This window comes from Lactobacillus sp. PV034 (assembly GCF_014522305.1).
In the GTDB taxonomy this organism is placed as follows: domain Bacteria; phylum Bacillota; class Bacilli; order Lactobacillales; family Lactobacillaceae; genus Lactobacillus.
Map to the genome: position 1 here is coordinate 120,344 of NZ_CP041982.1, position 115,343 is coordinate 235,686.

The window sequence follows — 115,343 nt, forward strand, 5'->3', positions numbered from 1 at the left end:
AGAGCATGGAAATAATATTTAATACAATTGCGAATATGCATAACCCATATATATTTTTAATAATTTCAATAATTTGTAGTTTGACATTTGGAATTTATGGTTTGAATGCGAAGTACGAGGTATTACCTTTTATAACATTCAGTCTTTATATAATTGCTGTTACTATCTGTGTTTTGAGTGAAATGCTAATTTTTCCTAACCTCGCACCTATGGATAAGCATAGTGCTAGAACGGTTTGGAGCGGTCTTGGTTTTTGTTTAACTTTTCTTTTAAATGGATTAGTTTTGCTACTAATCCTTTTATGGCATATAAGGAAAAACTCTATTAAATATGTTACTAATAACAAAATTATTTTTAACAGATCATTTTTATTAGGAGCAATTACAACATTTTTCAATGTAGGGATAGCCGTGTTCGCACTTGTAGGAATGGGGCTAATGGAGGAGCTAGTATCATTCAAAGGCCCATTGGCATTATTATATTTAATTCCCTTAATTGTTAGTTTTATCCTGGCTCAAAAATCTCATAGTTGGATTATGTCACTTTTAAGATCTGTAGTAAGAAAGAACTTACCAAAAGACGTAAGACAAAAATTGGTAGGAGAACAATGAAAATAAAGAAATTATTTCAAGGAACTTTTGAACAGTCAAAACGTATAGCTAAAAGAAGAGAAACATTATTATTTAGTAATGACTATCGGCACATAAATAATAATTCAATTATCTCCCGTTTGTTTGTAGACCTATTATTAGGTGGATTTATGATAATGGTATGGGGCTTTATAAGTGCTGGTTTTATGTTACCTAAAGGCAAAATCCCAGAATTGAGGGTCCCAGTAAATGTGAGTTATGGCCTAGCAAGTTTTCTGCGTCCGGTTCTGATTATTCTGCTTATTTTTCTAGGTTTGATGCTTGTCCGCTGGTTATTACCAATTAAGAATATTGTTATGTCTACTACAATTGGGGGAATAATTATGATGCTACTCTTAGTAATTATCATGGTGGCTATGGCTCCAATGTTGGTGCAGTGGACCCTTGAAAGTGGTGGGATTTTTTACTTTGTTTTAAGCTGTATTTTAGTGATTGATTTTGAAATTTATCGCTTTAGCTTATGGGTCAAAAAGTCAATAAGCACAATGTATACTCAACCGCTTAAATTAAATACATTTGAAAGAATTAATCATAAAATTTTTACCCCAAAAGCACAACTAATTGCCAAGATTAGTAATAGTAAATTTCATCGCTTTATTAGTTCTATCTTGATCTTTTTTGATAGATTTAATAAAACCTTCTTTCGTGAAGAAACACACTTACAAGACTATGCCATTGCTACGAGATTTTCTCATTTAGTGACACAAATATTAATATTTCTCAGAGTATTAATTATTTCGCTAGTGATAGCTTTAATTGGTATTATTGTGGGGTTAAATAATTCAGTTATAAAGGATTTAAATTTACGTATTTTTGTCTGTTTTTTCTTTCCCTGGATGTATTTATTATTATTTGGCTGCTTGCGACTATGCCTTTCAACACGAATTAGTTGGTTTTACATTAAAAAGTTTTCTAAGCAGTATCGTCTTTACTATAAGATTCCTGATCGCGTTTGGTATTTAAGTGAAAGGCGTGCTGCCAAGCATCCCTCCGTTTACCGTCCAGAGGATGAAAAAGAAACAAGTTCAAGTGAAATATAAAGAAGAATTAATTTATTTATACTTTTTTATAGAAGATATTTGTCGTGTCATACTAATACAAATTCTTAAATAACCTATATCTTTATCTCTTTTGATAATGATATGGCTTTTTTTATTCCAAAATTACTTTGAAATATATACTTAATTATATAGATATATATGAGTAAAAATAATATAATTACTTACATTATTTATTTAAAGACAAAAATAGAAAATATATTTAAGGTGTAAGAGGAGAAAAATGAAGAAAAATAAGCGTATCGGAGATATTATTTGTTACATAACTTTTGCTCTAGGGATTGTTGGTATGTTCTTAATGCAAAATATCCGTGTCTTTATGGTTATTTTTTTAGTTGGATTAATTATTAGTTGTCCATTTTATCGTAAATATAATAAGGAAAGAAAGGCGCTTATTAAACAAAGAGCTGAGAAAGAATAATGTTAGGAATAGTTTTTGCTGTTATTAGTTTGGTGATTGTTATTCCGTATAATAAGATGTGGATGCGTCGCTTTTTAGAACAAAAGGCTACTGTGATTGAAGGCTTCTTGAATATGGTTGTAGTCTTTGCCCTAGCAGTTTGTACCGGAATTTTAACAATCTTGACTTTCAAAATTGGTGGTCAAGATGAAACTACCTTGAGCCTAGGATTAGCAGGAATATTTTCTGCCATCCCATTTTTGGTTAGTATGGTGCAATTTTATTTTGGTTTGCAGCAGGATATTTTTACCCATCCCCAAGATTTTATTTGGGATGGCCACATTGATCCTACACTATCTGATCTGAATGGGTCCTTTATGGCCTATTTAATCTTGGGTGTGCAAGACCTCAATTTTGGCATTATTCTTGTCATTGTAGCTCACTTTAAAAATGCAAGTTTGTTACTCTTAATTGAATTACTAGTGGTGTTAATTGCTGAGTTAATTTATATTAAAAGATATCCCCGCAAGTTTGAAAGACAGTTAAAAAATAAAACTACTAAATAAAATAAAAAAATACCTACTTAATTTGCCAGTAATCAGGCAGGATTAAGTAGGTATTTTAGTTTAATTATTTTTTGTCATTTTCACGTTTTTGCTTACCCGCATTACGTGAACGTAAATCCTTGTGAAGATTTTGATTAGAAAAAGTTGCTGAAACATCGTTGCCATTAGGGGTATTACCACCAACAATATCGGCAATTGTTTGTTTAGTAACTACTTCCTTAATTGGTTTGTTTTTTAATTCCTTATCAACTTCTTTTTTAACCTTTGGCATTAAGACAAAGGTAGTGATAATCTGTTGGATTACCATTACGACACCACCAGCGGCAAAGTAAAGCGCTAAGGCACCTGAATATGAAATGGCAAAGAAGAAAGTAATTAAAGGACTAATGAAGGCAGTGGTCTTCATGGTCTTTTTTTGTTCAGGTGACAAGCCAATCATTGAAAGGTAGGCTTGAATAACGTAAAGCAAGGTTGCGGCAATGGCTAGGGCGATTGAACGCTGACTCAAGGAAATACCGTAAAAGCTGGTGTGGGCTAATTTGTCAGAGTATGCTACAGCTTGGTAAATACCGGCCATAATTGGCAGCTGAATTAGGAGGGGAAGACAGCCCATGCCACCAATGAGGGAAAGGTTATTTTCGCGGTAAATCTGCATTTGCAACTGACTGATTTGCATCTTTTGATCTTGTGTTAAGTTAGGATCCTTGATGGCTTCTTGTACTAAATTAATTTGAGGTTGCAAACGTTTAGTTCGTTCTTGCTGCTTAGTCATCTTGTATGATTGGTTTAAGCGTAAGGGTAAGACAATAAATTGCACCACTAAGGTGATTAAAACAATTGCCCAACCGGCACCATTGGCACCACCGATTTTTGCTTCGACGAACAACATGATGTTTTGCAAGGGATGGCCGAATAAGTTGTAAATCCAGGCATATGGTCCAGAAGTTGGTGCTTGCAAAACGCCACTAGTAGTTTTGCTAGTACAAGCACTTAAAAAGACCATTAAGATCCCTAAGAGAGCAATTACTTTTAAATGTTTACTTTTAATTTTCATTAAATGAATACCTTTCTCTTTGTATTGAGTAAAGTTTACTAGTAATCTTAATTTCAAGCAACCTAGTGAATAATGTTAAAAGAATGAAATTGATCACTTGAAGGCAAATCTTCGACTTCCACGTGATCAACTCGGCCTGCTGGCGTAGGGCTAGTCTTAACTTTGCTCAGAAAATGGGCTAACTGGAGTGAATTACCTTGCGCAATAATTTCAACATCACCATTAGCTAAATTCTTAACCGTTCCTTTAACTTTGAGGTCTTTGGCAAGCAGCTGGGTAGCCCATCTAAAGCCAACTCCTTGAACTAAACCTGAAACAATAATTTTTTTAGTTTCCATTGTATTGCCGGCTTTCTTAAAACTAAGTTCTAGTAAAATTTTAACATGTTAATTTTTTAGTAGGTACATTAAAATAGAAGAAAGAGAAAGAAGAGTTAAAATGATCGAAATAAATTCTGTTAAAAATGCCAAAATTAAAGAAATAAAAAAATTACTGCAAAAAAAGTATCGTCATGAAGCAAATAAATATTTGATTGAAGGCTTTCATTTAGTGCAAGAAGCTTTACAAGGCCATCAGCAATATGATTATCTCTTGGCAACGGAAAAGGCATATGAGCGTTTATTAGAGCTTGCTAATCTTGATGATCGTAAGGTCATTATTATTAATGATGTCATCGCTGAGCATTTATCGGCTACCAAGAATAGCCAAGATGTGTTTATGGTGTTAAATATTAATCAACCGAAGTCATTTTCTTTTGAATATGGTAAATGGGTGGTTTTAGATAATTTAACTGATCCAGGGAATGTGGGAACTATTATTCGAACGGCTGATGCAGCTGGATTTGATGGTGTAGTTTTATCAAAAGAAAGTGTAGATCTTTATAATCCTAAAGTGCAGCGCAGTATGCAGGGAAGTCAATTCCATATTCAAGTAATTCAAATGCCAATTTTAGAAGCTTTGACTAACTTTAAGGCCCATGGATTACCTATTTATGCTAGTGTCTTAGATAAAACCGCTAAGCAATTAGCCAATTGTGCGCCGGTACCTCAATTAGCTTTAGTAATTGGAAATGAAGCTCACGGAGTAAGCCCAGAAGTAGTAGCTTTAGCAGATAAAAAAATCTATATTCCAATTAAAGGGCAAGCGGAATCATTAAATGCCGCAGTTGCAGCTGGAATTATGATTTATCATTTTAGCTAGCAAAAGTGGGACTTGTTTATGAGTAAAATTGATGAATACATTGCTAAAAGAAGTAAACAAAGCGCTAATTTTGCTAAAGCCTATAAAGAAGAAAATCAAAAATTACAACTTGCTGTTAAAGTTAGAAATATAAAAGAAAAGCTTGGTATAAAAGATTTGAAAAATTAGCTGTTAACTTTATTTAGAAATTCTGAGAATAAAAAGTGGGACTTGTTTTTAGTAAGTGGATTTCTTATAATTAAAGTATATTTTAGCTTAAGTAAGAACCAACGATTACTAGGAGGAAGCTTAATGACTGCAGAAACTAAAAATGAAAAAAATGGTTGTAAAGATCCCCAAGATTATGCACTTTGCGATCACTTTATTAGTGCCTTTGGCATTATTGGCAAGAAGTGGAATGGCCTAATTATTTCATCTTTATGTGATACAAATGCGATGCGTTTTAAAGATTTAGCACGCTGTATTGATAAATGTTCAGATCGTGTTTTGGTTGAACGTTTAAAAGAATTAGAACAACTTGATATTGTTCAACGTAATGTTGATAATAATTCAGGCATTATTTCTTATAGTTTGACTGAAAAGGGTGTTGAATTAAAACCTGTTTTTGATCAAGTACATGATTGGGCTGATAAGTGGGCCTAAATATAGTTTGCAAGATTCTCTAAAATGCATTAAGATACTAACATAAACATTAAATGCGATGATCAAGATTAGTAATGTTAATTTCTATTTTTAGCGAGAGTAGATTTGGTGGAACTACTTAATAGGAAGACATGAATTTCATCTTAGGAGCAGAATCTAATCAATTCCGGTATTTCTCCGTTAAACGAAAAGAGTGTGAACACGCACTTTTATTTAGTTTGTGTTTAAACTAGGGTGGTACCGCGAAGCTTCGTCCCTTTTGAGGGATGAAGCTTTTTTTGTTGGAAAGGAAAAAAGATGGATTTATTTGAGCGATTAAAGGAAATCAAAGAAAAAGGATTAACAAATATTCAAAATGCTGATAATCAAAAGGCATTAGAAGAAATTAGAGTCAAACTTTTGGGACGTAAGGGTGAATTAACCGAAATTTTACACTCAATGAAAGATGTTGCCCCTGAAAATAGACCTAAGGTGGGACAAGAAGTTAACCAATTACGTGACTTGTTCCAAAATTCCTTAGAAAATGCTAAAGAAAAGTTTGCTCAAGCTGTAATTGCTAAAAAGTTAGAAGCAGAAAAAATCGATGTAACGCTACCAGGTCGTAAGGCTCATTTGGGTTCAAAGCACCCCATTAATATTATTTTAGATGATCTTGAAAGTTACTTTATTGGCATGGGCTATCAAGTAGTACAAGGACCAGAAATGGAAACTGACCACTATGTCTTTGAAATGATGAACTTGCCTAAGGACCACCCTGCACGTGATATGCAAGCCACTTTCTATATTGATGATGAAAGATTATTAAGATCTCAAACTTCTGGTGATCAAGCTAGAGTTTTAGAAAAACATGATTTTTCAAAGGGGCCTTTAAAGATGGTGGGGCCAGGTAAGGTTTATCGTCGTGATGATGACGATGCTACTCACTCCCACCAATTCCAACAAATGGAAGGACTAGTAATTGATAAAAATATTACGATGTCTGACTTAAAGGGTACGTTAGAAATGATTGCCAAGCATATGTTTGGTCAAGATCGTGAAACTAGATTACGCCCATCATACTTCCCATTTACTGAACCATCTGTGGAAATGGATGTCTCATGTTTTAACTGTGATGGTAAGGGTTGTCCAATTTGTAAATATACTGGCTGGATTGAAGTTTTAGGTGCTGGTATGGTTCACCCTAATGTTTTAGAAAATGCTGGTGTTGATTCGTCAGTTTATGGTGGTTTTGCTTTTGGTGTGGGTTTGGATCGTTTAGCTATCTTGAAATACGGTATCGATGATATTCGTGATTTCTACACCAATGATGTTCGTTTCTTAAAACAATTCCGTAAGGAGGAAAAATAATGCTCGTTTCATATAATTGGTTAAAAGATTTTCTTGATCTAGATATTGATCCTAAGGACTTAGCTGAAAAAATTACCCGAACTGGGGTTGAAATTGAAACTGTTGCTCATCCTGCTGAAGGTTTAAAGAAATTAGTTGTCGGTCATATTCTAGAATGTGAAGATATTGAAGGAACTCACTTACATAAGTGTTTAGTAGATGTTGGTGAAGATGAACCAATTCAAATTGTTTGTGGTGCACCAAATGTTGCTCCTGACCAAGATGTAATTGTTGCCTTACATGGTGCCCGCATTGCTGGTAACGAAAAGATTAAGAAGGGTAAGATCCGCGGCGTTCAATCTAATGGGATGATTTGTGGTCTCCAAGAAATCGGTTTTGCCGATAAGATTGTACCTGCTAAATATGCTGATGGGATTTTTGTCTTTCCTAAAGATGCTGATGTTAAACCAGGTGAAGATGTTTATGAAGCACTTGGAATGGATGATTATATTTTAGATTTTGATATTACGCCTAACCGTGCTGATACACTTTCAATGGAAGGGGCAGCTTACGAAGTAGGGGCAATTGTTGACCAAAAGCCTAACATTGAAGATGTCGTCCTTAAAGAAGATGGCGACGACTGGACTGATTCTTTAGCTGTGACTGTGGATGGAGAATTAGCACCAAAATTTTATTTAAGAAAAGTTAATAATATTAAAATTGGTGAAAGTCCACTTTGGCTGCAACGTCGTCTTTGGAATGCGGGAATTCGTCCAATCAACAATGTAGTTGATGTAACTAATTATGTCATGCTTTTAACTGGTCAACCAATGCATGCCTATGATGCTAAGAGTTTTGCTAACGGTAAACTTGAAGTAAGAAAAGCTAAGCAAGGTGAAAAATTAACGCTTTTAAATGATAAAGAAGTTGAACTTGATCCAAACGATATTGTAATTACCGATGGTGAAAAGCCAGTAATGATGGCTGGTGTAATGGGTGGTAAAACTTCAGAAGTTGAAGACGATACTACCGACGTTATTTTGGAATCCGCTATTTTTGACCCAACTTTGGTCAGAAAAGCAGCCTTACGCCATGCTAACCGTACTGAAGCTTCTAGTCGTTATGAAAAAGGCGTTAACTGGGATAATACGCAAAAAGCCCTTGATATGGCAGCGTTACTTTTAAGAAATGATGCTGAAGGTACGATTGCTAATGGTGAAATTAAAGCAGCAGATGCGCAAAGAAAACCAGCAGTAGTTAAGACCACTATTTCTTATATTAATAAAGTTTTGGGCACTGACCTTGCTGCAAGTGAAATTAAAAAGATTTTTGATCGTCTAAACTTTGAAACAGAAATTAACGGTGATGAATTAGTTGTTACTGTGCCAAATCGCCGTTGGGATATTGCCATTCCTGCTGACTTAGTAGAAGAAGTGGGTCGTATTTATGGTTACGATAACTTAGAATCTACCCAACCTTTACTAGCTGAAACTCATGGTGGTTATTCTGAAAAAGAAACCAAGATTAGACGTTTCAAGCAAATTGCTGAAGGACAGGGTTTAATGGAGGCAATTTCTTATTCATTGACTTCACCTGAAAAGGCAGCTAAGTTTACCCTTGATCCTGCACCAGTAGTTGAAGTAGAAATGCCACTTAACTCAAGTAGAAGTGCCATGCGTGAAAACTTGATTACTGGTTTGGTAGATGCAGCTAGCTATAATATGGCCCGCAAAGAAAAGCAATTAGCCTTTTATGAACAAGGCCGTACTTACGACCATGCTAATGATGAATATAATGAACATGAACACCTAGCTGCTTTAATGAGCGGGGATGTCTTTGATCAAAACTGGCAACACAAGAATGAAAAGATCGACTTCTTCTTTGTTAAAGGACAACTAGAAGATATGTTTGTTGCCGTGGGCATTGATCCAGAGCAAGTTATTTATAAACCAGTTGCAGTTGCAGGGCTTCATCCAACGCGCACAGCTGCCATGTATCTAAATGACCAATACATTGGTTTAATTGGAATGGTTGACCACGAAACCACAATGAAGGACAAGGCATTACGTGGTAGTGAATTATATGTTTATGAATTAGATCTTGATGCTCTGATTCCAATGCTTAAAGATGGCATGAGAGCTAAGCCAGCACCAAAATTCCCAGGAATTGAACGTGACCTTTCATTATTACTTGATAAACAAATTACTAACCAAGAAGTAGTAGATGTTATTAAAGCTGCTGGTGGTAAATACTTACATGAAGTTAAAGTGATTGATGTTTATGAAGGTAGTCATATCGAAGCTGGTAAGAAGTCAATTTCTTACAGCCTTACTTTCTTAAATGAAAAAGATACTTTAACTGATGAAGTTGTTAATAAAGCCATGGATAATATCGAAACTGATCTGAAGGAAAAATTAAAGATTATTGTACGATAATTTTGGTAAACTGTTCCTAGAGTTTTTTTCTGGAGGAAAGTTAATTTGCAAGATCAAGATAAACAAAGAGAACATGATTTGCAACGCGAAGGTTCAAACAAGGTAATGCGTTGGGTGGCAAGTGCCGTTGGAATCATTCTTGCCTTATTAGTAATTGGTGGAGGGATTTATACAGTTTATGCCCTCCAGCCTGCTAACCGGCATGATGAAAATGTAGTCAGTGTACATATTCCTGAAGGAGCAACGAATGATGAAATTGCTGGTATCTTAAAAAAGGATGGCTTAATTCGTAATATATCTATTTTTAAGATGTGGCTCAAAACTCATTCAGTTGCTGGCTTTCAAGCAGGAGACTTCTATGTTTCTCCTTCAATGAACAATCGTCAAATTGTGAGTCAACTTCAAGGTGGCGGTGGCCGTCCTGTTGTGGGGCATGTTTTGGTTAAAGAAGGGCAAACCATTGACGAAATTGGTAATACAATTGCCAAAAATACTAAGTACTCGAAGAAGGACTTCTTGGCTTTGATGAAGAATGAGAAGTTCTTAAAGAGTTTAGAGAAGCGTTACCCACAATTACTATCTTCTTCAATGAAGAAAAATAATGTCCGCTATCATTTGGAAGGTTACTTATTCCCAGCTAAATATGATGTTTACCAGGGGGCAAGTCTAGATGAACTTGTAACTCAGATGGTTGAAAAAGAAAACGAAGTCTTAACACCATACTATAGCGCAATTAAGAAGAAGCACTTGACTGTCCAAGAAGTCTTGACTTTGGCTTCCTTAGTTGAACGTGAAGGGGTTAAGGATACTGACCGTCGTAAGATTGCTGGTGTCTTCTTTAACCGTTTGGATGCTGGTATGCCATTGCAATCAGATATTTCTGTAATGTATGCTTTGAACAAGCACAAGCACTCACTGTCACTTAAGGATGTTAAGGTCAAATCACCATATAACTTGTACGTCCACAAGGGTTATGGGCCAGGACCATTTAACAATCCAAGTTTGAACTCAATTAGTGCAGTCTTGAACCCACTTGATCGAGATGAAGATTACTTGTACTTCGTAGCCAACCTTAAGACCGGAGAAGTTAAGTTCTCCCACACTTTGGATGAGCATGAAGCAAATAATGCAAGTTTCGGACAGTAAGAGTTGACAATTAGGGTAAATAACCATACTATTTGTTTTGCAACAAGAAAAAAGTGAGGAGTTAAATCGCGATGGCACAAAAAGTATATCCGATGACCGAAGAAGGTAAGGAAAAGCTTGAAAAAGAATTAAGAGATTTAAAATTAGTTAAGCGTCCAGAAGTTATTGAAAGAATTAAGGTTGCTCGTTCTTATGGTGACCTTTCTGAAAACTCTGAATACGATGCTGCTAAGGATGAACAAAGTGCAGTTGAACAAAGAATTGCTCAAATTGAACAAATGCTTAAGTATGCACAAGTTGTTAATGCGGACAGTGTTGATCCTAACGAAGTTTCAATTGGTAAAACTGTGACCTACACCGAAGTAGGTACTGATGATCCAGAAACTTATACTATTGTTGGTTCTGATGAATCAGATCCATTGAGTGGTAAGATTTCTAATGATTCACCAATTGCCAAGGCTTTAATTGGTAAGAAGAAGGGTGAAACTGTTACAATTAACACCCCAGGTGGTAGTTTTGATGTAACAATTGATGATGTTACTAGTAAGTAACTATCACGCTTAAAAGACCAGGAATTTACTTCCTGGTCTTTTTTCTTGCTTGCGGTCTGAGAAAGAATTAAATATTATTAAATTATCCTAGTGAAAATAGTAATCTAAGCTAATTTTTGCTAAAATCAAAGCTAGTTGAGAGAGGTTGCAAATTGAATTTTAATATTTTTAAACGAAAACATAAAAACCAAAAAAATAGTGGACCTTCAACTGCTTTGAGAATGAATATTATCCTAGGTATCATTCTAGTGTTGTTCTTGCTTTTGATTGGTCAATTAATTTACTTACAAATTATTTATGGTGGACGCTTTAATACCGAAGTTCAAAAAACAGATTCAAAGGTTGTTACTACCAATGTTCCCCGTGGGGTAATGTACGATTCTACTGGTAAAATCTTAGTTGGTAATAAGGCCAATAACGCCATTACTTATACTAAGAGCAGCACCGTTACAACGGCTCAAATTTATTCAATTTCTAATAAATTGAGCCGTTATATCAGTATTACTAATGAAAAGCCAACAAAACGCCAGCTTTATGATTATTATTTAGCTAATGAGGCTAATAATAAACGCGTTGAAGCCAAGCTTCCAAGATCAGCCAAGTATGCCAGCAATGGTGATCAATTAGAATCAAGTGTAGTTTACGAGAACACTTTAAAAGAGCTTGAAAAAGAAAATCCTAAATTTACTAAAAGACAGAAGACTGCAGCCTTAATTTTTAACAAGATTTCAGGAGCTTATACCTTATCTACAATTTATATCAAGAATAATCATTTAACTGATAAGGAATTAGCAACTGTGGGTGAGCACCTATCTGATCTTCCTGGTGTCGGTATTGGTACTGATTGGGCCCGTGATTACCCTAATGGAAAATCGATTCAAAGTATTATTGGTTCGGTATCATCAGAAAAATCTGGTTTACCAAGTGATAATTTACAGTATTATTTGAGCCAAGGTTACTCAAGAAATGACCGTGTCGGAACTTCTTATTTGGAAGAAGAATATGAACCTTTATTAAAGGGAACCAAGGGTCAATCAGAAGTTACTTCCAAAGATAATGGTCAAATTGAACAAACTAAAACTGTCTATAAGGGTGAAAGTGGCTCTAGTTTAGTTTTGACGATTAATGCCAAGTATCAACAAGAGGTGCAAAAGGCTCTAACACAAGTTTATCAGTCAGCTGAAGCAGCAGGGGCTACCCAATATTCAAGTGGAGCTTATGCCGTAGCAATGAATCCGAAGACAGGGGCAGTTTTAGCGATGGCAGGAATTAGTCATAATCCTAAAACTGGTAAGGATACTGAAAATGCCTTAGGCGTAATTAACCAGTCCTTTGTAATGGGGTCAGCAGTTAAAGGGGCAACCGTGTCAGGTGGTTTAATTAATCATATCATTACCCCAACTAATAACACCTTGCCTGATACTCCGATTTACTTACCAGGTTCACCAGTCAAAAAGTCTGTTTATCCAGTTGGGACTTTCGGAGCTTTAGATGCTCCAAGTGCTTTGGAAGTTTCATCTAACATTTATATGATGCAATTGGCGCTTAGATGGGTAAAGGCTAAGTATGTACCGCATTCATATATCTCAATGCCAGATACAGCCTTCCAAACGCTCAGAAATAATTTTTCAATGTTCGGTTTAGGTCAAAAGACTGGGATTGATTTACCGGGTGAAGTAGCCGGAATTAAGGGTGCATCCTTTAACTCAAAGGGTAACTTGTTAACTGGTTCTGTACTTGACTTGGCCTATGGTAACTATGATGCTTATACGCCAATTCAAATGGTGCAATATGTGTCAACCATAGCTAATGGTGGTTACCGGATGCAGCCTTACGTGGTGCAATCAGTGGGTAAAACCAGTTCGGATGGTCAAAAAGTATCAGTTGTTTACAATAAGAAACCGCAAGTCCAAATGCGAATTCCATGGACTAAGGATGAATTAGATGTGGTTCGTGATGGTTTTGATCGTGTTGTTCACGGTAGTAACTCATGGGGAACAGCGCATGCATTGAATAGCGTTAAACCAAGAATTGCCGGAAAAACTGGTACTGCTGAAACTTTCTACTATGATCCTGACCATCCTGGTAATCCAAATGCGCCAGAAATAATCAATGCAACGTTTGTAGGTTATGCGCCTGAATCTGACCCTAAAATTGCCATTGCGGTTGTTTTCCCAGGATTAGATCCTAATAAGGAAGGTACTTTTACCCTCCAAGTTGCTAAAGCAATGGTTGAAGATTATTCTGAATTATACAAATAGAAAAAGACTGGAAATTATACTTAAATAATGGTATAGTTTAACAGTCAATATAAAAACAAATAGGTGGTGGAAAAGATGGCAGATCATATTATTCTTGAATGTACCGAATGTGGTGACAGAAGTTACTTATCTGAAAAGAATAAGCGTAAGCACCCAGAACGTTTAGAATTGAAGAAGTATTGCCCAGTTGAAAGAAAGGCAACACTTCACCGCGAAACTAAGTAATTAAAACAACAGGTTGGCCTGTTGTTTTTTTATTTATTGGAGACCAGATGAAAGATAAAAAAACATTTCGTAAAGAGCAAATTGAAAGCTTAACTCAATTTGCAAAGCTACCGGCTAAAAAAGCTGAAGACCAAATTTTAGCTAAAAAATTATTACAATCCCAGTTAATGAGTAGAGCACAAAAAGTTGCTATTACTTTTTCAATGCCATTAGAAGTAGATACGGCACCAATGATTAAGAGTTTGTGGCAAATGGGTAAAGAAGTATATATTCCGCGAGTTTTGCCCCACCGGCAGATGGAATTTACCTTATACGAACCAGGAACCAAGTTAACTAAGAGTAAATTTGGTGTTTTTGAAAATTGGAACGAAAATGTTAAGGTTTCTTCACAAATTGATTTAATGGTTGTGCCTGGTCTTGCTTTTAGTTTAAATAATAATGAAAGGTTGGGCTTTGGTGGAGGCTATTATGACCGCTATTTAGCCCAGCACGATCTGGAGACTGTGGCTTTAGTTAATAGTAAACAAGTTGTACCAGAAGCCTTGTGGCCAGTGGAGTCTTTTGATATTAATTTAAAACATCTTATCTTAGCTAATGAGGATTGAAAATCATGGAAACAAGAGATAATCGCTTACCCTTACCTTATATGACTATCGCCATCTTGACTGTTTTGGTTGTAATGTATCTAATTGAAACAGTGATGGGAGGATCAACTCGTGCTGCTGTGTTAATGAAATTAGGGGCAATGAATAACCTAGCAGTAGCTTCACACCATCAATTCTGGCGCTTATTTACGGCACAATTCTTGCATATTGGCTGGCTTCATTTAGCTTCAAATGCTGTGATGATCTATTATCTGGGCCAATATTTGGAACCGATTATTGGATCTTGGCGCTTTTTGGGCATTTACCTCTTATCGGGGGTTGGTGGTAACTTATTAGGTTTCGCTGCTGGCAACGATTATAGTATTGCCGCCGGGGCTTCCACAGCCTTGTTTGGTTTACTGGGAGCAGTAATTACTTTATATGTTCGTAATCGTAATGTTGACTTCATGGCTCAACTAGGTAAAATGTCAATTGCTTTAGCGGTGATTAACCTTGGTTTAGATCTTTTTATCAAAGATATTGATATTTTGGGTCATATCGGAGGTTTAGTGACTGGGTTCTTTCTCTGCATCTTGATTGGTAATAAGGACTTACAAAATTTTAAACCGAAAATGCGGGTAATTGCGCTAGTTATTCTGATTTTATATACAGTTTGGAGTTTGCGTTCAGGAATGGTGATTAAGTACTAATGAAAACTTTATATGATGTCCAACAACTTTTAGAACGCTTTAATATTTTGGTCCATGTTGGCAAACGTAAGTGGGATATCGAGCTCATGGGGATGGAATTGGATAATTTGCATCATCGTGGCGTTATAACGGAAAAAGAGTACATGCAAGCTAAGCTAATCTTGCGCCATGAATATGAATACGAGCTCAAAAAAGAAAGTGGCACAAAAGCGTAGAATAGCTTATGATAATAATAAGATTTAAAAAGAGGAGTAATGCCTGTCTATGAACAATATTTTTGTAATCATTAACACTGTTTTAATTATCGGGATTGTGGCTATTGCACTATCTTGGCTTTGGCAAAAGCTGCAAGCCAAAAGTGTTAGTGGTCGCCTTAGCCAAGAGGAATTCGAAGCTGGCAAACGCAAAGCACAGATAATTGATGTCCGGGAAAAGAAGTCTTTTAAGAAAAAACATATCTTGGGTGCCCGCAATATTCCTTTAACGATGTTTAAATATCAATTCTCAGAAATTAGACCGGATTTACCCGTTTATCTTTATTCTGATTCTCAAGCTGCAACCTTGCGAGCAGCTAAGATCTTAAAGAAAAATGGTTACCAAAAAGTTTATTGGTTAGAAGACCCATTTGAAAAATGGCAGGGCCAAACCAAAGCTTCTAAATATTAGGCAATATAAAAAGCTGCAAGTTTTTACTTGCAGCTTTTATTATTTATATGAATAAATTAGGCTTGGTGAGAAACGTGGCTCTTACGGTTAGCCTTAATTCTATTTTCTTCAATCTTGTTTTCTTGTTCAATTTCAGGATCAAGTACCTTCTTCTTGTAAGTAAATGCACCTGCGGCAATTGCACCAACACTTGCTAAGATACCAGTTGCTAAACCTGCGCCAAATCTTTTTGCCATAATTATGCCTCCTAAATGTTATTTTTCTTTACACTCTCATTCTAGCAGTAAGTTAGATTGAAATAAAGAATTATGAATAGTAAAAAGATAATAATTTTTCACAAAGATAGTTTGTTAAAATTGAAGTAAATTAAGCAAAGAAGTAGGAATAAAATGCAAAAAATAATTGTTATTGTCGGGCCCACTGCCGTGGGAAAAAGCGATTTTGGCTTAAAATTAGCCCAAGCATTTGATGGTCAGATTATTTCTGGTGACTCGATGCAGATTTATCAAGAAGTGGCAATTGGAACAGCTAAGCCTTCCAAAGCAGACCAGGCACAAGTTAAGCATTATCTCGTAGATGAAAAATCAATTTTTGACTCCTATTCGGTCAAAGATTTTGTGGCAGGTGCAAATGACGCCATTAAAGAAATTACGACTAATCATCACTTGCCGATTGTGGTTGGAGGGACAGGATTTTATATCAATGCCTTAATTAATAAAATGCAGCTGGGTGAACCTGGAGAATATAAGGATAGTGTTGCAAGTGAGTGGGAAGAATTTTTGGCAAAATGGGGTCCGCAAAAGTTATGGGATGAGTTAAACCAAAAAGATCCCGTTGCTGCCCAAAAAATAGCCGTCCAAAATTCTCGCCGCACCTTACGGGCGCTGACTGTTATTTCGCGTACGGGCAAGTTATTTAGTGCCCAGCAACAGCATATTGAACGACGTTATAACGCTTTAATTATTGGCTTAAATAGTGACCGGCAGCTCGTTTACAACCGGATTAATCACCGGGTAGATAAGATGCTGGCAGCAGGTTTACTTGATGAAGCAAAGTTTGTTTACGACCACCGCAAACAAGAAAAGCAAGCAATTCAAGCAATTGGCTATAAAGAATTATTTCCATATTTTGAAGGAGAGCAGGGTTTAAGTGATGCAGTGGCTAAATTAAAACAGGCTTCACGTAAATATGCAAAAAGACAGTTAACTTATTTTAAACATCAGTTACCAGTTGAGTGGTTCGATCCCTTAAACGATCCTGATTATCAGGAGAAGATTTATAAGAGAGTAAATGAATTTTTAACTGAATAATTAAGAAAATATATTAGCTAAAGCTAATTAAATTTTAATATCAATTGACGAGACCAATTTCTTTTGCTATGGTGTAAATGTGCTTAGCACAAGGAAAAATAAATAATTTAAGGACTATACCAATTCTAGTCCTTTAGAATAGGTGTGTACAATGAGTAAAAATATTAGTGCTGATGATATTAGAAAGAGCGTCGAAGATAATGATGTCCGTTTTTTACGCCTAGCTTTTACCGACGTAAATGGAACTACTAAGAGTGTCGAAGTTCCAACTAGTCAATTAGATAAAGTTTTGAAGAATGATATTCGTTTTGATGGTTCTTCAATTGAAGGATTCGTGAGAATCGAAGAAAGTGACATGGTTTTACATCCAGATCTTTCAACTTGGATGATTTTACCTTGGGATACTGAAGATGCTAAGATCGGTCGTTTAATCTGTGATGTGTATAAGACTAACGGTGAACCTTTTGAAGGAGATCCCCGTAATAATTTGAAGCGTGTCATCAAAGAAATGAAAGCTATGGGCTTTTCAACCTTTGATATTGGTTTTGAAGCAGAATTCCACCTATTCAAGATGGGTGAAAATGGTGAATGGACTACTGAAGTGCCAGACCATGCTTCATACTTTGATATGACTTCTGATGATGAAGGTGCAAGATGCCGTCGTGACATCGTCGAAACTTTAGAAAAGATTGATTTTGAAGTTGAAGCTGCTCACCACGAAGTTGGGGAAGGTCAACAAGAAATTGACTTTAAGTTTGATGATGCTTTAACTACTGCTGACCGTGTTCAAACTTTTAAGATGGTAGTTAGAACTATTGCTAGAAAGCATGGTTTAGTTGCTACCTTTATGGCTAAGCCACTCGAAGGTGCAGCTGGTAACGGAATGCACACTAACATGTCACTCTTCAAAGATGGTAAGAATGTCTTTTATGATAAAGATGGTGAATACCACTTATCAAAGACTGCTCTTTACTTCTTAAATGGTATTTTAGAACATGCACGTGCAATTACAGCAATTGCTAATCCAACTGTTAACTCATATAAGCGCTTAATTCCTGGTTTTGAAGCACCTGTATATATTTCATGGGCAACTAAGAACCGTTCACCACTTGTTCGTATTCCTGATGCTGATGAAATTGGTACTCGTTTAGAAATGCGTTCAGCCGATCCAATGGCTAACCCATACCTACTTTTAGCGGCAGTCTTAAAAGCTGGTTTAGATGGCATCAAGCAAGAAAAGATGCCAATGGAGCCAATCACTTCAAATGTATTTGAAATGAGTGAAGAAGAAAGAGCTAAACGTGGTATTAAACCACTTCCGTCAACTCTTCACAATGCAATTAAAGCTTTCAAAGAAGATAAGTTAATGGAAGAGACACTAGGTGACCACTTAACTCACAGCTTTATTGAATCTAAAGAATATGAATGGGCACAATATAACCAATCAGTTTCCGATTGGGAAAGAAAAATGTACATTAACTACTAATTAGCTCAATAATAAAGAAAATAACCTCATAATTATCTTGTTTAAGGATAAATTATGAGGTTATTTTTTAGTTTTCTTTAGTAATAAAATTCAAAATATGATAGATTATTTGTTTATTTTCCTGAGGTACACCATGTTTAATGATTTCACTAGCGGTTTGGTGTAAGGCGTTGTTATTGGCCGGATAGTCACTATCATTAATCGCGATTTCGCGTAAATTATCTTCTTCGGGTTCGAAGTGGAATTGGAGGCCGACAACATTATCACCTAAGAGAAAACCTTGATTTTTAACCAAATCACTTGAAAATAGGAGCTTGGCTTCATCAGGAATTTCAAACATTTGCTCGTGCCAGTGCAAAACATCCATTTTGTCAGGGATGCCGGCAATAGTATGATCTTTTAAATAAACCGGAGCCCAACCAACTTCTTTTGCGGGTGCATCTGAAATTTTATAACCCAGGCTTTTGGCAATTTGTTGCGCACCAAAGCAAGCACCAAAAATAGGTTTATTTTGAGCTAAAAGTTCTTTAATTAATTCTCGTTCCTGGGCAATCCACGGTAAGTTATCATTAGGACTCATCGGACCACCTAAGATGACTAATAGGTCAGTTTCAGAAGCTTTAGGTAATTTGCCGAAAGTTTCGGGATGATAAACATAAAATTCAGCTTGTTGTTCATCAGCCCAACTTTTAATTGCTCCTGGACCCTCGTTAGGTGTATGTTGCAGGACATTAACACGCATTTCAATTCTCTCCTTTATTAAACCAGAGTAATATTTTTATGTATTATACAACAAAATTTTCAGATTCACTTAATAGTTTTTGCCTTACAAAGTAAGGTAAAATATAAATAAGGAGATGAGAGAATATGCAAATTGAAGCTAAGATAACAAGTAAAAATCAAATTACGATTCCAAAAGCTGTTAGAGAACAGTTAGGTATCAATGAAAAACATGAAAAAATTCTGTTTAATATTGAGCAAGGTAAAGTCACAATTGAAAAATCCAAAAAAGATAATTTTTGGCAATTAGTCAAAGAACAACAAGAAAAATACGGTACGATTAATACTCCTGAAATTGACTGGGGAAATGATGTTGCAAAGGAAATTATTGATTAATGTTTAAACAAGGTGAAATTTATTATTTTAATTTAGAGCCTAGTCGCGGAGTTGAAGAAAAGAAAACAAGACCATGTGTGATAGTTAGTAATGATAACTATAATAGAATTTTTAATACTGTCATGGTTTTACCAATCTCATCTTCATCAAAATACTTAAATGAAGAAAAATACCAGGTGTCTCCATTGTTTAAATCAATTGTTGGAAATAAAATAAGAGGGACAATTTTACTTCAGCATCTTAGGACAATCGATCCATCTGTCAGCGTCAGCGGACCGCTTCAAGAGACTTTATCATTAGAGATGATAGAAAGTTTGCAACAAAGTTTGAAACACTTCTTTTAATTGATTTTGAATAATAGCTTTTTAATAAATACCTACAATTTTAATCTTTTTGACTTGTATTCATTTAATAAAATTTTTGAAAACGAGGCCAATAAGGACCATAATAGAAGGAGTGTGTTAAAAAAGGAGAGTTATATTTTTTATGAATCAGAAAAAGGACGTCAAGCTAAAGACGGGTGCTTTAGTCTTGATGATTTTCTCAGCTATCTTTGGATTCAGCAATTCATTGACAGCTTATTATCAAATGGGTTACGCCAGTATCTTGTGGTATATCTTAACTGCAGTGCTGTTCTTTATCCCATCAGCTTTGATGTTTGCCGAATACGGGGCAACTTTTAAGGGAGCTAAAGGAGGAATCTTTTCTTGGCTGCGAGGATCTGTTAGTGAAAAGACAGCTTTTATTGGAACATTTATTTGGCTGGCTGCTTGGGTAGTATGGCTAGTGTCATCTACGCAGTTCTTCTTAGTATCATTGTCAACAGCGATTTTTGGTCATGATACTACTCAAAGTTGGCATTTAGGCCATATTTTAAGTTCAACTCAGTTATTGGGTGTACTGGAAGTTATCTTCTTAATTGTAGTTACTTTTTGTGCTGCAAAGGGTGTTGATAAAATTGCTACTGTAAGTAATGTCGGTGGTGTTTTCACCTTAGCCATTGCGATTGGTTTTATGTTGGTTTCTTTAATTGTTTTTTTCATTAATAAAGGACAATTAGCTGAACCTTTAACTACAACTAATTTGGTTCATTCACCAAACCCTGCATTTCAAAGTCCAATTGCCGTTATTTCATTTATTGTTTATGCTTTATTTGCTTATGGTGGTTTGGAAACTTCATCAGGTGTGATTGATTCAGTCGATAAGCCAGAAAAAACTTATCCTAAAGCTTTAATCATTGCGATGATTTTGATGACTGCACTTTACGTGTTTAACATTTTAATGTGTGGGGTAGCAGTAATGCCTTATCAAGTAAGAGGGTTGATTTGGCCAATGTTGAATATGTTTTAATCAATAACTTAGGATTGGTCATGGGCCACGGTCTTGGTTTATCGCATAGCGCCAGCGTTACATTGGGTATTGTCTTTTCAAGATTTGCGGGTATTGCAGACGTTTTAGCAGGGATTTCTGCAGCTTTCTTAATGGTTTATTCACCAATCAAATCATTTATTGAAGGTTGTGATCCTAAGCTTTTACCTAAAAAATTAGTGAAGTTGAACAAGCATAATATGCCGGAACATGCGATGTGGCTTCAAGCTGCTATTGTGAGCGTCATTATCTTATTTATTTCATTTGGTGGTAATGCAGCTGGTCAATTCTATACTATCTTAATGGATATGATGAACGTGTCTTCATCTGCACCTTACTTATTCTTAATTGGTGCTTTTCCATTCTTTAAAATGAAGCAAGATTTAGATCGTCCCTTTGTTTTTGTGACTGGGATGAAGAAGGTCTGGACGATTACTGTAGTTGTATGGCTTGTAGTCGCAATCGGAATTGTCTTTACTTGTATTGAGCCATTATTTACTCATGATTATATGACTTCATTCTGGACTGCTATTGGTCCCGTTGCTTTTGGAATTATTGCTTGGATTTATTATTCTTACCAAGAAGGAAAAAAGAGTCGCGAACTTAATTAAATTATCAAATAGGAGAGATCAGATTTGAAGAAATCTAAATCAATCTATACGAAAGACGTGGTGCTGGTAATGGCAGCCTCGTTTTTCTTTATGTTTTCTGTAATGTTTGTGACCCCGCTAATTAATGGTTTTGCCCTTGATTTAGGGGCAAGTACGATTTTTGCCGGGGTAATCACCGGGATGATGAGTATCATTTCGATGTTTTTACGACCAGTTGCTGGTAATTTAACTGATCGTTTTTCAAAATATCAATTGTCGTTTATTGGTGGTATTTTGATTTTTATTGGGGTAGCAGGATATTGTTTTTCACCTTCTGGTGCTTGGCTGTTAGTTTTTAGACTAGTTAATGGACTAGGATTTGTGTTGGCCACTGTTTGTATGGCAACTTGGCTTTCAGTTTTAGTGCCGCGTAAAAATGTTGGTCAAGCAATGGGCTTTTATGGCTTGATGAACGCCTTAGCCATGGCGGTTGCACCAGCTGCTGCCATTAATCTTTATAAAGTAATTGGTTATCGCTGGTCACTAGCCTTAGCCGCTTTAGCCGCACTTTTAATGATTATTATGTTGCCTTTTGTAGGTAATAAAGGTAAGCCAGTGATTACTCCTGATAAGAAAGTGCACAAGAAGTTTAAAATTATCCAGGTAAATGCCTTACCAGTGGGAATTTTAATTATGCTGTTTGCGGTACCATATTTTATTACCCAAGCAGATATTGTGATGTATGCTACCTACCGTCATTTGAATATTTCGGTCGGATCATTCTTTATTATTTATGCTATTGCCTTGTTAATTATCAGAACAGTTCTAAAAAAATATTTTGATACTGTGCGCTTTGGCAAGTGGTTCTGGATCAGCGTAATCGCCATGGTAATCTTTTTAATTGCTGCTTCTTATATGTTTAATGACTGGATTATGTCACTAGCTGCCTTAGCATTATCAGTTGGGTATGGAGTAATTTATTCAGTTTTGCAGTCAACAGCTTTATTACTTGCTCCCATGGATGAGCAGGGAATTGCGACAGCAACATTTTATTTGGGAATGGATATTGCGATGGCTTTTGGTCCAATGCTTGGTGGGGTCTTAGCCGCAAAGATTCCCCACCGCTATTTCTACATTGTGTTATTAGTTGAAATCCCACTGATGATAATTGTTTACTTGATTTATCATAAGCGTCTTAATGAAGCGATTGATCACCATTAAAAAAGAGAAATTCATAAGAATTTCTCTTTTTTTTGTTTATTCATTTTCCTTATTTTTAATAATAGCTTGAAAGAACAACAAATTAGTTTTATATTAAAAAATAAATTTATTATTAATGGAGGATGTAAAGATGAAAAAATTAGGTCCTACTAAGCTACTTATTGGTGAGCTTATTTTTGCAATACCATTGTCGCTGGTTTTGTTTATTTTTCAGCATAACTTCCAGGTTTTACTGTATACAGCATTTTTAATAATAGCGCTTTTATTTATTTATCGAAGTAGTAATCTAATATCTCATATTTTTAATATATTGGCGTTACCTTATATATTTTTAAATCTTTATACTATTCTTCTAAATCTATTGCTTAAGAGATTTACAAAATTTGAATTAGGTTTATATATTTTATACTTTATTGGCATACTAGTGATATTGGTTCCAGTAATGGTACGTGATTATGGTAGTATCAAAAAACCAATATGGGAGTTATTAACTTCTGTTTGGTTAATATTTAATCTATTTTTAGCTCCATCATTAGACGTAGTTGCTAATCAATTTATTATGGGAGTAAATAATAGTAATTTACTTTTAGCAATACTTTTTCTTGAATATGCTATTTTAGTCATTAAAGGATGGGGTTATAGATTTTACTTTAATTTAAAGATGAACCAGGCAAGCATTTTCTACTATTCCTTGTTAGTAGTGTTAGTGTTAGTTGCTATTTGGGTTATTTGCTTTAGTGTTTTTATTACGGGAGCAGCAAATTGGGAACAAGCATTATGGAACTGGAATTTGTGGATAATTGATCTTACTAATTCAATCGAAATAAAAAATATTTGGGAATTAATCTTTATTGCGTTTAGGGCAGCAATTATGGAAGAAAGTGCGAGATACATTTTTTTATTAACATTGTTAATTAGCTTTACCAAAAGAAAAAGACAAGCATTGGAGGCAATTTTACTTAGCTCAGCAATTTTTTCACTACTCCATATTCTTAACTTTTCTGCGCCTGGAGCAACTCTTAATAGTGTATTAACACAAATTTTGCATACCTTTGGATTTGGATGTATTTTAGCTGTAATTTTTCTGTATAGTGGTAAATTGTGGTTAATAATATTGTTACATATATTTGCCGACATTTTAAGCTCTTCATTAAATCCTTTGGGATATAGTGGAATCTTGCTAAATACTAAAAGCAACATAATAGTAGGGCTAGGAATTATTAATGTTATTCCATTAATTTGTGTAGCTATAATCTTAATAAATAAAAAATCTAGAAGTTACGTTTATCAAAATATTAAAATTATCTTGGCAAAATAAGGATGAGTAATAGATACTCGTCCTTTTTCTTTCTCAAAAACATCTAACAAAATAGTTTACAGAATCCAAAATAAAGCATTAAATAAATAAGTAAGCAATTTGAAGGAGGAAGAAACAATGACATTACCTTTTAAAGCAGTCGCTGTTGACATGGATGGAACCTTTTTAAATGAAAAAAGAGATTTTGACCACCAAGAATTCGCCAAAATTTTAGATATTTTTGAAAAAGAGCATATCCAATTCATTGTTGCTTCGGGACGTCCCTATGCGCGATTAAAACAGGACTTTGTCGATTTTAGAGACCGAATGGACTTTGTAACGGTCAATGGAGCGCGCTTAGTTGCCGAAGGCAAACAAATTGGAATTACTCCCATTAAGCGCGACTTGGTCCTCGACACGATTAAGTATGGTGAAAGTACTTATCACGGCGTTACAACGCTTGTCTTTGGACCGGGTAAGGCTTTTGTTTTAAAGAATGCTCCCGAGGAAGAAAAGAGATTCTTAGCTTACTTTGCAGGCGAAGTAGCTGAACTTGATAATTGGCTTGACTTACCTGATGAGCCTTTAGTCCAAGTAACTTTTAATTGTGGTGGAAAATATGCTCCTGATATTGAAAAAGCAATTAACGATAAGTATGGTAAGGTGATTTCTGCCTATGGATCAGCTGATTTTGCTGTTGATGTTGATGCTTATGGAGTAAGTAAGGCTGAAGGGCTGAAGGAATTACTAGCTAAGTTTAACTTAACCGGGGATGACTTAATTGCCTTTGGTGATGGTGGTAATGACCTTCAAATGTTGAAGCTAGCTAAGTATTCTTATGCGATGGAAAATGGTATCGATGAAGCAAAGAGCGTAGCGCGTTATATAGCGCCTAAAAATTCTGAGAATGGGGTCTTTCGCGTTTTGGAAGATTATATTCATAAGTACTTAGACTAACAGCTAAACTTGTGTTCGTGCTTAATCTATGAAAGAATTAGATAATAATACAGAAGTTAAGGAAAACAAATAATGATTAAATATGAACATATCTCTAAAAATTATGGTGAGAGACTAATTTTAGATGATGTTTCTTTCACTGTAAAAGCTGGAGAAATTTTTGTCTTAGTTGGCCCCAGTGGCAGTGGCAAGACAACGCTACTCAAAATGTTCAACCGCTTAATTGAACCAAGTAGTGGTGAAATTATTTATAACGATCAAAAAATAAAAGATTATAATTTGCGCGCTTTGCGCCAAGAAACTGGCTATGTCTTACAGTCAGCTTCTTTGTTTCCAAATTTAACCGTGGGTGAGAATATCACCTTGCCGTTAGAGCAACGAAAAGGTTTTAATAAAAAAGAAAGAGACAAGGTGCAACGGACAGTGCTCAAGGGTGTACAACTTGATCCCGAAATATATCTTGACCGTTACCCTGACCAACTTTCTGGTGGCGAAGCTCAAAGAGTAGGAATTGGACGTGCCTTAGCTGGTAATCCAAAAGTAGTTTTAATGGATGAACCTTTTTCAGCCCTTGATCCCGTAGTGCGTAAGCAGCTCCAAGATTTGGTCTTAGAATTGCAGCAGCGTTTTAACGTTACGATTATCTTTGTAACGCATGACATGAATGAAGCAATCAGGATGGGTAACCAAATTGGCGTAGTCCATGATGGTCACTTAGAGCAAGTAGGTAAGCCGCGTGAAATCCTCCAACATCCTGCAACTGAATTTGTTAAAAGCTTCTTTGCTGGTAATGGAATTAAACAATCTCTTAATTTAGAGACTCTAGTTAAGAGTGAAATTGGGGTTGATGGGAAGTATTATCCTAAAACAGAGACTTTGCCGCATTATCATATTTATGATGTCAAAGACTTGGTTAAGGCTTGTTCTGACCACCCTGATAAATTATTTGTAGCCCAAACTAGCTTTGGTGACTATGTGATTGAGCCCAAACAAGTCTGGAAGTTTTTATTAAAGAGGGTGGCCAACAATGATTAAATCGTTATGGAACATGATTACCAACAATTATGCGCAAATTTGGGCCACAACCTTAGTTCACATCAGAATTTCGCTGATCTCTTTATTTATTGCGATGATTATTGCAATTCCGCTTGCCTTTTTAGTGCGCAACCACAAAAGAGCTGCGGGCTTTTTCTTACAAATTGCTGGGATCATTCAAACTATTCCTAGTTTGGCAATTCTAGGTTTACTATTGCCCTTTGTCGGAATTGGGACCGTCCCTGCAATTATAGCTTTAGTCTTGTATGCCTTAATGCCAATTTTCCAAAATACTTATTCAGGACTAGCTAATATTCCTGATAATTTAAAAGAAGCTGCAACTGCTTTTGGTCTTACTAAATGGAAGAAATTCCAAAAATTAGAATGGCCGCTTGCTTTTCCGATGATTTTGTCAGGAATTAGAATCGCCCTGGTTATGATTATCGGAACAGCGACTTTGGCAGCCTTAATTGGTGGTGGTGGTCTGGGTACTTATATTTATCAAGGGATTAACTCTGATAATACCACCGAAGTTTTACTAGGAGCGATTTTATCAGCCTTACTAGCCTTGGTATTTTCTTGGTTCTTGAGCTTTATTTCTAAAAATAAGACTAGAACCAAGGTCGGCTTGGCCATAGTTGCAGTCTTATTACTAGTTTGGGGCGGCAGCAGTGTTTACCAGCACTACCTTGAACCACAAATTCAGCCCAAGACTGCTAAAGTTGAAACTAAGAAGATTGTCATTGGTGGCAAGATGGGAACTGAGCCAGATATTTTGATTCATATGTATAAGGATCTGATTGAAGCTAATGATCCTCATACTAAAGTAGTTTTGAAGCCTAACTTTGGGACAACTAATTTCTTATTTAATGCCTTGAAGACTGATAAGATTGATATTTATCCTGAATTTACAGGTACAGTGTTACAAACAATCGTCAAAACGGGTAAGAAGACTGGCAATGACCCTAAGGCTGTTTATCAAGAAGCTAAATCTGACCTAAATAAGCAATATCAGATGACTTATCTTGAGCCGATGGCCTACCAAAATGGCTATGCTTTAGCTACAACTGAAAAATTTGCTAAAGAAAATAAATTAAGTAAGATTAGCGACTTGAAGCGAATTAACAAGAAGGTCAATGCAACTTTTGATACTGACTTTGCTAGTCAAAATGATGGCTATGTTGGTCTAAAGAAGATCTATAAGTTAGACTTTGCAACAATCAAGAGCACAGATGCAAGTATTCGTTATCAAGCAATTGCTCAAGGTAAGTCTAACTTGGTTGATAGCTTTACCACTGATCCAGAAATTAAGCAGCAAAAACTAGTCTTGCTCCAAGATGATTTGAAGTTCTTCCCGCCATATCAAGGAGCACCACTAATGACGAATAAATTTGCCAAAAAAAATCCAAAAGTCGTTAAAGCTTTGAACAAACTAGCAGGTAAAATTACGACTGAGCAGATGCAAACAATGAATTATGAAGTAAAGGTTGAACATAAGTCAACGGCAAAAGTAGCACGAGACTTCTTAATTCAACAAGGATTATTAAAGAAATAGCAAAGAATCACTTAAGACGAAGTTCTTAGGTGATTTTTTGCTAAAAATATGGTTAATTAGACTTAAAAGGAGATTTTTAGATGAGTGAGTATAATGTGGAATCGGAATATAGTAGCGAGCCCTGGGGGATAGATAATAGTACCCAGCGCTATAGTTTTGTAGCTGATGAGGGGAAGGGTAAAGGACCAAATCCGGTTGAATATTTAACTGGTGCGGTCAATTCTTGTCTTTCCATTTCTGCAGCAATGTTGATTGCTCACCGCAAACTGGATATAAAGAATTTTAAAATTAACAATACTGCCCATACTCGTAAATTAGAGCATGGGATGAGTGATGTTGCAAGGATGGACTTAGTCATTACTTTTGAAAGTAAAATGAGTCAAGAACAGCAAGATGCATTTGTGAAGAGAATGTTTGAAGTATCTACTGTTTATCAAACAATAGCCAAAGCAGTAAAAATGGATATTAAAGTTAATCCCTAAACAATGAGCTAAAGGACTAGTAATCTTTTAGCTTTTTTTATTTATTTGCTAAATTTTGCTTAATTAGACTCAGAGAAAGATTAGTTTGGTATGATAAGGATAATGAGGTGAGTTTTTATGAGTATTTATGGTGATTATCAACCAATTTTGGAAGATTTGTTAGCCCAAACTATGCAACACTTTCGTACAATTAATCAGCAGTACGCTCAAGAGCATGGCGACCACTTGTATGAACACTTAATTGGTCGGGTTAAAACTGAGGCTAGCATGGAAGAAAAGTGTAAACGCAAAAACTTGCCCTTAACAGTGCACTCAGCTTTAAAAGAAAATAAAGATAGTGTCGGTATTCGCGTGGTCTGCAATTTTATTGATGATATTTATCGCTGGATTGACCTGATTGGTTCGTGGGAAAATTCCACGATTGTTAAGAAAAAAGACTATATTACCAATGTAAAACCTAATGGCTACCGTTCTTACCATCTAATTCTGGACCAGGAATTACCCCAAGAAGATGTTGACGGTAATACACCTGGACATTACTATGTGGAAATCCAATTGCGCACCATTGCCATGGACACTTGGGCTAGTTTAGAGCATGAGATGAAATATAAGCATGAAGTTAAAAATGCCGAGATGATCAGTCAAGAATTAAAACGCGTTGCTGATGAACTAGCTTCTTGTGATGTCAGTATGCAGACAATTAGACAGCTGATTAGAGAAGAGGATTAATTATGAAAATCTTAGTCGCTGAAGATGAACCGCAGTTGCAACGTGTTTTAGTTGCGGCGATAACCAATGCGGGCTATGAAGTTGATCCCGTTGCTAATGGAAAAGAAGCAGTGGAACATGCTCGCAGCCATAGCTATGACATCATCATGCTTGATATCATGATGCCAGTGATGGATGGAATTACTGCCTTGAAAAAAATTCGTGAAACTGGTGACAAGACCTATATTTTGATGCTCACGGCCAAGGCTGAAGTTGACGACCGCGTAACGGGGCTTGATAGTGGGGCTGATGATTATTTGACCAAGCCTTTTTCGCTCAAAGAGTTGCTCGCACGCTTGCGTTCCAAAGAAAGACGTGATGATACCTTTACCCCTAAAGAGTTGTCTTATGGGGATGTAACTTTGAATGTTGAGGATCAAGAATTAGTAAGTAAAAATTCAATTAGGTTGAACAATAAAGAAACCCAATTAATGAACTACCTCTTACTCAACCAGAATAAAGAATTAACAGTTCAAGAGATTCTCAACCATGTTTGGAAAAACGAACCTGATGCCGATGAAGAAATTGTTTGGGTATATATTTCATACTTACGCCAAAAATTAAGTTCGATTCAAAGTGATGTCAGGATTGAAGGTGAAAAGGACCACAGTTTTACGTTAATTAAGTAGGAGGGAAGGATATGATACAAAAATTCCGCTGGCATTTTATTTTTCTTTCAATTGCTTCACTCTTTTTAGTGTTAATTTTTACCTTGGGTGGCTTGCTAGTGATTACCTACCATCAAAGTAGTAGCGAAGAACAACGCGTACTTACTGCCTTAGTAAAAAATGATGGTGGCCTCACTCCACAAAATGCGAAGCCAGTGCTAGGTCAGCAAAATAATGTCATTGATAGTAATTTTTTAAGTGGACCCTTTAACCCAGAAACAGTCTTTCAATACCACTATTTCACGGTTGAAGTGGGACCTGAAGGTGAGTTTACCCTCCAAAATAATGCAGCACGTAATAAGATCGATCAAGACCAAGTTTTTAGCAAGAGTAAGCAAATTCTAGCTAAGAACATCAAGAGTGGTAGGGTTTACTTTGATAAGAATATTTATGCCTTTCGTAAGAGTAAAACTGAAGACGGACAAAAGATCATTATCTTTCTGAATGAAACTTTGATTTTTAACCGTTACTTCACCCTCTTAAGAGTGAGCTTATATCTTGGAAGTTTTGCCTTGCTAGTATTTGCATTGGTGCTAATTTTACTATCAGGGCGAGCAATTAAACCAATTACTGAAACTTATAAAAAGCAAAAGGAATTCATTACTAATGCCGGCCACGAATTAAAGACCCCGCTAGCAATTATCTCGGCTAATACGGAAATGCAGGAGATGCTGGGGAATGATTCAGAATGGCTGGAAAGTACTAAAGACCAGGTTAACCGCCTGCAGACTTTGATCAACCGCTTAATTGAAGTTGCCCGTACACGTGAAAAACGGGATTTGACGTTGAGTCGGATTAATTTTTCCAAAGTTGTGACTAAGAGTGCTGCCAGCTTTAAGTCAATTATGGAACAAAAACATCTCCATTATGATGTTGAAGTTACGCCCGATCTTTATGTTAATGCCGAGCTTCATTCTTTAACTGAAATTGTTAATGTCTTGTTAGATAATGCGGCCAAATATTGTGATTCCGATGGCAATGTTAGTGTCAGCTTGCAAAAGAGTCGGTTAGGTAAAACAGCAGTTTTGAAGGTAGCTAATACTTTTGCTAATGGTAAAAGAGTTGATTATCGTCGCTTTTTTGATCGCTTCTATCGCGGCGATACGTCACATAATTCAGAAAAGAAGGGCTTTGGAATTGGTTTGGCCATGATTCATGATATGGTGCAACTTTTTGGTGGAAAGATTACCGTGCACTGGAAAGATGGCGTGATTTATTTCAACGTTAATTTGAAGCTGGTGAAGTAGAGATCTGTGCTAAAAAAGCTGTTGTTGATTAAGATTATTAATTCTATAATATTTGTAGAGAATATTTTTTTCGCTATAATTGGGGGACATTATGGTGCCACGACAGAGGCTTAGTATCTGATCGTTAGTCAAGGCAGACGATATGGTTCTGTCCAGTCCCCAGAGCTGTTAGTTATTTAACTAACAGCTTTTTTATTTCCAAAAATATCTACCGAACAAAATGGTATTTCTGCAGATTTTAAGTCAAAATATCAAAATTATGGTTTAGTGGTAGTGAACTATTTATTAAAGGAGTTAAGTAAATGAAAATATGTCCAAACTGTCAAGCTCAAGTTGAAGATGACGTAAAGTTTTGTACTCATTGTGGTTACAAGTTTGCTAATAATGCTGCTAATCAAGCTGTGCAAACTGTTGTAAATAATCAACCACCTGTGTCACCTAACTATAATCAAGCAACCAATGTTAATCCACAACCCCAACCTCAATCACAACCGGCCCAGCCTCAAAGTCAAATTACTAATCAGATTAGTAATGCAGTTCATAACTTTGATGCTCATAACCTTTGGCAATGGTTTGTTGATTCTTGGAAACACCCACTTGGTGAACAAAAAGCACCTAAGTGGTATGGGATTGTAACCTTTATTGTAGAGGACATTTTGTTTGCTCTGGGTTCAATGCTTATTGCAAATGCGGCTATGAGTAGTGCAACTTTTGGCATGTTCTCGGGTAATAGTGATACTAATGGTGCCTTTATCCAAGTATTTTTGTTCTTAATCTTATTAACCTTGGGTAGTATCCTCGCTTCATTTATTGCCAGCAAGTTTGTTTATAGTCAGACTATAGGCTTTTGGGACTATGTTAATCGCATCGCCCAAATTGATAATTTAAGTGCAATCTTTATGATTGTTGCCTTTATTGGCGCACTCATAAAAAGTGATGGACTCTTTGCTTTCTTAGTTATTTTAGCTGGAATATTCTTTGAATTAGCTGTCTTTGTGCCAGTTTTAGCAGATAAGAATGCTAAGCGCGATAAGTTCTATGGCTTGATTATTGGGGTAGTAATTCAATTAATTATTGCTGGAATTTTATTCTCTGTTTTTAAACAAAGTATTCAAAGTCAATTACAAAACTCAGTCCTACACTTGTTCTGATAATTAGACTGATAAGCCTCTTACAATAGAGGCTTATTATTTTGGATAAGTTAGAGCGTTATATATTTATCAGTTACCGACATTTTTTAGATTAGCTAGAGCAATTGCACTTTCTAATTTAGCACTTTCAGTATCGAACTCGACTTTAAATTTTGGATCTTTTAATTGTTCATTTAAATAATCGTTAAAGTTAATATTACTCATATTTATTTTTCCTTTTTCTCAATTTTCTAGAAGCAATGGGAATGGGGCATAAAAGTTCTGTTATTGTCTTATCATAGCACAAACTTTATTACTGCTAATGATAGAATGTCTAAATGTTCCTACTAGATACACAACAAAGAGATTTTACAAGTTTTGGTTACATATAAGATAACTATGTTTTAATAGAAGAATAGTTTTGTATTAGAAGAATATTATATAGGAAGTAATAATACATTTTACTGATAAGATAAAGTTCTGCGATTGCATAGGAGGCTGAGTATAAATGAGTGAAGAAGTATTAGAAAAAGTAAATAAACTTAAAGAAGCAGATAAAATTGCCTTTAATTTAGAGCAAGTAGAAGATAAAAAGCTCGCTCTGCGCCAACTTGGGCAAGTATTAAATGAGGCAGGACTGGTGCAAGTCGGTGCGGCAGAAGCCGAGATTATTACTGTTTATCAGCAAAATGTTGAGCAAAGATTACAAGATTACTTAAAAAGCACTCATGAAGAAGCAGACAAGCTAGTTCTCAATGAGGCGGTACTGGCGCACTACCAAAAAGCAGACTCCGAAGATGCCGAGCTGGTACAATCATATAAAGAAAATTTGATTACCTACAGTTTGATCGTGCTAACATTTGCCAATGAAGTGAATGCCTTACGCGCTAGCAAAAATGGGTCAGAATACCGTGAGGCATTTGAGCGACTTGATCGTCATCGTACCAATGTCCATGATGCTTGTCTTTTTGATATTAAGGTGATTAATCAAATGGCGCTGCAAGATGGTGTTGGGCAATTCGTGGTAACTGAGCTAACGAAGCCTAACAGGACTGACTATGGGGCAGCGATTGTTAAGTTGTGCTATCGAGGGATGGTGGCGCAGTTGAAGGATTAATTGAATAAGAGGATGAAGAACACAATTCAGTAAGAATTGTGTTTTTTTGATAGTATATCTGCAGATTCGCGGACAAGGGAAAAACAATATGATTTAATCTTGGTTGGTGTTGTTAAAGCAACGTAATATTAATTAATTTATGGAGGATAATATGTCTATCAAGAAAAATAGTATTTGTAAAATTGCCCTTAGTGCAGCTTTAGTTTTAGGTGGAACTTCATTAATTTCTGCTCATACTAGTTCTACTGTACATGCTGATGTGGTTGATTTTTGGGGTCCAGAAGGTCCACTTTGGGGAGATACAATTGGTGGAAATGAAGCCAGCTCAACAAGTGATTCAACTGAATCAACTAGTCAAAATGATACACAAGCAAGCGATTCAAGTAATCAAGAAGCAGCACAAACAAGTGATGCAAGTGAATCAACCCAAGCAAGTGACAATTCAGCTAATGAAGTAAATTCTAATAGTGAAAGTACAACAGCAGCTGCAAGTAACGATGCAGCCACTACCAATGCTGCAACTGATACTCACGCTGTAGCAAGTACCAAGAGTGCTACTCCAAATGCAACTGATTCAACTACTATGACTGAATTACCACAAACTGGTGCAAAGGCAAATGCAGGAATTTTAGCTGGTTTAGGAAGTCTTTTATCATTAGTCGGATTATTTGGAATTCGTAAGAAGTTAAACTAAATAATTTAGTTAATTTTAAAGATTAAACATCTCATAATTGTTAGATATGGTTCTAACTATGATGAGATGTTTTTTTATTACGAGAGAAATTTCAACGTGAGTCATATTGTAATTAATGTAAATTGTTGTAGCTAAATTAACACTCTTAAAATATAATCGAAAAAATTTTAGGTAAATCTGCAGATTTGAGGACAGGATAAGAATTATGTGTTTTTATTAAGTAGCAAAACATGTTATTTATATTTAAGAATTATGTGAGGAAAATATGTTTAATAAAAAATTACAAAAATTCTCAATTAGAAAATTAACTGTTGGTGCTGCTTCAGTACTGATTGGTATTTCATTTGTCTCGATGAGAGATAACAATACTGTACATGCTGCAGATATGCCAGTGGCTACTACTGCACAAACTAGTTCAGCATCAAGTGCAATCGAAGCTGCACAAGCTCATGTTAATAGTGCTCAAACTAATCTTAATAAGGCTCAAAGCAATTTAAATGATGCACAACAAAAGGCTGCTCAAGCTGATAAAGCTTATGAAGAACAAGCCTATAAAGAAGGCGATGCTGCTCAGAAAGCAACTGTCATGAAGAAAGCGTTAGATACAGCTACTAGTAAAGTGGCTGATGCTCAAAAAGCGGTCGATAACGCTAATAAACCAGGTGTAAAAGAAGCTGCAAAGAAAAATGTTGCAGATAATGAAGCTAAGTTAAAGCAAGCACAAAGTGATGAGCAATTAGCTCAACTTAGAGCTAATAATGCAAAACATAACATTGCGGATGCTACTCAAGATGTAAATTCTAAACAGAGTAATGTTAATGCAAAACAAGCTGATAAGAATAAAGCTGATGCAGATGTAAAAGCAGCTCAAGATGCATTAAAAGGTACTGGTGTTGAAGAAGCAAGTAAGGCCTTAAGTGATGCTAATAATAAAGTTAGCCAAGACCAAACTAATCTTAAAAATGCTGATAAAGCAGTTGATCAAGCAACTCAAGATAAAAATAAGAGTGACAAGAATTTAGCGGATGTACAAAGTGTTGTAGATAAGGCTAATAAAGATCAACAAAATGCCCAAACTGATTATGAAGCTAAGAAGCAAGCTAGTGATGAAGCAAATAAACCAGTTGTTGAAAAACAAAATGAAAAAGATCAACTTCAAAAACAATTGGATGATTTGAAGGATAAGTCAAAGAATAATATTGTTATTTCTGATGTTGATCGCTTTAAGCAAGCATATGCTTATGCAATGCAACATGATGAAATGATGTCTGATGCGGATGCAGCATGGTCTAAGGAAGAAAACAGCAAAAATCATTTTATTTCATCAGAAGCTGATAAGAAAGAAATTGTTGATCCTGGTCATTTAACTGATGCTCAAGTTGAGGAATTATCATTATTTATCAGTGATTTGGAAAGTAAGGTTCGTGCACAATTAGGATTTGGACCAGATCAAGTAACAAAAGGATCAATTGAATTTGTTAAGGCAATTGCGCAAAGATATGCTCAAGATTATGATGATGGATCTTGGAAGCCGGGATGGCATGATGCAACTGGAATCAATGATGTATCAAAAGAGTTTGGATTAGATTCTAACGAGAGCTCAGATCGTAATGTATGGCAAAATTATGAAGATTTAGGAGAACACTATTCTTATTACTTTAAAGATAAATCGGTTACTATGGATCAATTAAAAGAAGAGGCTTATAGTACATTGTTAGATATGATTTTGCCTGCAAGTGAAGGAAATGTTGCTCCTGGAGAATCTGGATTTGAAATGGGTCATACTCGTGGAGTAATAAATATCAAATATGATGAAAATAGTAATAAGGTAGTTGATCAATTAACTCCAAGTCCTCTGGTTAATGCACAAGTGTACTATGCAAATAAAAATTTAGAAAATTACAAGACCAATTTGCAAAAGTATCAAAATTTATTAGAAAATGGTCCTGTAAAATCTGATACCATTTATACTACAACATATGAAGTTGTTAGTGCCGATCGTGATGGAGGTAATGTTAATCAAGGAACTACATTTATAGTTGAAATAAGTGTTAAGGATGGCAAGTCCACTATTGATGTTTTAGAAAATAATAGTTGGAAAACAGTATCAGAAGATGAATTAAAAACTATTTTGCCTCGTTTCATTAAAAACTGTGAAGATACTATTCCACAGCTTGAACAAGAAGCAAATAAATACGATAAATTAGCACAAGAAGATTTAAAGAATAGAAGTATCAGCTCTGCTACAAGTTTTAGTTTTCATTCACCGTTCAGTGATGATGAGTATGGCAGTTATAAATATTTAGATGTACACTTTATAAATGTAAATCCAGATGATATTGAAGATACTTCAAAATTTAGTACTGAAATTATTCCATCTTATGAAGATCAAATTGCAAATGTTACCAAACAGTTGGAAACAGCAAATCAAGAATTAGTTGACTTACAAGCTGCTGCAAAGTCAAAGAATGATGCTACCGCTCAAGCAAAACAAGTATTGGATAAAGCTCAAAATGCAGTCCAAGCTTCACAACAAACTTTGAACAATGCACAAATTGTAAATAATAATGCACAAAATCTTTTAAGTAAAGCTCAAAAGACTCAAGCTCAACTTCAAAATAAATTATCTAATGATCAAAATGATCAAAAGGCAAAACAAGCTGTCTATGATAAGTTAACTGTTGATCAAAAGCAAAAGGCAGATATTTTAAATGCTAGTCTTGCAGCTCAGACCAAAGCAGCAAATGCACTTAAGGATGCTCAAAATGCTTTAGCATCAGCACAAAGTGAGTTAGATAAAGCTAAGCAAGTTCAAAGCAACTTAAATAATGATGTATCTGCGAAGACTAAGGTTGTTCAAGAAGCTCAAACAGCTCTAAATAAGGCTAAACAATATCTGGCTAACCTAAATAATGCACCACAAATGTTAGCTGTAGCATTAAGTAGTCAAAAACAAGCTCAAAGTGACTACGATAATGCTAAAAAAGATGCAGATAAAGAAGCTCAAAAACTTAAGAACTTAACTCCAGCAAAAGATGCAGCAGATGAAGCTGTTGCTAAAGCTGAAACTGGAGTAAAAGATGCTCAACAAGAATTAAGCAACGCTGAGAGTGAATTAGCTTCTGCTCAAAGCGCTTATGAAGCATCTCAAATTCCAGTAACTAATAATTCTAATAGCAAAGAAACTCCAATGACTGGTGTTGCTCACATTAAGAACAGCATTACTTTAGTAAATGGTAAGGGTGAAGCAGTTTCTCAAACTATTAATGCTGAAACTAACTACAAGGTATTTGCTAAGAAGACTATCAATGGTAAGACTTACTACAGATTAGGTACTGATAATCAATGGGTTGTTGAAGATGCTGTTTCTTCAATTACTGATGGTGTACCTGCCAAATCTAATACAGAAGAGTCATTTGCAGCTCATGGCTATATTCCTGTATTGAAGAGTCACCCAACATGGAAGATTGCACTTGTAGATGGTAATGGTAATTACACTGGTCAGTACTTACCAACTAACACTAAGTGGAAGGTATTTGCTAAGAAGACTATCAATGGTCAAACATACTACAGATTAGGTACTGACCAACAATGGATTCCAGCAAACTTCTTACAAGTTAAGAAGACTGGTGTGGTAAAAGCTAACCCAGTAAAGAACCACCCAACATGGAAGATTGCATTGCTTAACCAAAATGGTGAATATACTGGTAAATTTGTAAAGCCAAATACTAGCTGGAAAGTCTTAGATGTTGAATTCATCAATGGACGTATGATGGCTAGAATCGGTAACCAAGCACAATGGATTCCAATGGATTACGTTGCTTGGGTGAAGTAATTAGGGTAGCTTTATACGTAAATGTCTAAAAAGAAGCTATTGTAAAATATAGCTTCTTTTTATTTAAGGGAGAAGTAATATGAATAGAGAAGATACGCAACATGTTTTATTAGTTATGGGTAATGGATTTGATATACAGTGCGGCTTACATACTAATTACAAAGATTATTTTTCAAAAAGATACAATCTTGATTGGGATAATAAAGAAGAAATTGAAGAGTTTAGAACTGTTTTTCAAAAAGCATTAAATAAATTTCCATATTATTCAACTCGTAATTGTAATGGGTGAGGTAAAAACTACTTTTTTAATGAGTTTTCATAGAGTAAAGAATATGAGAAATTAAAAGACATTCCTAATCCTACTAATTGGGATATCGTGTTTTTAGCATTGTACGTTACTTTGAAAGAAAATACTGATGTTGAATGGAATAGTATCGAAGAGATTATCTATGAAGTTATTAGAGTTGTTTTTGAGGAAAACAAGGAATTAAACTTAGAATTTCAGAATGAAGAAGATAGAGAATGGATTTCTCAATTAATAAGATATATATTTAGTGAGTCAAGAGGTCTAGAAAATAGTGTAATAAAAGATCTTGAGCAATTTGAAGAAAATTTTGGAAAATATATTTCTAATGAGTTAAACAATAAATATTATTCTAATGTTGCTGTACTAATTAATAAATTAGTAAAAGACAATATAGATAAAGAAATAAGTTTAGATGTCTTAAATTTTAATTATTCCATAAATCAACAAGATGCTGAGGCAATTATTAAAAGAATTAATAGGGTTTCTTTAAATAGTTGGAGAAATATTCATGGAACTGCAAGATATTTTGGTGAAGAAATGAAACCTATCTTTGGAATTGATATGCATGATATTTTAGAGAACGAAAATGCAAGTTATTCTGGTGAATTATCAGAACAAAACTATAATTTTAATAAGCTTCCATTTAATGATTCGAAGGTTATTTTTACAAAATTTTTTAGATTATTATTTGGTAATAAAGATAATTCAAATATTGCTTTAAATAAATTTTCTTCTAATATTGATAAAATAATATTTTATGGTCATTCACTAAGCCATGCTGATTATTCTTATTTTGAATCAATTTTTGATATGTATGATATTTATAATATACATAGTAAAGTTGAATTAGACTTTTATTATCATCACGTTCATAATCCTCAAAATTCAAAAAAATTAAATACAGAAAATATAAATAGTAGACGAAGTAGTGTGAAGAATATTGTTAATTTATTAACATCGTATGGTCAAACTTTAGGAAAAGAGAACCATGGAGAAAATATAGTAAATCGGCTTATATTAGAACAACGATTGCATGTATTGGAAAGTCCAAAATAGAAGTTTGAATAAAAATTTAAGTCGATTAACCTTATAATTTCATACGAATTACAAGATGTTTTCCTATTTTAAGTAGATTAGTTAATCTCTATCAAAGACAAAAATATAATAATTTAATTTAATAATAATATTGATGAAAAAATATAGTATAGATAAAAGGGATAAGATTATTGGTAGAATTATAGGTTGTTTTGCGGCAAATTTTGCTACTGCGCTTGCTCAAATTTTTGGAAGCAATATTTTTGATACTTTACAATTAATTTTTAATCTTAAAGACAACTACTATAACAGTGAATTAAACTCTTGGTTTAAGATAGTACAGAAAATTGGTCCAATCTTTTCTCAGATACGAAAAACGTTTCTTTTAGGTTGTAATCCAAATTTCTTCTTAATTAGCAAAATTATAATAATATTAATCATAGTTTTCATAAGTGTAGAAGAAACTAAATTTATAGTGATTTTTGGTTTAATATATTTAGTATTGAGAATATTAAATGTTGTAGGACTAGTTAAAAGTATATGCTTTTTAATTTTCGAATTTTTTGCACTTATAATAATCAATATTATTAGAAAGGCTTACGTAAAGTTAAATAAGAAAAAAATAAGAGTTGCTTTTAAAATAGTCGATGATACTGATTTATTAATAATTGAGTTATGTTTAATTTGCATTTCTATTGGTTATGCTTTTATTGCATTAGTACTACCAATAACTTTTACCAAAACTTTATTTGGTCTTGTAAGTAGTTCTGTTTTAATTCCCATAATGAAATATATTAATTTTATTTCTTTGGATTAAAATAGATATCATAAATATGTAATCAATAGAATAAAGTTGTTACATTTTTGAAGACTAAAGAAAAATTCACAAAAATACCCCACAACTCCATCCGAGTTATGGGGCTTTTTTATACCCAAAATCACCTTAAATATACCTTTCAAAAAAAATATTTTTAGGTAAATCTGCAAGTTCGTGGACAGAATTCAAAAAGTATGTTTTGATGACATAGGATTTGGAGGAAAAAATTAAAAAGTCGATTTGGAAGATTTTCCAATTTAATTTCAAACCCAAATTAAGATAAGAGTGAATCTAAAAAGGGTGGGAAAGTAAGCTTTGATTATTGGAGATTATCTTAGACAGCAACGCTTAGCTTTGAAGCTGTCGAGAAAAGAATTTTCTAAGAATGTCATTGATAGTTCTCATTTAGCCCATATTGAAAATAATCGTAATGAAATTCGTGCCGTTACTTTTATTGAATTGCTAAATGAGAATAATATTTCGATTTTTGATTTTTTAGAAAATTTTGGTTCTTTTCATGCTCAAAGTCATGCCTTACAAATTAAGGCTAGTGAAGCATTTTTTAATAAAGATGTTGCTGCACTGGAGGAGTTAATTAAGACTAATCCTTACCCTCATTCTGTTTCTGTCCAAGTTATAAAGTTCATGATTAATAAGTTGAATGGTCAGATGGATGCTTTTCCGCGTAAGAGTCGCGCGATTATTAAGAAGTATCTACTGGCTATTGAGGACTGGGATGAAAATTGTTTGTGGATTCTTGCTAATAGCGTTGAACTTTATGATATGGAAGAGATTGAGCGAATTGTTGATTGGCTCATGCATAGTGAACGAGATTTTGGTGAATATACTGATTATCATGTTAAGTTGCTTGCCCAGATTGTGATTAATTATTTGAAGCAAGCTTTGCGTAAGGATTGTGACCATGGTCAGATTGCCCAGGCTTATCAGTATCTGGAGGAGCTGCCAAACCGTTCAATTATTTTTTATGAGAAGCTGGAAGCTCTTTATATGAAGGCTGCCCAGAAGGGCCGCTGGGATCAGATGTTTGCCATTTCACAATATCTTGATTTGTTTTAAACCGTTACTAAGAAGATAACCACTTCTTCGTGTTGCTTAAGAGAGGATACGAGGTGGAAGATTGAAGATAGGGGTACGCTTAAAAAATATTAGGAAGTTTTTGGGCTTAACTCAATTGCAATTTAGTGCTGGAGTTGTGACTGAATCATTTTATTCCCGCGTTGAGAATGGTCGTAGCAATATCAGTATGTCGAAGTTGATTGAGCTTTTGAATTATCATCATGTGTCCTTATATGATTTTTTTGAGCCAGCTTTTAAGGGCAATATTGAGCAGCAAGCAGTCCTGGCCTTTCTTGATCGTGATGTTAAACGCCTGGAACATTATCAGCCAATTAATGATAAACAAGAAACGGCAATTCAGTTGATGCTGAACATTTTATGGGGGGGTAAATCAGGCTTCTAATACACTTGATGAGGATTCAATTACTTATTATTTTAGTGAGGTTGATAACCCTGAAAAGAATATTTTTGCTTGGTGTTTGTTAGCTTATATTTGTTCGCTAACTGAGCTTAATAAGATTGTCGATGAGGTAGTAATTGCTTTAGCAACAATTGACGATGACTTTTCCTTGCGTATTTTGACTAATACTTTGATTACTTGTCTGGAACGCTTTTACCAGGCAGGACAAGTGAAGAAGGCCCGAATTGTTGTAGAGATAATCCAAGAAATTCCGCAAAGATCAGTGCTAGTTTTAGAGCACGTTGTCGGTAAATATTATTATACTTTGCTTAAGGGAAATGAGGACCAAGTCCATGGGATAAAAGGTCTGTTAAAAGATACTGGATATGAATATATTCTTTCGCTAAAACCGGCAAAAGACTGATATGTTGCTTAAATTTTTAAGAGTTTAATATTATTTGTGAACGTACTTATTGATAAAAAGTTGAAGTTATAATTAAAATATGACAGAATTAACATAATTATCAAAGAAAGGAGAATTATCATTATGGAAACATCTAGTTCTACAATGTTTTGGGTAGTAGGTTAATTAATAATCAGTATGGATTTAATATAAGACGAAATAAGTGTAATAATTCTGAATTTTAAAGGAATTTACATTTAGATCGTCTTATTTATTTTTATAATTTTAGTAAGAAATGATTAGTCATGGATGAGAAAGATGTACTAAATATAATGGTAAATTTTTTCCGCTTATAAATCCAAGAAAACAAATTCTAAAACAAAATATTAGAGAGACTATTAAAAATAATGGAGTGTTACAAATAAAATTGTTTGGTGAAAAATCATGTGGTTGGCGAGCAATTTTATCTAGTGAAGCTCCAGTTACTATTACACAAGATGTAGAATGGGATAAGGGAAGTCTTCCACATCTCAAAAATTTTAATTATGATTTAAGACCGTATAATCTGAATAAAGGACATTTATTAGCCAAAAATTTCTTTGATAAGAAAATAATAGAAAGTAAAAAGTATGAGCGTTCAAATAATGGAACTTTCAGTGATTTTACGAGTAAAAATAATCTAGATAATATTTATTTACAGTTTCAAAGTGCTAATAATATTCAAGAGGAGTTTGAGAAGAGTATAGTAAAGTATTTAGAGATGAAATTACATAGTAAAAATTTAAACGTTTATTATGAAATACAACCAATATTTTTACAAGCAGATGATGTTATTCCAATAGGAAATCGAATATTTGCTTGTTCGAATTATGCTGAGAATTTAGACTATAATTCAAATTCTCAAATAAACTATCCACTTCCTTTTCATGTCTTTATACCTAATGTTGATAGTGCCTTAAAAATAAAAAAATCAAATACCAGTAGGCCGTTTTATAAAAATGGAGATATTTTTCCTTTAGTAAGATAACAGGCAATTAGTATAGTTTGAAAAAAGTTTTATCAATTATAACGGAGTCATTCTATTCTAAAGTTGAGCGTGGGGTCCACTCAATTGATGCCGACACCTTAATTAATATTTTGGCTGCCCACCACTTTGACATTTTGCACTTTTTTAGCCTCATTATTAGTCAGAATACCGCGGGTGAACCTAATTATGAGTTAATTAATGAGATTAGTTTTGCCCAGAATAAAAAAGACCTTGCTAGACTTGACGAGATCAAGGCTGAGCTTGAGCGTCGAGATGAGGTCGATTTTAATATTAAGTCACGCTTGCAAATTGCCTATGCCTGGGTGCTTCATTCGAATAAGTTAGTTTCTCCTGAGATTAAGAATAAGATTAAGTCGAAGATTTTACATGCTGACTGGAATCGCTATGCTTACCATAGTTTGAGCCAGATTGTGGTATTGCTAGATGTGGATGAAGCATTTGAATTATATCAATCTGCCTTTAAGGCTTTTAAGCGGAACCAAAAGTTCGATACTTTATCACTACAATTTATTTGTTTGGCGTCAATTAACTTTTTGAATTGTTGTTACCACCAAAATGCGGAACAAAAATATATTGAGCCCGTGATTGAATTTTTGCGGACGTTGCCGGTTGATCCTGTGATTGGTTTTTACCAAGTACTGGCGACATATTATGAAACTTTGTTTGCCCAAGATCTGGAGAAGTTGAAGTGGATTACGTTGGTGATTAAACAAAGTGGTTATTTGTCTACTATTGTGGATACTTTGCCAGAGGAAATAAAAAATGAGTTAAAAAAATAGGCTTAGGAAGATACTCCTAAGCTTTTTGAATATTTAAAATGATAAAGTTGAGGCTAGATAAAATAATAATTTATTCTGCATCTTTATTGCTTAAAAATTTAACCAATCGATTTGTATCATTGTCACTTAACTCGCCGATATATTGAATTCGTGTAGAACTTTTGGTAATGCTATAAATTTGATAAGTATCAATCCAAGAATGTCTTTTTAAACCTGTCAAAGCATATTCCTTTATTTCAAAATAATGCTTTTTTATTTTTTTAGATTTATTCTGAAATTTTGTAGTGATATCCCAAAAGTAAATTTTTGTTTCGTCTTCTCTAAGAATGTAAATAGGTCTCCTCTTACCTCCGGGAAGTTGAATAAAGCGAACGTATGCAGTGGCAATCTTATTATTCATCTTTTTCAAGCCATTCTTTTAAGTTTTCGGGATTGTCTAAATCTACAGTAGGTAAGTTTTGTGTCATTTTTTGAATTTGCAGTTCATCTTTTTCCCGCTCTGTTAGTGTTGTTGAAAATGGTAAGCCATCTTCAGCAATTAACCGTTTGTAAAACATTGTAATTGCGGTAGTAGGAGTTAACCCTAACTTTTTTAAAATTGCATTTCCTTCTTCTACAATGCCATGATCAACTTGAACTTGTATTCTTTTTTTAGTAGTAGAATTAGAACTCATACTTTTACTTCCTTTCACTTATTTGTTACTCAAATTATACTATAAAATGAGTAATATAGAGTATAAGTGATACAAAAAATAGTTTATCAGATTAAATAAATAAAAAGATGAAATCTAGAAAGATTTCATCTTTTAAATAGATAGATTACATTTGACTATATCTTAATTCTGACTGACTTAAGTCAATCGTATAAGTTTCTGCTTCAAGTGGGCGTTTAGTCATCACTTGGTCAGTTGAATAAATAATCAAACCTAATTGTGAACCAGCAGGCACGTTATAGAAGGTAGGTTGTAAGTAAAATTCCAAGTCATAAAATTCGCCAGGCTTAATTGGACGCGCCTTTTTCATATCGGCATAATTTTGCATGTTCATATGCGCCTTGGTAATTAACTTAGCTTTGGTAACTTTATCGGGCACAAATTCTTGTAAATATTGCGTGCCAAAACGATAGCCTAATTCTTGAATTTGATCCCGGAAGAATTTTGGCGTTGGTGTTAAACGTTTACGCTGGCCTAATTCTACTAAGGCAACTGAAATTTGTCCTTTAGCTAAACTTGCACTAACACGTAATTTGATTTTTGGTCGACCCACAATCGTGATAGGGTGGATATAAGGATCAGTTACAAAACGTAATTGTTGATCAGTCCATTTCTCTTTGCCAGTGATAAATTCATATTCCCACTGACTTTCAGAAATTTTGGCTTCTTTAAAGGTCTTACCACCTTCATCAGTAAAGGAAAGCTTGGCATCATCATTGCCACCTTCTTTAAGCAAATTGCCGTCTGCTTCAGGATAATAGATTTCTTCATGACCCATTTTATTATTCCAGTTAGGTTCGCCATGCCAAATATCAGGATAGATATTATCTTGCCATAAAACTGTATCCCATTGCTTGTAAGCATTGTTTTCAATTCCTAATAATTCATGACAGAACCAGAGGTTCATCAAGTCAGTGAAGTCGATTGAAATCAAATTGTTCATATTATAGTGGGGACCTTGGTGCAAGAATAATTTATGTTCAATTGGCAACTTGGAAATCTTTTGCCAAAGTTTATAAACATTTTTAGGCTTAACATTCCAATCATTTAAGCCATGCACTGAGATCCAAGAACATTTAATGCCATCGGTGTGATGACGGTAGTTGCGTGCTTCCCAGAAGTCTGAATATTGGCCGGTTTTACGATCAGCTTTTTCAAGTAACTTCTTTTGCATAGCATCATATTTAGGCTTGATCTTTAAGTAGTTACCAGCATCCCACAAGTTAGACTGACAGGTTTCAGCTAACATATCCAAGTCTTCACCTTGGCATTCACCAGGAGCAACTACTAAGCCGTGTTCACGGTAATAATCATACCAAGAAGAGATGGCAGCTTCAGAAACTACAGTTTTAAGACCAGCAACACCAGTAGTAGCGATAGCGATTTGCAAGGTGCCAAGATAAGAGCGGCCAGTCATACCGATATTGCCATTACACCAAGATGCCTTAACTTCTTGACTACGCGAGCGGTCAGTGTAGGCAATGCGATCGCCGTGAAGCCATTCAATAATTGCTTTAGCAGATTCAGTTTCTTCAGGTGCGCCAGTGATGCGGAGGCCATCGCTGCCACGAGTTCCAATTCCACCAGCATAAACATTAGCAAAACCGCGAGCTAGTAAATATTCATTTAAAGTATAGGCAGCCTTGTGAACGGCATCTTCGCTAGCTGCTTGATTTGCATCACTTGGCTTTTTAGCGGCAACTTTGGGCATAGCTTCATAATGGATATCTTGCGCTTGACTCGCATCTTCTAAGTTCACGTCAACGCTGTGGTTTTTAGCTGCATTATCAATGATTCCACCAAAGTAAGGATCAGCGGTGTAAAGGGCAGGGATTGGCATGGTTTGTGATTCACTAGGACGGAATATTGTCACTTGTAATAAGTCAGCTTTGCCATCTTCATCGGTGTCGAGGTCACTTTCAACATAAACGACTTCACGAATAACCTTGCTCATGTCAAAGACAGGAAGGGATTTACCGTTAAAGTACATGAATTTATTTTGACCATAAAATTGCGTAAAGTAACCTTTACCTGCCATCACATCAATTAAGGTTTGACCATTTTTACTACGAGTATTAAGTAAGCGATAAAAAGCTTTAATTAAAGTGGCTTGGTCAAATTCTGCTTCCTTGATAAAAGGCAGTGCATTACGCTTCATCAAATTGAGCGGATCTTTTAAATCATAGTCATAACCGCCATGGTAGCCTAATAATTGCAAAGCGACATTATAGAAAACCTTTTGCGAGATAGTTTGTGGATTTGCATTTAAATAGGTAGGTAATTCTTCTTGGTCGTTTGCGGCAAATTCAGATAGCTTAGCTTGTTTTGCCTTAGCAGTCTTAGCCTCAACGATTATTTTCCCAACTAGGTCAGCAAATAAATCTTTTACTGCAAGTTCTTGCCAATCCTGGGGAAGAAAGTTAATGGTAGTTAATTCTTTGATTTGATCTTGGGTGGATGTTTCCACATAGCCATATTGATTGTATTTCATAGGGACCTCCTTAATCTCATTACTTAATCACCTTAAATTCTACTAGTTTTGCAAGGTGAAGGGAAAAGAAAAAGGAGATAGATTTTTAAGTAAACAAAAAGCATTACCAATCCACCAATTGGTAATGCTTATTTACTTTTGTTGTAGCTCCACTAATAGTGGAAATAGTAACTGCTCTATTCGACCACTGGTTGAATAGTCGACACAACCATAAAAAGAAATAGTCGTATTACTCGACCCTCAACGCTTATAATTCTTTTAATAGGTTGCACAAATATTGTAACATAATCTTTTTCTTTATAATAGGGTGACAGATTCTTGAAGTTGTACCTGAAATTTGAGAAGAGGGCTAATTTAACAAAATTAAGCTAAGTAATTTTGATATAATTATTGAGCGACTATTGCCTCCTCTTTGAAAGGAGGTGAGGTTTTATGAAGTGGTTTATCACTTTTATTGTGGCTCCACTAATAGTGGAAATAGCAACCAAGCTATTTGATTATTGGTTGAGTAATCGCCACAATAAATAATAGAAAAAATAGTCGTATTACTCGACCCTCAACGCTTATAATTTTAAGTGATAAAAAAGCATTACCAACCTCACTTGGTAATGCTTTTTGAGTTTTATGAATTTGGTTTATCACTTTCTCGGAATCTATTATACCATGTTAAAAAATTGCAGTGCAAGTTATTAATGGATGTTTAAAGTGAAATAAGTTTATTTTTACTTTGCAGGTACAGATTCTTGAAGTTGTACCGGAAAATTAAGAACATAGGTAAGTTAGCAAAATTTGGCTAGTTAAGTTTGATATAATTGATGAGCGACTATTACCTCCCATCGAAAGGAGGTGAGCTGATGAAATTTGTTATTAGTATCATTGTGGCGCCTTTGATTGTTGAAATAGTGTCATCACTATTTGATCATTGGTTGGATGATCGTGACAATAAAAGGCGAAAATAGTCGTTCCATACCAACACTCAACGCTTAAAATGTTTTAAGTGATAAAAAAAGCATTACCATTTTCCCGTTTGGTAATGCTTTTTGAGCATGATGAAATTTATTTGTTATTAGTTTCAAAGTGATTATACCATGTTTGAAATATAGTAGGCAAGTTTGCAATTAATTACTTAAATTAAAAATTGGTAAGTTTTGTCAAAAAATTTTATAATTAATTTGTAAGAATAGATATTGGGAGGGCTAAATATGGCGCAAGAAACTCGTGCACAAGCAAAACGACTTTATGATACATTTCATCCAGACCACTATGATGTTTATTTAGACATTAGTCGTCAGGAGAAGAAGTTTACTGGTAAAGTTACTGTTACTGGTGAAGAATTAGAAGATACCATTAAACTTAACCAAAAATTTTTAGATATTAAATCAGTCAAAGTAAATGACACTCCAGTAGAATTTGATTTTAATAATGAAGATGAAGTAATTAACATTATTAGTAATCAAACTGGTAAGGTTAAAGTTGAAGTTGAATTTGCAGGTAAGTTAACTGATTCAATGATGGGAATTTATCCTTCTTATTACCAAGTAGATGGTGAAAAGAAGGAATTAGTTGGTACCCAATTCGAAACAACTTTTGCCCGTCAAGCATTCCCATGTGTGGATGAACCTGCTGCTAAGGCAACCTTTAGTTTAGCAATTAAGTTCGACGAACAACCTGGAGAAACCATTATTTCTAACCAACCAGAAGAAAAGGTAGAAGATGGCGTCCACTACTTCAAAGAAACAGTGCGCATGTCTACTTACTTGGTTGCCTTTGTCTTTGGTGATATGCAAAAGAAGCTTACTAAGACTAAGTCAGGTGTTGAAATTGGTGTATTTGCTACTAAGGCACATAAGGCTAAAGAATTAGACTTTGCTTTAGATATTGCTAAACGTTCAATTGAGTTTTATGAAGATTTTTATGAAACTCCATATCCTTTGGAACATTCATATCAAGTGGCACTACCTGACTTTTCAGCCGGAGCAATGGAAAACTGGGGTTGTGTAACTTACCGTGAAGCATACCTTTTGCTTGATCCTGATAACACTTCATTAGAAATGAAGCAATTAGTGGCTACTGTGATTGCGCACGAATTAGCTCACCAATGGTTCGGTGACTTAGTAACCATGGAATGGTGGGACAACTTGTGGCTTAACGAAAGCTTTGCTAACATGATGGAATATGTAGCAGTTGATGCCTTGCAGCCAGATTGGCATATTTGGGAAATGTTCCAAACTACTGAAGTTCCTCAAGCACTTCAAAGAGATGCAACTGATGGTGTCCAATCAGTTCATGTGATGGTTAATGATCCGCGTGAAATTGATGCCTTGTTTGACGGCGCGATTGTTTATGCTAAGGGTTCACGGATGTTAGTAATGGTTCGTGCACTTCTTGGTGATAAGGCATTACGTGAAGGCTTAAAGAATTACTTTGCTGCTCATAAATATGCTAATGCCACTGGGGATGACTTGTGGAAGGCTCTTGGTGAAGCTTCTGGCTTAGATATCGGTAGCATCATGCATTCATGGCTTGAACAACCGGGTTATCCATTAGTAACAGCAAGCGTAAAAGATGGCAAACTAGTTCTTAGTCAAAAACAATTCTTTATTGGTGAAGGTAAAGAAGTTGGCCGTACTTGGCAAATTCCATTGAATTCAAACTATGAAGCAGTTCCTCAAATTATGAAGGACAAGGAAGTTACGGTTGGCGATTACAATGACTTACGCGCTAATAATGGTTTGCCATTTAGATTAAATGTTGGTAATAACTCTGATTTCATTGTGAAGTATGATCAAAAATTATTAGACGATATTTTGGCTAATGTTGATGAACTAGGTGCAGTTGATAAGCTACAACTTTTACAAGACTTCCGCTTGTTAGCTGAAGGTGGTCAGATGTCTTATGCTGAAATTGTCCCATTACTACCTAAGTTTGCTGATTCAACTTCTCCAATTGTAGCTAATGCTTTATACAGAATTATGGCAAGCTTGCGTAACTTCGTTGAACCAGAATCTAAAGAAGACACTGAATTACGTAAACTTTATAATTTACTTTCGGAAAAACAAGTTGCGCGTTTAGGTTACTTACCGCGTGAAGGTGAATCTATTGATGATAACCTTTTACGTCCAATTGTGCTAAGTGCATCTCTCTATGGTGAAAATAAGACAACGATTGATAAGTTACATGAACTATATGAAAAAGATAGTGATAACTTGGCAAGTATGTCAGCTGATATTCGTGGCATCGTTTTAGATAATGAAGTACGTAATTTTGGTAGTATGACTTTACATGATAAGTTATTGAAACTCTATGTAACTACTTCAGATCCAAGTTTGAAACAAGATTTATGTGGAGCAATTACTTACACTAAAGAGCCTGATTTAATTGATGCAATTGTCGATGATTTTGAAGATCCGCAAGTAATTAAGCCACAAGATTTACGTGCATGGTACCGTGGGGTGCTAGCTAATAACTACGGTCAAACACAAGCTTGGGATTGGATTAGAACTGATTGGAACTGGCTTGAAGCGACTGTTGGTGGTGACATGGAATTTGCAACCTTTGTCACAGTAACTGCTAATATCTTCCACACCCGCGAGCGATTAGAACAATTTAAAGACTTCTTTGAACCAAAACTTAATACGCCAGGTTTAACCCGCGAAATTAAGATGGATATTCGGGTGATCGAAACTAAGGTTAACTTAGTTGAAAAAGAAGCTGCTAGTGTTAATGCCGCAATTGCCAAAGTTGTTGGTTAATAATAAGACTATAAGAAGAAAGAGAACCAAAAATGCATATTTGCAGAATTTGGTTCTTTTTTTATTGCAATATAAAATAACGAGTTATTTTAATTATATAAGATTTATTTTATTAATTTATTTGCGATTGATGATGGTTAATGGTTGTAAAGATAACATATAGTGATAAAATAAAATAAGAAACAACAGAGGAGAAAAAGAAAGAGAGTAAAGTTATGTTTCATAAACATGATGTTGGATTTATTAATAAATTAAATGGCAAGCAAGAAAGATTTGGCTTGCGTAAATATGCAGTTGGCTTATGCAGCGTGTTATTAGGAACTGCATTTTTCATGGTAAATGGAAATACTGTTCATGCGGAAACTACTAATGCGAAAGAAAGCCCAGCTTTGACTCAAAAAACAAAAATGAGGGGGGAAGCTAATCTTCAGCCTTCAAGGGATGCTATTCAAGATACGGCAAGTTCCGATAATGCAGTAGCTGAGAAGCAAACTACAACTGATGCAATTATTAATTTAGAAAAGCAAAAGAGTAATGATGTAGGAGTTAGCTGTACAAATTTGCCAGCAAAGGATAATACTGACACTAGCCAAACTGAGACTCAAACTGTTGTACGTGATGTTTATACTAAATTACCAAGACAAGAGCCTGAATTATTGGCTACTCAAAGCGAAACTACCTCTCATTCACGCTTCTTAATTAAGGTTGTAAGTGGATATGAACATTATAATGATAATAATTTAAGCCGTCTTCAAGAGGTAGATGGTCAATCAGTTAGTCAATATCGAAATCAGATTACCAATTATCAATATGAAAAGGATGATCCTAATTTTGTAACTTATACACCATGGATCAATAAAGATGGGGATCATACTGTTGTAGACATAAACAAAAATCCAAATCTAGACGGAACAGATAATAAATGGTATGAGAATACAATTTATGATATGAGTGTTTGGGGAAATTGGACTAATTGGACTCCAGTAACTTTTGACAAAGTACAGGCTCCTGATAAAAAGGGTTATCAAGTCATCAATCCTACTGCTGGAGATAAAATGACTTTTATAAATGGTGATGTTGTTACAAATCCACATATGGTTGTTACTTATCAGTATCAACCTAAAAAGACCCAAGACACTGAAAACAGGACGTTTAAGCGTACCATATATACTCAACTTCCTGGTGAAAAAGCTGTTGAATACAAGCAACAAACTGCCGATTCATCACGTACTAGAGCGTGGATAGAAGTTCAATCTGGTTATGAAAATCAAGATGAAATTTACCCAAATGTTGGGAAAGATATGATATATATGCCTAAAACAGGTCGTAGCTGGTTAGGACGCCCAGACGGATATCAAACATTCACAGCTGGTTACGTATTTTACTCAAGAAATCGTATTACTAATTATGCTTATCCTGAAAGTAGTCCTAAGCATATCACCTATACCAAGTGGTATGACCTTAATCGACCAAGAACTTTGGGATTTCAAAATGAAGATAAATCAGGAAACCCAGTTCCTATTCAATCAGGATGGGGTGAATATGGTAATTGGACAGGTGGCAAGTTTGCTGCCATAAAGGCACCAGAAATCGCAGGTTATACTGTGGCAAATCCTGATGTAGCTCCAGAGGTAACTGATGCAAATAAGGACTTAACAGCAACCTTTGTTTATACTGCAAATGATCAAACGAGAAAGATTATCTTTATTGATCCTGAAAACAAGTCAGTTGGAAACCCACAAACTTTAACTGGAAAAACTGGTACCAGCGTAACTATTGGTAATGGTGAAGGACAAACCCCATTAGAAGTACCAACCGGCTACGAAATCGTACCAAATACTCAAGTACCATCAAGTGTTGGCTTTAACGCAACTGATAACCCTGACATTACTGTTAAGGTTCAAGCTAAGGTTGATACTGATGATGGATGTAATGACAAGAGTAACAGTGATGTTTACCGTCAAGTAACTGAAACAGTTACTGTAAACATTGAAGGTCAAGAACCTCAAGTTAGAACTCAAACTCTTGACTTCTACAGAATTAAGTCAACTAACGAAGCAACTGGTCAAGTAACTTACACTGACTGGACTTCAAACATGACTGACAAGTCAACTAGCTTTGCACCAGTAGAAATTCCAACTGCTGGTGGTTACACTAGAACAATTACTGGCGGCACAATCACTACCAAGGATGGTAAGGATTATGTAGCTTCAGTAAGTGGTTTGAGTGATGGAACTCCAGTAAACAACATCAACGTAACTGTAAACTACACTAAGGCAGAACAAACAGCTACAATCCAATATGTAGATAACAATGATCATAATCATGTGGTTGGTACTCAAGAAGTATCAGGAAAAATTGGGGAAACCGTAAAGGTAACTTATACAGCTCCAACCAACTGGAAGATTGTAGCAGGTCAACCAACTGGAGAGACAATTACATTCGGTTCAACCCCAATTAAGGACACTATTGTTTACGTTGAACATAAGACTGAAGATGTTACTAATGATCCGAGTCTAAGATTGAGGGTAAATAAGACTATTACTAGAACAATTAAGATTGATGTTGCTGGTAAGGTTACTACTTTAAGTCCTGCTCAAACTGTAACTCTTCATCGAACTGCAACTAAAGATTTAGTAACTAAAGAGATTACTTATAGTCTTTGGAACACTGCCAAATTCGCTGCAGTAACTGCTCCAAAAGAACCAGGTTACACAGTAACTAACCCAGATGCAGCTCCAGCAATGACTGTAACTAGTGAGACTAAGGATTCACCCGTAATCTTTGTTTACACTCCTAATGCTCAAACTGTAAAGATTATTTTTGTTGATCCAAATGGTAAAACAGTTGGAAACCAAACTTTAACTGGAAAGACTGGTACTAGCGTAACTATTGGTAATGGTGCTGGTGAAACTCCATTAAACATTCCAAGCGGATATAAATTAGTGCCTGGTGTTAAAGATGTTCCAACAAAGGTACCATTTAATCCAACTAATAATCCAGATATTACAATTCAAGTAGAAAAAGTAGTGCCTCAGCCACAAAAGGATAAGTACACACCAATTCCAAAGGATATCCATACCCGAGTAGGTAAGGAACCAACTCCAGCGCAAGGAATTGCTAACATTCCAAACTTACCAACTGGTACAACTTACACTTGGACTAATGGTGCTCCAGATGTTTCAACTCCAGGAACAAAGAGTGTAGAAATTACAGTTCACTATCCAGGTGGTACCACTGCTACTGTAACTACTAAGGTAATCGTTGAAGACTCAACTAAGAAGCCAGAAGATAAGTACACACCAATTCCAAAGGATATCCATACCCGAGTAGGTAAGGAACCAACTCCAGCACAAGGAATTGGCAACATTCCAAACTTGCCAACAGGTACAACTTATACTTGGACCAATGGTGCTCCAGATGTAACAACCCCAGGAACAAAGAGTACTGAAATTACAGTTCATTACCCAGATGGTTCAACTGACACTGTAACTACTAAGGTAATTGTTGAAGAACCAGCTAAGAACCCAACAGACGCTGATAAATACACTCCAGAAGGTCAAGATATCAACGTTGAAAAGGGAGCAAAGGTACCAGATGCTTCAACAGTAATTATAAACAAGCCGGAATTACCAGCAGGAACTAAGTACGAATGGAAGAATACTCCAAGTACTGATAAAGTTGGTAATGTACCAGCAGTAGTTGTAGTAACTTACCCAGATGGCTCAGTTGATGAAGTTCCAACTACAGTGCACGTAACTGACAATACCCCAGCACCTACTCAAACAGATACTGACAAGAATACTCCAGAACCAAAGGATATTCATACTCAAGTAGGTGTAGTTCCAAGCCCAGAACAAGGAATTGGCAACGTACCAAGCTTACCAAGTGGTTCTACATACACTTGGACAAATGGCCAACCTGATGTAACTACTCCAGGAACCAAGAGCGTAACTATTACAGTTCACTACCCAGACGGTACAACTGCTACTGTAACTACTAAGGTAATTGTTGACGAACCAACTCAAAACCCAACCAGTGGAGACGAAGGTAACCAACCTACACCAACGCCAACCCCACAACCAACTAAATCAACTGTTACACCTCAACCACAACCAGTTGTTATTCCAGCTGGTCAGGTTCCAGATCCTGAACAAGGAATCAAGAATAAGGATGAATTCCCAACAGGTACTAAATTTACTTGGAAGGATACTCCAGATGTAAGTCAACCAGGTAAGATTACCGGAACAGTAATTGTAACTTACCCAACCGGTGAAACTACCGAAGTACCAGTAGAAATTACTGTTGCTCCTCATGCAAATGTGGATACTGATACTGCGGGTCAAGATGAAGATACAACTAATGTAGAAGATTACACTTCGATTAGAGTAGATAAGTTTGATGATGATAATCCATCAAATAAACTTGAAGCTGGTGCAAATGTGCACGCAAGTTTAAATACAACTGACAAAGCTAAGACTTTACCACAAACCGGGGCTCAAACCACCAAGACTGGTTTACTCGGTTTGGCAATTGCCAGTGTTGGTGCAATTTTAGGTCTTGCTGTAAATAAAAAGCGTAAAAACTAGTATGCGATAATTCTTAACCGCAAAAGATTGATCAAAATAATTTGGTCAATCTTTTTTTATTGAGCGCAGAAATTAAAGTTCTAAATAAAAGTTTGTTAAAATAAAGCTTGAACAAGCAATTACATAGAAAAGGAGGGATAAATAATGGGGTTAGAAGCAATTACAATCCATTCTCAAGGCCGTGGTAGTAGTCAGAGCGAAAACTTAGGCCGGGGTGTATTCGAAACCACAATTAAAGCAGCTGGGATTGCGCGCTTGCAGATTCCCGAAGTAACCGAAGCCAAGTTTTATCATTTTAATCCTGAAAAAAATGATGATGGTATAGATAAAGTTTATATCGCACCCGCAATTTACTTGTCATTTTGGACAGATGAGATTGAAAAAAATGTCACTGTGCGTAAATATGAACAAACAAGCGATACTTTGGCAAAAGTTACAGCATCCCCCAAGGACTTTTTTGAACACGTCAAAGATGCTAAGGATATCACCATGATCACCCTCAAATATACTAATAAGCGGCCAATTAATATTCGGGTCCCATTTAAATATAATGAGATGGTAGATAGTTATGATGAACAGTTCCATGAAAATCTCCTCCAAAAGGTGATGGAAGTACCAGAAAAGATTATTGGCGATCCTTTTATTGATCCAGATGTAAGTCCAGGAAGATTGAATATTATAATTAAGTAAAGAAAAGCTCTAAAGCCTGATGGTTTTAGAGCTTTTTTTGGTAGAAAAATATAAATTAAATTGAAAGTGAAAATATTATTTTGATAAAATTAAATTAATATTATTGAGAAGTAAGGAAAGATGAATGGATAAAAGTAAGCTACATAAAATAAGTCTTTTTTCAGCTGTCATGCTAGCTCTGAATTCTTTAATTGGTTCTGGTTGGCTCTTTGGGGCAGGTTCAGCCGCCAAAATTGCAGGGCCAGCGGCAATCCTTTCTTGGATACTTGGTGGGGCAATTATTATTATTATTGCTCTCACTTATATTGAATTAGGTTCAATGTTCCCTGAAAGTGGTGGGATGAGTAAATATGCCCAGTATAGTCATGGACCATTATTAGGCTTTATCGCTGCCTGGGCTAATTGGATTTCGCTAATTACATTAGTGCCAATGGAAGCAGTAGCGGCAGTTCAATATATGAGTTCATGGCCTTGGAGATGGGCAAACTGGACCAGTCAATTTATGAAAAATGGCGTAATTACGACTCCAGGACTATTAGTAGTATTTTTATTCATGTTGGTTTTTACTCTGATCAATTTTTGGTCAGTAAAATTAATGACTCACTTTACTAACCTAATTTCAGTTTTTAAAGTTTTATTACCAACACTAACAATTATTGTTTTATTGTGTAGTGGTTTTCACCCGGGTAACTTTGGTCATGATGTTCATAGTTTTATGCCTTATGGCAGTCGCTCTATTTTTGAAGCAACTTCAGTAGCCGGGATTATTATGTCTTATGATGCCTTCCAAACTGTAATTAATATGGGTGGAGAATTAAAAAATCCACGTAAAAATATTGTTCGTGGGGTATTAATTTCAATGCTACTTACAGCAGCAATTTATATTATGTTACAAGTGACTTTTATTGGTGCAATTGATCCGAAAATGTTAGCTCAGAGTGGTTGGAAGGGAGTTAACTTTTCTTCACCATTTGCCGATATTGCTATTTTACTCGGCATTAATTGGTTAGTAATTTTACTTTACTTAGATGCCTTTGTTTCACCGTTTGGTACGGGAGTTGCCTTTGTGGCTACAGCTTCGCGTGCGATTGCGGCGATGACTCATACTAAGCATTTGCCAAAATGGTTAGGACACTTAGATTGTCGTTATATGGTGCCAAGATTTGCGATGATATTAGACTTTTTCTTAGCGATGATTTTGGTAAGCGTCTTTAGGAATTGGAATTTATTAGCGACTGTAATCACGGCAGCGACCCTAATTGCATATTTAACTGGTCCTGTAACCGTAATTTCTTTACGAAAAATTGCACCGAATTTAGAACGTCCCTTCAAACCAAATTGGATGAAGTGGGTAGCACCGCTGGGCTTTGTTTTGACCAGTTTAGCAATTTATTGGACAATGTGGCCAACAACAATTCAAGTAATTTTTGTAATTATTTTGGGCTTACCAATTTATCTTTATTATGAAATTCGTTATCAGCATTCATCTCTTAAAAAACAACTTAAAGGATTTTGGTGGATGTTAGGTTATTTAGTCTTTATTTCTGTCATGTCATATGTAGGAAGTACAGGCTTTGGTGGTCAAGATTGGATCAAATATCCTTGGGACTTCTTGCTGATTATTATTGCTTCATACCTATTTTATAGCTGGGGAATTAAATCTCGTCTTGCCAAGGTAGAACCTGCAGCAATTAAAGTCAATAAACGTGTTAAAAATAGATAAAACAAAAAGAGAGTGCAGTGAACTGCACTCTCTTTTTGTGATGCACAAATGATGCACATCGAATTCAAGACATAAAAAAACGCCCTCGAAAGGGCGTCTGTTGTAGTGATTCGGGTGAGATTCGAACTCACGACCCACGGTTTAGAAGACCGTTGCTCTATCCAGCTGAGCTACCGAACCGTTCCTGACAACAAAAACTATTATATTGGAAAAGAGGACAAGTTGTCAATATAAATTAGCATGATTATTTGGAGTTCATGGTAAAATTTATAAAGAAAAATAAATTAAAACGGAGGATTATTATGCCATTTGTACATGTAGAATTAATTAAGGGCCGTAGTGAGGAACAATTAACTAATTTGATGAAGGATATTACTGAAGTTGTTCATAAGGATACTGGAGCACCAAAAGAACATATTCATGTAATTATCAATGAATTAACCCACCATACCTATGGCAATAATGGGGAATGGAAGGCTTAAACATTAATTATTTAATAAGAAGGCTTATCTTTTCAGGATAAGTTTTTTTTATTTATTTAATAATTTATTTTTTGCAAGCGATTGCAAGAAACTAAAAATACTGATATATTAATATTGCAAGTACGAAAAGAGCTTACAAGAATTTTAGATTGGAGGAATAATATGGATCAGCAAGAAAAAACTACTGGTTTACCAACGCTTTCTAAAGAAATGATCTGGATGATTAACTTTGGTTTCTTAGGTGTACAAATTGCCTTTACTTTACAAAGTTCACAAATGAGTAGAATTTTCCAAACTATTGGTGCAGACCCTAATAGTTTGGGATGGTTCTTTATTTTACCACCACTAGCAGGTTTGATTGTGCAACCAATTATTGGTTCATTATCAGATCGTACCTGGTTACCCAAATTAGGTGGTCGTCGTTTACCTTATCTTTTATTGGGAACAATTGTTGCAGTAATTGTTATGATCTTATTGCCAAATGCAGGTAGCTTTGGCTTTGGTTATGGTTCACTTGCAGCATTGTGGTTTGGTGCGATAACGGTTGCCTTACTTGACTTATCATCAAATGTGGCAATGCAACCTTTCAAGATGATGGTTGGTGACATGGTTAATGATAACCAAAAGAGTTATGCTTACGGTATTCAAAGTTTCTTATCAAATACAGGTGCTGTTTTAGCAGCTATTTTCCCATTTGTATTAACTTACTTTGGTGTTTCTAACGTTGCCAAAAAGGGTGTTGTACCACAATCAGTTATTATTTCGTTCTATGTTGGTGCAGCTATTTTAATTGTGACTACCTTATTTAGTGTTTTCCGCGTTCATGAATATGATCCTGCAACTTATGCAAAATATCATGGTATTACTGAAGCAGATAACAAAGAGGGCGGTAACTGGTTTACCTTATTACGTCACGCTCCTAAAGCATTCTGGACTGTTACTTTAGTTCAATTCTTCTGCTGGTTTGCTTTCCAATACCTTTGGACTTATTCAGTTGGTGCGATTGCTAAGAATGTATGGCACACTACAGATGTAACCACTGCTGGTTACCAACAAGCTGGTAACTGGTACGGTGTTTTGGCAGCTGTTCAATCAGTTGCAGCAGTTATTTGGTCATTTGTGTTAGCTAAAGTACCTAACAAGTACCACAAGCTTGGTTATGCTGGAAGTTTAGTTGCTGGCGCAGTTGGTTTTATTTCAATCTTCTTTATTACTAACCAATGGCTTTTAATTATTTCTTATGCATTAGTTGGTATTTCATGGGCTGCAATTAACACTTACCCATTAACTATTGTTACTAACGCTTTATCAGGTAAACACATGGGAACTTACTTAGGTTTATTTAACGGTTCAATTTGTTTACCACAAATCGTAGCTTCATTACTCAGCTTTGTTTTATTCCCATTACTTGGTGGGTCTCAAGTTCACATGTTCATCGCTGGCGCAATTGCAATGGTTTTAGCTGCAATTTCAGTTGGTGCAATTCGTGAGACATATGTTGAGTAAAGCGTAAAAGTAAAATACAATTAGAGTTAAGTAAATTGTATAGGAAGGAACAAAGAAATGAAACAAACATTTGAGATTGCTCCATGGCATGTTACAACTACTAAGTGGAGTCCTGAAGATAAGCGTATTCAAGAATCTATCACTAGTTTAGCTAATGAAAATTTGGGAATGCGTGGCTTCTTTGAAGAAGGTTATTCTGGTGATACCTTAGAAGGGGTTTACCTTGGAGGTGTTTGGTTCCCAGATAAAACTCGTGTTGGTTGGTGGAAGAATGGTTATCCGCAATATTTTGGTAAGATGATCAACGCTGTTAACTTTATGAAGGTAATTATTAAAGTTAATGGTGAACAACTTGATCTTGCAAAGCAAACTCCAGCTGACTTCAAGCTTGATTTAGACATGAAGCAAGGTATTTTTACTAGATCCTTTACTGTTGAAATTGGTGGCGCAAAACTAGGTTTTAGTTTTGAACGTTTTGTTAGTGTTACTCAAAAGGAATTAGTTGGTCAACGTATTAAGATCAACAATTTAGGTAATAGTGAAGCTAAAATTGAAATTTCCAGCATGATTGATGCTGATGTTTACAACGAAGATGCTAACTATGATGAACAATTCTGGAATATTTTAGATAAAAAGGCTGATGGCGATCATGCTGAATTAGTTTCAATGACTAAGAAGAATGACTTTGGCACTCCTCGCTTTACTGTAGGTATGAAGTCAACTACTAAGACTGATTTAAGCCATAAAGAAGATCGCGTAAATGAAAAGTCAGTCGAAAATATTTTTGAAGGAACTATTGCTGCAGGTCAAGAAGCAGAATTTGAGAAGCGTACTATTGTTGCAACTTCAAGAGATTTTGAATCTGAATCAGCTATTACTAACTACCTTGATGAATTAAGTAGTGCATTAGATAGCGAAAGCTTTGACGATTTACTTGCTCCTCATATTAAAGAATGGGCTAGACGGTGGGAAAAATCAGATGTTGAAATTGATGGTGATGAAGGTGCCCAACAAGGGATCCGTTTCAACTTATTCCAACTCTTCTCAACTTACTATGGTCAAGATTACCGCTTGAATATTAGTCCAAAGGGCTTTACCGGTGAAAAATACGGTGGTGCTACTTACTGGGACACTGAAGCTTACTGTATTCCTGTTTACTTGGGTGTCGCAAACCCAGAAGTTGCACGTAACCTCTTAATGTATCGTTATAAGCAACTAGATGGTGCTTTCATTAATGCTCAACGCCAAGGTTTAGACGGAGCTTTATTCCCAATGGTTACTTTCAATGGGATTGAATGTCATAATGAATGGGAAATTACTTTTGAAGAAATCCACCGTAATGGTGATATTGCTTATGCAATCTACCTTTACACTAATTACACCGGTGACCGTTCATACGTTCTTCATGAAGGTGCAGAAGTTTTAACTGAAATTTCTCGTTTCTGGGCCGACCGTGTTCATTATTCACAAGCAAAGAACAAGTACATGCTTCATGCTGTAACTGGTCCAGATGAATATGATAACAACGTTAACAATGACTGGTACACTAACTTACTTTGCCGCTGGACACTTCAATACACTTTAGATATTCTTGATCAAGTTGATCCAGAAGTAGCTGAAAAATTAAACGTTACTGAAGATGAAAAACGTAAGTGGAAGGGTATTGTTGATAACATGTACCTTCCATACGATCCAGAAAAGAAGATCTTCCCTGAAAATGATGGCTTCATGGATAAGGATTTAACTCCAGTTTCAGAAATTCCAAGTGATCAATTACCATTGAACCAACACTGGTCATGGGATAAGATCTTACGTTCACCATATGTAAAACAAGGTGATGTTATCCAAGGTCTTTGGGACTTTATTGATGATTTCAGTAAAGAAGAAAAGAAGCGTAACTTTGACTTCTATGAACAATTTACTGTTCATGAATCAAGTTTATCTGCTTCAGTTTACTCAATTATTGCTGCTGATGTTGGTTATGAAGATAAAGCGGTTGAACTATATGAACGTTCAGCTCGTCTTGACTTAGACAACTACAACAATGATACTGCCGATGGATTACACATTACTTCAATGACTGGTAGCTGGCTTGATATTGTCCAAGGTTTTGCTGGTATGCGTGTACGTAATGGTGAATTGCATTATGCACCATTCTTACCTAAGAAGTGGAATTCTTACAAGTTCCGTCAAAACTTCCGTGATCGCATCTTAGAAGTTAAAGTTGATAAGAACGGTACTGATATTAAGTTGATTTCTGGTGATCCAATCACAATTGATTTAGCCGGTAAAAAACTTGAATTAAAGTAATGCTGGAGGCATAATTAATGAAATTTGAAGATCTTAAAGGTTTTGCTTTTGACTTAGATGGAGTCATTGCTGATACTGCACGTTTTCATGGTCAAGCATGGAGTGATGTGGCTAAAGAAGTGGGGACTGAATGGACTCCAAAACTAGCAGCTGATTTAAAGGGTGTTAGCCGCATGGATTCTTTAGAATTAATTCTTAAAGCTGGCGGCCACGAAAATGACTATTCGCAAGCTGAAAAAGAAGCCTTAGCAGCAGAAAAGAATAATAACTACCTTAAGTTAGTCGACACCTTAACCCCAGCCGATATTTTACCTGGAATCAAGGACTTTTTAGATGAATTAAAGGCTAAGAATTATAAAATTGCTTTGGCTTCTGCATCCAAGAATGCACCTAAGATTTTAAAGCAATTACAATTAACTGATTACTTTGAGGGAATTGTTAACCCTGCTGATTTAAAGAAGGGTAAACCAGATCCTGAAATTTATCTTGAAGCTGCTAAATCAATTGGCTTAAAGCCCGATCAAGTTGCAGGAATTGAAGATGCCCAAGCAGGAATTGCTTCAATTAATGCAGCCGGTGAATTATCAATTGGAATTGGCGAAAGTCTTAAGAATGCTGATATTAAATTTGCTGATACAAGTGAATTAACTTTAGCTGCAATTAAGGCTGCTTTGACTAAATAAAATTTAATTATCTTTTTAACACACGTTTCCTATTTGTTACAGGAAGCGTGTGTTTTTGCGTTTTAAAGCGTTTTATTTAAATATTTTTTGTGATGGTGTTAGGATAAACGTAGTTAGTAAATAAGTAGTATTTATGGGTGGAGGTAATTGTTATGACTGCATTAACTACAAAATTATTTCTCGATGTTAAAGAATTCGAAAAGTATCAAGAGATGCTAAAAAAGCAAGTTCATTTAGATGAAAAGAATTTGATTGATTCAACTGCATTTCCTGATAAGCATATTTATCACCGTGCAATTAGAGTTCTTAATAAGAATAACGGAAGTCTAACTAATAGAGACTTTCTTTTACAATATAATTTCCGTGTAACTGAAGTACTTGATTTGACTAATGCTCTAGTTAAATTTAAGATGGTCACAAAACAAGATGGTGAAAATGATACTTATACCTTAACTCTCACCGAAGAAGGTAAGAAAGCAGCTCAATGGCTTGAAGATCGTCGCAATAAGATTTCTGAAGCTGCTTATAACACTCTTACTCCAGAGGAACAACAAGAGTTAGATAATTTAGTTAATAAGTTGACCGAAAATTATAAGGGTCGTGATGTTAATTACATGGCTTTGAAAAATATGATGTTCAACTAACACTCAAATATAAAAACAGTATCTTGATTATGAGGCAATTCATAATTAAGATACTGTTTTTTTGTAAATAAATTAGAAAATTAATATTTAATTTCGTAACGAATTCGGTGGTGGACTGGAGCAAGTGGTCTTAAAGTAATATCACCAAATTCAGGGAAATCTGTCGCATCGGGCAAATTCTGAGCTTCTAAAGCTAGCGCACTCCAGTTTCCTTGATGATTAAGAGGAGCATCATCTGGTAAACCGTTGGCTGAGAACATAATCAAAGCATTGCGATCAGAATACATTCTCATTTCCCGTCCAGATTTTGGATCTTGCAATATTGCAATTGGATCATGGGCGTAAGTTGAACTAGGTTTAACCACAAAGAAGTCGTCGTAACCCTTTTCCGGAGTTTGATTCATTGCTGCCAGAGTTTCTTTTAAGCAAGCACCTGCTTTAAAATCATAACCGATACTTTCATTAGTAAGTAATTTACCAGTTGGTAATTTTTCATGATCTACTGCTAAATGATAATTTGAATTGATGGTTAACTTTTGACCTTCAATGGTTTTATCGGTATCACTCAGATTCCAGTAAGTATGACTAGTTGGATTGAAAAGAGTTGGAGCATCACTTTGACCGTAAAGATCAATTGTTACTTGATCCAAATTGTCTAAAGAGTAAACAATGTCAATATCTGTATTGGCTGGAAAACCATCATCGTCAGGAGCAAAATTACGATGTAAAACTATTTGACCACGGTCTTTAAACACTTTAGCTTCGGTATCCCAAAATTGGTTTTGCCAGCCTTGATCACCACTATGAATATTATTCTTGCCTTCATTTTTTTGCAGGTAAAAAGTCTTGCCATCAATTTGAAACTCGGCATTTTTGGTGCGGTTAGCAACTGGTCCGATTAATTGACCGATACTGTAGCCCGCTCTTAAATAATCAGCCATTGAATTTCCCGCTAGTAGCAAATTAAAATTGCCTTTAGCAGTAGGAATTGAATATTCTTGCCAAATGCCACCATAATTTAAGACACTTATTCTTACACCATGGTCATTTTCAATGGTGTAGCGTGTAACTTGTTTATCATTGACTTTACCAAAATCATTTTCATATACTTGCATGTAAAGGCTCCTTTCTAGTAACCGTTTTCATTTGTATTTTAACATATCTAGAGATTAAAGCGAAAAGCAAAAATAAAAGGGAAGTAAGATTGACTTACTTCCCTTAAAGAGATAAATTATTAATCTTCTTTTTTGGCTTCACTTAAAGCCTTCATAATTGAAGGATTCTTTGAGTGACAATCTTTGATCATTTGAAGATCTTCTTCGCTTAATTTTACAGTGTATTTAGTCATAATTAATTCCTCGCTTTTTATTTTATAAGTTAACTATAGCTCATTTTAGGGCATTCGCACAGATTTTTTACATAAAAATAGTATATTTTTAAGTACTTTATGAACTTTAGCTGTAAAATAATCATCAACTAATGATTTTAAATTGGTAATTAAGAAGAGAGATTTAGAAAGGATGTAAAAAATGAATAAAGAAATTGATACTGCAACTGGAGCATCGAAACATCATCTTGAAGAAATAAAAGAGACTCCTGTGAATAGTCCCTGGCCTGGCCCTAAGGGGATGATTCCAGTAACAAGTGGCCAAGCAGAAGATGCTAATGTGCATAATCGGGCTTACTTAGATAATATTTTGGTAGAAATGCGCATTATTGATGCTGTCGAACCTAAGTTAGAAACTGAATTTTTTGGTAGAAAATATGCTTCGCCAATCAATTTAGCTGCAGTTTCTCATTTAAATAAGGTTTTGGAAGATAAAAGTCGTAAACCAATGCAAGAAAAAGCTCGTGCGGCTAAAAATTTGAATGTTTTGAATTGGATTGGCATGGAATCTGATGCTGAGTATCGTGATATTGTAAGTGAAGGCAAAGATAGTGTCCGTATTATTAAGCCTTTTGCTGACCATGAAAGAATTTTTAATGAAATAAAAGTTGCACAAGAAACTGGAGCTGTTGCGGTAGGAATTGATATTGATCATGTCCCTGGCACAAATGGTAAATATGATGTCGTTGATGGCATTGAGCTTGGTCCGATCACTCAAGTTGATTTAGCTAAGTATGCTGCTTTTGCTGATGTTCCTTTTGTTGCTAAAGGAGTTTTATCAGTTCAAGATGCGTTAAAAGCGCGTGATGCTGGTTGTAGTGCAATTGTTGTTTCTCATCATCATGGACGTTTGCCTTTTGGTGTACCACCATTGCAAGTATTGCCACAGATCAAAGAAGCTCTTGGGAATAGCAAAGTAACTATTTTTGTTGATGGCTCATTAATGAGTGGTTATGATGCTTATAAAGCTTTAGCACTTGGCGCTGATGGTGTTCTCATTGGAAGGGCAATTTTGCGGGAATTACTTGATCATGGTACAGCTGCAGTAGAAGATAAAGTGGTTAAAATGAATGAAGAGCTTAGTGAGTTAATGATGTATACTGGTGTAAAAAATACGACTAGTTTTGATCCTAATGTCCTTCATTTTAATTAAAAATTATAATTGAATAACATTTTAGCAATAATCTTGCTCATCTACTACTTTTATCTATAAAATGATATAGAGAAAGACATTATTCAGAAAGGACGGTCGGATGCCAAATAAACTAAAAAAACGTTCTTGGATGAGGTGGATTGTATTTTTAATTGCACTTGAGATTATTGCAATTTCAATTAACTTTTTCTATGGTCCAATCAATATTGCAGCTGGGGGTTCAACTGGGATCTCAATCTTAGTTGATGCTGTTTGGGGAATTAACCGTTCAATTACAGTTTTTGTGGTTAATGTATTAATGCTAATCTTAGCAGCAATTTTTTTAGGAAAAACTACTACTAAAAATATCGCTCTAGGTAGCTTTATTCTACCTGTGCTAATGGAGATCACGCCCAGTTTTAAGGTTACTAATAATGATTTACTTGCCGTAATATACGGTGGAGCTTTGATGGGGCTAGGGGTCTCGCTGCTATATCGTGTTAATGCGTCAAGTGGTGGGACCACGATCCCACCGATGATTTTAAAGAAATACTTCTTTATTAATCCAGCTATTTCGCTTTTATGCATTGATATGATAATCATTTTCCTTAATATTTTTGTCGATGGCTTAAATGCTTTTTTCTTAGCAGCATTCTCTCAACTCGTAACAGCAATTACTATGAACTTTGCTGAAGCCGGCTTTGATCGGAAATATCAAGTTAGAATCATGAGCAATAATGATTTTGAGGAAATAAAGCAAATGCTGATGAAGAATTATACCGGTTTAACGCTTTACAATGTAGTTGGTGGCTACTCAGAAGAAGATAAACAGCAAATTTTAATCGTAGTTGATACCCGTGATTATGGTCCTTTAATTAGTAAAATTCATGAAATTGATCCCAATGCTTTTATCATTACTGACACGGTAGTAAGTGTCCATGGAGGTAAGTGGGGCTTATAAGTTGTCCAGATTTTTTCTTGATAAAGAATTGCGAAAAATCAAGAGTGGTAGTACACTATAAGAGTTGTATTTGTGGAAACCTCACATCTGCAACCGCACACTTAAGGTAAGGAAGAAGATTAGTGGTAATCTCACCTCAAGTGGCGAGTCTAAGTATTTATTTCGGAGGTGTACAAATGTACGCAATTATTAAAACCGGTGGTAAGCAATACAAGGTCGCTGAAGGTGACAGCATTTTCGTTGAAAAGCTTGAAGTTGAACCAGGCGAAAAGGTAACCTTTGATGAAGTTATCCTTGTAAATGATGGGAAGTCAACTAAGATTGGTACTCCAGTTGTTGATGGTGCTAAGGTTGTTGCTAAAGTTGACAAGCAAGGTAAGGAAAAGAAAGTTGTAACTTTCAAGTACAAGCCTAAGAAGCACTCACATACTAAGTATGGTCACCGTCAACCTTACACTAAGGTTACTGTTGAAAGCATCGAAGCTTAATTAAGGGGTGAAACAATATGATGATTAATAATCTTGAAGCACTTAAATTATTTGCCCACCACAAGGGTGGTGGTTCTACTGCCAATGGTCGTAACTCAGCTGGTCGTCGTTTAGGCGCAAAGCGTGCTGACGGTCAAGAAATCCACGCAGGTTCAATTATTTACCGTCAACGTGGTACTAAGATCCACCCAGGTAAGAATGTTGGTCGTGGTGGTGACGACACTTTATTCGCTTTAGTTGATGGTGTTGTTAAATTTGAACGTTTGGGTAGAGATAAGAAGCAAGTTTCTGTTTACCCAGCTGAAGAAGCAAAATAATTAATATTTTGAATTTTAAAAGACTGGATGTGGTATCACATTCAGTCTTTTTTTGCCTAAAGGGCTTGACAAAAATAATAAAGATATTAAAATCTTTAGTAAATAAATTAAAAGATTTTGAAGAGCAGAGGAATCAATTTTAATTTAATACAGAGAATTGACAGTTGGTGAGAGTCAAGTAAAGGCAATTGATGAAAATGGGCTTGGATTTCAGAATTAGTGAAGCGTTAGCTAATTACGGGGTTGCGCTCGTTAACGTAGAACAAAAATTTCGTGCCATAGATCGTTATCGTGGATTGAAGTTAGGCACTACTAAAAAGTATTATGAATCGGCACACCCACAAACCGTATTTTTAGACCCTGAGAGCGATCATAGAATAAAACGAGAAATAACTCACAGATCAGATTTATATGGCTTGTCAGGCTATAAAATTGCAGATCTGGAAGCAATTATTATGACTTACGAAGACTTGCTTAAAAATGGAAAACTAAAAGAGTGGGATTTGCAAGATTTAGCAATTATTGAACGAGCATGTTTTGATAAACAAATAAAATTAGCTGCTAAAACAGAACATTCAGATAAACCTTACATCCCGCACCGTAAGACATTAATTAATCCGCTGGTAATACAGTTAATTGATAGTCATCGTTTAGATGATTACAAGTCTGAATCAATTGACTTAGAAATAAATAGATTAGTCCGAGAAAACTTTGGAAAATATAAGCAAAAAGAAGATAAGCGTCCATACGAATTGAAGTTTGTCTTATTATTCTGTAGTGCTAAGACTCTTTGATCTTTGAATAATAAGATACAAAGCTCAGTAGTGATGTGTAGTAACCCTCAAAACTCGGATACTGAAGTGTCATACAAGAGTTAGACATTTATAAAATTTTAAAGATTCGAAAATACACGGTTCCTGTATTTTGCAGGAGGCGTGTATTTTCATTGTTAAATTTTATGTCTAACAATTATTAGACAATTCAATCTTGGATTAATAAACCTTGATTTGGTTAGGATTTTTCTTTTGAGTGGAAGATCTTTAACTTTTATAGCTTTAATCGTATACTCGTTTTAATTATTGATAGTTTGAAGGAGTAAGAATTATGAAAATTGGGAAGGCTTTGAAAGAGATTCGTCTTAATTTAGGTCTAAGTCAGGCTAAAATGTGTGAAGGAATTATACAACGACCTTTTTATGCTTTAGTTGAAAGTGAAAAAAGTGGAATTGGTGCAGAAAGTTTAATTATGATTTTGATTAAACACGAGGTAGATATAGATTATTTTTTTAATCTTGTGAAAGATGCGTATGTTACTCCAGAAGATAGAGCAGATCAATTATTACAAAATAAGATGGAATACGCAGTTAACTCAAAAAAATATTAACGCTATTAATTTTTATGAAAAAGAGATATCTACAGTTGCTACAGATGAAATATTAAAGCTCAGAGCACGAGTAACAGCTGCATATTTTGCAAATCAATTAGATGAATTGAATAACGATTTAATAACTAAAATATATAAAAAGTTTGATAAAGAAGAGTGGACAAGATGTCCATCGCTGTTGCGTCTTTTGGCTAATACAATGCCATTATGGGAATACAATCGATTAACTTCATTAATGAAACATCTGTTACATACTATCGAAAGAAGAAAAGTAACATCGGAATTAATGATGGAAAGATATATAAGAATTTTAGAAAATTATTTAGTTAGTTGTTATGATCGAAAAAAATATAAAGATAAAAACCAAAAAGTATTTATTGATAAAGTCTTTGAATATTTGATAAAGAATACGGCATCCTTTCACTTTATGATATATAGATTACATGCATACTACATGAAAGCTCTATTTGAAGATGATAGGATAACAGCTAAAAATATTATAAAATCTCTTGAAAAATATGGATATGGAAAAGCCATCGTGAGTTGGCCAAAAGTTGAATTGTAATAAATATATTACAAAGACATTCAGATTATAAATTCTTATGATAACATCAGTAAAAACATAGAAAAGGAGGGTATAGGAATATGACTTGGTGGCAATTACCAGTTATTTTTTTTAATAACTTGTTTAAGTAAAGAGAAGAATAGAATCTGGTACTAAATAAAAAGAAAGGAGAATAAGCTATGAAGAATCAAAAACAAAAGAAGTTGGAAAACTTAAATGATTTAAGTGATGCATTTGATGATATTGAAGTAATCGAATTAGATGAAACGATGACTCTTTCTGAAACAGCTGCTTCTTCAGGAAGTTCATCATGTAATAGTTGTTCATGCTGTGCTTCTACATCCTGTTGTAGCGTACACATTCATTTATAAAGTTTTTAGGTATTAGGATGTGTATATTTACGCATCCTTTTTTTGAGGAAATCTATGCAAGTAAAATCATTATTTATGAAATATGGAAATGTAACAGCTTTGAATAATATATCATTTCAATTTCCTGCTCATTCATTTGTTGGTGTAATTGGTCAAAATGGTAGTGGAAAAACTACCTTGTTAGAGTGCTTCATGGGTCTTAGAAAACCTATGTCAGGGGAGATAGATTTTTCTAAAGAACTAGCTGGTAGTAAACTAAATGAAAAAATAGGAGCAGTACTTCAGGAAAATAACTTTTATGATTCGATAAAAGTAAAAGAATTGCTTATTTTATTTTCAACTTTTTATGAAGATTGTTATGAAGTAAATGATTTGATGGATAGATTGCGCATTTCTGACTTAAGAGATAGATATTATCATGAACTATCAGGAGGAATGAAACAAAGAGTAAATCTTGCTTTAGCTTTTTTAAATAAACCTAGTATTGTGATTTTAGATGAACCAACTACTGGATTAGATCCCTTTGCTCGAAGAGAATTTTGGAACAATTTAAAAGATATGGCACGAAATACGACAGTATTTTTATCATCACATTACATGGAAGAAATTCAGCAAAATTGCGACTCTTTAATATTTTTAAATAAAGGGGATTTAATTTATAGTGGAGCAATGTCAAAGCTGTTATCCAAATATGATAAGCCAGATTTAGAGGAAATATACATGAAAACTATTGGAGGTAAGTAACATGTTTTTAGAACAACTAAAAATAGAATTTAAAGTGTATTTACGCCAACCTTTATATTTAATATTTAGTGTTTTTATGCCACTAATAAGTTTTGCAATTTTTGGAAGTATATATGGACATATGAATTATGGAAATGTTGACTTCTTTTCTCAATATATACCCAGTTTTTGTGTAATAATTTTATTTTCATCCAGTGTATATAATGTTGGTAATCAAGTGGTTAGTGATAAAGAAAAAGGAATATATAAAAGACTGCGCGTCACACCTATTAAATTATGGAAGATTATTTTAGCCCTTGTATTGAAAGCAATGATTATTTCAATGATTTCATATATACTAATAATTTTGTTTGCAGTATTTTATTTTAAAATTTCAATGCCTAACTTAATTACATTCTCCGTGATATATGCTTTTGCAGTTATATATAGCCTAATACTGGGAGTAGGATTAGGAATAATTATTAATAGAATCAATACATATTCAGGGGTATTAATGATGATTTTTATTCCGTTGTTTATACTTTCAGATGCTATGATGCCGATATCAATTTTTCCAAAATGGATGCAAACACTTGCAAATTATAATCCACTGTATAGACTAAATATTTTTTTGAGATATTTTTGGAATACTGCTTCAAATATTTCAACGGAAAAGGTTCTTTTCTCTATTACTTATTTGAGTATTTTTATGGTGATATTTTTAATAATTGTTGGATACAGATGGAACCAAGGACAGTACAGGAGTTATAAATGAAAATAGAAATCCATCCGTTTACTCTTGAAAGAGAGAAACTACCCGATCATAATTTTCTAGATACACATACTAAAGTATCATTTGAAAAAGATATTTTAGTAAAGGAAGCTATAGCTAAAGAAGAAGGAAACAAACTTGCTGATCAGATTAGTAATTCTATATTTAGTAGAAATTCAAAGAAGAAAAAATTAATAAAAAAACTAAGAAATTTGGATTTAAATTTTGATTACGTTTCTACTTCGATAAATAAGGATATTAATTCAAGACTTAAAAAATTTCAAGATCAACTTGATAATATAAAGGAAGACAGAACTAGGTTATTGAATCAGATTGAATGTGACAACATCAGAACTAGACAAAGTCTTAAAAAACTATATTTGCATAATAAATCAATTTATAATTCTATTCAAATTATAAATCCAAACATTTATTCGAAATTAGATAAATATTTAAAATTGCCAGAAGAAAGCAAGAGCACCAGAAAACTTGAGCTAGTTCTGGCTCGGACAGCAAGCCATGCCTTAACAAAAACTAGTCCAATTGGTTTTTTAAATAAAACACATATCAAAAGTAACCGTAATATACGGATAAGCAGTAAAATTACGAATACTATTTTACCAAATAATGTATTTCTATTATATTTGTATGAATTTTTTTTACAACAAGATTGTATCCTTCCAAAAATTCAATTACGTAAAAATAGAAATTTTTATGTGAAAGATAATAATATATACCTTTTTGTTTTGAAAGATAATTTAATTAATAAAAAAACTTTTAAAACTAAAGATAGTTACATTAAAGTTAAAAGTAATTCGATGCTGCTTCATATTATAAATTCAAATAAAGAAATGTGGAATTTAAAGGATATAGAAAGAACTTTCAAATTAAATAAAGAAGAAGCATTAAATTTTGAAAAAGAGCTCTTAAAATATGGTTTTTTGATGATTGATGATTATTTTTGTGATGATTTAAATTCAATCGGTAATTTACTTCAAAAAATGGATCAGTATAAAGCAACATGGAACTCCACGATTTCCAACATTGTAAGTGAATTGGAGAAACTTAAATTACAATTCTCGCGTATTAATCGGGCTTACTCTTTAGAGTTACATAGAAAAATAATATCTACTTTTAACCGTATTTCTGCTATAGCAAATCTACCCTCATTTGACAAAAATTCTCTTTTATATATAGATAATGTTACATGTGATAAAGAACCATTTAATGGAATTCAAAAATACAAGAATGTTTTTGAAAATATAGTAAAACTTTATCCAATTTTTGACATTAATACTAGGATACAGGAAGAGTTATTGTTTGAGTTAAAGAAAAAGAATAAGAAAATAGACTATCCAATTGAAACTCCATGGCTATTTAATATGGTAGGAAATCTTAATCTTAAATTTCAATCATATTGGACTAATCCTAATCAATTGTTTAAATGTAAAAGTAATGTTAATCAAAAGTTAGAAATCTTAAAATTGAGATTTTTTGATTACATATTTAATTATGATTTAGATGAAACTCAGACTATCCAAATAACCCCTGAATTTTTGAAAAATCTTTATAGTGAGATCCCCTATCATTTAAAAAATAAGTCAGCTTCATATACTTTCTTTTATCAACTTGAAGATAAAAATATTGTAGTAAATAAGATTTATCCAGGATATCAAAGTTTTTATAACCGATTTTTACGTTATACTGATATTCCTAAAAAACAAAAGCGAGAACTTGATAATTACTATAAAATTCTATCAACAGAGTTAGTGGATATAAATGAAACAGTCGGATTTAATGCAAACGCCTTTGTCCCGATATTAGATGGAAGACTTATATTTGATATCACCAGAGATAAGGCATTAAATAAAAAATATAAAAAAATCTACAATTTTCACGATCTCTTCTTAGTAGAAAAAAACGGTGAGTTTTTCTTAAAAGCGAAAACAGGAAAAGTAATAAAGCCCGTAATAGGTACTAGCTTAATTAGGATATTATATCCTGGTAAGATTGCATTTTATTCATCTCTTTTTTCTAATATTTCTTTGATTAGTGATTTAGCTTGTCTATTTTTTAAAGATATCAAAAATAAAAAAATTATAAAAGCACCTCGTATAGTATATGAAAATATGATTCTGTCTAGAAAAATGATGTTGGTAGATACCAATATTTTTAAAAAAATTTTTTCTAAACAAAATGAATTGGAAATGTTTACCTATATTTCAGAGATTTTGACTAAAAATAAAATTCCTACTAAGTTTTTTTATCAAAGTAAGAAACGCAGAAGTGAAACTATAACCAGTATTTCTCAAGAATTTTCCAAACCTCAATATTTTGATTTAGAGAATGCTATGTTAGTAAAAGTATTTATAAATTCTCTTCGAACTAACAGTTATGTTTTGATTTCAGAGTTATATCCTGAAAATATAAAGTCTTCTGAATATATTACTGAATGGAATCTAAAGGCAGAAGGTGATATTTGTGATTGACCATTATAAAGTCTTCCTAAATGTATCTAGTCACAGTAAAAATAAATTTATTTGTAAGTATTTAATTCCATTTCTTAGAAAAAACGTAAAGAGTGATTATTGGATTGAGCGTCATGTTGAAATTTTACCGGTGATTGACATTTATGTGATAAGAAAAAGATCATATAAAAATGAATTTCCTTACTTAAAATCATTTAAAATATTACTCAATGATTTTAAGGAATCCTTAACTCTATCTGATCGTATGCCAAACAACGTTTATATTAATAGAAAAAATGATATTAGAAAAATGAATAGGCTGAAGAGAATCCATAGATTACCTCAAAATTTTTCTATCATGGCTGAATGTATTAGTTTTGTTAAGAGAAAAGGAGAATACACATATGCTGAAGAACCAATGATATATAATGATACATTTAGATTGTCAGAAAGATTATATGAAGATACATATCTATATCTTTATAACCATCCTCAACAAGAGATGCTTTTTATATTTGGTTTATTTTATTTTTCAGCAAAGAATTTAGATAAAACTGGTATTGGATTAGGATACAGATCGTACCAATCACATGTTTTAGGCTTTTTAAGCTATAAAAAAGAAAATATGGACGGATATAAAAATTATTTTGAGGAGTACTATAAAGTAAATCATGCAATTCTTTTATCTTTTTATAAACTGATAAAAAATATGAATTCAGCATTAACTGATGATATTGAGTTATTAGCCTTAATAAGGCGATGGAAAAATGTACTGGATAAAACCTATGAAAAATTATTTTATGTTCAAAGAGATATTACTCTATCACTTGTACATGCAATTAGAAGAGAAATAGCACAAGCTAAATTTAGAGGATATTCTCAGTTTCATAAAGTCGTTTTCGATAAGAGACATAAATCTATGTTTAGTACAAAGGAATTTTGTGCATATAGGATGCTAGTAAACTTTACATATTTAATTTTACCAAATTTGGGTTTAAGTTCTAGAAAACGAGTTCAGGGTGGCTATATCTTAGTTAAAATTATGCAGGAAACTGAGGATAAGTGATTATGAAGAGGCTCTATTATCGTGGAAATGTGTTTTTAGCAAAAGATAAGAACTATACAGTTTTACGTATTGATAAAAAAGTATTTAAAATTCCTAAAGATAAATTTTTGTATGAAGATATTCTTTCAATTTTGACATCTTTGTCTACACCCAAAGATATAAGTCAAATTGATTCTTGTCAGTTATATCTTATTAAGTTTTTGCTTAAAGTAGGAGCACTAGTTTATGATGAAATGCCTACTGAACTAAATTACATACAAGAATATTTTCTCCATAATTATAGTAATCCCAGTACAGTTTATAAAAAATGGATTAATACTGAGGTATGTGTTTTAGGTAAAGGATTAAATTCTTCTGTTTTTGAAGATAAAAAAAAGTTTTTTATGAGCGCAGAATATGGGTTAGGTAAGAAGATCTTTGTAATATATGGAAATACGAAATCTGAACTAAAGAAAAATCTTAGAGTTGCACGCAAATGCATAGACGACGGCGATATAATTCTTGTGTCTCCCATTTGGGTAGAAAATGGAACTGTAGCAATAAGCTTTTATAACAGTTATAAGCATGCCAAGCAGTATGTAGAATCATTAAATTCAAAAAACACTTTTATGATGAATCATCTTAAAGAAAAAGTCATCATGAATTATATTTTCCTATTAGCTATGGATAGTCTTAGTGATCGACATAAGTTTAAGAATTTTTTTCTGATAAAAGACGACTTAGAAATTAGAAATATCTCATTTACTCATTTTACAAAGAGAAATTTTATATTTAGAAATAAAAAAATAGATATTGATAAAGTATTTACCACTTCTGAGAGCATAAATCATTTATTAGTTGCTAGCAATTTGATTGGAGAATTTAAGTTAAAAACTCACTACGATGATCCAAAAATTGGAAATTGTTCGTTATCTTTTAAGAGTTCCAACAAACTTTTGTTAAATTCACAAATAGAAGGCAAAAATCTAGAACAAACAATAAAAAAAGAAGTCATATCTGTTTTAAAAAAATACTTTAAATCCTATGACTATGAAGTAGATGTTTTTAAATACTTTAAATCCTATGACTATGAAGTAGATGTTTTTATAGGAAAAGAGTCATTGCAAGAGAAGAACACTATAACTTCCGAATGGCTAATTTGGCCTGAAATGGAAGATTCTGGTGTTTTTATAAGAAAGAAATAATTATTATGTATGTGATTAATAATTTAGACAGAGAACTACTTTCAGCTAATAATCAAGATATTACTTATTTAAGGCAACAATATAAATTAAATCATAGGAGTAATGAAACGTGGATTAATGAGTGTGGAAAAGTAGAACAAAAACTTTTAAATGATTATACAAATTTTTTAGAAGGGAATACTGATAGCTTCGCGAGAGAATTTAATAATCTTACCTTGGAATGTAGAAAAATTAAAGCTGTTAATAAATCAAAAAACTCTAGTAAGATGATAATCAATGGAAAATTTCTACATAATTCCTGGAGAATAAAGGAAAATTTTAATTTTAAGAATTTAAAGATTAATTTTTATGATTATGATTATGGAATTATAACAAAGATTTACAAAGATTTGTATTCGAAAAAAATAGCTTTTGTTGGTGCAGAATTTATTGTAGATGAGCAAATAATTACGGCATATGGGAGAAACACTAGTTTTGATAAAGCAGAATCAGATTGTTTTTTAGAACTATTAGAGAGACATGCAATGTATGGTTTGCAAAAAAATAGCAAAAGTATGACTTATAGGCTAAATAAAAAGATATGTGTTAATCCAGCTGATTTTCTTTTTTACGTTGAGAAAAATTCTAAAGAACGGATAGATTATGATAGTAAAGCAACCATCACATGGATAGAAGGCTTTGATTATAAAACTAAGAGAAAAATTTGGATTCCAAAACAATTTATTGACCTAAGTTTACCGGATGAACCATATTTTACGGTACCTAATTCTTCTGGAGTTGCACTAGGATCTAGTTTGTATGAATCTCGCTTATATGCATTGATGGAATTAATTGAACGAGATGCTTTTTTAACGTTTTGGCAAAAAGATGTGTGTCTTAGAGAAATACATTTAAAGTCTCTCCCCAAAGACATAAGAGAAAGAATAAAGGATATAGAAACGAAAAATGCTACTCTACACCTATATGATATGACGTTTGATATAAAAGTACCTACTGTTCTTGCGTTAATTATTTCTAATACTGGTCCTGTCTACCAATTTATTTCTACTGCTACTCATCCTGATCCACTCGAAGCAATTTCTAAAGCTATAAATGAATGTATAGTAGGGTTTAATGTATATCAACATAACCGAGCAGTAGCTTCTAATAAATATAAAAGTGTAGATGATGTAAAAACATTATTTGATCACGTATGTTTTGCTTCAAAGCGTAGTTTCCGAAAAAATTATTCTAGTATTCTAAATGATGTAAAAAGTGACTGGAGAGCAATTTATAACAATAAAGCAGTAGAGGTATTAAAAAAATATGATAATCCTAAAGATTTACTTGATTATATTGTTAATACATACCTTACTGATTATCAAATTTATTTTGTTGATATTACGGATAATTTGGCAAAGAGTTTTGGTCTGGCTGTCTCGAAAGTATTAATTCCCAGTTTTTCAAATATTAAATTTGGGTATGCAAATAGAACAGCATCAGTGGAAAGACTAGATTTTGCTTTGGAACATTCTTATTATCGAAATAGTTCTAAATTACGAAAAGGTGAGTTTATTGACCGAGTCCATCCTTACGCTTAATCAAAAATATCAAGAACGATATATAAAGAAAAGATATGAGTTATTTAGGGAAGAAATTCTGCCAACCAATAGCAACTTGATTACATATGTTAATGAAGAAAAATATTATTTAAAATCAGGAACATTATTTGCACAGTTATTTGTTAAACTGTTTTCCCTTAACTGGATGTCTGTAGAAAATCCATATGTATTCCATACTCTGTCTCCATCCGCTAGGGGGAAAAATTCTAATCGGATTATTTTAGAATACAAAGGATCATTGTTTGAATTTCACCTGAGCGGGAATTTTTTTAGATTAATTGTAGGAAAAGTACCAAAAAGCAATGATTTAGATATTGATTTAAAGGTAGCAAACATTTATTTAGTAGGAGATATTAATAATATCGGCCATATTTATGGCTCTTTCGGTTGGACCTTATCCTTATTAGATGCAGGCCATCAAATTGAACATTGCAGACAATTATCTATGCTCTACAAATTTAACGTTAGAATTAAACTATTTCCACAATATGAAATGAGTTCCCTGTGTTCTATTTACAATCAAAAAGAACTTTTTCCTATTGTAAAGTTATATTTTTCTTCAAAAAAGAACAGTCTTTTTCCGATAGAAAGTAAAATCACTTGTAAACAAAAATTGCAAATGGAACCAAGTGGAGTTTTTGATGAAATATTGACTTATTTTATGCATTATTCTGGGAAAGAAATAACTTTAGAAAAAACGATGTTTTCTCGTTTTTCCTTTAATCAAATTCATAGGCGCATGTCGGATCAATCTAATCAAGGATTATCATTTTTCCCATACTATATTAAAAGAAATGATTTAGTATCATTGGCTAAAATGGTAAAAGAACTGCTCCATTCTTTCAATCAAGAAATTGACATATATATTATCTCTAAAATTTCACCATTCAATAAAGAAAAATGGATAATTAATAAACATAGCATTCAGAGAGAGCCTGTTGATATATCCTTTAACCGAGTAATTCATGATTCACTCGACTTTTTGAATCCTCAAGAAGCAGCATTAGTAGTCTGGGCTTCAGTAAATAAAAGAAAATCCCATAGCGATTCTATGAGTGATTGTGGGGAGTCTTTAATAGAAGCGGCCCGTTGTTTACACTGTATAAGTTTATTTTTTTCCGATTATGATAGGGAATTTAGAGTTCGTACTTTGAAAAATATTAATGAATTATTTTTTGAAAAAGTAGTATCACAGAATAAGAATTTGGCATTGTATATGCTTATTGGCGGAAAGTCAATGAATACACAAATGCAGATACCTATTTAGCATTGTGGAGGAACAAGAATATGTGGAAAGCAATATATTTTTATTTACACAGCGTACAACAGCAGGAAGCATTTTTAAGAGAAGCTAGCTATCTTCTAGAACACTACAATAATAAATGGTTTTTTATTAAATATTGGTATGGAGGTCCGCACCTTAGATTTAGATTTTTGAATCCTAGTGATGAATTTTTGAACAGCTTTGATAAACTAGCAGCTGATTTTTCTCATCAATCGGTAGCTCCTATTATTTCTCCAACTGTATATTATTCAAATATAAACTTTTCTAATGAAGGAATTGTTCCAAATAACTTGCCATGGCATAAGCATGGTACATGGTTTTATACAGAATATCAACCAGAATTTGAAAGATATGGTACTGGCACAGCTTTAGAACTTTCTGAGAACTTTTTCTTCGTATCAAGCAAACTAGCACTAAAAATAATTAAACTTTCGGATAATTTTTCTTTATCTAAACGTATTGCAATAGCTTCCATAGTAATGAAAGAATTACTAAAAATAACAGATTGTTGGAAAGAATCCTTTTTAAAGCAATATTCAGACTACTGGAAGAGTTATGACAATTTAAATGAATTATCAAAAAAGAATGTATATCTTATTACAAAAAAGTCAATTGGGATTCCTAATATTTTAGAAATTAAAGATTTTACTGATGAAATTAGCATTATATGGTCTGAGTTGTTAAAGGTTTTATCTTTTTCTGAAGCTCAATATGTATTAAGTTCTCAAATTCATATGAATAACAACCGTATATCTGTGACCCCTGAGTTTGAATATATAATTGCTAAATCATTGTCTAAATTAATCATGAGGAAAACGTATGAATAGTAAGAAATGGAAAAAAATTAGTTCTTCCTTTAGAGATTGGAATTCGATCAAAGAATTTCATGCAGGGTCAATGCATCTTATTTCAAATTTATCGGCTAATGGCATTAAAAGTATCGATCCTGAGATAAAGGATAAAGTAGGCGACATAAAATTAAAAAGATTTGGTGATATCCAGAATAATAAAACGCTTTCACTTAATGAGATATTACTTAAAAGGCGCACCAGTTGGAATTTTAAGTTTAATCTTGATTACAAGAAATTTTCAAATATACTATTAGATTCTTTTGCTCAAACAGACTCAATCATATTTAAAGGTCAAAAAGTTAACCTGAGAGCTTATCCTTCTGCCGGCGCTCTATATTCGGTAGATGTATATATATGGACTCAACATTTGGGATCTAACATGGAACAAAAGATTTGGAAATTACAGTTATCAAACAATTCATTGATTTTTATAAAAAAGGCCGCACTAGCAGAGATAGAAGAACTAACGTCTACTACTAAATTTAATGTACAAACTTTTAAAAAAGCTAATGTAGTTTTCTTTTTTGTTTCTAATTTAAAACTTTTATTTAAAAAATATGGTAGACTCGCATATCGATTAGCATTTTTAGAAAGTGGACACATGTGTGAGAATTTATATTTAAATTCTACTAAATATGATTTATCCATGGTTGCACTAGGAGGATTTTATGACCATCTTGTCGAAGATACTTTGAAGCTAACTGATGACCAAATTTGTACTTACATGGCAGCAATAGGGTGATTAAATGACAAATTATTATGTAGTCAATAAAGAACTATGTTTACTCCGAGAAAATAACATCATAAAATTTTATAATTTGATAAATGATACAGTTATAGACGCAATTTCTATATCTAATACTAAATTAATATCATTTTTTTTGTCTCTTAATTATCCTCAATCAGTTAAGAGCAATCCACTTCTTAAGCAATTTATTTCATCAACTTTATTTAAGAAAAAACTAGGCAAATACTTTACTAACTACAGTACAACAATCTTAAAAAAAGAAAATCATTTTTATAAGCTATTGTATAATTTTACATCCAATTTCAATCAAGCATTTGAACTGACGGAAGGAGGATTGTTATGCTTGGTTAAAAAGGCCATTCTTTTTACTAAAGTATATTTGGTCGATGCAGAGAATTCATTAATAATTGATGGACTAAATATTAAAAGCATAAGTATTGATGAAGCAATAGAACTGGCCCTCAAGCATCTACATACTGAAAGCTTTAGATATGAATTATATATTATAGTTCCAAATTCTTCTCATAAATCTAAATTAAAAAAATTAGAAGCAATATTCAGTACTAATCGTGTTACTAGAGTCTACGTCCAAGAAAATAGATACTATTTAAAAATAGGCCCTTGTCTTGTTGGCAATGATTATGGGTGCTTCTTTTGTAGAGAAAACTATCTAGATAACTCGAATCCTTCTCTAGATAATAATCTCTTAAATGCATTGTTAAGCGAGGAAATTCCTAAACTTTTTCCTTTACTTCTTGAAAGTACAATAAAGAACTATACGATTTCAGGGGGTAAAATATTTAAATTATATAAGTTCAATTTAAGTGCGGAAGAAGAAGAATACCTAAATAATCAAAAGTGTAGTATCCATAAATTAAAATAGGAGAAAACCAATGAATGCTATAGTTCATATAAAATTAAATTTGATAATTAGTACTATTGTGGGCTTATTAGTAGCATTATTTTTTATATTTTTACCTAATATTGCTAGTATTTTACCTGCTAGGATTAGTAATACTCTAAATAATATCTATAATTTGAAGAGTTGGTCTCAGCTTATACCATTGTATATAGTCATTTTCTTTGTTGGACTAGCAAAAAACATATCTTCTCTGTATTCTAATAATAAAATGATTTTATTAATTTTATTATTGTTGGATATTGTTCAAATAATGTTGTTTTTATTCTTATTTTTAGACACTCCTTTTTTTAATAAGAATTATTTATATATTTCAAAATCAAGTCAATTTATTTTTATCTTTGCATTTTCTATAGTGTTTGGATTTGAGATAATTGGAGATTTAATTAGATTACTGTAAGTTTTAATTTTATATAGAAACAGCTAGTGTTATTTGTAGATAATGACACTAGCTATTTTTATATAAAATATTGATATATCGCCATTTTCGTAAATATATAAAGTAATAGTGTTATAATTATAAAATAGCATAAAATGATACTATGACTAAAATGAAGATGGTTAATGCTGAGAGGAGCATTCTACGACCTTTAAAATTTATTTAGGTTAATAGTTAATCATTTGTGATGCTTAAATACAATTATCAGCATGGAGATAAAATAGCATATGAGACAGATAGTTAAGCCAATCAAAGATTCTTGGGTTTTGCGCTCAGTTCAGGAATCTCTTTTAAAAGATTTCGATCTGGGATGCAGAAACTATACTATTTTTCAGACGGGTAAGGCTACCTTGCTTAGAGTTAGTGATGTACTACGATTAAAGAAGTCAGATGTATATGATGAGCGGGGGCGGGTTAAGAAAAACGCCTATATAATAGATAAGAAAACTAAAAAGCCAAATACCTTATATCTTAATCCGATTAGGCAAGATTTAGAAACTTACTACGATTGGCTTGAAAAGTGGCAAAAAGAAAATCCCACTCAAACTGTCTTTTACAGTCCTTGGTTATTTCCTTCTTTTAAGCGTCCTGAGAAGCACATTGATGAGCGGCGTTATTATATGATTATGTATAAAGTAGGGAAGAAGTTAAATATCGATTATCTTGGTACTCACACCATGAGAAAAACCGGTGCCTATCGTGTTTATGAACAAACTAACCATAATATTGCATTAGTAATGAAGCTGTTAAATCACTCATCTGAAGACATGACCCTAGCATATTTAGGACTAGATCAAGAAACCCGAGAACACATTCTAGATACAATTGATTTTGGATAGGAAAAGATGCTAAGCATGTTAACTTAGCATCTTTTATTTTAAGATAATTAGACTATAGACTAATTTAGTCTTAGCACTATGTAGTATTAATGATTAACTATTTGTATTTCGCGTGTCTCCTACTCTTGCTTCATATTCGTACTTAATTTCTTCAAATTTTTTTGAAAAATCAATAATTTTATATTTAACATTTATGCCATTTATTTGTCTTTGCACTAAATAAAATACAGGAGTAGTAAGCATTTGATCTTTGACAAATAAATATTCGTTTGACTGATCAATTATTAAGTATCTTATTTCTTTAACATTAATCTCTTTCCTCACATAATCAGTTTGAATAACATATGCCCCGGTTGCATAAAATATGGTCCAAATAGTATAAATTCCATTTGCAGTCATGAAGAGCCAATATAATAGAGAGAACTCATATTCATCAATTACTGGATGAAATAATACCGAATAAATATAAGCTCGTTTACCAATTGCCAAAATAATAGCAACATATATAATCCACCCTTGATGAATAAATATCCATGATAATTTCATTAGCCTTTTAACAGCACGAACTAAAGAAAAGCCATGTGTAGTACCATCTATATATTCAGAATTACTATTTAAAAATGAAAGCCAATTTTCATTTACACATACCGCTAACCCGGAAGCTATTAAGATAGGTAAGAAAATAATCCAGATACTGAGTGATCCATAAAGTAGCTGCCCAATATGATACAAAATATTTCCAATATCTATATTATTCCAGTAAAACAGATTGAATTTTTTATTAGGTAGATAAATTATTAAAATGATCTCTAAAATAAAAATATAATTGAAAATAGGAATATTCATTTTACGAAAGTACTTCTTTATAATATCGTAAAGTTCTTTAAGCATTGTTTTCTCCTTTTTATATAATTAATATAGGTTTTAATTTACATTTTTCTTCATTGTAATAGGCACACCAATGGAGTTCAGAACACTTGAGTATTTTAAAGCTCCCAGTAGTGGAGGGCTTGGCTACTTCGAGACGGTACGGAAGACGGCTTTAGCCGGCTGAAGCGTCGAGAATAGACTTGCCCGCAACGGAAGGGAGCTTTTATCAAATTTTAGAATAAAAGAATAATCTAGTATAGTAATGCTAGCATTATTTTATCTCGCTATCTCTTTACCACTTAAGCTTTCATTAAGCCCGAGCTAATAAATTAAGTTATCAATCTTAGATAATATAAAATAAAGGTAAGGTACTATCATAGATATAGAGGCATGCAATGAAAGCACACGAAAAAGAATTTTTATCTAATATTGAAGATCTTAAAAATACATTTAATACGATTAAGAATGACCCATCTTTTATTTATAATCCCGATAAACCAGACGGGGCACATTTAATAAATATTCGTTCAGTTGGAGAAGAAATGGTAGAGCATACTGAAATTCTGAATGCAATTATTGTTCCTGAATGGGCATTTAACGCTGAATTCTTTGATGAAAAACATGAAACTGCTAAAATTCAGTTTGAAAATTATTATGCTGATAAAAATGAAAGTCTGCCTCAAAATATGTGGCAGACTCCTGTAAAATTTGTATATGATTATTGTACTTACGATTATACAATTGGTAGTTTTTCTGAAAATTTAGATAATTATTCAGAGAAGTTTATTAGTTATGATGAAGCATTAGAAAAATTCCAAGTTTATCAAGAAAAAATGATTGAAATGAATAAGTTGATTGCGCAGGCTAAGAAAAAAAGAAAATCTTAGTCTTAATTAATCTTGAATATAAAGAAACGACAAATCTAGTCTAAAGATTTGTCGTTTTTTTGCTTACTTTTACATTTCTCCATTAAACGATATTACTTTGGCATAATAAACTAAATCTCTATAAAGGCGGTGATTATTTTGACGATTACAATTAACATAGATCCTTTTTTGGTCATTCTTTTAGTGTTAATACTATTATAATCTTGTCTCTTATTATTACTTCATGGTTATTACTTAGAAATCGTTTTAGCATAGCGAAAAAATTAAATTTTAAAACGCAAATTTATCTATATTATACCCCATTTAGTAATACTATGGGGTATAATATAGATAAATAAGGAGGGACACTATGGCTAATATTATTACTTTAAACAAGTTGCTAAAAGAAAATAACTATATCGCGTCTAGAAAACAACTTTCAGAAAAGAATTTCTCTGGTCAACAAATCAAAAAATATCTTAAAGATAATGTATTAGTTTTGCTAGATAAAGGAATTTATGGAAGTGCTAGTCATTTAGGAGATACATTTTATACTACTCAACTAAGATTACAAAAGGGAATAATTTCGCTTAATTCCGCTCTCTATTTATATGGGCTTAGTGATCGCCTTCCAGATAAAATAGACTTTACTTTCCCTAGAGGATACAAAAATCCTAAATTAAGAAAAGAGATTGTGGCGCATCAGCAATTACCTAATCTTTATAAATTAGGAATTGTCACCATTAAAACACCACAAGGAAATGAGGTTAGAGCTTATTCTTTAGATAGGACTATGGCCGAAATTCTGAGACCACAATATCATGTAGACCCAGAAATAATAAATAGTGCGTTTAAGCAATATTTAAATGGAGCAAATAAGAATATTGCTAAGTTAATGTATTTTGCTAAAATTTTTAAAACCACTAAGAAAGTTATGAACTATGTAGAGGTATTACTATAAATATGAATGATAATTTTAGAAGCTTTACTAATAATCAACAAATGATTGCTCATATGCGTAAATTAGCTAAAGAAAGTAAAACTACAACAGAAGTAATTCTGGAGGAATATACTTTAGATGATTTTGTTCAACGAATTGCAAAATCAAAGTATAGAAATAACTTAATTCTAAAAGGCGGCTTTCTTTTATCAAGTCTAATGGGAATAAATAATAGAACCACCGAAGATATTGATACTGATATTAAAGGAAAGGATCTATCTCTTCCTGAAGTAACGAAAATGGTTGATGAAATTTGTGAAATTATTCCAGTTAAAAATGATCCTATTACTATTGAACGTGTAGGCAAAATTGAAAAATTGCATGAAGGAGCAAGATATGTTGGATATAGAGTTCATTTACTTGGTACTCTATACGACAAATCCAGGGCCAATATTAAGATTGATGTCTCTACAGGAGATGTAATAACCCCAAAAGAAATAAAATATACGTATAAATCTTTAATTGACGGCACTCCGATAGAAATAGCTGCATATAATAATGAAACTATTATTGCTCAAAAATTGGAAACAGTATTTAGTCGCAGTATCGCAAATACCCGAATGAAAGACTTTTACGACTTATACATGTTGAATAATCTTAGAAAATTGACGGGATACCAACAACTAAAATTAGATTTACCTTTAACCAAACAGGCTTTAATTAATACTGCTATGTCACGAAAGAGTTATGATGAAATTTTCGAAAAATTAGATGACAATCAATTTTTGTGGCAATTTACATTCAGCGAAATAGAAAGTAATGCTGCTATGAAAAAGAAGTGGGAAAATTACACTCATGAAAAAGCGTATGCTGAAAATATTGAATTTCAAGATACTTTAATAGCAATTAAAGAACTAATGACTGAACTATTTTCAGAAAACTTAACTGTAAAAAGATATAAGTAAGTAATATTTAAAATTATAAGATAAAGAAAACACTGATAATCATCATTAAATAAATGTTGATATATCAGTGTTTTTTCTTTATATAAATTTCAATTTAAATTAAAACTTACTTCCTAGACTTTTATTATTGGCTTTTTTTGCTTCAAATTCATTTTTAATTTCATCAAACTTGCTGGAATAATCTAAAATTTTATAATTATCGGATAGGTTATCTACCTTTTCTACCAAATAAAATATAGGAGATTTTAAAATTTGATTTTTAATAAATGCATATTCATTTTCTTGATCAATTATAAAATAAGAAGATGCATTAATATCAATATAAGTCCCAATATAGTTCGTAGGAACAGTAAATGATCCTAAAGAATAAATAATGGTCCAAATCAAATAAATACTATTAATTGCCATATACAGCCAATATAGTAAAAAGTTATTATCACCAAAATTCGCATTCGAATTTGTAAGTGTGTAATACAGCGAATCTTTTTGCCCACTAGCCAAAATAATGGCAAGATAAATAATCCATCCTTTATGAATAAATTCCCATAATAGCTGGACTATATTTCTAATCACAGTAGCTAAAGAAAATCCACGAGTTGTGCCGTCGATATATTCAGTACTATATTCAAGAAACCATAACCAATCCTTGGTATATATCAACGTTAAAAGTCCTACAAAAGCTAAAATTATTAGAATAATATTAATACTGTGATCATACAGGTAGTAACCAAAATTATACAAAATATTTCCAACATCTGAATTATCAAAAAGAGGAGCAAATACTCTTCTTTTAGATTTAGATCCGCAAGCGAATGCCACAAACATCATGCTTAAAACTAAAGCAAACCTAACGGATAAAATCGATCAATTTGATTTATCCTTAATGGCTGCTATCCAAAACAAGGATTTATCAAAGGCCTTAGTTAATATTACAAGTAATTTAGACTTGATAGGATCATCGGCAGATTTTTCCTTATTTCCACGAGTAATGGAAAAACAATTTTCAAAGTATATTGATCGGGTCAAATATTTGAATGAATTACTATCTCCAATTACTAAAAATTATGATTATGTGATTATTGATGTTCCGCCTACGATTAGTTTAATTACTGACGCTGCTCTTTATGCCAGCGATTGGTGCGTAATTGTCATGCAAACACAACAACAAGCTTTAGATGGGGCTAGTGCATTTATTCAATATATGCAGCAAGAAGTAATCGATACCTATAAAGCACCTAGTTTGGACTTAGTAGGAATTTTACCTGTACTAATCCAACCCGGAGCTCCTGTTGATAATTTGACCTTGCAAAACGCAGAAGAAGAGTTTGGCCAAGATAATATTTTGCCAACTTCAATTCATCAAATGCAGCGTTTAAAGCGCTATGGGGTAACCGGGATTACCAATGATAGTCGCTATGATGAAAAGGTATTTGAAGTTTATAAGCAAGTTGTGAATGATATTTTGAATAGGATTAAAGCAAATGAGTAATTTAATTAACAGTAACAAGCGTAAAATTAACGTAAAGCCAAAGCATGAAGTTTCAATTAATGAAATTGAGGGTAATGACAATAAGAAGACGTTTAACGTAAATATCAAAATTGACAATACAGTTAGAAATAGTCTGATAGCAATTTCTAATTTAGGAGTTGCTCCAAATCAAAAAGAAGCTGTTGCATATTTAGTTCAACAATTCCGTGATAATTTAGATGCAGACAATCAACGCTTATTTGATTTACAAGTTGATGTGTTAAATAAAAAAGATGCTAAATTACATGAAAACAATTAGTATTTTGTAGTGCTGTAGTATTAAGACTAGAGGATAATTGAATAGGTTAGTGGTACCATTACTTTATCTTTGAAGCCCCATTTTGGGGCTTTTTATTTATTATAAAAAGTACGATATGCTGGTTTAAAATTTTTTACTCCGTAATTTAAAATGAAACTATAATCAAAACTCTAGTAGAAGAAATGGATTTTGAATTTTACACAAAATTTTTATAATTAGCTGTAATAGAATAAATTAAATTATTCAACTGATTACGAAAGAGAGGAAAATAAATGGGTAATTTAGATCACCTTAAGTTATTAAGAACTGATATGGAAGCTAAGGGGTGGACCATTTCTAGTTTTATTTTTGTCTATAAAAATATTAAATATGTCGTTCTCGTTAAACTATTTGTAGGTCCAATAAAAAAAGTTAATCCATATGCATTGGTTCAATTGGAATTTATGAAATACAACAATATCCAAGACAATTATGTAGTAGAAGCTCATAGTAATGGTCTACTTGATGATATTAAATCTATCAGAAAATACTTTGGAATTGCCTACAAGCTAAATATGGGGCAATTGATGAAGCAATTTGCTCAAACTCTTAATAGTGCAGTTCCCACTCAAGTTCCAAATACAAATAGCTATGATAAAACTCAACTTGCATGTTTAAACTCCTCTTTAAGCCGATCCGATTCAGAAGATCCGACTAAAATTTATTGCTACGGTACAATAATGAATCCAGTGGGGAAACAACGATCACCATTTAATTCAGATAAAACTAAATTAAACAGACTTGCATTATTTGAAGAATTGGGCGTCGATCCTAGACGTAGTTTTTGTTATTCAAATGATCCTCAAAAAGAAAAATCTGATGCTGAAATTATTGCAAGTATAAATAAACCATAGATGTTTTGAGATTAAGAAGTAGATAACTTTCAAAAATGTAGCTTCTTAGTCTCTTTTTTATGGGTAAAGAAATTAATACTTAATTACAATAATTCAAGTTTTGAACAATTTATGTTCTAAATTTATTTTTTTCTTTGAAAATGACATTCCTTTAATACCTTTAATACTAATATACCTTTATATATAATCCTTTAATTACCTTTAATTACCTTTAGCACATTCGTAAGCCCTTGAGCCATCTGCATTTGCTCTATATAAGGAACACCCAAAAGGGAGTAAGGAACACCCAAAAGGGAGTAAAAATACTAAAAGGAACACCAAAAGGGGAGGTTTATAACACCCAAAAGGGAGTGGATAACTTATTTAAGGTTAAAAACACTATATATAGATGACCACGTTTATCTTAAATACAAAATATAGTGAAAATACCCAATAAAGGACACCCAAAAGGGAAAACAAAAATTATCTTCTTTATTTAGAACACCAAATTGCATTGATATGGTGTTTCTTTTATAATTAATAAAAAAGATAATTAGGATGGTTTGTGATGTCTGAAGAACTTAATCTCATTGAAATTAGTGACGAAGATCAAAATAAGAAATTGAGTACCATTGTCAAGATGGATAATGATCTGCTAGTAAAAGGATTTCCTAATTTTTCCAAAAAGTGGACGCCCTTTGATATTGACTGGTGGAATATCATTGATTCTCAGGTTCTCGATCAAAAAGATAATCTAATCAAAATTCCAATTTCTAAAGTAAAAGAATTAATGTATTTTAGAAAACATATAACAAATGATGAATTTATCAAAAAATCGAATGATACATTGAAGAAATTTATGACTATTCAGGCCAGCTTGGAACAAGAAGATGGGGACAAAAAGATATATATGAATGTTAATATCTTTAGCCAATCTTATATCGATACTGATTACAATGCTTGGATTAGAGTTTCACCACAGGCAACAAAGTATTTCAATAATTTATCGCAATGGACGAGATTTGCCTTAGAACAAGCCACTCGACTTCATACCTCATATTCAAAGAAGTTGTTTATGTATTTAAAGCAATGGCGTACGGTAGGCAAAAAGACATTTACCTTAGAGGAATTTAGAAATGCCCTTGATGTACCTAAGAGCTATCGTCCCGGAAGTATTGACCAAAAAATACTCAATCCGACAGCAGAATATTTAGCGCCGTACTTTATGAATTTTCGAATTACTAAGAATTATTCTAAGGGAATTCGAGGAAGAAAATTAATTGGTTATACCTTTACTTTTAGACCGGAATCTAAAACGCAAAAAGATGTGGGTTATAATAAGCGCATTGAAGAAATTACTCATCTGTATTCAATTATGACGAACACTTTCTTAAAAGTCGCAAGGTAATTCTCATTAGAGAGCTACTTACTAAGGTTATTTATGTAAATAAATAATAAATTAAGGTGGTAACACGAAGCACTCGTCCTTATTGGATGAGTGCTTTTTTGTTTGAAATAGGAGGTATCGTGATGACAATTTTTGAAGAAGCTAAAAAAGGTTTAGTGCTTGATGGAGCAATGGCTGATGAGTTACAAAGACAAGGAACAAATTTAAATAGTAAACTTTGGACCGCAGCTGCCCTGATTGATCAAGAAGAAAAAGTTTATCAAGCTCATTTAAATTATTTCAAAGCAGGTGCCAATCTTGTAATCACTGATACTTATCAGGCTAATGTTCCCGCTTTTATAAAAGCAGGCTACAGTCAAAAACAAGCAGCAAGCTTTATTAAACAGGCGGTTAAAATTGCTAAACAGGCAAGAGATGATTATGAAAAACAAACAGGTATCCATAATTATGTAGTAGGTACTGTGGGACCATATGGTGCTTACTTGGCCGATGGTAATGAATATCGAGGAGATTATGAATTAAGTAAGCAAGAATATTTGGATTTTCATTTACCAAGATTAAAGTTAATTTTATCTGAGGAGCCAGATTTAATTGCAGTTGAAACACAGCCTAAATTAGATGAGACGCTCGTTTTACTTGATTGGTTAACTCAAAATGCACCAAAAGTACCAGTCTATGTAAGCTTTACTTTGAAAAATGAAACGACAATTAGTGATGGAACTTCTTTAGCTCAGGCAGCTCAAGTAGTAGATAACTATGATCAAGTGATTGGAATTGGGATTAATTGTGTGGCTCCAAATTTGGTGACGCCAGCTTTGGAATTGTTAAATAAAAATACAACAAAGCCTTTAATTGTCTATCCTAACCAAGGAGCAAGTTATAATCCAGAAATTAAAGAGTGGGAAGAAGTTAAAGAGAACTTTGATTTTTCGAAATTGACTAAAATTTGGTATGAAAAAGGTGCACGTTTGATTGGGGGATGTTGCACTACGGGTCCCAAAGAAGTTAACCAGATAAGTACAACCTTGAATGAACTTAAAGAAAGAAGGTAAATAAAATGAAGCATGAAACGCACTTAAAAAGAAAGATGAGTACACGCCATATTCAAATGATTTCTTTAGGCGGAGTAATTGGTACAGGGCTATTTTTAAGTTCGGGCTATACCATCCATGAAGCCGGTCCTTTAGGTACAGTCCTAGCTTATGGCGTAGGAGCATTAATAGTTTTTGCAGTAATGCTTTGCTTGGGAGAATTATCAGTAGCAATGCCTTATACAGGTGCCTTTCATGTTTATGCTAAAAAGCTTATTAGTCCTTCTGCAGGATTTGTGGTGGCTATCTTATATTGGTTAACATGGACAATTGCATTAGGCTCAGAATTTACTGCTGTGGGGCTAATTATGCAGAAATGGTTCCCTAACACTCCCGTTTGGATTTGGAGCTTAGTATGTATGGTGGTAATTTTTTTGAGTAATTTCTTTTCAGTTAAAGGATTTGCCGAAAGTGAATTTTGGCTTGCGGCAGTAAAAGTATTGGCAATTGTTGCTTTTATTATTTTAGGAGGAGCAGCAATTATTGGATTGTTACCAGTGGGTGGACAAACTCATGCACCAGGATTAGCTAACTTCTGTAAAAATGGTTGGTTTCCTAATGGATGGGGTGGCGTATTTACAACCATGTTAACTGTTAACTTTGCCTTCTCAGGAACAGAATTAATTGGTGTAACTGCAGGCGAAGCAAAAGATCCCAATAAAGCTATTCCACAAGCAATTAAGACAACATTATGGCGATTATTAGTATTTTTTATTGGTAGTATTGTCGTCATGGCTGCTTTAATACCTTATAAAGTAGCAGGGGTTACAGAAAGTCCTTTTGTTTACGTGTTGGATGAAATTCACGTTCCATTTGCGGCTAATATTATGAACTTTGTCATTTTAACTGCAATTATTTCGGCGGCAAATTCGGGCCTTTATGCTTCAACTAGAATGCTCTGGTCACTTGGAAATGAAAAGACTTTACCTGCAATTTTTACTAAAACAAATAGGGCAGGCGTTCCTGTTGTCGCTTTACTAGCCAGTATGTGTGGTGGAGTTCTAGCTTTAATTTCCAGTAAAGTAGCTGCAAGTACAGTTTATTTAGTGTTAGTATCAATTTCTGGTTTAGCAGTTGTTTTTGTATGGATGGCAATTGCTTGGTGTGAATTGAAGTTTAGAAAAGAGTATCTTAAAGCAGGGCACCAGGTTAGCGATTTAAAATATCACACTCCTTGGTATCCCGTAGTTCCTTATTTTGCTTTCTTTGCTAGTTTAATTTCTTGTATTTTAATTTGGTTTGACCCAAGTCAAAGAGTTGCTTTGTATTATACAGTGCCTTTTGTGGCAATTTGCTGGACATTACATTGGTATTGGTACAATAAGAAACAAGAAAATGAAAAGTCGATCGGTAAGAGAGAGGAACAGGGAGATTTTGTTAAATAACTTGCACATTTGCTATACTAAATAGCGGTTACTATTTTTTAAAGCTAAATTTAATTTTATTTTTAATGGTTTAAGTTGCTAAAAATAGAGCAAGATTGGTAATATAATATTAGATAGAAATGAGGTAATTTAACATGACAATGATCTCCGTTAATGAGTTCAAAAACGGACTTACTATTCAATACAATAATGATTTATGGCGTATCGTTGAATTCCAACACGTTAAGCCAGGAAAAGGTAGTGCTTTTGTACGTTCAAAGCTTAAGAGTTTGAGAACTGGTGCTGTTCAAGAATATACTTTCCGTTCAACTGCTAAAGTTGATACTGCTGATATTCAAACTAAGGGTATGCAATACCTTTACAATGATGGTTCAAGTTATGTATTTATGGATAACAATACTTATGAACAACTTGAAATTCCAAATTCTCAAATTGAAGAAGAAGCAAAATACTTAAAGGAAAATATGCAAGTTAATGTTATTACTCATGAAGGCGAAACTTTAGGTATTGAATTACCAAATACTGTTGACTTAGAAGTTGCAGAAACTGAACCTAATATTAAGGGTGATACTTCTTCTGGTGGTGGTAAACCAGCAACTATGGAAACTGGTTTAGTAGTTAACGTACCATTCTTTATTAACCAAGGTGATATTTTAACTATTAACACTGCTGATGGTACTTACGTATCTCGTGCAAACAAGTAATTGATTATATTTTCGAGGTAAATTATGGCTGATAATTCAACAATTCTTTTATCAAGCAATGACAACGGCGACGAAACTAGAGTTGATTTGAGTGTTCTTGAAGTCATTTTAGGCATTGCCGCTAAAAAAGTTGATGGTGTAAATGAAATGCGCGGTTCTTTGCGCAGTGGATTAAATTCACTTTTTGGTCATTCAAATCGTGGTAAGGGTGTTTCCTTATCAGTGGAGGATAACCAATTAACAGCTGATATTTATGTTTACTTAGACTATGGCGTTAATGTTCCTAAGGTAGCTGTTCAACTTCAAAAAAATCTTGTTGCTCAGTTACAACAAATGACTGATTTGGATCTTAAAGCTGTAAATATTCATGTTGTAGGTCTTGTATCAGAAGATGATAAGGTTGAAGATTCTGAAGCACTATTTTCCTCAAATGAAGATAGCGAGGCCGATAAATAATGAATCAACATGAAATGCGACGCATAGCCTTGCAAGCACTCTATTTAGCAAATCAAGAACCAGAATTAAATTATAATGATATAGTTGGTCGCACAACTAAGGCTCTTGATTTAAAGGCTTTTCCTGAATTATCAGGAAGCCTTTTAAAGGGTATTTTAGAGCAAAAACCTGAATTAGATGAAGAAATAGGTAATTATTTAAAATCAGGTTGGCGTATTGAAAGATTGGCTCAAATTGATCGTGCAATTTTAGAATTAGGATTGTATGAAATAAAGAATAGTGATCAAATTGATCCAGTTGCTGCTTTAGATGAAGCTTTAAATCTTGGCGAAGAATTTTCTTCAGAGAAGTCAAAGGCATTTATTAATGGTGTCTTAGGGAACTTTATTGAAGAAAAATAACTTAAGTCGGCTGAAAAGTCGGCTTTTTTTATTATGAGGTGAAAATTTTGACTACAATATTAGATGGTAAAAATGTAGCCAATCAATTAACTACAAAGTTACAGGAGAAAGTAAAAGAACTTAATCTTAAAAATATTATTCCGACTTTGTACGTAATAGAAGTTGGAGAAGATCCAGCAAGTAGAATATATTTAAAGGCAAAAGAAAATTTAGCTAAAAGGATTGGAATTAAAGAAGTTACTCTTAAATTTTCTGAAAATATTAGTCAAAAAGAGTTAATTGATAAAATTATTGAGCTGAACCGTGATCCAAAAGTAAATGGAATTATGGTACAGTTACCTTTGCCTAAGCACATTGATACTGAAAAAATAGTTGCCACAATCGCTCCTGAAAAAGATGCTGATGGTTTTCATCCTTACAATCAGGGAAGAATGTGGCAGAGCAAAACTCAGATTATTCCAGCAACTGTGAGAGGAATTCTAGCACTTTTAGATTATTATCAGCTAGATGTAAGTGGCAAAGATGCTGTAATTATCGGGCGAAGCTTGATTGTGGGAAAGCCTCTAGCTAGTCAATTCTTAAGGCGAGATGCGACGGTTACTATCGCTCATTCTAAAACAAAGAATCTAGCTGATTTAACTAATAGAGCAGATATAGTAGTTTCAGATGTTGGACAAGCTCATTTACTAAAACGGGACATGATTAAGGAAAATGCGGTTTTAATTGATGTAGGGATGAATCGTAAAAATGGTCATCTTATGGGAGATATTGATTATCAAGAGTGTTTCGATAAAGCAAGTGCAATTACTCCGGTGCCAGGAGGAGTTGGTCCCTTAACAGTAGTTAGTTTAATGCAACAAGTTCTTATATTAGCGGAGAACCAAATAAATGGTTGATAGTTCAAATTATTTAAAAGTTAGTGATTTAAATTATTATATTTCACAAAAATTTAAAAATGATCCTTATCTACATAAAGTATTTTTGCAGGGAGAACTTTCTAACTTCCGTTTTCGCATGAATTCCCATCAATACTTTTCTTTGAAAGATGAAAAATCAAAAATAAATGTAGTGATGTTTAAATCGTACTTTGACAAGTTAAAATTTAAGCCGGAAGAGGGAATGAAGGTCTACGTAAGTGGTTATGTAGGCGTCTACGGACCACAAGGATCTTATCAATTTTATGCTCAAACTATGGAGCCAGCAGGATTGGGTGCATTATATGAACAATTACGTCAATTACAAGAAAAGCTGGCTAAAGAAGGCCTCTTTAATCAAGAGCATAAAAAGCCTCTTCCTGCATTCCCGGATCGTATTGCAGTAGTAACAAGTGCATCAGGTGCAGTTATCCATGATATTATGGTTACAGCTAATCGGCGTTTCCCCCATGCTGAAATTGATCTCTTTCCAGCTAAAGTACAGGGGGACGATGCAGCGGATTCAATTGTGAGGTCTTTGCGTCAAATCGCTGAAAATAGTGATAAATATGATGCAGTAATCATTGGACGTGGAGGAGGATCACTAGAAGATTTGTGGCCATTCAATGAAGAAGAAGTTGTGCGTAAAATCTATGAAATGCAAATGCCAGTAATTTCTTCAGTTGGTCATGAGACGGATACGACTTTAGCTGACTTAGTTGCTGATGCACGGGCAGCGACACCAACAGCAGCTGCTGAATATGCAACTCCCAATTTAGTAGAAGTGGTTATGCAAATTAATCAATTACGTAATCGACTTTTTGCTTCAATTCAATCAATTATTCGAAATAAGCGTGAACAGGTAAGAAATCTAGAGAATTCTCCTGTTTTACGTGATCCAAGTAGAATATATGATGAACCACTGCAAAAGGTTGATTTGCTAAGACAAAGACTTTTCCAAGTAGAAAAAAATATTCTTGCCCAAAAGAAAGCTAATTTTAAGTTAGTAAGCCAAAAATTAATGGGAATCAATCCTCAAAAACAGTTGGTACAACTTGAACAAAAACAAAAATATCTTACTAGCAATTTAAATCGAGTTATGCTTAATTATTTAAAAAATGAACGTAATCGTTTTGCAGGTCTTGAGCAAAAGCTAGATGATAATAGTCCACTTAAAACAATTAGTCGTGGTTTTGTTTATACTGCTAATGAAGAAGGTCAAACAATTACTTCAGTTAACGAATTAAAAGTAGATCAAGCTTTACAATTACAATTTAAAGATGGAAAAGCTAAAGCTAAAGTAACTGAAATTAGGAGAAATGAAAATGCCAGAAAAGAAAAATAACTTTGAAGAACAATTAAATGAATTACAACAAATTGTTAATAAATTAGAATCAGGAAATGTTCCACTTGAAGATGCATTAAGTGAATTTCAAGCTGGAGTAAAGTTAAGTCGAGATTTAGAAAAGAAATTAACTGCAGCTGAACAAACAGTAGCTAAGCTAATTGACGAAGACGGCAATGAAAAAGATCTTAATCCAGAAGATGCAGCAGCACCGGAGGAATAATGATGAATTTAACAGAATTTAGACATAAATATACTCCGATTATAAATAGCTTTTTAGAAAAACATTTAGAAGAAGACATTGATAATAAAAAATTTAGTAACATTATGGCTTATTCAGTAATGGCTGGTGGTAAAAGATTACGCCCATTAATTTATTTAGCTACCTTAGCAAGTTTAGATCATGAAATCAATGAAGATGACATAAAAACGGCATGTGGCATTGAATTAATCCATACTTATTCATTAATTCATGATGATTTACCGGCAATGGACAATGATGATTATCGTCGTGGCAAATTAACTAGTCATAAAAAATGGGGCGAGGCAGAGGCAATTTTAGCTGGTGATGCTTTACTTCCCTTAGGAATCCAATGGATAGCACAAGGTAGTAAAAATATTACTGAAGTAGAAATAATTACTAAAGCAGTGGGTCCTAACGGTATGGTCGGAGGCCAATATTTAGATATTGATTCTACTAATAATAGTTCGGTTAAAGATAATGGCGAATTTATTTCAAAGATGGAATGGCTCAAAACTGGTTGTTTACTACAAGCTAGCGTAGAAATGGCAATTGCTAAAGTTGCAGAGACAGATAAGAATAAAATTACTGCTTTAAATAAGTTTGCCTATACCTTCGGTCGTTCTTATCAAATTTATGATGATTTAGTTGATGTAGTTGAAAGTAGTCAAGAAGCAGGAAAGGCTACTCATAAAGATGAAGCAGAAGGAAAGAATAATACCTTTACTTTATTAGGATTAGATGAGAGTCGCCAAGAGTTAATCGCTTTAGTTGATGAAGGAAAAAAATCTCTCGACATTTTTGAAAGTTCTCTTTTGGCAGAGTTCTTTGATTTATATCAGAAGGTATTGTAATGGGGAAAAAAAGAGCAGACGTATTACTTTTTGAACAAAATCTATTTCATTCACGCACTGCTGCCCAGCGCGCAATTATGGCAGGGCTAGTCAGTGATCATAATCATCAAAGAATTGACAAGGCTGGGCAAAAGTTCGATGAAGATGAAGTATTTTATATTAAATCAGATGGAAAAAAATATGTTTCTCGGGGAGGATTTAAATTAGAAAAAGCTCTCCAAGTTTTCCATATTGATTTAACGGATCGGATTTGTTTAGATATTGGGGCCTCTACTGGTGGTTTTACAGATGTAGCTTTACAAAATGGTGCGAAAATGGTTTATGCACTTGATGTTGGTTATAATCAACTTGCATGGAAGTTAAGAGATGATCCACGAGTAGTCGTAATGGAAAAACAAAACTTTCGTTTTAGTAAATTAGAAGACTTTACCTTAGGGCGTCCTACTTTTGCAATGACTGATGTATCTTTTATTTCTTTGGATTTAATTATGCCACCAATGTATGAAATATTAGCTGATCAGTGTGATGCGGTATGTTTAATTAAGCCGCAATTTGAAGCAGGCCCAGAAAATGTTGGTAAGCATGGAATTGTGCATGATCATCAGGTTCACCATGATGTAATTGAACATACTATGCAAGAAGCAATGAAACTGGGCTTTAATATTCTTGGTGTAGATTATTCTCCAATTAAAGGAGGAAAGGGTAATATTGAATTCTTGATCCATTTAAAGAAAGATACTGAGAATCCAGGTCAAAATTTATGGAATGGTGATATTACAACTTTAGTTAATAAAGCCGTAGCTGGTCTGTAGGAGAATTGTAATGTTAGTAGAACTTGATATTAAAAATTTTGCCATTATTAAAGCACTCAAGGTTCGCTTTCAAGAAAATATGACTGTAATCATTGGTGAAACAGGAGCAGGAAAATCTATTATTATCGATGCGGTTTCTTTACTATTAGGTAGTCGTGCTCAACATGAGATGATTCGTAGTGGAGAAGAAAAAGCAATTATTACTGGTCTATTTGAATTAGAAGATCAATTTGAAACTGTAAAAGAAATTTGTGAAAAATATGGCTTACCTTGTGATGATAAACAAATTGTTATTAGTCGCGAACTGTCATCAAAAGGTAGAAATGTAGTTAGAATTAATGGACAACTGACGACAATAAATGTTTTGCGTGAATTAGGACAAAACTTGGTTGATATTCATGGGCAAAATGATCAGCAAATTTTGATGGATCCAGATCGTCAGATTGATTTGGTTGATAATTATGCGGATAAAAGCTTTAAAATTAAATTAACATCTTATAAAAAACATTATCAACAATGGCAAAAATTAAATAAAAGATTACGTCAATTGAATGAAGATGCCCAAGAATTGGCACAACGCCAAGATATTTTGGAATTTCAAATTAATGAGTTAGATAATGCACACTTAGAAGATCCAAATGAAGATGAAAAATTAGAAGAAGAATTTAACGAATTAAGTAATTATCAAAAAATTGCAAATACAGCAGCTTATTTTTTGCAGCTTTATGATGAGGAGGAACATGGTTTAGCTACTTTACTGGGGGATGCTCAAAATTCAGCTAATGAATTAGCTGAATATGGGAAAAAGTTTGAAAATTTTGCTCAGAGTTTTAATGACGGTGTATATTCCTTAAATGATGCCCGTAGTGAATTATCTTCATTAATGGATAGCTTGGACTTTGATGAAGAGCATTATAAATTTGTTGTTAGTCGCCTAGATACTTTAAATTCCTTAAAGAAAAAATACGGGCCAACTTTAGCAGATGTTTTTAAATTTTACGAAAAAGTTCAAAAAGAATTAGATCAATTTGAAACTGGTGGTCTTGATGAAGGAAAGTTACAAACAGAACTTCAAGCTTTAGAAGAAGTAATGGATAAAGAGGCAGATGCATTACATGAAGAAAGAGAAGCCGTAGCTCGTAAACTAGAAGAAAAGATAAAAAAAGAATTAGCAGACTTGTATATGGAAAAGGCTCGCTTTGCAATTCGGATTAATCAGACTACTCAATATAACCAACTTGGGGAAGATGAAGTAACTTTTGTGATTGCTCCAAATCCGGGGGAAGAATTAATGCCCCTAGTTAAAATAGTCTCTGGAGGAGAGCAATCAAGATTAATTTTGGCCTTAAAAGCAATCTTTAGTAAAGTAGAGCCGGTTGGAACTATGATTTTTGATGAAATTGACACTGGAGTTTCTGGACGGGTATCTGCAGCAATAGGTAAAAAAATGCATGCTATTGGTCGAGAAAAGCAGGTAATTGCCATTACACACTCACCACAAGTAGCTGCTGCTGGAGATCAACGATATTCCGTTGAAAAGAAAGTGGAAGATGGAGCTACATATACGCAAGTAGGCCCTTTAACACAAGAGGAAGCAATTACTGCAATTGCAAAAATGATGGCAGGTCAAGATGTTACTGATGCTGCTAAACAAAATGCTGCAGATTTAATGAATAGCTTTAAAAAACATAATAATTGATAAAAAACGCCACGCACTAAAAAAGTACGTGGCGTTTTTTATTAAAAATAAGGAGTTACGCAACTTCAATGTTAAAAATAGAAGAGAGATCAATTAAACGATATACTGTATGATCATGATTCCGAAGAACAAAACGACCATTAGTTGAACGAGCGATTAATTGACCAATTTCAGTTTTTCCGTTTTGATAAGTAATTAAGACAAATTGTCTTTGAAAAAATGCCTGTTCTAATTTTCTGATTATTAAACTGGGATCTTGTTCAAAGGTAGTTAGTTTAGCTAAATCATATTCAAAGAAATGCTGATAAATATTTTTAACATAAGTATTTAATTTGTGTTGAATATTTTGGGCAAAAGACATAATGTTTGCAGCTCCTTAATTTCGAACAAATGTTTGCAATAGTTATTATACGAACGAACGTTCTGAAAAGCAAGGGAAAATTTAAATCTAATAAAAATTATCTTTGAAACTTGCATTAAGATACGTTTTAATGCAAAATATTCTTGTTAAACAATTATTCGTTAGGAGCAATCATGACAAAGCAAGGATTATTGATAGTTCTTTCTGGCCCTTCTGGAGTTGGTAAAGGAACAGTTAAAAGTGCATTAGTTAAGCAAAGAGCTTTTTCATTTGAATATTCGGTTTCTATGACCACACGTAAACCACGCCCTGGCGAAGTTGATGGGAAAGATTACTTTTTTGTTTCTGAAAGTCGTTTTCAGGAAGCAATTAAAAATGACGAGTTATTAGAGTATAATCAATATGTAGGAAATCATTATGGGACTCCTTTAGCACCGGTTAAAAAGATGCTAAGTGAAGGAAAAGATGTTTTCTTAGAAATTGATGTTAATGGTGCCCGTCAAGTGCGTAAATTAATGCCTGATGGAGTCTTTATTTTCTTAACTCCACCAGATTTACATGAGTTAAAAGATCGAATTGTAAATCGTGGTACAGATTCTGAACAAGTGATTGCTATGCGTATGCAACAGGCGCGTAAAGAAATCCTAATGATGGAAGATTACGATTATGCGGTGGTCAATGATACAGTTGCTAATGCAGTAGATCATATCAAATCTATTGTAGAAGCTGAGCATGTTCGCGTTCCTAGAGTTATTAATGAATATAGAAATATGGTTAAGGAGGACTAATCATAATGAGAATTACTTATCCATCCATTGATAAATTGTTGTCAAAAGTTGATTCACGTTACTCTCTTTCAGTTTTAGCTGCAAAAAGAGCTCATCAATTAGAAGCAGGTGCTCCTGGTGCTTTGACTCATTATAATTCTGCAAAAGATGTTGGTAAGGCGTTAGAAGAAATTGCTGCTGGTAAAGTAACAATTGATCCTGAACATTTTGAAAAACTTGATTAATAATTTAAATCATGCCTTCATTGTTTAAGCAATGGGGGTTTTTTAGTAGGTGAACTAATGATTGCGCAAGTTATCGTAGATGTAGCTGCAAAGCAAACAGATCGCGTTTTTGAATATAATATTCCGCCTGAACTAAAAGATGTAGAAATAGGTTCACGTGTTGTAGTGCCCTTTGGTCGTAGAAAAGTTCAGGGCTTTGTAGTTGGAATTAGTGAAACAACTGAATTTTCTGGAAAACTTAAAGATCTCTTGGTAGTGGTAGATGAACTGCCACCTTTAACACCGGAATTAGTTGAGCTTTCAGATATATTAGCTAAAAGAATTTTTGCTTATCGAATTACTTTGTTACAGACGATGTTACCACGTGTTATGAAGGCAAATTATCGGAAAATTTTAACTCCTCTAGACGAAGAAACAGCGAAATTGTCTTTATTTAATAAAGAAGAAATTGATCTGAATGAAGTAACTGATCTAAAGCAAATTGTTAAAATAAAAAAATTAATTGAAGAAAACAAAGCAAAAATAGAATACTTAGTAGAAAATAAGGCTAAAAAAAAGCAAGAATATCTTTATAACTTAGCGTTAGGGCAAAATGCATATCTTAATATTAAAGCTCAGATAAAATCTAACGCAGTAAACCAGCAAAAATTAATTAAGGATATTATTAATAATCAAGAATCTTACCCTAAGACAGCTAAGCAACTAGAAAGTGAGCTCAATCTTTCAGCCGGTTTTCTAAAACAAACAGTAGAAAAGGGATGGTTAAAAAGAGACTTAATTGAAACTTATCGAGATCCACTGGCTAATTTTAAAGGTAAGAATAAATCAAAAGAGATTACCTTAAATCCTGGTCAAAACCGGGCTTTAAGTAAAATTTCTCAAGCAATAAAAGAAAGAGAAAATAAGACTTTTTTGCTTGAAGGGGTTACAGGAAGTGGAAAAACAGAAGTCTATCTTCATGCTATCCAAAAAGCTTTAGAAAGTGGTCGCAATGCATTAATGTTAGTACCAGAAATTTCTTTGACTCCTCAAATGGTAGAGCAAGTTAAGGCACGTTTTGGTTCAAATGTGGCTGTGCTACATAGTGGGTTATCTACCGGTGAGCGATATGATGAATGGCGTAGAATTCGGAGAGGAGAAGCACAGGTAGTTGTAGGAGCACGCAGTGCTGTCTTTGCACCCTTATCTAATGTAGGATTGATTATTATTGATGAAGAGCATGAGTCTTCCTATAAACAAGAAGATACACCGCGTTATCATGCGCGTGATGTGGCATTATTACGCAGTAAATATCATCACTGTCCTTTAGTACTTGGAAGTGCAACACCATCTTTAGCGAGTCGCGCACGAGCACAAAAGGGTAATTATGAATTGCTACGTTTAACTGAGCGTGCTAATAGTAAAGCTTTACCAGAAGTTACCTTAATTGACTTAAAGCAAGTAGAATTTGCTGGCGGACAATTTGATTTGTCAGTAGATTTAGTAGAAAAAATTAAGGAAAAATTAGCTCGCAGAGAGCAGGTTATCTTACTTTTAAATCGACGCGGTTTTGCTAACTTCATGCTTTGTCGCTCTTGTGGTTATGTCATGCAATGTCCTAACTGTGATATTTCATTAACTATGCATAAAGATACCGGTCAAATGCAGTGTCATTATTGCGGATACAAAACTCCTATCCCCAATAAATGTCCTAATTGTCAAGAGACTCAAATTCGTTTCTTAGGAACCGGTACCCAAAAAGTTGAAGAGGAGTTAAAGGAATTAATTCCGCAAGCTTCTATCTTAAGAATGGATGTTGATACTACCAGAAGAAAAGGTAGTTACAAAAAAATTCTTGATAAATTTGGGGCAGGAGAGGCTAATATCTTATTAGGTACGCAAATGATTGCTAAAGGCTTAGACTTTCCAAATGTTACTTTAGTTGGAGTAATTAATGCAGATACTTCATTGCAGGTACCAAATTTTAATGCTTCGGAAAAGACCTTTGACTTGTTAACTCAAGTTTCAGGACGTGCGGGAAGAGCAGATAAAAAGGGTGAAGTTATGATTCAAACTTATAATCCAGAGCATTATGCAATCGAACTAGCCCAGAGCCAAGATTACGAAAGTTTTTATCGTAAAGAGATGCAGGTAAGACATCAAGGAAATTATCCGCCGTTTTTCTATACCGTTTTAATTTCTGTAGCCTCGAAAAACGAACAAGCTGCTGCTAAATTTGCCTTTGTAGTAAAAAGAAAATTAATGCAAGAATTGCATGCACCAACAATTGTTTTAGGACCAACACCAAGTAGTATTGCAAAAATCAAGAATCAATATTTTTATCAAATACTGGTAAAATATAAAAAAGAAGATAAATTAAATCCGATCTTGCATGAGTTGCAAGATGAGGCTCAAAAAATAAAAAAACAAGGACTAAATGTCTATATTGATAATGAACCAGAACGAATAATTTAGAAAGAAGTGTTACAGATGTCATCAGTAATCTTTTTAGGAACTCCAAATTTTGGCAAAGTTGTCTTAGATGGCTTAATTAAGGAAGGGTATGATATCAAAGCTGTTGTTACTCAACCTGATAAAAAGGTTGGCCGCAAGCAAGTCTTACATCAATCTCCAGTTAAAGAATTGGCATTGGCTAATGATTTAAAAGTTTATCAACCAGCAAAATTATCAGGTTCAGAAGAATTAGCTGAATTAATGCAAATTCAACCTGATTTTATCGTTACGGCAGCTTATGGCCAATTTTTACCAAGCAAGTTTTTGCAATCAGCAAAGATTGCACCTGTAAACGTTCACGGTTCACTTCTTCCTAAATATCGTGGTGGTGCTCCAATTCAATATTCTTTATTAAATGGAGATCAAGAAACTGGAATCACAATTATGGAAATGGTTAAAAAGATGGATGCCGGTGATATTTTTGCACAAGCAAGTTTACCAATTAAGGATGATGATACTTCTGGTAGTCTCTTTGAAAAGCTTAGTGTCCTAGGACGTGATCTTTTATTAGAAACTTTACCAAAATTTCTTGATGGTACAGTAACTAGAACTAAGCAGAATGAAGCAGGTGTAGTCTTTTCACCCAATATTTCAAAAGATCAAGAACAAATTAAAACTAGTATGACCGCTCAACAAGCACATAATTTAGTAAGAGGATTAAATCCAGATCCAGGCGCATATCTATTAATAGATGGCAAGCGAATGAAGATTTGGCAAACTAAAGTTAGTGATGAAAAAACTGACCTGGTGCCAGGTAGTTTAGTTACTAATAAAAAACGCTTTGCACTTGCCTTTGCGGATGGTACAGTATTAGATTTATTGGAAGTACAGCCAACTGGTAAAAAGAAAATGACCGTTAAAGATTATCTCAATGGTCAAGGTAGTAAATTTAAGAGTGGAGATAAAATAATCGATGACTAGTGCACGAAGTGTCGCCTTAGATACTTTAATTAAAGTCCTGAATCAAAATTCATATTCAAATATTGCACTTAACCATGCTTTAGCAAAAAGCAATTTAAGTGATAAGGATAAGGCCTTAGTAACTAAAATAGTATATGGGACAATTCAATATAAAATCTTTTTAGACTATCAATTAAAGCCATTAATTAAAACAAAATTGAAGGATAAATATCTCTATCCTTTACTTTTGATGTCAGCTTATCAATACTTTTTCTTAGAACGCATTCCAACTAATGCGATTTTTGATGAAGCGAACAAATTAGCTAAGAAATACGGTAAGAAAAATTCCGGTAGTTTTCGCCTGGTTAATGGAATCTTACGTTCACTTGAACGCCAAGGAAAATTATTACCTCCTAAGTCAGATATTAAAAAGTACTTAAGTGTAAAATATTCTTTTCCTGAGTGGCTAGTAAATTATTTTATTACTACTTTTGGTCAAGAAAGAGCAGCAAGTATCTTAAAAGCAAGTAATGTTCCTGCTTCCACCAGTATTAGAATTACGGCTGAAGACTTAAGCCCAGCGCAAGTACAAGAACAGTTAAATGCAGCTGGAATTAAAAGTGTGCCATCAAAGTTGACTGATCATAATCTGATTATCGAACATGGTAATGTCGCCGATACTGAACTTTTTAAAGCAGGGAAAATTACAATCCAAGATAGTGCTGCTTCTTTAGCAGTTGATGCTTTTGATTTTTCTGGGGATGAAGAAGTGCTAGATGCATGTAGTGCTCCAGGCGGAAAGACAGTCCAAATAGCTGAGCATTTAACTACAGGACACGTGATTGCACTAGATATTCACCAGAATAAACTAACATTGGTTCAAAAGGCTGCTCAACGACTAAAAGTTAGCGATAAAATCGAGACTAAAACACTGGATGCCCGTAAAGCAGGAGAAGTATTTGCTAAAGGACAATTTAATAAGATTTTGGTAGATGCACCATGTTCTGGTTTGGGATTAATTAGAAGAAAGCCAGAAATTAGATATGGTAAAAGCTTAAAAGATATCCAGAGTCTAAGTAAAATTCAGCGCGCTATTTTAACTCAACTTGCCCCGCTACTTGCACCCGAGGGTGAATTAGTCTATTCTACATGTACAATTACTAAAGAAGAAGATGAAGACGTGGTTGGTGACTTTTTGAAGCATCATCCTGAATTTGAATTAGTTCCAATTCAAGTCGGTAATTTACCAAAACAAGATTTTGTTAAAATATTACCAGATGAATTTAATAGCGATGGATTTTTTATTGCTAAATTTAAAAAACGAGGTTAATTATTTTGATTAAAACAGCTTTTGCTTCCAGCATCGGAAGAGTGAGAGAAACAAATCAAGATTTTGTTAAAGTTTTTAATAATCAGAACGATATCAGTATGGGAATTGTGTGTGATGGCATGGGCGGTCATCAGGGTGGAGATGTGGCTTCTACCATGGCTGTGAATCATTTAGGACATGCATTTAAACAGACTGATTTTACTGATCCTCATTTAGCTAAAAAGTGGCTCGAAGTTCAATTAAAATTAGAAAATGAAACGATTTTAAATACGGCAGATCGATTCTCAGATCTTAATGGCATGGGGACCACAGTAGTATTAGCAATAGCTTTTGCGGAAAAAATTTTAGTTGCTCACCTTGGTGATTCTCGAGCTTATATCTATGGCAATAATGATTTTAAGCAAATTACGCAAGATCATTCTTTGGTCAATGAGTTAGTTAAGATGGGACAAATAACTGTTCAAGAAGCGCGTAATCATCCACAAAAAAATATCATTACTGAAACGTTAGGAGTCTCGAGTACTGTTAACCCAGAATTTAAAACCCTTGAAGTTCATGCTGGTGATATTTTCCTTTTATGTACTGATGGTTTAACTAATTCCCTTACCGATCTTCAGATTCAACAAATTTTGGCAACTAAGAATCTTACTTTAAAAGAAAGATGTAATAAATTAATTAATGAAGCCAACCGTTTGGGTGGTGGAGATAATATCACTGTGTGTTTAATTTCCTATACTGAAAAGGAGGCTGAACACTAGTGTTTGATAAGGGCTACCTGATAGGGGGTCGCTATAAAATCCTTGCTTTACTGGGTGAAGGAGGGATGGCAAACGTTTATTTAGCAGAAGATATTATTCTAAAACGAAAAGTTGCTGTTAAAATTCTGCGTTTAGACTTGCAAAAAGACCCTAAAACAGTAGAACGCTTTAAAAGAGAAGCTCGCGCAACCAGTGAATTGAGTCACCCCAATATCGTTTCAATTTTAGATGTTGGTATTGATCATAATCGGCAATATATTGTGATGGAATATGTTGATGGACCTGATTTAGAGCAGTATATTCAAAAGAATAATCCAATTCCTTTACAAAAAGTCATTAGGATTATGGATCAAATTCTAGCAGCTATGACCTTGGCACATAAGCATCATGTTATTCACCGCGATTTAAAACCGCAAAATATTTTGATGGATAAAAATGGCAACATTAAAATAGTGGATTTTGGGATTGCAGTAGCTTTAAATCAAAGCACGATGAGTCAAACTAATACTGCAATTGGTTCTGTGCATTATATGTCACCGGAACAGGCGCGCGGCAGTCGGGCTACTATGCAATCAGATATATATTCATTAGGAATAATTCTTTACGAATTATTGATGGGCCAGGTGCCTTTTGGTGGTGAAAATGCAGTCGCTGTGGCGCTGAAACATTTTCAGGAAACTACACCTTCTCTGCGCAAGCAAAATCCTCAGATTCCACAAGCGCTTGAAAATGTAGTTTTTAAGGCTACAGCTAAGGATCCGCGTGATCGCTATCAGTCCGTGATGCAAATGAAGCAAGATCTTGATTCAAGTCTTGATCCTAGTCGTCAAAATGAAGCTGTTTTTAAACCAAAATTTGATCCAAATGAAGATAACACCATCGTTTTGCCGCAAATGGAGGGTTCTGTCCAAGATACTCAGCAAGCTCCTGATAAAACGAATGAGTCGCCTCAAACACCAACTTTATGGGAAAATATTAAAAAGCATAAATGGTGGTGGCTTGGAGCGGGAATTGCTTTTATTGGCATAATGGTAATTTTGATTTTTGCGCTGGGACGTAAAGATGATATCACAATTCCAAGTGTTAATAATTTGAGTGAAAGTGAAGCACGCCAAACTCTACTTGCTCGCGGTTTAAAAGTAGGTAAGACTCGCTACCAATACTCTAATAGTGTTAAAAAGGGCCGAATTATTACGACAGATCCACAAAGTGGCCTAACTGTAAAAAATGGCCAAATAGTTGATTTAATCGTATCACGCGGCGCCAAACTTAAAACGGTACCAAATGTAGTTGGAGAATCTTATACAACCGCACGAAGAAAGTTAACTAAGGTGGGATTTAAGGTTGAAAAGGTAACACAGCAGGATTCACAAGCTCCTAAGAACAGCGTAATTGCCCAAGACATTCCTCCCGGTCGAAAAGTTGACGCAAATAAAACTACAATCACTTTGTATGTTTCAAGGGGGAAAGCTTCAAGTTCAAAAGATGAAGTAAGGCTGCGTGATTTAACTGGTTATACTTTAAAAGGTGCTCAAGATTATGCCAAGGATAATGGCCTGAACCTTGATATTACTGAGGAAAAGTCAGCTTCAGCCCAAAAAGATACGGTTATTAGACAAGATCCTGCACCTGATACCCGAGTAAAGAAAGGGTCACGAATTCACTTAGTAATTTCAAGTGGTAATTCTGATGATGACCGTAAAAATGATGATAGTTCAGATAATACTGAGGTTACCAAAGCTTTTACAGTTCCATACCAAGCTAGTGGAACTAACGACCAAGGAAATCATGTTCAAATCTATATTTCTGATGCAGATCATTCATTAAGTAATATTTATCGTGACCAAGTTATTACTCAAAATGAAACATTTACTATACCTTTTAATTTGAGTAAGGGAAACGGACATATTAGAATTGAAAGAGATGGTAATACGATTTTAGATGAGGAAATTAATAAATAATGCTTGAAAAAATTGAAGGAATTGTAATTAGTGTAATTTCAGGCTACTATGATGTTGAAACTGAAAAAGGCGCCATTCGCTCTCGAGCGCGTGGCGTTTTTCGTAATCGACAACAGAAGCCTTTAGTAGGTGATCATGTAATTGTTCAAGTAGATGATCATGGCATGAATTATTTGGTTGAGATTTTACCAAGGAAAAATGAAATTGGCCGTCCAGCTGTAGCCAATGTTGACCAAGTTTTATTAGTAATATCAGCAGTTGAACCAGATTTTTCTTTGGAATTATTAGATCGTTATTTAACCTTTTTTGCTTGGAAAAATATTGGTGTCACTATTTATTTATCGAAAACTGATATTACACCGACTGAGCGCTTAGCAAAGATAAAGGATCAATTAGCTTATTATCAAAAAATTGGTTATCGTGTCTTTACTAATCAAAACGAGCTAGAAAAGCAGTTGCCTGAATTAATTAAAAAGAATGCGATTTGGACCCTAGCTGGACAATCAGGAGCAGGAAAATCCACTTTGCTTAACCACTTAGAAAAAGATGCTAACCAAGCAACTGGCAAAATTTCTTATGCACTTAATCGTGGTAAACACACAACGCGCCAAGTGCAATTATTTAAATATGGAAAAGGCTATATTGCGGATACGCCTGGTTTTTCAGCAGTAGATCTTTATAAGATTAAGTTAGATGAACTGGCTAATGATTTTTATGAATTTAAAAAGGCAAGCGCAAAGTGTAAATTTAGAAGTTGTCAGCATTTACAAGAACCAAAATGTGAGGTGAAAAGGCTGGTAAAAGAAGGCGAAATCGCTCAAAGTCGTTATGATGATTATTTGAAGATCCGTCAAGAAATTCAAGATAAACGCATGCCAGATTATTTAAAATAATAAAAGAATAGAGGGTAAAACTATGAGTATACTTGCACCATCAATTTTGAATGCTAATACAATGAATCTAGGTAGTGATATTCAGGAGGCCATCGATGGTGGCGTTAAAAGATTTCATATTGATATTATGGATGGACACTTTGTGCCTAATCTTTCTTATGGACCAGAATTAGTTGAGAATTTTACGACTACTTTTCCAAATATGGAAGCTGAAATCCACTTAATGAGTAATAATTTAGATGTAACTATTCCAGCCTTTGTAAAAGCTGGTGCTGATCTTCTAGAATTTCACTATGAAGCTACTGACGATGTAGAAAAATGGTTAAAATATTTAAAAGATCATAATGTTAAAGCAGGCTTAGTGATTAATCCTGATACTTCAGTTGAAGTTATTAAGCCTTACTTAGATCAAATTGACCAATTATTAATAATGACCGTTAAGCCAGGGTTTGGTGGTCAAAGTTTTAGAGCAGACTCAAGTACTCGAATCGCACAAGCTAAAAAAATTATTGCTGAAGCAGGTAAAGATATTCCAATAGAAGTAGATGGGGGAATTGATGATAAGACCGCTGAGATCGCAAAAGCAGCTGGAGCTGATGTCTTTGTGGCTGGATCATTTATCTTTAAAAAGGGTCCAATTGCTCAACAAATTCTTAAACTAGAGAATATCTTAATATGAGGGCAGTAGCAGTATTAGGTGGGCCAATTGCCAATTGGCCGATAGATATCAAAGAAAAAATTAAAAAGGCTCAAGCTAGTGGTGCAGTGGTTGCCGCTAGCGATCGTGGTAGCCTTTTTTTATTAGAATTAGGGATTATCCCAGATTTAGCTGTAGGTGATTTTGATTCTTTAAGAAAAGTAGAATTAGATAAAATCGAAGAAAAAGTTAAAGATATCCGTTATGCTAAGCCGGAAAAAGATGAAACTGATTCAGAATTATTATTTTTAACTTTATTCGAAGATTATCAAATTGAGCAGGTAGAACTTTATGGAGCAACAGGTGGTAGATTAGATCACTTTTTTGTTAATTTGTTTACTTTTTTAAATGCACCGTTAAATAAATATATGGGGCAGGTACGAATTATTGATCAGCAAAATCTAATTCTTTTTTTGAAACCAGGAACAAATTCTCTTCAACCACTAGCTAGTTATAATTACTTAGGTGTTGGCAACCTGACTCCAGTAAGAAATCTTAATATTGAAGGGGCTAAATATCCCTTGAAGCAGTTTAGTTCTCATAGTCCCCGGATGTTTTCTTCAAATGAATTTATCAAGCAAAATCAAATTAAAGTAACTTTTGATGAAGGAGATGTAATAGCAATTTATTCTCGTGATCAGGAGCGATTTAGTAATATTTAAACAAAAAAAGACAGTTTAACATGATATGAACCCTAAAATTAGGACATATTATTAAGCCATTTGATTTAAAACCATATTTCGATATTGAATCGGAGTATGGTTTTTTATTGAGCTCTTAATTCTTTTGTTATTGTAGTAATAAATATATTCTTTGATTGCTTCTTCCAGCTCATCTAAATTCTTAAATGTTTTCTCAAAGCCATAGAACATTTCTCGCTTTAAAATGCCAAAAAATCCTTCCATTAATCCATCATCTAATGAATTACCTTTTCTAGACATTGATTGTTCAATCCCGTGATTTTTAAGCCAATTTTGAAATGCTGGATGTTGATATTGCCAGCCTTGATCAGTATGAAAGATAAGCCCATTTAATGCAGGATGATCTTTATAAGCTAATTCAAGCATGTTCATTACTTGTTCTAAGACTGGATGACGACTAAGAGTGTAAGAAATTATTTCATGAGTGCAACCATCCATAATTGGTGATAAATATAGTTTTTCTCCATTTAAATGAAATTCGGTTATATCAGAGTACCACTTTCTATCTGGCAAAATAGCTAGAAAATTGCGACAGATCAAATTAGGTTTGATTTTACCTACGGTACCCTGATAACTTGAGTATTTTCTTCTACGTCTAATTGCAATACCAAATAGATGCATCTTTTTCATTAGACGCTTTACTTTCTTGTGATTAATTTTAACGCCTTCAATGTGTAATTGGGCTGTAATTCTCCTATAGCCGTATCTATGCTTGTGTTCCTCAAATATTTCTTTAATCCGTTTCATGATATCTTGATTTTTTAAATCTTTATCATCCTGTTTTAAAACATAGTAGTAATTGCTTTTAGATAAATGAGGCAAATCAGGATTAGAATTAATTGTATTTAAGATAAAAGTTACGGTTACATGAAGTTCATGCCTTAGTTCAGTAACCACCTGAGCTATTTCTTTGGCTTTTGGTTTTTTCTTTGAGAAACTAAGGCGCTTAATTTTTTTACAAATTCGTTTTCGACAGTAAGCCTTAAGTTCTCTTGTTTTAGGTCTTTTAGTTGTTTTTGAAGTTCTTTGATTTGTTGGTCTTTGTTTTTCATGAGATGGTTTGCCTTTCTTGTGATTAATGACATTATACCCATCTTCTTTATATTTGCGAATCCAATTATGGATTAGACCCTGGCTAGGCAAGGCTAAATCTAAGGATACGTGTTGCGCAATTTCATTGTTAATAAGTACTCTTCTAATTGCTTCTTCCTTAAATTCAATTGTATAAGCAGAAGAAGATCTATCTAAAATATTGATTCCATGACGATCTATCAAATTAAGCATATAACGGATATTACCTGAGTTTATTCTGTATTTTTTACTTAACCATGTAGAAGTTTTTCCATATTTTTTCCAATAATTATAAATATCAATTTTATCTTGTTTTGTTAATTTAGACATAATAAAACCCCGAAATTCTTGTCCAAATTTCGGGGTTCATATCAAACAAAACTGTCTTTTTTGATGCACATTAATTATTTTTAATAAAAATTGCAAAAATAAAAACCCTCTAGAAATGTTGTTCTAAAAGGCTTTTTTCGCTAATTAAACTCGGGTAACCTTACCTGATTTCAATGCTTTAGTTGAAACCCAAACACGCTTTGGCTTGCCATTGACAAGAATGCGAACTTTTTGAAGGTTTGGCTTCCATGAACGTCTAGTAGAGTTCAAAGCCTTTGAACGCTTGTTACCGAAAGTGGTCTTGCGGCCAGTAATAAAGTCTTTTGCCATTTGTGCTAAACCCTCCTTTTATCTCGGTTGTTAGTACCTTATAAGGTTATCATATCCTTAAATTGATTTCAATATGATATTTTTAATATTGAGTTTTTCTTGAATAGTTTAAGTTGGTACTTTGATGTTGCTTATGCTATGTTAAAATAAACATAAAGAAGTATTCTTCAGAAATGGAGGAAATTATGGCAGTAAAAATTAAAGCTAAATATGGATTAATTGATATTTCAAATAATGTCATTGCTACTGTTGTTGGTGGTGCAGCTACTTCTAATTATGGAGTAGTCGGGATGGCATCTAAGAATACAATTCGTGATGGTGCTTTTACGATTTTGAATCGTGAAAATTACCGGCGTGGTGTAGTAATTAAATCAAAAGATAATCAAATTATTGTCGATGTTTATATTATTGTTGGTTATGGTCTTAAAATTTCTGAGGTTAGCCGCAATGTGCAAGATAGTGTAAAATATAATCTCGAACATCTTTTAGGCATTAAAGCAAAATCAGTCAATGTAATTGTACAGGGCGTAAAAGTCTTAGACGAATAGTGCTTATTTGGAGGAAGACACAGTGGAATTAACCGAAATAACAGGTCAACAATTTAAAGATATGGTTCGTTCAGCATCTCATCGTTTGAGTAAAAATGCTGAATTTGTTGATAAATTAAATGTATTTCCAGTTCCTGATGGTGATACTGGAACTAACATGAATTTAACTGTAACTAGTGGAGCAAAATCAGTTAATGAATGTGATAGTAATAAGATTGGCGATTTAACCGAAGCTTTATCTAAGGGAATGTTAATGGGGGCAAGAGGTAACTCTGGTGTTATTACTTCCCAGCTTTTCCGTGGCTTTTACAAGGCAACCGAAGATTTGGATACTTTAACTGCGACAGATTTAGCAACTGCATTTTCAAATGGTGTTGCTTCAGCTTATAAAGCTGTGATGAAGCCAGTCGAAGGAACAATTTTAACAGTTGCACGGGTTGCTGCCGAATCTGGTAAAAACAAGGCTGCAGAAACAAATAATGTAACCGAAGTTATGCGTGCAGTTGTTGATGGTGCTCGCAAAGCTTTAAAAACTACCCCAGATTTATTGCCAGTGTTGAAGCAGGTTGGTGTTGTTGACTCAGGTGGTCAAGGATTAGTCTTTATTTATCAAGGTTTTCTTGAAGGCCTTCTAGGTGAAAAAGATAATGATTACCAATTAGATGACACTGAAATGGATGAGTTGATTAATGCGGCTCACCACCAAGCTGAATCAGCACAAGTACAGTTGGCAACTAGTGATATCAAAAATGGTTACTGTACTGAAATTATGGTAGATTTAACTGCTGATGTTCCTAATAAAAAGAAATTCGATCTAGAAGAATTTAGAAAGCATTTGTCTGAAATTGGTGATTCCTTGTTAGCCGTATCAGATGGTGATATTGCTAAAGTTCACGTTCATACTGAACATCCAGCCGAAGTATTTACATATGGTAAGCAATTTGGTGAGTTAGGTAAGATTAAAATTGATAACATGAGAATTGAACATGAAACCATTGTTGAAAATCATGATGAACAAGAAGAAGCTGTTGACTTTGCTGTTATTGCTGTAGCATCTGGTCATGGTATTCGTGAATTGTTCAAGAGTGAAGGGGTAAACCGTATTATTTCTGGTGGTCAAACAATGAACCCTTCAACTCAGGATATTCTTGATGCGATTAAGAAGTCAGGAGCTCGCAAGGCAATTATTCTACCTAATAACGGTAATATTGTGATGGCTGCTAAACAAGCAGCAGAACTTGCAGATATTCCAGTAGGAATTGTACCAACTAAAACTATCTCTCAAGGTTTAACTGCAATGCTTTCATTTGATCCTGATGCTGACGTAGATGAAAACGTTGAAGCCATGTCAGAAGATCTTGATACAGTAAAATCTGGAGAAGTAACAAAGGCTATTCGTGATACCGAAATTGATGATATTCAAGTTCATAAAGACGATTACTTAGGTATTATTGATGGTGAAATCAAAGTTGATAATCCTGATTTAATTGATACTACAGTTGCCATGATCGAAAAAATGCTTGATGAAGACAGTGAAATTATTACCGTTCTTTACGGTAGCGATGCAACTAAGAAAGATGCAGATGCAGTAATTGCAAAAATTAAATCAGCTCATGAAGATGATGATTTAGAATTTGAAGTTCATGATGGAGGTCAACCTGTATACTACTTCTTAGTATCAGTGGAATAAAATGACTGAATTAGCTCAAACAAAAGATTTATTTGCTCCAGTTACTGCTTTAAAAGGCGTCGGTAATAAGACTGCGGAAGCACTAGCTACCTTAGAGATTAACAGTATTTATGATTTACTGATGTATTTTCCCTTTCGCTATAATGATTTGGAAACTTTGCCACTTGATCAATTAATGGACGGTCAGAAAGCTCTTTTAAAAGGAGTAATTGTTACTGAACCATATGTTAGTAGATTTGGCTATAAAAAGAGTCGCTTGAGCTTTAAGATTCAAATTGACCATGATATTGTCATGGTCAATTTTTTTAATCAACCTTGGTTAAAAGATAAAATCGAGATAGGCAAAGAAATTGCAGTTTA

The 115,343-nt window shown here is 33.8% G+C and carries 118 protein-coding genes, 1 tRNA gene, 2 pseudogenes and 2 other annotated features (1 of these 123 cut by a window edge); of the genes and pseudogenes, 106 read left to right on the top strand and 15 right to left on the bottom strand.

What is annotated here, in order from left to right; translation table 11 throughout:
* Positions 1-5 precede the first annotated feature (5 nt).
* The 4 genes from FP432_RS00680 (at position 6) to FP432_RS00695 (ending at position 2,674) form a co-directional block, all read left to right on the top strand.
* Entirely contained in the window at positions 6-611 is a 606-nt protein-coding gene (locus FP432_RS00680; protein ID WP_265488900.1) for a hypothetical protein, read from the top strand.
* A complete protein-coding gene (locus tag FP432_RS00685; protein WP_265488901.1) occupies positions 608-1,690 on the top strand; it encodes a hypothetical protein in 1,083 nt (360 codons plus the stop codon). Before FP432_RS00680 ends, FP432_RS00685 begins: the two co-directional genes overlap by 4 nt.
* A 241-nt stretch (positions 1,691-1,931) precedes the next feature.
* Positions 1,932-2,129 (top strand): hypothetical protein, encoded by a 198-nt coding sequence (locus tag FP432_RS00690; RefSeq protein WP_265488902.1) that lies wholly within the window; start codon positions 1,932-1,934, stop codon positions 2,127-2,129.
* Positions 2,129-2,674: a hypothetical protein gene (locus FP432_RS00695; protein WP_265488903.1), complete on the top strand. Its 546-nt coding sequence runs from the start codon at positions 2,129-2,131 to the stop codon at positions 2,672-2,674. The genes FP432_RS00690 and FP432_RS00695 overlap by 1 nt, the downstream gene beginning before the upstream one ends.
* A 64-nt stretch (positions 2,675-2,738) precedes the next feature.
* On the opposite strand, the gene yidC is transcribed toward FP432_RS00695, so the two are convergent.
* On the bottom strand, positions 2,739-3,728 hold the full coding sequence (gene yidC, locus FP432_RS00700; protein WP_265488904.1) for a membrane protein insertase YidC: 990 nt from the start codon (positions 3,726-3,728) through the stop codon (positions 2,739-2,741).
* A gap of 62 nt (positions 3,729-3,790) precedes the next feature.
* Positions 3,791-4,066 (bottom strand): acylphosphatase, encoded by a 276-nt coding sequence (locus FP432_RS00705; RefSeq protein WP_265488905.1) that lies wholly within the window; start codon positions 4,064-4,066, stop codon positions 3,791-3,793.
* 100 nt (positions 4,067-4,166) lie between these two features.
* Between FP432_RS00705 and FP432_RS00710 the strand changes: the two genes are divergently transcribed.
* The 13 genes from FP432_RS00710 (at position 4,167) to FP432_RS00770 (ending at position 15,474) form a co-directional block, all read left to right on the top strand.
* Complete coding sequence (locus FP432_RS00710; RefSeq protein ID WP_265488906.1) at positions 4,167-4,928, top strand: TrmH family RNA methyltransferase; 762 nt, start codon at positions 4,167-4,169, stop codon at positions 4,926-4,928.
* A gap of 18 nt (positions 4,929-4,946) precedes the next feature.
* The gene (locus tag FP432_RS00715) at positions 4,947-5,096 is read left to right on the top strand and encodes a hypothetical protein (RefSeq protein WP_265488908.1); all 150 of its coding nucleotides are present in this window, start codon (positions 4,947-4,949) and stop codon (positions 5,094-5,096) included.
* A 123-nt stretch (positions 5,097-5,219) separates the two neighbouring features.
* On the top strand, positions 5,220-5,570 hold the full coding sequence (locus tag FP432_RS00720) for a winged helix-turn-helix transcriptional regulator (protein WP_265488909.1): 351 nt from the start codon (positions 5,220-5,222) through the stop codon (positions 5,568-5,570).
* Between the two features lie 49 nt (positions 5,571-5,619).
* Positions 5,620-5,831 (top strand) — a binding site (T-box leader).
* Between the two features lie 36 nt (positions 5,832-5,867).
* Entirely contained in the window at positions 5,868-6,917 is a 1,050-nt protein-coding gene (gene pheS / locus FP432_RS00725) for a phenylalanine--tRNA ligase subunit alpha (RefSeq protein ID WP_265488910.1), read from the top strand.
* A complete protein-coding gene (gene pheT / locus FP432_RS00730) occupies positions 6,917-9,331 on the top strand; it encodes a phenylalanine--tRNA ligase subunit beta (protein ID WP_265488912.1) in 2,415 nt (804 codons plus the stop codon). Before pheS ends, pheT begins: the two co-directional genes overlap by 1 nt.
* 45 nt (positions 9,332-9,376) lie before the next feature.
* Entirely contained in the window at positions 9,377-10,477 is a 1,101-nt protein-coding gene (gene mltG / locus FP432_RS00735) for an endolytic transglycosylase MltG (protein ID WP_265488913.1), read from the top strand.
* A gap of 71 nt (positions 10,478-10,548) precedes the next feature.
* Positions 10,549-11,028 (top strand): transcription elongation factor GreA, encoded by a 480-nt coding sequence (gene greA, locus FP432_RS00740; RefSeq protein WP_265488914.1) that lies wholly within the window; start codon positions 10,549-10,551, stop codon positions 11,026-11,028.
* Positions 11,029-11,249: 221 nt separating this feature from the next.
* A complete protein-coding gene (locus tag FP432_RS00745; RefSeq protein ID WP_416202886.1) occupies positions 11,250-13,289 on the top strand; it encodes a peptidoglycan D,D-transpeptidase FtsI family protein in 2,040 nt (679 codons plus the stop codon).
* 75 nt (positions 13,290-13,364) lie between these two features.
* The gene (rpmG, locus tag FP432_RS00750; protein WP_117117800.1) at positions 13,365-13,514 is read left to right on the top strand and encodes a 50S ribosomal protein L33; all 150 of its coding nucleotides are present in this window, start codon (positions 13,365-13,367) and stop codon (positions 13,512-13,514) included.
* A 47-nt stretch (positions 13,515-13,561) separates the two neighbouring features.
* On the top strand, positions 13,562-14,119 hold the full coding sequence (locus tag FP432_RS00755; protein ID WP_265488915.1) for a 5-formyltetrahydrofolate cyclo-ligase: 558 nt from the start codon (positions 13,562-13,564) through the stop codon (positions 14,117-14,119).
* 5 nt (positions 14,120-14,124) lie between these two features.
* Complete coding sequence (locus tag FP432_RS00760; RefSeq protein WP_265488916.1) at positions 14,125-14,808, top strand: rhomboid family intramembrane serine protease; 684 nt, start codon at positions 14,125-14,127, stop codon at positions 14,806-14,808.
* A complete protein-coding gene (locus FP432_RS00765; protein WP_265488917.1) occupies positions 14,808-15,023 on the top strand; it encodes a YqgQ family protein in 216 nt (71 codons plus the stop codon). The genes FP432_RS00760 and FP432_RS00765 overlap by 1 nt, the downstream gene beginning before the upstream one ends.
* A 49-nt stretch (positions 15,024-15,072) precedes the next feature.
* A complete protein-coding gene (locus tag FP432_RS00770) occupies positions 15,073-15,474 on the top strand; it encodes a rhodanese-like domain-containing protein (RefSeq protein ID WP_265488918.1) in 402 nt (133 codons plus the stop codon).
* Positions 15,475-15,530: 56 nt separating this feature from the next.
* Here FP432_RS00770 and FP432_RS00775 read toward each other — a convergent pair whose 3' ends face one another.
* Positions 15,531-15,710, bottom strand: coding sequence for a DUF3042 family protein (locus tag FP432_RS00775; RefSeq protein WP_265488919.1), 180 nt, complete (start codon positions 15,708-15,710; stop codon positions 15,531-15,533).
* A 153-nt stretch (positions 15,711-15,863) separates the two neighbouring features.
* Between FP432_RS00775 and miaA the strand changes: the two genes are divergently transcribed.
* Complete coding sequence (gene miaA, locus FP432_RS00780) at positions 15,864-16,784, top strand: tRNA (adenosine(37)-N6)-dimethylallyltransferase MiaA (RefSeq protein WP_265488921.1); 921 nt, start codon at positions 15,864-15,866, stop codon at positions 16,782-16,784.
* A 151-nt stretch (positions 16,785-16,935) separates the two neighbouring features.
* Positions 16,936-18,270: a type I glutamate--ammonia ligase gene (glnA, locus tag FP432_RS00785; RefSeq protein ID WP_265488922.1), complete on the top strand. Its 1,335-nt coding sequence runs from the start codon at positions 16,936-16,938 to the stop codon at positions 18,268-18,270.
* A gap of 67 nt (positions 18,271-18,337) precedes the next feature.
* Here the strand turns inward: glnA and FP432_RS00790 are convergent, their stop codons facing one another.
* The gene (locus FP432_RS00790; protein ID WP_265488923.1) at positions 18,338-19,012 is read right to left on the bottom strand and encodes a type 1 glutamine amidotransferase; all 675 of its coding nucleotides are present in this window, start codon (positions 19,010-19,012) and stop codon (positions 18,338-18,340) included.
* A gap of 125 nt (positions 19,013-19,137) precedes the next feature.
* On the opposite strand from FP432_RS00790, the gene FP432_RS00795 reads away from it, so the two are divergent.
* The 13 genes and pseudogenes from FP432_RS00795 to FP432_RS00855 all read left to right on the top strand — a co-directional run bounded on the left by FP432_RS00795 (position 19,138) and on the right by FP432_RS00855 (position 31,725).
* A complete protein-coding gene (locus FP432_RS00795) occupies positions 19,138-19,386 on the top strand; it encodes an AbrB/MazE/SpoVT family DNA-binding domain-containing protein (protein ID WP_265488924.1) in 249 nt (82 codons plus the stop codon).
* Positions 19,386-19,730: a type II toxin-antitoxin system PemK/MazF family toxin gene (locus FP432_RS00800; protein ID WP_265488925.1), complete on the top strand. Its 345-nt coding sequence runs from the start codon at positions 19,386-19,388 to the stop codon at positions 19,728-19,730. Before FP432_RS00795 ends, FP432_RS00800 begins: the two co-directional genes overlap by 1 nt.
* A 142-nt stretch (positions 19,731-19,872) precedes the next feature.
* Positions 19,873-21,365 (top strand): annotated as a pseudogene (gene yjeM, locus FP432_RS00805) (glutamate/gamma-aminobutyrate family transporter YjeM).
* A gap of 24 nt (positions 21,366-21,389) precedes the next feature.
* Positions 21,390-22,565, top strand: a complete 1,176-nt coding sequence (locus FP432_RS00810) for an MFS transporter (protein ID WP_265488926.1) — start codon at positions 21,390-21,392, stop codon at positions 22,563-22,565.
* Between the two features lie 130 nt (positions 22,566-22,695).
* Positions 22,696-23,883 (top strand): CPBP family intramembrane glutamic endopeptidase, encoded by a 1,188-nt coding sequence (locus FP432_RS00815; RefSeq protein WP_265488927.1) that lies wholly within the window; start codon positions 22,696-22,698, stop codon positions 23,881-23,883.
* Between the two features lie 117 nt (positions 23,884-24,000).
* The gene (locus FP432_RS00820) at positions 24,001-24,819 is read left to right on the top strand and encodes a Cof-type HAD-IIB family hydrolase (RefSeq protein WP_265488928.1); all 819 of its coding nucleotides are present in this window, start codon (positions 24,001-24,003) and stop codon (positions 24,817-24,819) included.
* A gap of 72 nt (positions 24,820-24,891) precedes the next feature.
* A complete protein-coding gene (locus FP432_RS00825; protein ID WP_265488930.1) occupies positions 24,892-25,854 on the top strand; it encodes an ABC transporter ATP-binding protein in 963 nt (320 codons plus the stop codon).
* Positions 25,847-27,409: an ABC transporter permease/substrate-binding protein gene (locus FP432_RS00830; RefSeq protein WP_265488931.1), complete on the top strand. Its 1,563-nt coding sequence runs from the start codon at positions 25,847-25,849 to the stop codon at positions 27,407-27,409. The genes FP432_RS00825 and FP432_RS00830 overlap by 8 nt, the downstream gene beginning before the upstream one ends.
* An 80-nt stretch (positions 27,410-27,489) precedes the next feature.
* A complete protein-coding gene (locus tag FP432_RS00835; protein WP_265488934.1) occupies positions 27,490-27,891 on the top strand; it encodes an OsmC family protein in 402 nt (133 codons plus the stop codon).
* Positions 27,892-28,008: 117 nt separating this feature from the next.
* Positions 28,009-28,620, top strand: a complete 612-nt coding sequence (locus tag FP432_RS00840; RefSeq protein WP_265488936.1) for a GTP pyrophosphokinase — start codon at positions 28,009-28,011, stop codon at positions 28,618-28,620.
* Positions 28,621-28,622: 2 nt separating this feature from the next.
* Complete coding sequence (locus FP432_RS00845) at positions 28,623-29,288, top strand: response regulator transcription factor (RefSeq protein ID WP_265488937.1); 666 nt, start codon at positions 28,623-28,625, stop codon at positions 29,286-29,288.
* Between the two features lie 11 nt (positions 29,289-29,299).
* Positions 29,300-30,574, top strand: coding sequence for a sensor histidine kinase (locus FP432_RS00850; RefSeq protein ID WP_265488938.1), 1,275 nt, complete (start codon positions 29,300-29,302; stop codon positions 30,572-30,574).
* A gap of 302 nt (positions 30,575-30,876) precedes the next feature.
* Positions 30,877-31,725, top strand: coding sequence for a zinc ribbon domain-containing protein (locus FP432_RS00855; protein ID WP_265488939.1), 849 nt, complete (start codon positions 30,877-30,879; stop codon positions 31,723-31,725).
* A gap of 69 nt (positions 31,726-31,794) precedes the next feature.
* Here FP432_RS00855 and FP432_RS00860 read toward each other — a convergent pair whose 3' ends face one another.
* On the bottom strand, positions 31,795-31,929 hold the full coding sequence (locus tag FP432_RS00860; RefSeq protein ID WP_265488940.1) for an XRE family transcriptional regulator: 135 nt from the start codon (positions 31,927-31,929) through the stop codon (positions 31,795-31,797).
* Between the two features lie 283 nt (positions 31,930-32,212).
* Here FP432_RS00860 and FP432_RS00865 point away from each other — a divergent pair, with 283 nt between their 5' ends.
* From FP432_RS00865 to FP432_RS00915, 11 genes are all read left to right on the top strand, one after another.
* A complete protein-coding gene (locus FP432_RS00865; protein ID WP_265488941.1) occupies positions 32,213-32,821 on the top strand; it encodes a DUF3232 domain-containing protein in 609 nt (202 codons plus the stop codon).
* A gap of 151 nt (positions 32,822-32,972) precedes the next feature.
* Positions 32,973-33,515 carry an LPXTG cell wall anchor domain-containing protein gene (locus FP432_RS00870; RefSeq protein ID WP_265488942.1) on the top strand — a complete coding sequence of 181 codons (543 nt, stop codon included), beginning with the start codon at positions 32,973-32,975 and terminating at the stop codon, positions 33,513-33,515.
* 265 nt (positions 33,516-33,780) lie between these two features.
* The gene (locus tag FP432_RS00875) at positions 33,781-37,350 is read left to right on the top strand and encodes an SEC10/PgrA surface exclusion domain-containing protein (RefSeq protein ID WP_265488943.1); all 3,570 of its coding nucleotides are present in this window, start codon (positions 33,781-33,783) and stop codon (positions 37,348-37,350) included.
* A 79-nt stretch (positions 37,351-37,429) separates the two neighbouring features.
* Entirely contained in the window at positions 37,430-37,639 is a 210-nt protein-coding gene (locus FP432_RS00880) for a hypothetical protein (protein ID WP_265488944.1), read from the top strand.
* A 111-nt stretch (positions 37,640-37,750) separates the two neighbouring features.
* Positions 37,751-38,713, top strand: a complete 963-nt coding sequence (locus FP432_RS00885; RefSeq protein ID WP_265488945.1) for an AbiH family protein — start codon at positions 37,751-37,753, stop codon at positions 38,711-38,713.
* 133 nt (positions 38,714-38,846) lie between these two features.
* On the top strand, positions 38,847-39,509 hold the full coding sequence (locus tag FP432_RS00890; protein WP_265488946.1) for a hypothetical protein: 663 nt from the start codon (positions 38,847-38,849) through the stop codon (positions 39,507-39,509).
* Positions 39,510-39,824: 315 nt separating this feature from the next.
* A complete protein-coding gene (locus tag FP432_RS00895; protein WP_265488949.1) occupies positions 39,825-40,586 on the top strand; it encodes a hypothetical protein in 762 nt (253 codons plus the stop codon).
* Positions 40,587-40,647: 61 nt separating this feature from the next.
* Complete coding sequence (locus tag FP432_RS00900; protein ID WP_265488950.1) at positions 40,648-40,989, top strand: helix-turn-helix domain-containing protein; 342 nt, start codon at positions 40,648-40,650, stop codon at positions 40,987-40,989.
* 76 nt (positions 40,990-41,065) lie between these two features.
* Positions 41,066-41,410 (top strand): hypothetical protein, encoded by a 345-nt coding sequence (locus FP432_RS00905; protein ID WP_265488951.1) that lies wholly within the window; start codon positions 41,066-41,068, stop codon positions 41,408-41,410.
* 406 nt (positions 41,411-41,816) lie between these two features.
* Positions 41,817-42,416: a hypothetical protein gene (locus FP432_RS00910; RefSeq protein ID WP_265488952.1), complete on the top strand. Its 600-nt coding sequence runs from the start codon at positions 41,817-41,819 to the stop codon at positions 42,414-42,416.
* A 17-nt stretch (positions 42,417-42,433) separates the two neighbouring features.
* Entirely contained in the window at positions 42,434-43,216 is a 783-nt protein-coding gene (locus FP432_RS00915) for an XRE family transcriptional regulator (RefSeq protein ID WP_265488953.1), read from the top strand.
* 70 nt (positions 43,217-43,286) lie between these two features.
* On the opposite strand, the gene FP432_RS00920 is transcribed toward FP432_RS00915, so the two are convergent.
* The 3 genes from FP432_RS00920 to FP432_RS00930 all read right to left on the bottom strand — a co-directional run bounded on the left by FP432_RS00920 (position 43,287) and on the right by FP432_RS00930 (position 46,420).
* Positions 43,287-43,616, bottom strand: a complete 330-nt coding sequence (locus FP432_RS00920; RefSeq protein WP_265488954.1) for a toxin MazF — start codon at positions 43,614-43,616, stop codon at positions 43,287-43,289.
* Entirely contained in the window at positions 43,609-43,890 is a 282-nt protein-coding gene (locus FP432_RS00925) for a type II toxin-antitoxin system RelB/DinJ family antitoxin (protein ID WP_265488955.1), read from the bottom strand. The genes FP432_RS00920 and FP432_RS00925 overlap by 8 nt, the downstream gene beginning before the upstream one ends.
* A 145-nt stretch (positions 43,891-44,035) precedes the next feature.
* On the bottom strand, positions 44,036-46,420 hold the full coding sequence (locus FP432_RS00930) for a Xaa-Pro dipeptidyl-peptidase (RefSeq protein ID WP_265488957.1): 2,385 nt from the start codon (positions 46,418-46,420) through the stop codon (positions 44,036-44,038).
* Positions 46,421-46,560: 140 nt separating this feature from the next.
* Between FP432_RS00930 and FP432_RS00935 the strand changes: the two are divergent.
* From FP432_RS00935 to FP432_RS00965, 7 genes and pseudogenes are all read left to right on the top strand, one after another.
* Positions 46,561-46,644, top strand: a pseudogene (locus FP432_RS00935) (type I toxin-antitoxin system Fst family toxin); the annotation flags it as partial.
* Positions 46,645-46,852: 208 nt separating this feature from the next.
* Positions 46,853-46,948 (top strand): type I toxin-antitoxin system Fst family toxin, encoded by a 96-nt coding sequence (locus FP432_RS00940; RefSeq protein ID WP_265488958.1) that lies wholly within the window; start codon positions 46,853-46,855, stop codon positions 46,946-46,948.
* Between the two features lie 326 nt (positions 46,949-47,274).
* Positions 47,275-47,379, top strand: a complete 105-nt coding sequence (locus FP432_RS00945; protein WP_265488959.1) for a type I toxin-antitoxin system Fst family toxin — start codon at positions 47,275-47,277, stop codon at positions 47,377-47,379.
* A gap of 243 nt (positions 47,380-47,622) precedes the next feature.
* Positions 47,623-50,172, top strand: a complete 2,550-nt coding sequence (locus tag FP432_RS00950; RefSeq protein ID WP_265488960.1) for a M1 family metallopeptidase — start codon at positions 47,623-47,625, stop codon at positions 50,170-50,172.
* 215 nt (positions 50,173-50,387) lie between these two features.
* Positions 50,388-54,761 carry a Rib/alpha-like domain-containing protein gene (locus FP432_RS00955; RefSeq protein WP_265488961.1) on the top strand — a complete coding sequence of 1,458 codons (4,374 nt, stop codon included), beginning with the start codon at positions 50,388-50,390 and terminating at the stop codon, positions 54,759-54,761.
* Positions 54,762-54,905: 144 nt separating this feature from the next.
* The gene (locus tag FP432_RS00960) at positions 54,906-55,451 is read left to right on the top strand and encodes a hypothetical protein (RefSeq protein WP_265488962.1); all 546 of its coding nucleotides are present in this window, start codon (positions 54,906-54,908) and stop codon (positions 55,449-55,451) included.
* 124 nt (positions 55,452-55,575) lie between these two features.
* Complete coding sequence (locus FP432_RS00965) at positions 55,576-57,174, top strand: APC family permease (RefSeq protein WP_265488963.1); 1,599 nt, start codon at positions 55,576-55,578, stop codon at positions 57,172-57,174.
* Positions 57,175-57,280: 106 nt separating this feature from the next.
* Here the strand turns inward: FP432_RS00965 and FP432_RS00970 are convergent.
* Positions 57,281-57,354, bottom strand: a tRNA-Arg gene (locus tag FP432_RS00970).
* Between the two features lie 122 nt (positions 57,355-57,476).
* Here FP432_RS00970 and FP432_RS00975 point away from each other — a divergent pair.
* The 5 genes from FP432_RS00975 (at position 57,477) to FP432_RS00995 (ending at position 62,799) form a co-directional block, all read left to right on the top strand.
* Positions 57,477-57,656 carry a 2-hydroxymuconate tautomerase gene (locus tag FP432_RS00975; protein WP_265488965.1) on the top strand — a complete coding sequence of 60 codons (180 nt, stop codon included), beginning with the start codon at positions 57,477-57,479 and terminating at the stop codon, positions 57,654-57,656.
* 162 nt (positions 57,657-57,818) lie between these two features.
* A complete protein-coding gene (locus FP432_RS00980) occupies positions 57,819-59,162 on the top strand; it encodes an SLC45 family MFS transporter (protein WP_265488966.1) in 1,344 nt (447 codons plus the stop codon).
* Between the two features lie 57 nt (positions 59,163-59,219).
* Complete coding sequence (locus tag FP432_RS00985; protein WP_265488967.1) at positions 59,220-61,472, top strand: glycoside hydrolase family 65 protein; 2,253 nt, start codon at positions 59,220-59,222, stop codon at positions 61,470-61,472.
* 17 nt (positions 61,473-61,489) lie between these two features.
* Positions 61,490-62,155 (top strand): beta-phosphoglucomutase, encoded by a 666-nt coding sequence (gene pgmB / locus FP432_RS00990; RefSeq protein ID WP_265488968.1) that lies wholly within the window; start codon positions 61,490-61,492, stop codon positions 62,153-62,155.
* Between the two features lie 152 nt (positions 62,156-62,307).
* A complete protein-coding gene (locus FP432_RS00995) occupies positions 62,308-62,799 on the top strand; it encodes a hypothetical protein (RefSeq protein ID WP_265488970.1) in 492 nt (163 codons plus the stop codon).
* 80 nt (positions 62,800-62,879) lie between these two features.
* Here FP432_RS00995 and FP432_RS01000 read toward each other — a convergent pair whose 3' ends face one another.
* The gene (locus tag FP432_RS01000) at positions 62,880-63,914 is read right to left on the bottom strand and encodes an aldose epimerase family protein (protein WP_265488971.1); all 1,035 of its coding nucleotides are present in this window, start codon (positions 63,912-63,914) and stop codon (positions 62,880-62,882) included.
* 414 nt (positions 63,915-64,328) lie between these two features.
* On the opposite strand from FP432_RS01000, the gene FP432_RS01005 reads away from it, so the two are divergent.
* The 20 genes from FP432_RS01005 to FP432_RS01100 all read left to right on the top strand — a co-directional run bounded on the left by FP432_RS01005 (position 64,329) and on the right by FP432_RS01100 (position 82,298).
* Complete coding sequence (locus FP432_RS01005) at positions 64,329-65,339, top strand: alpha-hydroxy-acid oxidizing protein (RefSeq protein ID WP_265488973.1); 1,011 nt, start codon at positions 64,329-64,331, stop codon at positions 65,337-65,339.
* A gap of 100 nt (positions 65,340-65,439) precedes the next feature.
* Positions 65,440-66,279, top strand: a complete 840-nt coding sequence (locus FP432_RS01010; protein ID WP_265488975.1) for a YitT family protein — start codon at positions 65,440-65,442, stop codon at positions 66,277-66,279.
* A gap of 81 nt (positions 66,280-66,360) precedes the next feature.
* Positions 66,361-66,440: a sequence feature (ribosomal protein L21 leader region), on the top strand.
* 15 nt (positions 66,441-66,455) lie between these two features.
* Positions 66,456-66,767 (top strand): 50S ribosomal protein L21, encoded by a 312-nt coding sequence (rplU, locus tag FP432_RS01015; RefSeq protein ID WP_265488977.1) that lies wholly within the window; start codon positions 66,456-66,458, stop codon positions 66,765-66,767.
* Between the two features lie 17 nt (positions 66,768-66,784).
* Positions 66,785-67,084, top strand: a complete 300-nt coding sequence (gene rpmA, locus FP432_RS01020) for a 50S ribosomal protein L27 (protein WP_265488979.1) — start codon at positions 66,785-66,787, stop codon at positions 67,082-67,084.
* A gap of 191 nt (positions 67,085-67,275) precedes the next feature.
* Positions 67,276-67,878: a hypothetical protein gene (locus FP432_RS01025; protein ID WP_265488981.1), complete on the top strand. Its 603-nt coding sequence runs from the start codon at positions 67,276-67,278 to the stop codon at positions 67,876-67,878.
* A gap of 310 nt (positions 67,879-68,188) precedes the next feature.
* Positions 68,189-68,467 (top strand): helix-turn-helix domain-containing protein, encoded by a 279-nt coding sequence (locus FP432_RS01030; RefSeq protein ID WP_265488982.1) that lies wholly within the window; start codon positions 68,189-68,191, stop codon positions 68,465-68,467.
* Positions 68,391-69,032, top strand: a complete 642-nt coding sequence (locus tag FP432_RS01035) for an XRE family transcriptional regulator (RefSeq protein ID WP_265488983.1) — start codon at positions 68,391-68,393, stop codon at positions 69,030-69,032. Before FP432_RS01030 ends, FP432_RS01035 begins: the two co-directional genes overlap by 77 nt.
* A 179-nt stretch (positions 69,033-69,211) precedes the next feature.
* On the top strand, positions 69,212-69,403 hold the full coding sequence (locus tag FP432_RS01040) for a thiazolylpeptide-type bacteriocin (RefSeq protein WP_004896709.1): 192 nt from the start codon (positions 69,212-69,214) through the stop codon (positions 69,401-69,403).
* A gap of 54 nt (positions 69,404-69,457) precedes the next feature.
* Positions 69,458-70,147: an ABC transporter ATP-binding protein gene (locus FP432_RS01045; RefSeq protein ID WP_004896708.1), complete on the top strand. Its 690-nt coding sequence runs from the start codon at positions 69,458-69,460 to the stop codon at positions 70,145-70,147.
* Position 70,148: 1 nt separating this feature from the next.
* A complete protein-coding gene (locus FP432_RS01050; RefSeq protein ID WP_004896707.1) occupies positions 70,149-70,901 on the top strand; it encodes an ABC transporter permease in 753 nt (250 codons plus the stop codon).
* Positions 70,898-73,387: a hypothetical protein gene (locus FP432_RS01055; RefSeq protein WP_265488990.1), complete on the top strand. Its 2,490-nt coding sequence runs from the start codon at positions 70,898-70,900 to the stop codon at positions 73,385-73,387. The genes FP432_RS01050 and FP432_RS01055 overlap by 4 nt, the downstream gene beginning before the upstream one ends.
* Positions 73,380-74,432 carry a hypothetical protein gene (locus tag FP432_RS01060; RefSeq protein WP_004896705.1) on the top strand — a complete coding sequence of 351 codons (1,053 nt, stop codon included), beginning with the start codon at positions 73,380-73,382 and terminating at the stop codon, positions 74,430-74,432. The genes FP432_RS01055 and FP432_RS01060 overlap by 8 nt, the downstream gene beginning before the upstream one ends.
* Positions 74,433-74,461: 29 nt before the next feature.
* Positions 74,462-75,616: a hypothetical protein gene (locus tag FP432_RS01065; protein ID WP_265488992.1), complete on the top strand. Its 1,155-nt coding sequence runs from the start codon at positions 74,462-74,464 to the stop codon at positions 75,614-75,616.
* Positions 75,617-75,621: 5 nt separating this feature from the next.
* Positions 75,622-77,196, top strand: coding sequence for a YcaO-like family protein (locus FP432_RS01070; RefSeq protein WP_265488994.1), 1,575 nt, complete (start codon positions 75,622-75,624; stop codon positions 77,194-77,196).
* On the top strand, positions 77,171-78,484 hold the full coding sequence (locus FP432_RS01075) for a hypothetical protein (RefSeq protein ID WP_004896702.1): 1,314 nt from the start codon (positions 77,171-77,173) through the stop codon (positions 78,482-78,484). The genes FP432_RS01070 and FP432_RS01075 overlap by 26 nt, the downstream gene beginning before the upstream one ends.
* 20 nt (positions 78,485-78,504) lie before the next feature.
* Entirely contained in the window at positions 78,505-79,329 is an 825-nt protein-coding gene (locus tag FP432_RS01080; protein ID WP_265488996.1) for a thiopeptide-type bacteriocin biosynthesis protein, read from the top strand.
* Positions 79,322-80,095, top strand: a complete 774-nt coding sequence (locus FP432_RS01085; RefSeq protein WP_004896700.1) for a SagB/ThcOx family dehydrogenase — start codon at positions 79,322-79,324, stop codon at positions 80,093-80,095. The genes FP432_RS01080 and FP432_RS01085 overlap by 8 nt, the downstream gene beginning before the upstream one ends.
* Before the next feature lie 4 nt (positions 80,096-80,099).
* The gene (locus tag FP432_RS01090) at positions 80,100-80,984 is read left to right on the top strand and encodes a hypothetical protein (protein WP_265488999.1); all 885 of its coding nucleotides are present in this window, start codon (positions 80,100-80,102) and stop codon (positions 80,982-80,984) included.
* 10 nt (positions 80,985-80,994) lie between these two features.
* Positions 80,995-81,420 (top strand): hypothetical protein, encoded by a 426-nt coding sequence (locus FP432_RS01095; protein ID WP_004896698.1) that lies wholly within the window; start codon positions 80,995-80,997, stop codon positions 81,418-81,420.
* Positions 81,421-81,686: 266 nt separating this feature from the next.
* Positions 81,687-82,298, top strand: coding sequence for a tyrosine-type recombinase/integrase (locus FP432_RS01100; RefSeq protein WP_004896697.1), 612 nt, complete (start codon positions 81,687-81,689; stop codon positions 82,296-82,298).
* Between the two features lie 93 nt (positions 82,299-82,391).
* Here the strand turns inward: FP432_RS01100 and FP432_RS01105 are convergent, their stop codons facing one another.
* Complete coding sequence (locus FP432_RS01105) at positions 82,392-83,189, bottom strand: hypothetical protein (protein ID WP_004896696.1); 798 nt, start codon at positions 83,187-83,189, stop codon at positions 82,392-82,394.
* Positions 83,190-83,563: 374 nt separating this feature from the next.
* On the opposite strand from FP432_RS01105, the gene FP432_RS01110 reads away from it, so the two are divergent.
* From FP432_RS01110 to FP432_RS01120, 3 genes are all read left to right on the top strand, one after another.
* Positions 83,564-84,055 carry a hypothetical protein gene (locus FP432_RS01110; protein ID WP_004896695.1) on the top strand — a complete coding sequence of 164 codons (492 nt, stop codon included), beginning with the start codon at positions 83,564-83,566 and terminating at the stop codon, positions 84,053-84,055.
* A 349-nt stretch (positions 84,056-84,404) separates the two neighbouring features.
* Positions 84,405-84,995: a type IV toxin-antitoxin system AbiEi family antitoxin domain-containing protein gene (locus tag FP432_RS01115; RefSeq protein ID WP_004896694.1), complete on the top strand. Its 591-nt coding sequence runs from the start codon at positions 84,405-84,407 to the stop codon at positions 84,993-84,995.
* Positions 84,996-84,997: 2 nt separating this feature from the next.
* The gene (locus FP432_RS01120) at positions 84,998-85,939 is read left to right on the top strand and encodes a nucleotidyl transferase AbiEii/AbiGii toxin family protein (protein WP_069169077.1); all 942 of its coding nucleotides are present in this window, start codon (positions 84,998-85,000) and stop codon (positions 85,937-85,939) included.
* A gap of 99 nt (positions 85,940-86,038) precedes the next feature.
* On the opposite strand, the gene FP432_RS01125 is transcribed toward FP432_RS01120, so the two are convergent.
* Positions 86,039-86,767 carry a hypothetical protein gene (locus FP432_RS01125; RefSeq protein WP_265489003.1) on the bottom strand — a complete coding sequence of 243 codons (729 nt, stop codon included), beginning with the start codon at positions 86,765-86,767 and terminating at the stop codon, positions 86,039-86,041.
* On the opposite strand from FP432_RS01125, the gene FP432_RS01130 reads away from it, so the two are divergent.
* From FP432_RS01130 to recN, 15 genes are all read left to right on the top strand, one after another.
* Positions 86,682-87,428 (top strand): AAA family ATPase, encoded by a 747-nt coding sequence (locus FP432_RS01130; protein WP_265489573.1) that lies wholly within the window; start codon positions 86,682-86,684, stop codon positions 87,426-87,428. The two genes, FP432_RS01125 and FP432_RS01130, sit on opposite strands and share 86 nt — an antisense overlap.
* Entirely contained in the window at positions 87,421-87,726 is a 306-nt protein-coding gene (locus FP432_RS01135) for a DUF5388 domain-containing protein (RefSeq protein ID WP_004896683.1), read from the top strand. Before FP432_RS01130 ends, FP432_RS01135 begins: the two co-directional genes overlap by 8 nt.
* Positions 87,727-87,998: 272 nt before the next feature.
* Positions 87,999-88,619, top strand: coding sequence for a DUF6037 family protein (locus tag FP432_RS01140; RefSeq protein WP_012846839.1), 621 nt, complete (start codon positions 87,999-88,001; stop codon positions 88,617-88,619).
* A gap of 547 nt (positions 88,620-89,166) precedes the next feature.
* On the top strand, positions 89,167-90,006 hold the full coding sequence (locus tag FP432_RS01145) for a replication initiation protein (RefSeq protein ID WP_265489006.1): 840 nt from the start codon (positions 89,167-89,169) through the stop codon (positions 90,004-90,006).
* A gap of 122 nt (positions 90,007-90,128) precedes the next feature.
* Positions 90,129-91,058 carry a homocysteine S-methyltransferase gene (mmuM, locus tag FP432_RS01150; RefSeq protein WP_265489008.1) on the top strand — a complete coding sequence of 310 codons (930 nt, stop codon included), beginning with the start codon at positions 90,129-90,131 and terminating at the stop codon, positions 91,056-91,058.
* Between the two features lie 5 nt (positions 91,059-91,063).
* Positions 91,064-92,482, top strand: coding sequence for an amino acid permease (locus FP432_RS01155; protein ID WP_265489010.1), 1,419 nt, complete (start codon positions 91,064-91,066; stop codon positions 92,480-92,482).
* Between the two features lie 134 nt (positions 92,483-92,616).
* Entirely contained in the window at positions 92,617-93,186 is a 570-nt protein-coding gene (efp, locus tag FP432_RS01160) for an elongation factor P (RefSeq protein ID WP_265489012.1), read from the top strand.
* Positions 93,187-93,210: 24 nt separating this feature from the next.
* Positions 93,211-93,642 (top strand): Asp23/Gls24 family envelope stress response protein, encoded by a 432-nt coding sequence (locus FP432_RS01165; RefSeq protein ID WP_265489013.1) that lies wholly within the window; start codon positions 93,211-93,213, stop codon positions 93,640-93,642.
* A complete protein-coding gene (gene nusB, locus FP432_RS01170) occupies positions 93,642-94,043 on the top strand; it encodes a transcription antitermination factor NusB (RefSeq protein ID WP_265489015.1) in 402 nt (133 codons plus the stop codon). The genes FP432_RS01165 and nusB overlap by 1 nt, the downstream gene beginning before the upstream one ends.
* A 47-nt stretch (positions 94,044-94,090) precedes the next feature.
* On the top strand, positions 94,091-94,939 hold the full coding sequence (locus FP432_RS01175) for a bifunctional 5,10-methylenetetrahydrofolate dehydrogenase/5,10-methenyltetrahydrofolate cyclohydrolase (RefSeq protein WP_265489016.1): 849 nt from the start codon (positions 94,091-94,093) through the stop codon (positions 94,937-94,939).
* Positions 94,932-96,302: an exodeoxyribonuclease VII large subunit gene (xseA, locus tag FP432_RS01180; RefSeq protein ID WP_265489018.1), complete on the top strand. Its 1,371-nt coding sequence runs from the start codon at positions 94,932-94,934 to the stop codon at positions 96,300-96,302. The genes FP432_RS01175 and xseA overlap by 8 nt, the downstream gene beginning before the upstream one ends.
* On the top strand, positions 96,283-96,525 hold the full coding sequence (locus FP432_RS01185) for an exodeoxyribonuclease VII small subunit (RefSeq protein ID WP_265489019.1): 243 nt from the start codon (positions 96,283-96,285) through the stop codon (positions 96,523-96,525). Before xseA ends, FP432_RS01185 begins: the two co-directional genes overlap by 20 nt.
* A complete protein-coding gene (locus FP432_RS01190) occupies positions 96,525-97,397 on the top strand; it encodes a polyprenyl synthetase family protein (protein WP_265489020.1) in 873 nt (290 codons plus the stop codon). Before FP432_RS01185 ends, FP432_RS01190 begins: the two co-directional genes overlap by 1 nt.
* Entirely contained in the window at positions 97,397-98,209 is an 813-nt protein-coding gene (locus FP432_RS01195; protein WP_265489022.1) for a TlyA family RNA methyltransferase, read from the top strand. The genes FP432_RS01190 and FP432_RS01195 overlap by 1 nt, the downstream gene beginning before the upstream one ends.
* 10 nt (positions 98,210-98,219) lie before the next feature.
* Positions 98,220-99,908, top strand: coding sequence for a DNA repair protein RecN (gene recN / locus FP432_RS01200; protein ID WP_265489023.1), 1,689 nt, complete (start codon positions 98,220-98,222; stop codon positions 99,906-99,908).
* A gap of 55 nt (positions 99,909-99,963) precedes the next feature.
* Here the strand turns inward: recN and FP432_RS01205 are convergent, their stop codons facing one another.
* Positions 99,964-100,269 carry a hypothetical protein gene (locus tag FP432_RS01205; protein WP_265489025.1) on the bottom strand — a complete coding sequence of 102 codons (306 nt, stop codon included), beginning with the start codon at positions 100,267-100,269 and terminating at the stop codon, positions 99,964-99,966.
* A gap of 173 nt (positions 100,270-100,442) precedes the next feature.
* Between FP432_RS01205 and gmk the strand changes: the two genes are divergently transcribed.
* The 10 genes from gmk to FP432_RS01255 are packed head-to-tail and all read left to right on the top strand — an operon-like array spanning position 100,443 to position 110,975.
* Positions 100,443-101,057, top strand: a complete 615-nt coding sequence (gmk, locus tag FP432_RS01210; protein WP_265489027.1) for a guanylate kinase — start codon at positions 100,443-100,445, stop codon at positions 101,055-101,057.
* Positions 101,058-101,062: 5 nt separating this feature from the next.
* Complete coding sequence (rpoZ, locus tag FP432_RS01215) at positions 101,063-101,281, top strand: DNA-directed RNA polymerase subunit omega (RefSeq protein WP_265489029.1); 219 nt, start codon at positions 101,063-101,065, stop codon at positions 101,279-101,281.
* Between the two features lie 57 nt (positions 101,282-101,338).
* Positions 101,339-103,735 carry a primosomal protein N' gene (priA, locus tag FP432_RS01220; RefSeq protein ID WP_265489030.1) on the top strand — a complete coding sequence of 799 codons (2,397 nt, stop codon included), beginning with the start codon at positions 101,339-101,341 and terminating at the stop codon, positions 103,733-103,735.
* A 15-nt stretch (positions 103,736-103,750) separates the two neighbouring features.
* Complete coding sequence (fmt, locus tag FP432_RS01225; protein WP_265489032.1) at positions 103,751-104,695, top strand: methionyl-tRNA formyltransferase; 945 nt, start codon at positions 103,751-103,753, stop codon at positions 104,693-104,695.
* Positions 104,688-106,004, top strand: a complete 1,317-nt coding sequence (rsmB, locus tag FP432_RS01230) for a 16S rRNA (cytosine(967)-C(5))-methyltransferase RsmB (protein WP_265489034.1) — start codon at positions 104,688-104,690, stop codon at positions 106,002-106,004. The genes fmt and rsmB overlap by 8 nt, the downstream gene beginning before the upstream one ends.
* A 5-nt stretch (positions 106,005-106,009) precedes the next feature.
* Positions 106,010-106,762 carry a Stp1/IreP family PP2C-type Ser/Thr phosphatase gene (locus FP432_RS01235; RefSeq protein WP_265489035.1) on the top strand — a complete coding sequence of 251 codons (753 nt, stop codon included), beginning with the start codon at positions 106,010-106,012 and terminating at the stop codon, positions 106,760-106,762.
* Positions 106,762-108,723, top strand: coding sequence for a Stk1 family PASTA domain-containing Ser/Thr kinase (pknB, locus tag FP432_RS01240; protein WP_265489037.1), 1,962 nt, complete (start codon positions 106,762-106,764; stop codon positions 108,721-108,723). Before FP432_RS01235 ends, pknB begins: the two co-directional genes overlap by 1 nt.
* Positions 108,723-109,616 carry a ribosome small subunit-dependent GTPase A gene (gene rsgA / locus FP432_RS01245; RefSeq protein ID WP_265489039.1) on the top strand — a complete coding sequence of 298 codons (894 nt, stop codon included), beginning with the start codon at positions 108,723-108,725 and terminating at the stop codon, positions 109,614-109,616. Before pknB ends, rsgA begins: the two co-directional genes overlap by 1 nt.
* A 22-nt stretch (positions 109,617-109,638) precedes the next feature.
* The gene (gene rpe / locus FP432_RS01250) at positions 109,639-110,295 is read left to right on the top strand and encodes a ribulose-phosphate 3-epimerase (protein ID WP_265489040.1); all 657 of its coding nucleotides are present in this window, start codon (positions 109,639-109,641) and stop codon (positions 110,293-110,295) included.
* Positions 110,292-110,975 carry a thiamine diphosphokinase gene (locus tag FP432_RS01255; RefSeq protein ID WP_265489041.1) on the top strand — a complete coding sequence of 228 codons (684 nt, stop codon included), beginning with the start codon at positions 110,292-110,294 and terminating at the stop codon, positions 110,973-110,975. Before rpe ends, FP432_RS01255 begins: the two co-directional genes overlap by 4 nt.
* 51 nt (positions 110,976-111,026) lie before the next feature.
* Here FP432_RS01255 and FP432_RS01260 read toward each other — a convergent pair whose 3' ends face one another.
* Together FP432_RS01260 and rpmB are read right to left on the bottom strand one after the other, a co-directional pair.
* A complete protein-coding gene (locus FP432_RS01260; protein ID WP_322555883.1) occupies positions 111,027-112,415 on the bottom strand; it encodes an IS3 family transposase in 1,389 nt (462 codons plus the stop codon).
* Between the two features lie 144 nt (positions 112,416-112,559).
* The gene (gene rpmB, locus FP432_RS01265) at positions 112,560-112,745 is read right to left on the bottom strand and encodes a 50S ribosomal protein L28 (RefSeq protein WP_265489044.1); all 186 of its coding nucleotides are present in this window, start codon (positions 112,743-112,745) and stop codon (positions 112,560-112,562) included.
* A gap of 185 nt (positions 112,746-112,930) precedes the next feature.
* Here rpmB and FP432_RS01270 point away from each other — a divergent pair, with 185 nt between their 5' ends.
* The 3 genes in view from FP432_RS01270 to recG are tightly spaced (at most 22 nt apart) and all read left to right on the top strand, a layout consistent with a single transcriptional unit that may run on beyond the window.
* Positions 112,931-113,293 (top strand): Asp23/Gls24 family envelope stress response protein, encoded by a 363-nt coding sequence (locus FP432_RS01270; protein WP_265489046.1) that lies wholly within the window; start codon positions 112,931-112,933, stop codon positions 113,291-113,293.
* 22 nt (positions 113,294-113,315) lie between these two features.
* The gene (locus FP432_RS01275; protein ID WP_265489048.1) at positions 113,316-114,983 is read left to right on the top strand and encodes a DAK2 domain-containing protein; all 1,668 of its coding nucleotides are present in this window, start codon (positions 113,316-113,318) and stop codon (positions 114,981-114,983) included.
* A 1-nt stretch (position 114,984) separates the two neighbouring features.
* Positions 114,985-115,343: the 5' portion of an ATP-dependent DNA helicase RecG gene (gene recG, locus FP432_RS01280; protein WP_265489050.1), read on the top strand. Its footprint extends 1,693 nt past the window's final position; only the first 359 of its 2,052 coding nucleotides appear in the window; it begins with the start codon at positions 114,985-114,987; its stop codon lies off the right edge, out of view.

Bases quoted from the DNA above. Each gene is read 5' to 3' on its own strand.
- FP432_RS00680 (WP_265488900.1), top strand. From the start codon at position 6: ATGGAAATAATATTTAATACAATTGCGAATATGCATAACCCATATATA.
- FP432_RS00685 (WP_265488901.1), top strand. From the start codon at position 608: ATGAAAATAAAGAAATTATTTCAAGGAACTTTTGAACAGTCAAAACGT.
- FP432_RS00690 (WP_265488902.1), top strand. From the start codon at position 1,932: ATGAAGAAAAATAAGCGTATCGGAGATATTATTTGTTACATAACTTTT.
- FP432_RS00695 (WP_265488903.1), top strand. From the start codon at position 2,129: ATGTTAGGAATAGTTTTTGCTGTTATTAGTTTGGTGATTGTTATTCCG.
- yidC (WP_265488904.1), bottom strand. From the start codon at position 3,728: ATGAAAATTAAAAGTAAACATTTAAAAGTAATTGCTCTCTTAGGGATC.
- FP432_RS00705 (WP_265488905.1), bottom strand. From the start codon at position 4,066: ATGGAAACTAAAAAAATTATTGTTTCAGGTTTAGTTCAAGGAGTTGGC.
- FP432_RS00710 (WP_265488906.1), top strand. From the start codon at position 4,167: ATGATCGAAATAAATTCTGTTAAAAATGCCAAAATTAAAGAAATAAAA.
- FP432_RS00715 (WP_265488908.1), top strand. From the start codon at position 4,947: ATGAGTAAAATTGATGAATACATTGCTAAAAGAAGTAAACAAAGCGCT.
- FP432_RS00720 (WP_265488909.1), top strand. From the start codon at position 5,220: ATGACTGCAGAAACTAAAAATGAAAAAAATGGTTGTAAAGATCCCCAA.
- pheS (WP_265488910.1), top strand. From the start codon at position 5,868: ATGGATTTATTTGAGCGATTAAAGGAAATCAAAGAAAAAGGATTAACA.
- pheT (WP_265488912.1), top strand. From the start codon at position 6,917: ATGCTCGTTTCATATAATTGGTTAAAAGATTTTCTTGATCTAGATATT.
- greA (WP_265488914.1), top strand. From the start codon at position 10,549: ATGGCACAAAAAGTATATCCGATGACCGAAGAAGGTAAGGAAAAGCTT.
- FP432_RS00745 (WP_416202886.1), top strand. From the start codon at position 11,250: ATGAATATTATCCTAGGTATCATTCTAGTGTTGTTCTTGCTTTTGATT.
- rpmG (WP_117117800.1), top strand. From the start codon at position 13,365: ATGGCAGATCATATTATTCTTGAATGTACCGAATGTGGTGACAGAAGT.
- FP432_RS00755 (WP_265488915.1), top strand. From the start codon at position 13,562: ATGAAAGATAAAAAAACATTTCGTAAAGAGCAAATTGAAAGCTTAACT.
- FP432_RS00760 (WP_265488916.1), top strand. From the start codon at position 14,125: ATGGAAACAAGAGATAATCGCTTACCCTTACCTTATATGACTATCGCC.
- FP432_RS00765 (WP_265488917.1), top strand. From the start codon at position 14,808: ATGAAAACTTTATATGATGTCCAACAACTTTTAGAACGCTTTAATATT.
- FP432_RS00770 (WP_265488918.1), top strand. From the start codon at position 15,073: ATGAACAATATTTTTGTAATCATTAACACTGTTTTAATTATCGGGATT.
- FP432_RS00775 (WP_265488919.1), bottom strand. From the start codon at position 15,710: ATGGCAAAAAGATTTGGCGCAGGTTTAGCAACTGGTATCTTAGCAAGT.
- miaA (WP_265488921.1), top strand. From the start codon at position 15,864: ATGCAAAAAATAATTGTTATTGTCGGGCCCACTGCCGTGGGAAAAAGC.
- glnA (WP_265488922.1), top strand. From the start codon at position 16,936: ATGAGTAAAAATATTAGTGCTGATGATATTAGAAAGAGCGTCGAAGAT.
- FP432_RS00790 (WP_265488923.1), bottom strand. From the start codon at position 19,012: ATGCGTGTTAATGTCCTGCAACATACACCTAACGAGGGTCCAGGAGCA.
- FP432_RS00795 (WP_265488924.1), top strand. From the start codon at position 19,138: ATGCAAATTGAAGCTAAGATAACAAGTAAAAATCAAATTACGATTCCA.
- FP432_RS00800 (WP_265488925.1), top strand. From the start codon at position 19,386: ATGTTTAAACAAGGTGAAATTTATTATTTTAATTTAGAGCCTAGTCGC.
- FP432_RS00815 (WP_265488927.1), top strand. From the start codon at position 22,696: ATGAAAAAATTAGGTCCTACTAAGCTACTTATTGGTGAGCTTATTTTT.
- FP432_RS00820 (WP_265488928.1), top strand. From the start codon at position 24,001: ATGACATTACCTTTTAAAGCAGTCGCTGTTGACATGGATGGAACCTTT.
- FP432_RS00825 (WP_265488930.1), top strand. From the start codon at position 24,892: ATGATTAAATATGAACATATCTCTAAAAATTATGGTGAGAGACTAATT.
- FP432_RS00830 (WP_265488931.1), top strand. From the start codon at position 25,847: ATGATTAAATCGTTATGGAACATGATTACCAACAATTATGCGCAAATT.
- FP432_RS00835 (WP_265488934.1), top strand. From the start codon at position 27,490: ATGAGTGAGTATAATGTGGAATCGGAATATAGTAGCGAGCCCTGGGGG.
- FP432_RS00840 (WP_265488936.1), top strand. From the start codon at position 28,009: ATGAGTATTTATGGTGATTATCAACCAATTTTGGAAGATTTGTTAGCC.
- FP432_RS00845 (WP_265488937.1), top strand. From the start codon at position 28,623: ATGAAAATCTTAGTCGCTGAAGATGAACCGCAGTTGCAACGTGTTTTA.
- FP432_RS00850 (WP_265488938.1), top strand. From the start codon at position 29,300: ATGATACAAAAATTCCGCTGGCATTTTATTTTTCTTTCAATTGCTTCA.
- FP432_RS00855 (WP_265488939.1), top strand. From the start codon at position 30,877: ATGAAAATATGTCCAAACTGTCAAGCTCAAGTTGAAGATGACGTAAAG.
- FP432_RS00860 (WP_265488940.1), bottom strand. From the start codon at position 31,929: ATGAGTAATATTAACTTTAACGATTATTTAAATGAACAATTAAAAGAT.
- FP432_RS00865 (WP_265488941.1), top strand. From the start codon at position 32,213: ATGAGTGAAGAAGTATTAGAAAAAGTAAATAAACTTAAAGAAGCAGAT.
- FP432_RS00870 (WP_265488942.1), top strand. From the start codon at position 32,973: ATGTCTATCAAGAAAAATAGTATTTGTAAAATTGCCCTTAGTGCAGCT.
- FP432_RS00875 (WP_265488943.1), top strand. From the start codon at position 33,781: ATGTTTAATAAAAAATTACAAAAATTCTCAATTAGAAAATTAACTGTT.
- FP432_RS00880 (WP_265488944.1), top strand. From the start codon at position 37,430: ATGAATAGAGAAGATACGCAACATGTTTTATTAGTTATGGGTAATGGA.
- FP432_RS00890 (WP_265488946.1), top strand. From the start codon at position 38,847: ATGAAAAAATATAGTATAGATAAAAGGGATAAGATTATTGGTAGAATT.
- FP432_RS00920 (WP_265488954.1), bottom strand. From the start codon at position 43,616: ATGAATAATAAGATTGCCACTGCATACGTTCGCTTTATTCAACTTCCC.
- FP432_RS00925 (WP_265488955.1), bottom strand. From the start codon at position 43,890: ATGAGTTCTAATTCTACTACTAAAAAAAGAATACAAGTTCAAGTTGAT.
- FP432_RS00930 (WP_265488957.1), bottom strand. From the start codon at position 46,420: ATGAAATACAATCAATATGGCTATGTGGAAACATCCACCCAAGATCAA.
- FP432_RS00940 (WP_265488958.1), top strand. From the start codon at position 46,853: ATGAAGTGGTTTATCACTTTTATTGTGGCTCCACTAATAGTGGAAATA.
- FP432_RS00945 (WP_265488959.1), top strand. From the start codon at position 47,275: ATGAAATTTGTTATTAGTATCATTGTGGCGCCTTTGATTGTTGAAATA.
- FP432_RS00950 (WP_265488960.1), top strand. From the start codon at position 47,623: ATGGCGCAAGAAACTCGTGCACAAGCAAAACGACTTTATGATACATTT.
- FP432_RS00955 (WP_265488961.1), top strand. From the start codon at position 50,388: ATGTTTCATAAACATGATGTTGGATTTATTAATAAATTAAATGGCAAG.
- FP432_RS00960 (WP_265488962.1), top strand. From the start codon at position 54,906: ATGGGGTTAGAAGCAATTACAATCCATTCTCAAGGCCGTGGTAGTAGT.
- FP432_RS00965 (WP_265488963.1), top strand. From the start codon at position 55,576: ATGGATAAAAGTAAGCTACATAAAATAAGTCTTTTTTCAGCTGTCATG.
- FP432_RS00975 (WP_265488965.1), top strand. From the start codon at position 57,477: ATGCCATTTGTACATGTAGAATTAATTAAGGGCCGTAGTGAGGAACAA.
- FP432_RS00980 (WP_265488966.1), top strand. From the start codon at position 57,819: ATGGATCAGCAAGAAAAAACTACTGGTTTACCAACGCTTTCTAAAGAA.
- FP432_RS00985 (WP_265488967.1), top strand. From the start codon at position 59,220: ATGAAACAAACATTTGAGATTGCTCCATGGCATGTTACAACTACTAAG.
- pgmB (WP_265488968.1), top strand. From the start codon at position 61,490: ATGAAATTTGAAGATCTTAAAGGTTTTGCTTTTGACTTAGATGGAGTC.
- FP432_RS00995 (WP_265488970.1), top strand. From the start codon at position 62,308: ATGACTGCATTAACTACAAAATTATTTCTCGATGTTAAAGAATTCGAA.
- FP432_RS01000 (WP_265488971.1), bottom strand. From the start codon at position 63,914: ATGCAAGTATATGAAAATGATTTTGGTAAAGTCAATGATAAACAAGTT.
- FP432_RS01005 (WP_265488973.1), top strand. From the start codon at position 64,329: ATGAATAAAGAAATTGATACTGCAACTGGAGCATCGAAACATCATCTT.
- FP432_RS01010 (WP_265488975.1), top strand. From the start codon at position 65,440: ATGCCAAATAAACTAAAAAAACGTTCTTGGATGAGGTGGATTGTATTT.
- rplU (WP_265488977.1), top strand. From the start codon at position 66,456: ATGTACGCAATTATTAAAACCGGTGGTAAGCAATACAAGGTCGCTGAA.
- rpmA (WP_265488979.1), top strand. From the start codon at position 66,785: ATGATGATTAATAATCTTGAAGCACTTAAATTATTTGCCCACCACAAG.
- FP432_RS01025 (WP_265488981.1), top strand. From the start codon at position 67,276: ATGAAAATGGGCTTGGATTTCAGAATTAGTGAAGCGTTAGCTAATTAC.
- FP432_RS01030 (WP_265488982.1), top strand. From the start codon at position 68,189: ATGAAAATTGGGAAGGCTTTGAAAGAGATTCGTCTTAATTTAGGTCTA.
- FP432_RS01035 (WP_265488983.1), top strand. From the start codon at position 68,391: ATGTTACTCCAGAAGATAGAGCAGATCAATTATTACAAAATAAGATGG.
- FP432_RS01040 (WP_004896709.1), top strand. From the start codon at position 69,212: ATGAAGAATCAAAAACAAAAGAAGTTGGAAAACTTAAATGATTTAAGT.
- FP432_RS01045 (WP_004896708.1), top strand. From the start codon at position 69,458: ATGCAAGTAAAATCATTATTTATGAAATATGGAAATGTAACAGCTTTG.
- FP432_RS01050 (WP_004896707.1), top strand. From the start codon at position 70,149: ATGTTTTTAGAACAACTAAAAATAGAATTTAAAGTGTATTTACGCCAA.
- FP432_RS01055 (WP_265488990.1), top strand. From the start codon at position 70,898: ATGAAAATAGAAATCCATCCGTTTACTCTTGAAAGAGAGAAACTACCC.
- FP432_RS01070 (WP_265488994.1), top strand. From the start codon at position 75,622: ATGTATGTGATTAATAATTTAGACAGAGAACTACTTTCAGCTAATAAT.
- FP432_RS01080 (WP_265488996.1), top strand. From the start codon at position 78,505: ATGTGGAAAGCAATATATTTTTATTTACACAGCGTACAACAGCAGGAA.
- FP432_RS01085 (WP_004896700.1), top strand. From the start codon at position 79,322: ATGAATAGTAAGAAATGGAAAAAAATTAGTTCTTCCTTTAGAGATTGG.
- FP432_RS01090 (WP_265488999.1), top strand. From the start codon at position 80,100: ATGACAAATTATTATGTAGTCAATAAAGAACTATGTTTACTCCGAGAA.
- FP432_RS01095 (WP_004896698.1), top strand. From the start codon at position 80,995: ATGAATGCTATAGTTCATATAAAATTAAATTTGATAATTAGTACTATT.
- FP432_RS01100 (WP_004896697.1), top strand. From the start codon at position 81,687: ATGAGACAGATAGTTAAGCCAATCAAAGATTCTTGGGTTTTGCGCTCA.
- FP432_RS01105 (WP_004896696.1), bottom strand. From the start codon at position 83,189: ATGCTTAAAGAACTTTACGATATTATAAAGAAGTACTTTCGTAAAATG.
- FP432_RS01110 (WP_004896695.1), top strand. From the start codon at position 83,564: ATGAAAGCACACGAAAAAGAATTTTTATCTAATATTGAAGATCTTAAA.
- FP432_RS01115 (WP_004896694.1), top strand. From the start codon at position 84,405: ATGGCTAATATTATTACTTTAAACAAGTTGCTAAAAGAAAATAACTAT.
- FP432_RS01120 (WP_069169077.1), top strand. From the start codon at position 84,998: ATGAATGATAATTTTAGAAGCTTTACTAATAATCAACAAATGATTGCT.
- FP432_RS01125 (WP_265489003.1), bottom strand. From the start codon at position 86,767: ATGATGTTTGTGGCATTCGCTTGCGGATCTAAATCTAAAAGAAGAGTA.
- FP432_RS01135 (WP_004896683.1), top strand. From the start codon at position 87,421: ATGAGTAATTTAATTAACAGTAACAAGCGTAAAATTAACGTAAAGCCA.
- FP432_RS01140 (WP_012846839.1), top strand. From the start codon at position 87,999: ATGGGTAATTTAGATCACCTTAAGTTATTAAGAACTGATATGGAAGCT.
- FP432_RS01145 (WP_265489006.1), top strand. From the start codon at position 89,167: ATGTCTGAAGAACTTAATCTCATTGAAATTAGTGACGAAGATCAAAAT.
- mmuM (WP_265489008.1), top strand. From the start codon at position 90,129: ATGACAATTTTTGAAGAAGCTAAAAAAGGTTTAGTGCTTGATGGAGCA.
- FP432_RS01155 (WP_265489010.1), top strand. From the start codon at position 91,064: ATGAAGCATGAAACGCACTTAAAAAGAAAGATGAGTACACGCCATATT.
- efp (WP_265489012.1), top strand. From the start codon at position 92,617: ATGACAATGATCTCCGTTAATGAGTTCAAAAACGGACTTACTATTCAA.
- FP432_RS01165 (WP_265489013.1), top strand. From the start codon at position 93,211: ATGGCTGATAATTCAACAATTCTTTTATCAAGCAATGACAACGGCGAC.
- nusB (WP_265489015.1), top strand. From the start codon at position 93,642: ATGAATCAACATGAAATGCGACGCATAGCCTTGCAAGCACTCTATTTA.
- xseA (WP_265489018.1), top strand. From the start codon at position 94,932: ATGGTTGATAGTTCAAATTATTTAAAAGTTAGTGATTTAAATTATTAT.
- FP432_RS01185 (WP_265489019.1), top strand. From the start codon at position 96,283: ATGCCAGAAAAGAAAAATAACTTTGAAGAACAATTAAATGAATTACAA.
- FP432_RS01190 (WP_265489020.1), top strand. From the start codon at position 96,525: ATGATGAATTTAACAGAATTTAGACATAAATATACTCCGATTATAAAT.
- FP432_RS01195 (WP_265489022.1), top strand. From the start codon at position 97,397: ATGGGGAAAAAAAGAGCAGACGTATTACTTTTTGAACAAAATCTATTT.
- recN (WP_265489023.1), top strand. From the start codon at position 98,220: ATGTTAGTAGAACTTGATATTAAAAATTTTGCCATTATTAAAGCACTC.
- FP432_RS01205 (WP_265489025.1), bottom strand. From the start codon at position 100,269: ATGTCTTTTGCCCAAAATATTCAACACAAATTAAATACTTATGTTAAA.
- gmk (WP_265489027.1), top strand. From the start codon at position 100,443: ATGACAAAGCAAGGATTATTGATAGTTCTTTCTGGCCCTTCTGGAGTT.
- rpoZ (WP_265489029.1), top strand. From the start codon at position 101,063: ATGAGAATTACTTATCCATCCATTGATAAATTGTTGTCAAAAGTTGAT.
- priA (WP_265489030.1), top strand. From the start codon at position 101,339: ATGATTGCGCAAGTTATCGTAGATGTAGCTGCAAAGCAAACAGATCGC.
- fmt (WP_265489032.1), top strand. From the start codon at position 103,751: ATGTCATCAGTAATCTTTTTAGGAACTCCAAATTTTGGCAAAGTTGTC.
- rsmB (WP_265489034.1), top strand. From the start codon at position 104,688: ATGACTAGTGCACGAAGTGTCGCCTTAGATACTTTAATTAAAGTCCTG.
- rsgA (WP_265489039.1), top strand. From the start codon at position 108,723: ATGCTTGAAAAAATTGAAGGAATTGTAATTAGTGTAATTTCAGGCTAC.
- rpe (WP_265489040.1), top strand. From the start codon at position 109,639: ATGAGTATACTTGCACCATCAATTTTGAATGCTAATACAATGAATCTA.
- FP432_RS01255 (WP_265489041.1), top strand. From the start codon at position 110,292: ATGAGGGCAGTAGCAGTATTAGGTGGGCCAATTGCCAATTGGCCGATA.
- FP432_RS01260 (WP_322555883.1), bottom strand. From the start codon at position 112,415: ATGTCTAAATTAACAAAACAAGATAAAATTGATATTTATAATTATTGG.
- rpmB (WP_265489044.1), bottom strand. From the start codon at position 112,745: ATGGCAAAAGACTTTATTACTGGCCGCAAGACCACTTTCGGTAACAAG.
- FP432_RS01270 (WP_265489046.1), top strand. From the start codon at position 112,931: ATGGCAGTAAAAATTAAAGCTAAATATGGATTAATTGATATTTCAAAT.